Consider the following 115343-nt stretch of genomic DNA (forward strand, 5'->3'; position numbering starts at 1 on the left):
ACTGCGTGAAGCTGCGTTCTGTATTGTTGATCTTGAAACCACCGGACTGGATCTGACCACAGACACGATCATCAATGCGGCCGCCGTCAAAATCAAAAAAGGCCGGATCACCAAAATCTACGAAACTTATGTCAAGCCGCCGACGTCCATTCCGCCGGAGTCGATTCAATTTCACGGCATTACCGACGATATGCTGGTGGATAAACCGAGCATCGGCGAAGTTCTGCCGGAGTTTATGACCTTTATCGGTGACAGCATGATCACCGGTCATCATATTAATTTCGATCTGAAAATGCTTGACCGCCACCTGCGCGAAAACTACGACTGCAACCTTGAAGGGGCACCGTGGCTGGATACCATGTTATTGCACAAATTGGTGATGGAGAATAATACCAGCACCCAGCTCGATGATCTGCTCAATGTGTATTGTATTGACTGCGAACAACGCCACCGGGCGTTGGGAGACTCGATTGCCACGGCAAAAGTGTTTCTGCGCATTCTTCACGAACTGTCCAACTCGTATCAGACGCTCAATGATCTGTACCGGGCGCAACAGGACATGTCACGGAAGGAAAACATGTAATGGTTCATCCCAAGCTGAATTATGAGCGGAGAAAAATCTCCGCCCAACAATATGAAGAGTACCAGGCTCAATCGGCGTCGACATTGTTCGATACGCTGGCCCAGAAGTATATTGAATGGCACGAGCCGTACCGCAAGGTGCTCGATAACATGGCGCCGCCCTATTACCGTTGGTACACCGGCGGTAAACTAAATGTGTATCATAATATTCTCGGCCGCCATCTCGAAACTGAGCGGCGCAATAAAGCGGCGCTGATCTGGCGCGGTGCCAATTTTGAGGAACGCACCTATACCTATCAGACTCTGGCCCATGAAGTGCTGGCGATGATCAATGGTCTGGTTCATCTCGGCGTGAAAAAGGGCGATCGGGTGTTGCTGTTCATGCCGGATATTCCGGAAACCGTCATCGCCATGATCGCCTGTGCCAGTATCGGCGCGATTCATGTCGCTTACCACATGGCCTATTCGGCCGAAGCGCTTGCCCAGCGCCTCAACCATTGCCAGGCTAAGTTTATCATCACCTGTGACGGCGCCCATCAGCGCACCCGTTCCCTTAAAGGCGTGGTCAACGAAGCTCTGGAACGGCTTGATTACGAGATCAATCACTGCATTGTCGTCAACCATACGCACAAGCAGGTATTGATGCGGCCGCAGCGCGATATTTGGTATCACGACCTGATCACTGATCCGGAGTTCTCCCGTGGTGCCACCGTTGATCTGGTGCGCCATGCCGACGAGCCGCTGTTCATGATTTACACCTCCACCAAGTCCAAGAAGCCACGTGCCGCCGTGCACAGTCTCGCCGGTTATCTGGTGTGGGCGCAGTTCACCACCGAGTTGCTGTTCGATCTTGACGACATGGATATCTTCTGGAATACCGCCGATCTGGTGTGGGTCAACGGTCATACCTACAGTGTCTATGGACCGCTGGCACTGGGCGCGACGCTGTTTCTTTACGAGGGGACCATCTCCTACGAAAATACCCAGTTTTTCTTCGATTATCTCGATAAGTTCCATGTCACCGTGCTCTACACGACGCCGACGATCTTGCGCAGTGTCATGCGTGCTAAAAGCACCAAACGCTATCTCAACCGTTCCAGCAACTCGTTGCGTCTCATTGGCTGTGGTGGCGAGAAAATCAGCGAAGACCTTTACGACTGGACCCAGTTTGAACTGACCAATAACCGCAACCTGCCGATTACCCAGATCTGGGGACAGACCGAAACCGGTGGCTGCCTGATTGCCGGGGTGCCGGGGGTACGTGGATTTGAAGACGATACTATGATGGCACCGCTGCCCGGCGTTGAAGCCCGCCTTGTCGATGCCCAGGGCCATGTTCTTGATCAACCGGGTGAACCGGGGCGTCTGGTGCTGGCGACACCATTGCCATCGATGTTGCAGGATCTTTACAAAGATGAGGTGGGCTACCAGCAGACGTTCTGGAAAAAATATCCCGAGCGTACCTATTTCAGTACCGGTGATGGGGCGATCTATGATGACAAAGGCAACCTCAACCTGACTGGTCGCCTCGACGATATTCTCAGTACCGGTGCGGGACGGCGCAGTCTCGACGAAATCGAGGAGACCGTGTTGACCATGAAACGGGTGCGCGAATGTGCGGCCATCGTCATCGATCATCCGTCCCAGGGCTATATCCTCGTCACCTATTGCGTGCTTAAGGATTTTCGTGACGAAAGTTATCGCGAAAAAACCCTGCGTGAGGTCCGTGAGCACATTATTGAAGAGATCGGTGAGTTGAATTTGCCGGATAAAATTCGTTTTACCAAGTATCTGCCCAAGACCCCGGACAACCGGGTCAACCGCGATCTTCTCAAAGAGATCGCCTTGCAGATGGAGGGCATTTGATGTCCTTGTAACCTCGTACGTATGGGAGAACAATGGCGTTCTTTTTCCCCAATGAAGCACAGCGGCCCCATTACCGCCAGCTTTATGGACGGCTGTCCGCCGTCGAGCGTGGCATGGTGCTGCGTGAATTCATTGGGGTAACATATCGGCGACGTTTTCACTTTTTTCGCCGAAACCGCTATGCCCATCCGCAACAAGCCTTCAAACACAACCTCAATGAAGCGGCCCGTCGTCAGCACCGTCGTTTTTGTATCTCCCGGCGGATCTGGCGTAAAAAATCCATTACCCGTGCCTACCTGCCGCTGATTTTTCGCCATTACATTCTAGGTTTTCTGGTGCAACGGCTGCGCAAACAGTATGGCGACCAACTGGCTGCGGAGCCGGGCTGTTATCCCGATGCACCGCTAGTGTTGGCCGCCCTGGAGTGGCTGGTGGCGCATGAGTCGCTGGTTGATGCCCTGGTGGCGGAGCAGGTCGATCAGGTGATGGAGGAGGGCAGTCGCCATCTCTATCTCTATTGTCTGCGCGCCTATGTGGTGGTGCGTTCCTGGGTCAAAGACGACGAACTCGCTGAAGCCGTGGATAGAACCCTGGCCTGTTGCTCTGGCGGCAGTGTTGCTCTGGGTGCCGAGCTTGAATTCAGTAACCTTGGTCACCGCGCCGCATTTGAGCACTCCTTTGGTCGCCACCGACAGGATGCGCAATTTCATAATTTCATCTACTTTCACCAGTTCTTTCTAGGGGATGTCACTTGGCGGCTCGGTGGTTACCTCGACCACCACGTGCGTTTGCGCCGTTATTTGCCCGTGCCGTGGATCGGTGGGTTCTTCGAATACAATTTGGTACGCATGGATTATCCGCGCAATTTCTCCATGCCGCTGACCCGCGATGCCGGATTTCTCGCCCGCTACATTCGGCAGGTGATGGCGTTTAATCTCCAAGTTGCGCCGCACAGTCTGCATCTCAATGTCGAGTGTGTGCCGTCTGATTCGTTGCAGGTGCCGGAGTTTGGCGATTACCTGTGTCTGTTGCTCCTCGGTGGCGATTTGGTGGTGACGGAAGATGGACAGGTGCAGGAGCGGCGCTTTGCCCGCAATGAGCTGATCAAAATGATTCAGCAGCGTGATCATCTGTCGCTGTTTGACGATCAGCGCCATCGCGTCAGCGAGTTTGCGTTTTTGCGCCTGAAACGTGATCGCTCCCACGAAGACTGGCAGATGTTGATTCTGGTTCTGGCCGGGTTTAACCGCGTCAGTGATCTGGAGCGTTACTGCCTTGAAGCTCAGGGCGAGTTGCTGCATTGGGCGCATCAGCCAAAACCGGTGGCACAAGAGTCTATTCAATCCTTTCTCGTCAAAGTTGAAGCTGGTCTCCGGGCCGATGCGTTTCTGTCTGAATCGTTTATTGGTGCTCAGCTCGACCGCGTCCAGCACCAACTTGTCGAAAAAAACAACTGGCTCAATGATTTGATAACATAATCCCCCTCCCCCCGCTTTTTTTTGCTCTGTCGCACACATATCACTATCTTATTTGATGAAAAAATACTTAAATGATAATTGACAATCATTGCTTATAGATGCAATGGTTCTCAGTGTTTGTCGCCTGCTGTTTTTTAATGCGAGGTGGCGCTTGATTGACTTGAAGTTGAGAATGGGGGAGAACCAGTGAAGCTTTCAGCGTTGGTGTGGAAGGGGGCAACCGTCCTTATCGGGGTTGTTTTGATGTCTGCTTGCTCGGGGGGAGGGAGCTCCTCTACCGGTACGACCACAATAACCACATATCCGTTCGGGGTTGAAGATTCCGTTGTCGAAACCGATACCAATGAAGATGGTTATTGGGATGTCCGTGAAACAACCAGCCATACATTGAATGGCGCACTGCAGGTTGTTGAGATTACAACAACCACTGAATACGATGACAATGGCGATGGCCTAACCGATCGGCGCGAGGTGGTGACAAACAGCTATGATCCTGAAACCTTGTCATCATCAACCGCAGCAGCGACAAGAGTTGTTGATGGGCTCGGTCTGCTGGTCGGCGTTGTCACGGAATCTTATGGCTACGATGATGTGACCGGACAGGTTGCCTTGTATGCTGAAGAGGGTCGGGACGACACTTATCGCTACGACGCGGATGGAAATCATCTCTCCACAACCTGCCTTCATTGGTTCGATGACGATCATGACGGCAGCGTTGATAACCATGCAACTCTGGAACAGATCAGTTCCTATGATGCCTCAGGAAACATCCTGGTCAGTACATCTATCGAAGAGCATGATACGGATGCTGACGGTGTCAGCGATTATGAACGTGAACAACGTGTCACCTATGTTTATGATGCGGAAGGCAGCCCCTTAAGTCAAAGTGTTTATTATCGGTACGATGACGATGGCGACGCCGGCAGTCTTGAACCTGAGATTCAGGAAGCCGTTATCTCGTATGACTATGTTTATACCGATGGGGTCATCACTCAGCTCATGCTCAGCCTTGTTGCTGAGGGAGAAGAAGAGGTCGCCATAACTCTCCAATCTGTCTATGACGATGAGGGCATGTTGGTGGCACAGAGCTATCAACCCGTCAGTGACGACGAGTCGACGGTGGTGAGAGAATTTTCGGCCCAATATGCCTATGATGAAGCAGGTCGCATGACCTCATGCATTATGGAGGAGAAAATTCGGCTTGCGGACAGTGCTTCATGGCAGCATGTTCGTCAGTATGGCTACCTCTGGGGCTATGACAGCGATGGGCTCCTGACGACTGAAACGGCGTGGACGCGCGTTGAATCTCCAGAAGGAAGTGTGCCGCTGGAAAGCTACTCATATAGTACCGAAACGTTTGAGTACGAAAATGGTCGGCCGATTCGTATTTGTCTGGACGAATACACCGATGCCGACCTGGACGGCGAACTGGATTATATCAGTTTGCGAACCGAATCGACCTACTCGTATCATCTGTGGTTTTTGAGCTCACGTGTGGTGACCAATTCTTACGATGATGATGGCGATGGCACCTTTGATCGTGTTCTTGAGGCCGAACGCCGCGATTATCTCTATGAGGGCAATCTTCTGGTGGAGGGAACGATCACGACAGAAGATCAGGAGGAAGCGTTCTATCTTGATTATGACAACCAGCAACGGTTGCTTGGTTACCGTTACACCAACGATGAAGATGGCGACAGCGTGGTTGATACTGATATGACTCTTGCCTTGGATTATTCGGTTGCCGGTGTTGTTACAGGGGTATTTGAGAAAAACGATGGAGCGCTTGCCACTGGTTTGTTGGAGGTCGGTCTGGTCGACAATGTTGATCTGCAAGGGACGGATCTCTTCAGTGTCGGGGAGGTTGACGTGGACTATCCCATTTCGCAACCGGTATGGGACGGGCCGAGATTTGATGTGGATACACGAAGTTATTCGCTGATCTTCCCTAATCCGAAAGTCTTGAGCTTGCTTGATGATGGTATCGTCCTGGACGGACTGCTGCCACACTGATTCTTTGGTTTTGTGATCTGCTAAGGCGCACTTTTCGGGGTGCGCCTCTTCTCTTTTGCCATGTTGTAACAGCCTTTTGTTGGTTTTTTAGTGAGAACCTATTCCTCCTCAACCTCGCGGGTAAACAAAACAAACGCCATCCCCGGCCGCTTGCTCCCCTCATACATGGCAAACTGAATCCGCTCAAATTCCCATCCCTGGCTGACCCATTCATTAATGGTGCGTTCCAGGGTTTCATCGGTTACAATAGAGGTCTCTGCAACCTTGTATTCAACCATGTGATGTCCTTTCTTGTTTCTATGATGAGGTAAAATTATGGCCATTGCCGGTAGTCCGAAAAAACTCGCCCAAGATCTTGCCGAAGGCTACATGAGTATGACACCGCCCATGTTGCGCCAATATACCGCGACGGATATGAAAACCATCCTCAATAATATTGCCATTGTCCTGCGTGACTTGCGTCAACAGACCATTCCTGCTGAGGATGTTATGGCCATCAAGCAGCGTAATACCAAGATGTCGCGTTTGAATCAGGCGTCGGTGGTGATTCGCAGTTTTTGTAAGAAGCGGAGGATTCCTGTTTAGTACAATGTAGCAAAACCGGGACTGTCCCCGCACGGGGGCTGTCCCAGGCTTTTGCGGCGCGAACCTCCATCGTATCTTGGTCCGTAAACTCTTTGGTTACAAAGGTCTTTAACGCTTCAACTGCTTGCTTTCTTAAGCCACATCCGTTTGTGCAGCTTGGTGCCCACGTGACGTGGGCTTCCGCGCCCACACCTCGGGTCCCTTTTGCGTCGACAAAAGGGACGCAAAATCGACTCCCAAGGGGCTGTCCTCAATCAGAATTCACGGAGTTGTTGCAGATCTTTTTCACGTCAGACTGCGTTATCCCTCGTCGCTATAGAACCACTATCGCTCCTCAGTCTGCCTTGCTGACGCAAAAAATCTCAAGCAACACCACTCGTTCACCTGATTAATAACAACCCCAGTGCGCCCTCCGGGTTCCCTCTCTCCATTCACTTACATCGTGATGTCAGCAAAAACTCGGCCTGTTCAATTTTAGTAGCCGTGGGGCGGGCAACGCCCGCTCCCTCTTTGCTGAGGTGCCAGCACAACTTCGTTGAGCAGAGCAATGACGGTTATCACCGTCAATGCCATAGCTGATGATGCGCACGATTCGTTGACCTCAAGGGCGACGAGCCGAATCCGTGAAGCATTCCGGAAAGCGATTCATCCTATCTTAGTCAAGAAATCGTTGTGAATCCCAGCCGGTTTTTGCTTCCTTTTGGGCGGCAAGCCAAAAGGAAGTCGCCTGCCGGGGCGAAACCCGGCGACCTTGACTTTAAGATTTTATCCGTCAAAAAAACGTCCCTAAAACTCCGCATGACCCGGCGTACGCGGAAACGGAATCACATCACGGATATTCTCCATACCGCTCAAATACATGATCAGCCGCTCAAACCCAAGACCAAACCCGGCATGCGGGCAACTCCCCCAGCGGCGAATGTCGAGATACCAGTCGAGGCTTTCCGGTGCCATGTCCAGCTCTTCCATCCGGGCGGTCAGCACGTCGAGCCGTTCTTCACGTTGGCTGCCGCCGATGATTTCACCGACGCGCGGCACCAGCAGATCCATGGCTGCCACGGTTTTGCCATCCTCGTTGGCGCGCATGTAAAACGCCTTGATCTCCTTGGGGTAGTCGGTGACAAACAACGGGCCGTTGACCACCTGCTCACACAGGTAGCGCTCATGCTCCGATTGCAGATCCAATCCCCATTCCACCGGGAATTCAAAGTTTTGACCACTGTTTTTCAGCTGCTCAATCGCTTCGGTATAGGTCATGGTGCTGAAAGTCGCATCGGCCAGGGCGGTCAGCTTGTCGAGCAAACCTTTTTCAATGCGATCATTGAAAAATTGCAGATCTTCTGCGCAGTGTTCCAGAGCGTATTTGACCAGATAACGTAAAAAGTCTTCCGCCAATTGGCAGTCGTCGGCCAGGTTAGCAAAAGCGATCTCCGGTTCAATCATCCAGAACTCCGACGCGTGGCGGCTGGTGTTGGAGTTCTCCGCGCGGAAGGTTGGGCCAAAGGTGTAAATGTCGCTGAATGCCGTGGCAAACAGTTCGCCCTGCAACTGGCCGCTGACGGTCAGGCCGGTGCGTGCGCCGAAGAAATCCTTCTGCCAGTCGATGCGACCGTTGTTTTTCGGTGGGTTTGCCGGATCAAGGGTGGTCACACGAAACAGCTCTCCGGCACCTTCGCAATCGCTGGCCGTAATGATCGGCGTGTGCACGTAGAGAAAGTCGCGCTGCTGGAAAAATTGATGCACCGCGTAAGAGAGCGCATTGCGCAGCCGAAACACCGCGCCAAAGGTATTGGAACGCGGCCGAAGATGGGCGATACTGCGCAGGTATTCAAACGTGTGGCGTTTTTTCTGCAGCGGATAGCTCGGGTCGGCGTTGCCGATGACGGTCAGTTCGCTGACGTGTAGTTCCCAGCGTTGCCCTTTGGCTGGTGAATCAACCAGGTTGCCGCTGGCCTTGATGCAGGCGCCGGTGCCGATGTGGGCCAGCTCGGCAAAGTTGTCCACGGTGCGATCCGCCACCAGTTGCAGCGAGGCAAAGCACGAGCCGTCATTCAGCTCAATAAAACACACCTCTTTGCTGGCACGCAGGGTGCGCACCCAGCCTCGCACTTCAACGTTTTGCTGTGGTGCTTCGGCTGCGAGCAGTTTTTTTAATCGCATGATAATTCTCCATGGTCGAATGATATCATTATAGAACTATGTCTCATCTTTTGACATGTTGGCTAACCGATTGATGCCAAAGATTTTTTATGGCTTTTATCCTTAAAAGAGTTTTGCCTTTTAAGACCACAATGATAAACTGTTTGAACTTTCCCAGACATCTGACCGCCGGAGGCATTTATGTCCGACCTCAGTCTATTGCGTGACCGTGAGCCATTCAGTCATCTACCCGATGAGTTGTTTGAACAGCTTCGAGCTTCCGCCAGTATAAAAAAATTCCCGCAACACTTCCATGTTTTCAACCAGAACGATCCGTTTAACGGCAATTTGTACGTGATCAAAGACGGTCTGGTCGAGATTACCGTGCTGACCCCCGGTGGCGAAGAGATCGTTGTTGATTACCGCCACCCCGGTAGTACCTTCGGTTGTACGCCGTTGTTTACCGGCGATCCGTACACCGGTGGTGCGCGCACCGTTAAAAGCACGGAGTGCTTCCTGCTGCCACAGCCGCTGGTGGTGGATGTGGCCGACAAGGTTCCCCGCTTTAAAGCGTATTTCAACCACATGGTCGTTGATCGTGTACGTCATCTCTATGCCGACATTGTTGCCGAGCATAGCCAGAAGGCGCTGACACAGATGGAATCCTATCCATTTAAAAAGCGTCTGTCCGAGATCATGAGTGCGCCGGTGTTGCACTGTCGTACTGAGGCCTCAGCGCGTGAGATTGCTGAACTCATGAGCCAACATCAGGTGCGCTCCGTGGTGGTGACAGACGATGGTGGCAGTATGGTCGGCATGGTCACCTGCCGCGACGTGATCGGTAAAGTTCTGGCGATTAAAGGAGCCGATGCCGAGACCATCACGGCCAGTGAATTGATGGCCGAAGATCCCGTCTCCATGTCGCCGCAGACCTATATGTATGAGGCCATGGCCTACATGTCCGGGCATAAGCTCAAGCACCTGCCGATTGTTGACGGTGGCGAACTGGTCGGCATGGTGTCGATGAGTGATCTGCTGCGGTATCGCAGCCAAAAAGCCATGATCATGATCGGCAGTGTCGAAGAAACCGACACCATCGATGGTCTTGCCGCCATCCATCGCAGTCTGGTGCGGGTGGCGTCGTCGCTGTTATCCGAGACGCGCAGCGCGCCCGAAGTGATGGAGATTCTGTCCTATATTCATCATGCCCTGATCAAGCGCACCTTTGAGTTGTGCTGGCAACAGATGATCGATGAAGGCCATACGCCGCCCAATGTCCGTTACTGCTTTTTGATTATGGGCAGTGGTGGTCGTCGTGAAATGTTGCTTGGTCCGGATCAGGATAACGGCTTTATCTTTGAGAACTTTCCCGACTGGCAGCAGAAAGAGGTCGATGATTTCTTCATCCCGCTGGCCGATAAGCTGGTGCATGCCTTGGATGACGTGGGCTATCCACTGTGTGAAGGCGATGTTATGGCCAGCAACGAGGCCTGGCGCGGCCGTCTCATCGATTGGCGCGCGCGGATTGACGACTGGGCCGCCAACCCCGAGCCGCACAAGGTGCGCTACTCGTCAATCTTCTTCGACTTTACGCCGCTAGTTGGTGATGCCGGGTTGGCGCACTCGCTGCAGAGCATCGTCTTCCAGTCGGTGCGCGAATATCCCGGTTTCCTATACCATGTTATGCAGTTGAACCTGACCCACAAGGTGCCCACCGGCCTGTGGGGGCGATTTACTGTTGAGAAGAGTGGCGACAACAAAGGCAAGCTGTCCTTGAAGAAGGGTGGCTTGGTGTACATTGTCGATTGCTTGCGTATGTTTGCGTTGGAACATGAGATTCGCGCGCTGACCACACTTGATCGGCTACGGCAGTTGACCGAAGAGCACGTGTTTGCTGAAGAGACGGCCGAGCATATCCGGGTGGCGTTCGAGGCGTTGTCGTTCCTGCGTTTGCGTAATGAGATCAGCTTGCTGCAAAACGGTGAACCGGCCAGTAATTATATTGATCCCAATGCTTTGAGTAAGACGGAACAGGATTTGTTGCGTAGTTCGTTTGATGCGGTGAGTAAGTTGCAGAGTGCTACGCGGAGTCATTTTGGTAAGGGATTGTCGTAGCCTATCCTGAGTCTTTTAGGTGTGGCAGTAGAGTTCCTTACTCGTTATTAGTGGTTCAGTACGTGGAACGCATTGCAAAGGCCAGCATCATCCCTTCACCAACATGGTGCCCACGTGACGCGGGCTTCCGCGCCCGCACGTCGGGCCACTTTTGCGTCGACAAAAGTGGCGCAAAATCGACTCCCGGGCTTCGCGCTCTTCGAGTTCCCTCTCTCCAGTCTCTTACGCCGTGATATCGGCAAAAACTCGGCCTGTTTGCAACAGTCCTCAAACAGTTTGCCGAAAATCATCACGGCGACGTTCCTTACGTTCGGCGCTGCAGTACGGGAGGGCATGGCTGCTTAGTTCGATGAGTGGTATTATTTACAAGTTATACGTTTGCAATCTGAGTGCTATTTGTAGAAAAGGTCCTCAATGGTTTTATCACTGAGAAAACGCTGGCGTCAGGAAAACGAGCTGCGCGCCCGCGATGTGGACGACTGCGCGACGTTCTTTTTTTACGGCAGCCTGATGGAGCGGTTCAGCAACTTCAACCGCTACATCAAAAAGCGCGTCAACACCATCCGTATCGGCTACTGCCGTGGTTATCTCTACAATTTGCCCCTTGGCTTTCCCGGCCTCATCGTGCCGGAAGATCCTTGCTCCACCCTGGTGGCCGGTGAGCTGATGACCTTTGACGATCCGCTCAAGGTGATCAAAGTGCTCGACCGGCTCGAAGATTATCTCCCCACCCGCGAACATCGCAGTATCTACCTGCGCCGCAAGATGTCCCTGATCTGCGAAGATCCGGCTCAACCCGGCCAGCTCAGCAAAGTCGATGCCTGGGTGTATACCTATCCCGAATCCCACCTGAGTAACCAGCACCACCGCGAGGTGCGTATCCAATGCGGTCAATGGAAGGCCTTCAACGGCCCGGCCCGCCCTGAATCCGAACTTGATCAGATGTATGAACGCCTCAGTTATTGTGATGTGAATCAGCAGGTGATGGTTGATCCGTTGTTGCGTGAGGAAGCATTGTTGCAGGAGGTCTTGACCCATCATCCGTGTCATGAGTTTTGTGAAAATCGTGAGCAGTGTGGGTGGGGTAAGCGGGAGAGGTAATTTGATTTGCTATGATGGATGCAGCTTTAACTCTGCAGACTGCAAAGGGATAGGAGGCGGGGCTGCCATATTTAAATTAAAAAGGGGACCGATAAAACGGTTCCCTTTTTAATCTGCCTAAGCCAGTAGTAGTCTAAATACTTTTGATGATATCTCCTCTTTTACTGTCGTATTCTTCTTTTGTTATTAAACCCTCCTTGAAAAGCTCTTTCAGCTTTGCAAGTTTTTCTCTGTGGTTTATCTGGTGTGAAGAATCAGAGTTGATAAAAGACCTTATGTATTCATCGTTAATTATGCTAGCGATAGTTTTTGTTATGGCAAAGTTACATGCCTGAGCAAGCCCGATTCCAGAATTGTTATGTTCTTGAAAGGTTTTAGTTGTACCGTCGCTTGTTTTTACTTTAATAGTAGATGTACATCCTACGACCATAAAATAGTCACTAAAATAGAAATTTTCTACAGAAACAAAGATTTTCTTTTTTGAGTCTTTATTGTTTTTAATGCCTTTTTTGTTTAGCTCACTTTCTAGTAAATTTATAGTAGACTCAGTTGCTTTATGTAGATCAACATTCAATAGTGAATTTTCTACTTTAGCAGATTGAATGTCCTGTTCGTTGACAATGTTTATTGATGAATTCGATCTAAAATTTGTAACCATACCAGACTTCATTGGGTATGGTTTCGCCGAATAAGAACAACCGGAAAGTGTAATTATGAATAGAAACAGAATCGTATTTCTCACAAGGCCTCCATGTCATTTTAAGTTTGAAAAAGAAGATACCGTAACAAAAAGGGTTGCCTTGTAAAATATATTTAATCATTTGGCCGTTGTTATCATTAAGGGGCACAAGATGCTCTAAGGTCGCACTTAGCACGGGGGATCGAGAAATCGGTTCCCCGCTCTTGTCTGTGGCAAATAATTTCTTTAACCCGTGCTGATTCTTGAAAATGAGGTCATGGCTGTTACGCTATTTAACATTACGAACCCAAACCAAAAGGATACGCTATGGCAACTCGAAACGAAGTCTATAAATGTGCAACATGCGGCAATGTTCTCGCTATTTTGACGGGTGGGCAGGGTGAGCTTATTTGCTGTGACGCTCCTATGGAACTCATGGCTGAAAATAGCACGGATGCAGCCCATGAAAAGCATGTGCCGATGGTTGTCGGTATCCTTGACGACATTGAGGTTTCTGTGGGGAGCGTTGCACATCCCATGCAGCCTGAGCATTATATTGAGTGGATTGAGCTGTTGACGGATCGTGTCAGTTATCGAGAATTCCTGAAACCCGGAGACACACCGGATGTCAACTTTTCAGTAGACACCGAGGACGTTACTGCGCGTGCTTATTGCAACCTGCATGGGCTATGGAAAAGTAAGCCCTAAGGATAATAACTGCCGTAACGGGCCGCTTTGCCTCTCTGAAGTCATCACAACAGGGGAACCGAGAAAATCGGTTCCCCTGTTTTTTTATCAGATCACAGAGTCATTAAATTTTGCCTGTTCTAAAAATGAATGATATATTCATTTTTAAGTGTTTGTAGGGGTAGGGGACGTAGTTGATATTTTGACATTCCTTTAGAACCACGCTTTGCACAAGAGTGTTACTCCCTCAATAACCTCCTCTTCTTCCAACCCACTAAATCCCAACTGAATCAAACTGTCTGCGGCCTTCTCCGGCTGCAGCCAATATTGCCGAGTCGGATAAACTTTGACCTGAAGCGCGGCGGCTTTTTGGATCAAATCCTCCTGCAGCGTTTGATCTAAAACCTCGACAAGCAGATGCAACCCGCCACCTGCACCATGAATCTTAACGCGCTCGCCCATCATTTCACGAATCGTTCGCACTAACACGTCGTGCTTTCTTTTATTCTGCAGGCACATTTTCCGTAAATGCTTTTCCCAATGGCCCTGTGCCATGAACCGGGTCATCACCTGCTGTTGCAACCACGGCACGCTGGGGTTGTAGCGGGCAAAGGCGGTTTGGTATTTGGCTAGGAGGCGTTGCGGCAGGATCAGATAGCTGGTGCGTAACGCTGGCGATAGGGCTTTGGAGAAGGTGCCGAGATAAATTACCCGTCCATTCCGATCAATCGATTGCAGCGCCGGGATGGGGCGGGTGTGGTAACGCAGCTCGCTGTCGTAATCATCTTCGAGGATGACGCCGTCCACCTGCTCAGCCCAACGTAACAACTCCATACGCTGATTGATCGGCATGACACATCCGGTGGGGAATTGATGCGACGGGGTGATGTACACCATCTTGGCGGGGCTGTGTTGCAGATCGTCCAGACTGATTCCTGATGCGGTCACCGGAATGGGCGCAATATCGTAGCCATGATTTTGAAACACGATGCGGGTAAAGTCATAGCCGGGATCTTCCATGGCCAGGATGCGGTTGTCGTCACTGAACAGGGTGCAGATGAGGCCGAGAGCATCCTGCAGGCCGTTGCACAGCACGACTTGGTCCGGCGTGCTCACAATCCCGCGCGAATCGTGCAGATAATCGATCAGTTCACGGCGCAGCGCCAACTCGCCTTGCTTGTCGCCGTAGGCGCAAATGTTTTCCGACTCAAAAGAAGCCAGAGCTTCGGCGGTTAAGCGTCGCCAGATCTGGCGGGGAAATGATTCTGACGGCAGGTTGCCATATTGAAAGTCAAATTTGTAGTTTGCGCTCTTCTTTGATGAACAGTCTGGCTGAGCCTGTTGTTCCTGCCGTCCTGAGTTGGCGATTCTGGCCATGGTTTTGTACGGACGATCCAGCACGGTTTCCTGAATATCCTGCACGATAAACCCGCACCCTTGTTTGCTGACGGCATAGCCTTCGACGCATAGCTGTCCGTAGGCGTTTTCGACCGTATTGCGGCTGATGCACAGTTCTTTCGCCAGCACGCGCATGGCGGGCAAACGTTTTCCTTGGCTCCACTCTCCGGCAATAATCTTCTGTTTCAGTTGCTCGTAAAGCTGTTGATAGAGCGGTTCTTTGTGGTTTTGGTTGAGATAGATCATGACGACTCCATGGAAATTGTCCCTATAAAATATCTCAAAACTGGCACTTATTAAAGTGATAATTGTGCAATAGGATTCACAGGAAATCGTCGTGATATTTATTCCCGAACTTTGCTTAAACCCAAAAGGAGGAGTGGACATGCGTAGAAAAGATTTGAAAATTTCATCCACAGAAGAAATCGAAGCGATTATCAAGCAATCCAACGTCTGTCGTCTGGGGCTGTGTGACGGTGACACACCCTATGTGGTGCCGTTGAATTTTGGCTATGAGGATGGGAAGTTTTATTTTCATTCAGCGGCTGCGGGCCGTAAGGTCGATCTCCTCAAGGCTAATCCCAAGGTGTGCCTTGAATTTGATATGGAGCTTGGATTGATTAAACACGAAAAAGCCTGCAACTGGGGCTTTCGTTACAGAAGCGTGATTGTCACCGGCCATGCAACTGTGCTCAACGGACTTGAAGAGAAAGTGCAGGCGTTTAATATCATCATGAAAAATTATTCGGACAAGGACTATACCTTTCCCGAAAAGGTCTTAGGAAGCACCTTTGTCTTTGTTGTTGATGCTCAGGAAATTTCAGGTAAGCAGACCGACGAATCGACGATTGTCGATTGATAGAAGAAAATGTTTCCCAGTTTTCTCCTTTCTCTATCTATTGATGTCTAATATAGTCGTCAAAGAGTTGCATTGACGCCATTGACGGGCGCAACGTTTTGCCCGTCTCTGTTTGTCGTCCCTGACGGTAGAAAGGAAAATGGAACATGTTTAGCTCGGAGTTTTTGCTGACGTCACTTGTTGTGGTTTTGATCCCGGGGACTGGTGTTATTTATACCGTTTCCACGGGACTCTTTCATAGCCGGCGTGCGAGCATCGCCGCGGCATGTGGCTGTACAGCAGGAATTGTTCCTCATTTAACGGCGAGTATCTTGGGGCTGTCAGCGATCCTTCATATGAGTGCTGTCGCGTTTCAGGCGGTAAAGTATGCCGGGGTTCTCTATCTGCTGTATCTTTCATGGTCGATGTGGCGGGAGACGGGTTTGCTACAGGTCAATGCCCCGGAATCGGCCAGGAGTTTGCGGCATGTGGCCATCAAAGGATTTCTGATTAATATTCTGAATCCCAAACTGTCGATATTTTTTCTGGCGTTCCTGCCGCTGTTTGTTGCACCGGATAGCGCATCCCCCGCGCTGCAGATGTTAATTCTCAGTGGTCTTTTTATGCTCATGACGTTGGTTGTTTTCATCCTGTACGGACTCCTGGCGACGTCCGTGCGCAGATATATCGTCAATTCCTCAAAGATTACGGGTTTTCTGCAGAAATCATTCGCGGCTATTTTTGCCGCCCTTGGTTTAAAGCTGGCTTTGACTGAACGATAACAGGGGATTGAAAAACGCTCGCGAGGTTAAAAATAAGGGGGAAAGCCATGGTTATCCGTTCCGCAGAACTTTCCGACACGCAAAAAATCGCGGCAACGCACAAAGCCTCGATTGAAGGGCTTTGTGCGGACTCTTATGATGCACAATCGATTGCCGGTTGGGTGGCAATCCTGTCACCTGCGATCTATGAAAGTGCCATAGAGGATAAGGTCATGATTGTGGCGGAAGAACAGGGTGACATCCTTGGTCTGGGTATTCTCGATATCGAACAAGCAATCATCGGAGCGGTTTATATCCATCCGAAAGCCAAAGGTACAGGATGTGGCTGGAAGCTCTTGTCGGAATTGGAAGCAATTGCCTTGAAAAACAAGGTCACTGAGCTGACCCTCTTCTCGACAATCAATGCGTTGGGTTTTTACCAACGCCATGGATATGTCCGCATGGAAAAAGCCTTCCATAAACTACCCAACGACGTAAAGCTGGAGTGCGTCAAAATGCACAAGGTGCTCTAGGAGCATGGTTTGAATTGAACCATTTGTAATGTCCGCTCTTGTCCGCTTTTGTCTGTGGCTAAAAAATTGGAGGCCGCAGAATATACCTTTGTAAGGTGTTTTTTATAAAGCAAAGGCGTGCAAGTTTACTGTTTGATTAAATTCAAAACTGAAGTTGATAACTCGTACTGCGCCCGCCAGCAGGATCTTTGGCCAGGATATGACGAGAAAGCAGGTCGTTGATATCACGCAAGGCGGTATCCTGAGAGCATTTTTCAAGCTTGGCCCATTTTGACGAGGTCAGCTTGCCGGTAAATCCATCCAAGAGTCGGTTGAGGATATCCCGTTGACGGGCATTGAATGGCTCATGCGCATGAGACTCCCAGAAGCGGGCTTTGATCAAAATCGCTTCGAGGGTTTGTTCGGCGGCTTCAATGGACCGCTTCAGACAGCCCAAAAACCATTCAACCCATAAAGAAATGTCGAGATCGCCTTTTTGACAGCGTTCGAGGATGTCATAGTACTCTTTACGTTCCTGTTGGATACGGGTCGACATGCTGTAAAAACGCAACGGACTTTGCTCTGAGCGCGCCAGTAGCATATCGGCTATCGCACGCGCCAGGCGACCATTGCCATCGTCAAAAGGATGGATGGTGACGAACCAGAAATGAGCAATGGCCGCCGCAATGACCGGGTCTGTCGGGCTGGGAGCATTAAACCAAGCGAGGAAGCGCTTCATTTCCGCATTGAGTCGCTCAAAGCTCGGGGCCTCGTAATGGACCCTCTCTTTTCCGAACGCCCCGGAAATAATTTGCATCGTACCACTGGACGCATCACGCCACTGGCCAACCTGGATGCGTTGCAGGCCGCTTCGTCCTGTGGGGAATAGGGCTGCATGCCAGCTGCACAGTCGTTCTTGATCTAATGGTCGCTGATAGTTTCTGGTGGCATCAAGCATGACTTCCACGATGCCTTCCGCGTTGCGATCAATCGTTACGGATTCTCCGCGATCAATCCCCATTCTGCGGGCGATGGACGAACGGACCTGCTCGCGGTTAAAGGTTTCACCCTCAATTTCACTGGTTTTTAAAACGTCTTCCGTCAGAATTTGCAGCCCGGCTTCCTCGCGCAGGGCAAATCCCAATGCGTCCATGCGGCCGAGCAGCCGTCCTTGAAGATGGCGGACTTCGGCGAGGAGAAAAGCCAGCTTTTCCCGATCCCAATAAAAATCAGGCCAGTGCTGTTGTTGATGGATATACATATAACCCCCGCATGATATAAGGAGATTGTGCCCCGTATTCTCCGCATTGGCAAGCATAATCTCTGCATATCGTGCAGTGATTATGCTTGTTGTCGTTAACAAAAGGTCACGATTTTGATGGGTTGCCCTTGTCCGCTCTTGTCTGTGGCAAATAATTTCTTTAACCCGTGCTGATTCTTGAAAATGAGGTCATGGCTGTTACGCTATTTAACATTACGAACCCAAACCAAAAGGATACGCTATGGCAACTCGAAACGAAGTCTATAAATGTGCAACATGCGGCAATGTTCTCGCTATTTTGACGGGTGGGCAGGGTGAGCTTATTTGCTGTGACGCTCCTATGGAACTCATGGCTGAAAATAGCACGGATGCAGCCCATGAAAAGCATGTGCCGATGGTTGTCGGTATCCTTGACGACATTGAGGTTTCTGTGGGGAGCGTTGCACATCCCATGCAGCCTGAGCATTATATTGAGTGGATTGAGCTGCTGACGGATCGTGTCAGTTATCGAGAATTCCTGAAACCCGGAGACACACCGGATGTCAACTTTTCAGTAGACACCGAGGACGTTACTGCGCGTGCTTATTGCAACCTGCATGGGCTATGGAAAAGTAAGCCCTAAGGATAATAACTGCCGTAACGGGCCGCTTTGCCTCTCTGAAGTCATCACAACAGGGGAACCGAGAAAATCGGTTCCCCTGTTTTTTTATCAGATCACAGAGTCATTTAATTTTGCCTGTTCTAAAAATGAATGATATATTCATTTTTAGATGTTGAACAAATGGAGGCATGTCATGGTTCAGGTTTTAAAAGATCATGTGAAGCAACAGATTTCCAAAGTGGCAGAGCAATTATTTGCCCGCGTCGGCTATCAGAAAGCCACCATGGGCATGATTGCCGAGGAAGCCGGGGTGGCCACTGGAACGATTTATAAATACTACACAAACAAGCAGGCGCTGTTTGAGTCGATCATCACCGAGGCGTTTGTCGCGGAGTTTAAACAACTGACGCACAAGCGGGTGGCTTCGTTGATTGATCCTTCACGGGCGAAAGAGTCCGTGTCCATCGACAGCGGGGCGGCAGGCCAGTTGTTGCGCTTTTGGATCGACAATCGTCTGAAAGTGATCATCCTTTTAGCGCGTGCCGAGGGATCGCGTTACGCATCCTTTGAGCACGACTACATTCAGGCCATGACCCAACAGGCGCTGGTTCATCTTCCCCTGACACATCCCAACTTTAACGACAGCAAAATTTTTCGTTTTGTCTTCAATGCGCGGCTGGTGGACACCGTGAAAGGGATTGTGTCCATCCTGGAGACCTTCGATCAGAAGCAGGACATCCGAGATGCCTTTGCTTTGGGGTGGACCTATCATTTTGCCGGAATCAGTGCTGTGATTGCCAACTGCAGCCAGGGAGGAAAGCAATGAGTCTGTTCAGCGTCATCTGCGAAGCAAAAATACAGGACTGGTTTAAAAAGAAACAGGCCGGGGAGGTCCAGCCCGTTGAAAATCAAGTGACAATAGATCAGATCAAATCCTCAGAAACCTATCTGCTGGAGGATATTCTGCGGCTCATCGAACAAGCATATTTGTCAGATTGCAACACACGAGAAATTGTATTGCACAAAGCGAAAGAGATGGAGGTTCAATTGTTGATGAGCCTTGAAAATGAAGGCTATACACTTATGGCACAAATGACAGCAGAAACAATTCGCCAGCATAAGGTGGAAAACGCCGGTAAAGATGAACACGGATTGTCGCGTTGTGATAACGAAACAGAATAGGCTCGTGCCTCGTTTTGTTAGCTTTATCGTAGCAAACTCGGGACTGCCCCAAGCCCTATCTGAGGCTGTACCAGATTTTTACAGGTTATGGAACGCTGGCGGTTTGTACCGCAAAAGCCTGGGACAGCCCCCATGCGGGAACAGTCCATTTTCTGCTGCTTTTTTCCCTTAAACTCGTTCTCTGTCAACACGCAATCTTCTGGTCTGGCTTCGCCTCGCACCATTCCCACTGCGTTGCAAAATCTTGAGTGAATGGCACGATGTTGTGCCATTCACTCGAATTTCTAGCATTGACAGAGCACTAGGACCCGAACACCGTCAACTTTGTCATCGGAGTGACCACCTGTAGGAGCGAATTTATTCTCGAATTGTTCTGGTTATCGATCCTTTTCATGATGGGGATTTGCGGCTAAAGCCGCTCCTTGAATATACAATTTTAATTATGCTGAAGTACTAGCGTCATTCAGGCCCCCGGCAGGATGTTGAAAAAGCCCCGTCCAGGGATTTTCCAACGACGCAAGCCGAAAATGCGATTTTCGTCTTACTCACAAGATCAAGGACCTGAAAACCTGTCCTTGATTTTGATCGCCCGGCCATGGACTCCACAGTCTTCTAGAGAATTTGTCTATTGTTGTTGACAATTTACTCTAATGAGCTTATTGATGGTTTGTCTAAATATTAAGATTTGTATATTTAGTCTATTTCAAGGGCTGTGCGTTTGTCTGACGCGCCCCAGGGGTTTTTCCGTGTCAGCAACGTTACACGTGGTTGCCATAGAACGCCGATGCCCCCTCCGTGTTCCTTGCTGACACGAAAATTTCCCATTCCATTCCATTCAATTTATTGGGAACCGTTCTAGTCCTTGAACACAGTCAATTTTGCTATCGGAGTGACCACCTGTAGGAGCGAATTTGTTCGCGAATTGTTCTGGTCATTGATCTTTTTCATGATGGGAATTCGCGGCTGAAGCCATTCCTGCAATGTACAATTTCGAATATGTTGATGTCCTGGCAGGATGTTGAAAAAGTCCCGTCCGGGGATTTTTCAACGACGCAAGCCGAAAATGCGATTTCCGTCTTGCTCACAAAATCAAGGACTTGAAAGCCTGTCCTTGATTTTGATCGCCCGTCCATGGGCTCCACAGTCTGTTTTTCAACAGCCTGCTAGGCTGTTACGCGACGTCACTATTGTTTGAAATTGTGAAGAATGCTCACGTTTGATCGCTGTATTTCATTGCGAAGGAGGACATATGTATCGTTTGATTGTTTTGTTTTTTTTGCTGTTGGCAGTTCTGGGTGGTTGTAGTGATGGAGGTTCTAACAGGACTGTACAAACGGGTGAGGGTGAATGGACGATTACCAGTTTAGGCACGCTCGGCGGAGCATTGACGTTTGTGGTGGATGCCAACGAGGAGGGCCAAGTTATTGGTATCGCAACAAATGCCGAAGGGAGAATGAACGGCTTCTACTGGGACAGTGAGCGAGGCATGATAAATCTCGGCACGTTTGGTGGTGAGGAAAGTTTTGCTCTCGATATCAATGAACAGGGAACCGTGGTTGGCTATGCGACAGATGAATTAGGGAATCGTCGCGCATTTGTCTGGACACCAGAGACCAAGGAGAAGGTTGATCTCGGTACTCTTGGCGGTGATGACAGCATCGCTTACACAATCAATGAAGCGGGTCAGGTTGCCGGTTCCTCCGAACTCGCTACCGGCGAAGAGCATCCTTTCGTCTGGGAGAGTGAGGCCGGTATGTTTGATATTGGTGATGAGGACATGCGCGAGTGTGTTGCTTATGACATCAATGACAATGGTCAGGTTGTAGGACGCTATGAAACCTATGATGTTGACGAGTTCGGCGGTTTTGTCGGAACAAAGTTTGGTTTTGTGTGGGATCCTGAAGAAGGGATGACCTCTATTGAGGTTGATGCCGATACCGATGTTTCTCCATTGCAGATCAATGCATCGGGTCAAATTACTGGTGTGGTAACGGATTCAAGTGATACCAGTATGGCTTTTGTCTACGACGCATCTTCCGGTATGACGTTGATCGAAGAGACGGAGACAACCGATCTGGAAGGGGATGTCGCTGCAATCAGGATCGATGATGATGGCCAGGTGTTGGGAGTCTATAAAGGGGGATCATTTGTCTGGAATCGTGAACAAGGCTTGACGACGATTCACACGCCGGAAGATGGCGAATTCAGTGTCGCATTGGATAATAACAGCACTGGATTGATTGTTGGTGCGACCTACAGTGAGGATATGGCATCTTCATCTGTTCTTCTCTGGTCTGAGGACGAGGGGGCTATGGAGCTTCCAGATCTTGGTGGTGTGTTTGTTGTAGCCACTGTGGTTACTGATTCCGGGAGAATCTATGGGGGGGCGTCAGCGTCTGAAGATGTTCTTGAAGCAGTGGTATGGGTCAAAGAATAGTTGCCAAGAATACGATTCGTCTGGTTTTAGCGCTGTTGCTGGTGTGTGCTTTGGGCGTCGTTGTTGCGTATGTTGATTCGACCTCGCAGAAAGATCCGCATCAACAAACTGCCAAACAACAGAACCTGCTTTCAATCAGGGGTGTCCGATCAACCGTCTATTCGGGAGGAAGCGCTGAATGCAGCGTGGTGATTGAAAACCTGACCATCCCACGTCAAGCGCAATCGTTTTCACTGACACCGATCTCTGCTGAGTTTGATGCGGTTGCTCATGGTGTCGAGTTAACATTTTACTCTGAAGCAAAAGACAGCGCCGTGGGGCATTTGTTTAAAAAAACAGGGGATATCGTGTTGGATATCATCCTGAACCAAGAAGATGCGGAAAAATTTTCCATCAAGAAAATTTTCTTTTACGACGTTACCCTTGAACTCAAGGATAAAAGTGAAAGTGTTTTCCTGGTTGATGCAGAGAGGATGGTTCTGAATCAAAAAAATGGCCATTGCCGGATCAGCGGATGTTCGATCCTGCTGCCTGAAACAAAAACACCGGCACACTATCCCCTGATTATCTGGGATGACGGGCACAAGTCCTTTTTTCTGCCTTCGGGCAAAGCTGTTGGCCCGCTGAACCAAGCAGCCGAACAGGGCAGGTCTTGAAGTGCAATCCTAAAAAAAATTCGCCTCTGTCCGTTGTTGCCTGTCGTCAATTGTGACACATGGGCACGCGGTCAGATTCTTCAGTTGGTTCAGGTTATGTTACGTCGCTCTCGAATCGCCAAAAACTCATCCAGCCGATAGTTGCTTTGCAAAAGCCGTAAATCGCGTTGATACACCTGATTCTGTTTTTTTGTCAGATGGAGGTTATGGTCTTTTATCTTGTGATTGATCGTAGCGAACTCAGTGCCGATGAGTTCGGCGTTGCTGCGCTCGGCAACCATCCATTCCATTCCGCTCAGACCCTCTTTGGGCATGGGCAGATCGCAGTAAAAATCCCCCACACTGTTAACACCCCAATAGATAAGTCCAAGCGCCAGATAAAAGTCGAGTGATTGTGAAATACAGGTGATGTTGAACCGAGTTGCATTTTGGGCGATGGCGAGATTAAAAACCCGCTCAAGGAGGATTTGGGCATAGCCATTCCTGCGCTGGGCGAAAGGGGTAAAAATGTTATGGATGCTCAGGTAGTTGGTTGTTCTGTTGATGATAAAAAAGATATAGCACAGGTGAATGTTCTGTTGATCAGCCAGAGCAAAACAGCCTTGGCTGTGCCAGCCCAACTTTTTATCCCACCAGTTGAGAGACATGTTAGCAAAACGAATGGTTTTGTCTTCCTTGAGTTGCGAGATAGAGCGTTGATATTCAATACGGTTTAACGGGATCAGTTCGTATTGATGCATGTTTTTTGTCTCCTTAGTATGCATTCTATCAGAGCAAAAAAGTTCAAATGGCGAACTTGATCAGTCAAATATTATGTCAGGTGTTGATATTTTGTTGTTCTGCCTCGTGATAAATGGTGTTTTTTTAAGTGAGACTGGAATGGCGCAAGTTTAAGCACTTTCGTAGCAAACTCGGGGCTGTCGCAGATGTTTGCGGGCTATGGAACGCTGGCGGTTTGCACTGCAAAAGCCCGGGCCAGCCCCCTGCGGGGACAGTTCCGTCTTTGCTGTTTTTTCCCTTTAAACTGGTACTTGAGCACACTCGATTTTGTCATCGAAAAGAGCCTCTATAGCAGCGAATTTATTCGCGAATTGTTCTGGTCATTGATCCTTTTCATGATGGGAATTCGCGGCTGAAGCCGCTCCTACAATGCACAATTTCAATGATGCTGACGTCCTGGCAGGATGTTGAAAAAGTCCCGTCCGGGGATTTTTCAACGACACAAGCCGAAAATGCGATTTCCCTCTTGCTCACAAAATCAAGGATTTGAAAACCTGTCCTTGATTTTGATCGCCCGTCCATGGGCTCCACGGTCTGTTCTTCACAACAGCCTGCTAGCGCCATTCACGTGAGACTGAGAAAGAAGCATATCACAGAAAAACGATGAGGGCTTTCTGTCGGGTTTTTTAGACGAAAACTTCTGCGTTTGAAATGAAATAACCGTCAGAAGCTGAAGGTTATTAAGTCGAATCGAAAAATGTCGGATTTGCGCTTACGCGATCAGCTCGTGAAAATTACAGGGTGGTGCTTATTCCGCCTGCCTGCATGATGAAAAACCGGAAAATCATTAAAACGCGTTTGAATCCCATCGGCAAAACGGATAACATGTATCTGCACTCCTTGACTTGCGGTTGCGTGATGAATAAAGACCCTGTTAACCTTTTGGAATCATTAGGAATCCAATGCCGCTAAAACTCTTCAACCCTAAATCGTTAGTGCCGCGGATTGCTGTGAGCATCCTGCTGGTTGTGGTTTTTTGCGGCTGTTCCGCAGCGCAGACGGTTTATCCACAGGCACAGCAAGGGCGCTTTGACCTGCGTGATTGGAGCTTTGGCGACCAAGGGGCGGTTCCTCTCAATGGCCAGTGGGCCTTTTATTGGGATCAACTTCTTTCACCGACTCATTTTAGCCAGAACCAAGCGGAATCTCAGAGAGACTATGTCACTGTGCCGAAGCTGTGGTCCGGTCACGTGACGCCGGAGGGTCAAACCTTAGATCCATCCGGCATGGCGACGTTGCGCCTGACCGTGCGCGTTGATGCCAATCAACCGCTGTTGGCATTAAAAATCACCGCTATGACCGCCGCCTACCGCTTATGGCTCAATGATCGTCTGTTGGCCGAGCAGGGCATTGTCGGCACGAACAGCCAATCGGAGTGGCCCTCTTTCGGGCGTAAAACCGTCAGCTTTCAGCCTCCCGGTGATAGTTTTGACCTGACCTTGCAGCTCTCCAATCACAACCTGATCGGCGGGGTTGTTTCCCATCCACGGTTGGTGCTGGGCGACGCAGCACAACTTAGTACTGCTGCGGAAGCAGAGCGCCGCCACTCAGCTATTCTGCTCTGCGTGTCATTGTTTATGGTGGTGTACCATCTGGCGCTGTTTCTGTTTTATCGCCGCGACCGCTCCACTCTCTATTTTGCCCTGTATTGTTTGCTGTGGCTGATCAATGGCACGATCACCTACGTCAGTTCCTGGCTGCTGTCGTTCACTGAAATTCACAATATGGTGTGGATCGTCTATCGCTGTGACCTGATCAGCTATTATCTGACGATTCCCCTGATGGTGCTGTTTTTGCGCTCCCTGTTTCGCGACGAGATGCCCGCAGCCATGCCAAAACTGGCCCTGCTTCCAGCCCTTGTATTCAGCGGCTATGTTTTGCTGCCGGAATCCGTGGGGCTGCATCCGCTGCAAGGCAGTAGTCCGCAATTGTACCATCTGTTCACCGTGCTGATCATTTTTTGGTCTGCCTATGGTTTGCTCAAAGCCTGGCAACACAAACGCAGTGGCGCCGGGCTGATTCTGGCTGGTTTTATTTTGATGACCATGGTTGGCGTCAACGACATGCTGTTCGATATCAAAGTGGTCAACACCGGGTTTTTCATGCCGTTCGGCATGTTGCTGTTCATCGTCTTTCAGGCGCTGGCCCTGGCGCAGCGTTTTTCCAATGCGTTTACCACCACCGAGCGGCTGTCCGTGGAATTGCAGGAGAAAAACATCGCCCTGTCGCGCATGGACCAGCTTAAAGATGAGTTCCTCGCAAACACCTCGCACGAGCTGCGCACGCCGCTGGCCGGGATTATCGGCATCGCTGAATCCCTGCTGGCCGGAAGTGGCGGGCAACTTTCCGAACTGGCCCGCCACAACCTGCACATGGTAGTGAGCAGCAGTCGCCGCCTGACCTCGCTGATCAATGACATCCTCGATTTTACCCGGCTGCGCAACCGCGATCTGCCGCTGAACCTTAAAGCCGTGGACGTCAAAGCCGTTGCCGATGTGGTGCTTTCATTGCTCACTCCACTGGCCGAGGCCAAGCAGTTGACACTGGTGAACCAGATCGACGCGGCGCTGCCTTGTACCCATGCCGATGAAGATCGTATCCAGCAGATTTTTTACAACCTGATCGGCAACGCCATCAAATTCAGCGACCAGGGAGAGATTGTCGTTACTGGTCAACAGGTCAACGGCTGGCTGGAACTCAGCGTGCGCGATCAGGGGATCGGCATCGACGCTGACAGCCTTAAAACCATCTTCGAGCCGTTTGAACAAGCCGATTCCGGGGCCGGACGCGCCAGCCAGGGTGCCGGACTCGGGCTGGCCATCACCCGCAATCTGGTGCAGCTGCACGGCGGCGACCTCAGCGTTGAATCCCAACTCGGCCAGGGCAGCACGTTTTGCTTTACTCTGCCGGTGAGTGAGTGGGCCGCGCAAACCGCTGCAAGCTCAATCGCGACTCTTCAACCGTTGTCTGCGCCTTTGCCCAGCAGTGTCCTGCTGCCCGAACACGCGGCAGAAGAGGCCACGCCGCCGCAAACGCAAGAAGAGGGCGACTTCAGCATCCTGGTGGTGGATGACGAACCCGTTAACCTGCAAGTGTTGGTCAATCAGCTCCACGTGGCCCGCTACCGGGTGCGCATTGCCAACAGCGGCCAACAGGCGCTGGATCTGGTCGAGGAGGAAACCCCGGACCTGATTCTGCTCGATATCATGATGCCGCACATGACCGGCTACGAGGTGTGCCAGCGCCTGCGCCGCACCTATAACGCCGCACAGCTGCCGGTGATCATGCTCACCGCGCGCAGCCGGGTTTCCGATGTCGTGCAAGGCTTTCAGGCCGGAGCCAACGACTATGTGGCCAAGCCGTTTTCCCGAGATATTCTGCTGGCGCGGGTGCGCACCCAGCTGCAACTCGGCCGCGCTTACCAGACCCTGGCGGAAAACATGCGCCTGAAAAAAGAGCTGGAACAGCGACAGCAGACCGAACTTGAACTGCGCCAGACCCAGCGCCGACTTGCCCAACTGCTCGACAGCGTCGATGACATGGTCATCACCGTCAACGAAAGCCGCGAAATCTCCTTTTACAACCACAGCGCCGCCCAACTGCTTGGTGTCGATGACGACGCCTTGCTCGGACATGGCCTCGAAGATGTGTTCACAAAGGCCTGGGTGGAGAAATTCGACACGTTGTCGGGCTGCCCGCATCCGGGGGGGAATGAAAATGGCACCGCCTGCTCCTTGACCGGGGTCGATGTTGTTAAGGCCGATGGCCACACGCAACAGGTTGATGTGATTGCCACCATGCTCACCCTGGAAGATGAAGCATTGCAAACCCTGATCCTGCGCGTGTCCCAAGAGATTGCTCCTGCACCATCACCCGTGACCGTTAACGTTATTGCCGCCGTGAACCGCCATCAGCAACGCCTGCGCGGACTGGAAAATGCCCTCAACGGCTTGCTGCCCCGTTTGCAGTCCGATGCCCCGGAGGTGGTTAACGAAATTCGCACCCTCGATCAGGCCCTGGCCGATGTGGAAAAAAATCTCTACACCAGCGCCGAAAACGACCGCCGCCGCTTGGCCGTGCAGGTGATGCAACTCAGTATCGACTACTGGTACGAGGTCACCGATCTGGGCAAGGTTGATCTGGCGCGTGAATCCGGTATCTGGAAACTCTACACCGACCGCAACGGGTACACCCGCGCCCAGACCCTCGACAAATATCTCGGCGAAGACACCTTTCCCCGCCGACCTCGCTGGAAATCCATCAGCAATACCGCCGTCTACGTACTTGCTGCCTGCACCACACCTTCCCCCTTGCGTGATCGCCTGGAAAACGCCCTCGCCGCCCTGCGCCTGCAGGAGTAGTCGCCCTTTTGGGGCCGATGTTTTTCGACTCCTTCGCTCTTTTTGAGACTGTTCAGTTCACTATTTAAAATATTTATTTATCAGATACTTACAAGCCGTTTTCACAGTTTTTAACAGTACCTTTTTGCCCTTTATTACCGCCGGGCTGTTAGCGTGGTGTCGCCAAGTCTGACAAAAAAAGGAGAAGAGGAAAGATGCATTGTGTGAATCTGTGTGGTTGGTTTGTGCTGGTGCGCGCGGGAGGCAGTTTTGAATTCTAAACAGAGCAGAACCGATATGGCAGAGCGGCTTTTTGATCCGGTCTCTTCTGACCGTTGTCATTTGGGGGTGCAGGTGATGCAACTGAGCCTGGCCTGCTGGCAGGAAGCGACCTCCCGTGATCGCAAGGATCTGGCCCGACAATCCGGTTTATGGAATCTTTATACCGATATAAACGGCCATGAGCGGACCCAAACTCTGGATAAATACCTCAGTGAAGAAACCTTTCCGCGCCGCCCGCGCTGGAACCGGATTTATGCCACGGCCCGCTATGTTTTATCCGCCGGCAAGGAGTCGTCTTTGTTGTGTGATCAGCTCAAGCAGATGCTCGAATCGCTGGACAAGATTGATGGAAATCCTTCTGATAAGTCTATTTGTATTAGATAGTTAGAAGCTTTTTCCACAGTTTTTAACAGTCTTTCTGTTTGCGTTCAAATGTGTTTTGCCGCTAGTTTTCACGCAAGACAGTGTCATACTGAAAAGAGTGGTGGGGCGAGAAAGGGACACGTTGATGAATTTCATCAATTCATATTTACAGCTCAAAGAGATCTTTTACGAAAAAATCCGACCGTCCACGGTCGCGAATCCGCAGTTGTTATTGTGGAATTCGGCTGTGGCACAGCAGTTGATGGTCGGCGAGGAGTTGGCGCATGATCCAACAGCGTTGGCGGCGATCTTTTCCGGCAATGAGCTGTTGCCGGGATCAGAACCCGTGGCCACCGCCTATGCCGGGCATCAATTTGGTCACTTTGTTCCCCAGCTTGGTGATGGTCGCGCCCATCTGCTCGGAGAGGTGGTTGATCTAGCGGGCAAGCGCTGGGATATCCAGTTGAAAGGTTCCGGACCGACCTCTTTTTCTCGTAATGGCGACGGCCGTTGTGCTGTTGGTCCGGCGGTGCGTGAGTTCATCATGAGTGAAGCCATGCACGCGCTCGGCGTACCGACTACCCGCTGTCTGGCGGTGGTGACCACCGGTGAAACCGTGTATCGCGATACGCCGTTGCCGGGGGCGGTGGTGACGCGGGTGGCGTCAAGTCACTTGCGCGTCGGCACGTTTGAGTATTTTGCGGCACGCGGCAATCATGAGGCGCTTAAAGCGCTCTGTCACTATGTGATTGAGCGTCATTATCCCGAACTGGAAGGCGGCGAACCGGTTTTGTATCTCGCGCTGCTCGATCAGGTGATTGAACGGCAGATTGAACTGGTGGTGGAATGGATGCGGGTTGGTTTTATTCACGGTGTGATGAACACCGACAATACCGCACTGTCAGGCGAAACCATCGACTATGGGCCGTGTGCCATGATGGGTGCCTATGATCCGCAAACGGTGTACAGCTCGATTGATGCCATGGGGCGCTATGCGTTCGGCAATCAACCGAAAATTTTGCAGTGGAATATGTCGCGTTTTGCCGAGTGCCTGTTGCCGTTGCTGGATGATGACCCCACCAAACCGGTGAAGCTGGTCGAGTTGATCATTGATGAATTGCCCAGACGTTTTGAGCAACATTATCTGGAGATGATGGCGGGGAAACTCGGCTTGAGTGCATGTAAGACGGGAGACAATCAACTGATTGATGAGCTGTTGGATCATCTCAAGGAACATTCTTTCGACTACACCCTGACGTTTGACCGGCTGACCAAATCGCAGTCGTGCGAAGTGGTGGCGGGGCAGGTAAGTCAGGAGCTCGGAGTATGGTGGGATCGCTGGCGCAACCGGCTGGACGAGCAGGGCGATGATCCACAAACGGTGCAACAGCGGATGCGTCAGCACAATCCGGTGGTGATTCCGAGAAACCATCATGTCGAGGCGGCGATCCGCGAGTGTGAACAGACCGGCAAGACGGAGCTGGTGGAGAAATTCCTCCAGGTGTTGCGTTCGCCTTATAAAGACCAGGAACATACCGCCGAGTTTCAAGATCTTCCGGCAGATGGGGATCGGTATTATCAGACCTTTTGCGGAACATGATCAGACCGTATGGCTACAGACAAGGGCAGACAAAGGCTTAGACCTTTTTGTAATCTAAGAGTCAAAAACAAAGAATTCGCCTCACGATAAAGGCCGCGATAAGTTCGGATAAAGATTTAAATCAAGCCTTCTGTTTTTAGAGTTTCATCGTGGATCTTATCCGATTTTATCGAGAGGGTATCGCGAAGCTAAAACAAAAAGAGGTTGTCTTTGATGTGTCCGCTTGTGTCAGCATTTGTCTGTGACAAAAAAGGTTTTGACCTTTTGTCTTCCCAAAGCCCAAAATAGTGAATTCGCCTCACGATAGCGGCCACGATACATTCGGATTAGACCGACCCCACTGAAAAACACCGACACACAAAAGATCTTTTGATTTTTATCGCGGATCTTATCCGATGTTATCGGGAGGGAATCGCGAAGCTAAAAACGCAAAGATATTGTTTTTGATGTGTCCGCTTATGTCCGCTCTTGTCTGTGGCAATAAAAGGCTTTGACCCACTACGTGTCGGGTTGAGATATTTCAGGATACCGTAAGAGACTGACCACGAAAGAAACGCGGCTCCATGGCGAAGGACTCTCAAAAATCTGTGAACAGGTCAACCGCTAGAACCGCTGCTGTCGGCTGGTTGGCCAGTGCCAGCGCCTTCACTTACCTGCTAAGTCTGAAATTTCCACTCACTCCCATTGTCGCAGCCGTGTTGGCGTGGCTGGCCATAATCATCAGCTGGCCGCAGCTCAGCCGGTCAGCCCGGCAGCAGTCTTCAACGCTGCTTGCGGCGGGGATGATTCTTATCGGCTGGTCTCTGTTTAAGGGCACTGCCATCGATACGGTTGCGCTGCTGGGAAAGAATCTGCCGTTGCTGTCGATGTTTGTTGCGGTGTCGTTTCTCTCCCTTACCAATCCGCTGGTTCCGGACAGCACGCAGCCGCGTGGAAGAAAAGGGGTTTTGTCAACACTGCTCACCAGCCATCTGTTGGGCTCGGTGATCAACATCTCCATTATTTTCGTCGTCGGCGACCGCCTGGCGCGTCACGGGAAATTGAAACCCGTCCAAGCGCAGGTGATGATGCGCAGTTTCTGTTCTGCAGCCTTCTGGTCGCCGTTTTTTGTGGCCATCGGCGTGGCCATGACTTACGCGCCCGGCTCGGAGTGGCGGCATACGGTGCTCCCAGGGCTGATCATGACGTTGCCGATGTTTGCCATCAGTTTTGTTGACGCCATGCGCAAAAGCGGCGAAGAGTTTGAAGGGTATCCTTTAAGTGTGGAAAGTCTCTTTATCCCTTTTGCACTGGCAATCGCTGTACTCGTCGGCCATGTCTTAATTCATTCCGTCAGCATTCTCACTATTATCACCATCATGGCTCCCTTCGGCGCGCTCCTTTTTATGCGCGAGCGGCCCCGTCTGGGGAAAACCAGAGACTATGTGGAAACCCGTCTGGAGAATATCTCCAGTCAATTTGCCCTGTTTCTGACCGCGGGCGTTTTTTCAACCGGCATCTCTTCGCTCATCGCCAGCTACCCCGATGTTCTCTCGTTTGAAATTTCGCGGTTTTCACCACTGCTGTTTTTCGTCTTCAGCGCAGTGATGATGATTGTCGCGCTGTTCGGCATCCATCCTGTGGTCAGCATTGCGCTGGTGAGTCCCTTTCTGGCGCCTGTTGTCATCAACCCCAGCCAGCTCGCCTTTCTGTATCTCACAGTCTGGGGCATTGCCACGGGAGCCAGCCCGTTGTCAGGCGTTGGCTTGGCCATTGTCGGTCGCTATCACGTTCCCAGCCGTACTGTATTAAAAATGCAACTGAACTATATGGTGCTGATGTGGCTTTGCTCCGGTCTGGTCAACATGCTCTGGTTTGGGTGATGGGCTATTTGAAGGAGGGCAATTTTAGTTCTGATTTGTACAATAGGAGAGACATTCCGTGAAGTCAAAATGTCAACTATGTCTCTAGCCTTTCTTCGGGTCACGAGGAGCTTGGGGCAGGTCTTGAATTGCAATATTTTTAGAGAAAATGTTGCAATTCAAAATTTCTTGACCCTGTGGGATTCGTGTGCCATTCCTTTGCTTTTGGCAATAATCGCGAAAGGACACAGAAGTTTGAACACTCCCTTCGCCGGTGAATTCCTCGTTATGATGAATAAAAAACACTATTAGTATTTGTTGAAAGTATCATCATCCAGCGATATGACGCTGCGGGAACCGCTTTCACTTTCAAATTGTTTCACAGGGCTTTCTAATGGCGCTTCAGATGCCGTAACCGTTCCTTCCGGTTCGGTTTGTTCTTCGCCAATATCTTCCGTAACGGAAATTCCTTCGGTCAGTTTTAATAGCCGATTAACCTGAAACTTCAGTTCCTCTGAAGCGGAAGCGTTTTCTTCGGAAATTGACGCGTTTTGCTGGACAACAGTATTTACTTGAGACAAACCGTTGCTGATTTCCTTCATACTGGAGTTTTGCTCATTTGAACTGCCGGAGATCTCACTGACGAGATCGTTCATTTTATCCATTGAGGAGACAATTTCATTCAAAATCAAGGCTGTTTCATGGGCATTTTGCACTCCCGCCTCAACGCCTTTAATGGATTTTTCAATTAGTTGAGCGGTCTCCTGGGCCGCCTCCCCGCTACGCCCAGCTAAGGCGCGAACTTCTTCAGCGACAACCGCGAACCCTTTTCCGTACTTTCCCGCTCTGGCGGCTTCAATCGCGGCGTTTAGCGCTAATAAATTTGTTTGGAATGCGATTTCATCAATGACTTTAATTACTTTGCTTACCTCAGAACTGGTATCATTTATATTTTTTACGGATTCGACCAAAACTTCCATCTGCCGGTTACCTCGTTGAACGGTTTCTCTGGTCTCATTGGATAATTTTTTCGCCTGTTCCGCGTTATCGCTATTCGTCTTTGTTTGGTTCTCGACTTCATTTAATGAAGCGCTGATCTCTTCAATCGATGCCGCCTGCTCTGTTGTCCCGGCTGATAAAGTCTGCGCGGAATTTGTCAGTTCATTTGAACCAGATGCGACACTTGCTGCTGCTTGGCGAGTGCTTTTCAACAATTGACTCAATTGCTTTTGGGCGTGAATATTTGTGACAATCTCCGCGTGACCGATCTTTTCGCCTTTTCGGTTTGTCAGATAATGTGTATTTACGCGAAAATCCATGTCCCACTGATTAAAGAATGATTTGGGCTTTCCTTTGCGCAGGCAGATGACTCCGCAGTTGTCGGTGTTACAGATATTCGCTCCCCAATTACTGCATTGTTGACCAAGTACCTCGGAACGTTTTTTCTTGAGCAAATCTTCAACTGTTTTATTGACGAATGTCCAGTTCATATCCATGTCGGTTATGGACAGGGGATTCTCCCAAAGATCGATGATTTGCTCATACCAGTGATATTTCTCCAGCACTTGATTTTCCACTTTGACGGTTAAGATCAGAGTAACGATTAATACTCCTGTTAACGCCAATAGTAAAATGTCTTTAGACAAATCAAGCGATCTTTCACAATAGAAGACATAGTTCTCCCTTTTTCTGAGCTATGGGTGCTTAAAACTGGCGATAATGTCTCTTCGGCTCTTCAGTTTGAGAGCAGGTCTACCTTATTGGCCATGTTGTAAGCGGTCCTCGCATCGAGTGGCGGTAACGATCAACCAGATCATCTGCGTTTGCAGTGACAATTAGTTTGCGGCCATCTCGACGCGAAGGGTGTTCTCTTAATTGCAGAATGCAGTTGTCATACTCAGGCAGCGCTCAGATATTGGCTTTCACAAGCAAAGACACGGTTGCGATCAAAGTGACCACCGGATTTGTACCAGCCGTAGAATAACTTCAGAAATTTCCTCATCACTGCTGTCATTGCCTTAGTGCCAGACATGCCGTGAGCTTTTTTATTGTGGTAATAAGCTCCGTAAAGTCCGGTTCTTTTCACCAGAGGAAGAACGATCAGGCCAAGAACCTTGCGTAGCAACCTGCGCCCTTTCTTACTTAGTTTGTTTTTGCCGCGATAGGTTCCGCTCTGTTTTTCCCGCAGGTTCAGACCAGCATAGCGCATGAATTTGCGTAGAGTCTCAAAATCTCTGACGGGACCCGTTTCAGCAACAATGCGCGCCAGATGGAAAGTGGAAATAACGCCTGGTTGCTGTTGAGGCAAATGCGGGTCAAACTGGCAAAGCTCCTGATAAAGGTTTTCCATTTGTTGTCTGGCTTCCTCTTTGCGAGCCTGGTGCCGCTGGCAATCGTCCCATAGTTGCCGGAACCGCCACTGTTGAATATCGACTAAACGCGAACCTCTCTGGTTTTTGACCGAACTCTGAGCTTGACTGAAAAGCTTGTCCAAGGTCCTTTGGCGCATTCGAGATACCGCCTGTTTCATCTGTTGACAAAAGCGATCCTTGCCGTCTTTAGTTATCTGTTGTGGATTGGCTCCATAAAGTTCGATTAAAGCTACTCCTGATCGCGTATAAAGAAAATCTTTCTGGAAGTCATAATCGGGAAACAGCACTTTCAGCTGGCTCGCGAGAAGACATTTGGTGCGCACAGATTCGATATCGGCCTGCTCGTAAAGAGCGTGCCACTGCCGCAACAGAGCATACGTTTCATCATAATGACGACAAATAAGGGTCTTCCCCATGCTCGCAAGCGTATGTATGACATGAGGGTCCTTGAGATCTGTTTTTCCTGAATCGTTGGTCTCGATAGCACGCATTTTAAAAACAGCCTCGCCAGAAACCCAGGCTGTCTTCAAGCCAAGGCGATGGGCCGTGGCCAGTAGGCTGATGTGATAACAGCCTGTCGGCTCACAAACGACAAGAATTTCAGAATATCCGGCCATATGTGCGCGTTGTGTCCATCTGTTGAGATGTTTCTCAATCTCCGGCGTCGAATTACGAAACTCGTGATCGGTTAGCTGACCGCTGATTCCGGTTGCCATGTTCAGATATTTTTTGCTGACATCAAAAGCCAAAATGGCAACAGGCTGATTCGTTTGTGCCGGTGATGTGATAGTCTTCATTGGGCTCCTCCTTGATCATGATAGAAATTAGCGGATCTGCCAGGATCACGCTCGTAGGTTCACTGTCCGAATTACAGTGATTATGACAGGGAGGAGTCCTCTTTGTTAAAGTGATTAGAATAATAGTAGATCAACCGGACGGAAAATACGTCTGTGCTAAATTGAAAAGCAAAATCTAAAATTGCGGTGGTCGGCAAGCAGTTCGTCGCCGCCGGTTATCATGAACCGTTAAGTGTACTCACATGGAGTCGTAATGGATTCATATTTAGATATTTTACCTAAAGGCTCTACTGCTGTTGCAGTCAAAACAAAAGGGCACAATTTCTCAATCGAGAATGATGGCATTTCATCGACAGGTTGTTGGGTTGTATCAAAAGATAGGGTCGACGATTATGTAATCGTATTTCACCAAACAAACTCTGGGAATAATGTCTATATTGGTGAGTTTGTAGGCAAAAATGCAGAAGAGTATACTGAGCGCCAAGGCAAGAAGTATCCGCGCTACCGAATTTTCATAAAAAACTTAAAACTGGCTCTAAAAACAAACACAAACTGGACCTCTTTTGTTGAAAAAGGTAACGGCGGATTTGAGCGTATATATTTGGAGAATGAAGGACAGGAGAAACCTAAATACCTTGATCCTGACTCTATCGAAGCCGAAGAAGGGTATAGAAAAGACTCCAGTAGAATGACGAGCACTAGAGATAGAAAATTAGCTGATGCGCGAAAGAAAAAGGATAATTACACTTGCCAATCATGTAAAAATCAATACTTTGTCAATGACAAGTACGTTATCGATTGCCATCATTTGAACCCAATAAATTTAGGTAAAAGAAACACAAGAATTGAGGACCTTATTTCGCTGTGCCCAACATGCCATCGAATTGCTCATACTCGGCTTCCCCCATACTCTCTTAAAGAGTTGAGAAATATCGTGGAAAAGTACACCTAACAAATTGCTCAAAAGGACGTAAAATGCTTGGCTTACGCTCCTTCGTCGCTAATTATAGCCAAGCATTTTACGCATCTTAGCAAGGCGTTAGGCATTTAAAATTATCAATAAAAAAGCCAAAGGGGTCAAATCTACGGTTGACGTAAGAGCAGTGGGGGGCAGGTCTTGATTTGCCATATTTTGTACATGACATAAAGGAACGCTGACCACCACCTTAAATAAACGAGCGGGGAATCAATAATCTTGATTCCCCGCTTTGCTTTTCTCCGTGTCTCAGTGCCTCCGTGGTTAAGCCGAGCCCTTCCCCTTACGATTTCCCCACTTTCGCAGCCCGGATAAAGGCCCTAGTTTTGGTTCATGCTCGCTGATCAGCTTGCGGATGCGCGGGGCTGCGGCAATCTGTTTCTCCTGCGAATAGGCTTCAATGTTGTCCTTGATGTCATCCAATGCATAGAGGTAATTGATCATCAGGCCACACGATTCACGCATCCCTTTGCTGGACACATCCCCTAGCCAGTTGAGTTGTTCAATCCGCGCACCGTTGCCGAGGTGGAAGCGGGCCACCGGGTCGAGGGGCGCACTGTCGCGCTCGCGGCGCTCGTGCAGATAGCGGGCGCACAGGGTGAGCAGCGGTTCTTTGAGCAGATCGCAGACTTCTGAATTCTCCAGCCAGCGCGGATCATCGATGACATGGGCTAACGTGGGTTCGACGTCAAGCAGTTGGGCGGCTTCGGCCAACACTGTGGCAAAGGAATCTTTATCGTGCGCTGAGCCGTTATCGGCCAGCCGTTTTTCCAGCCAGCGGCGGAAGCCGGGGATTGGCGACAGGGTGGAAAAGGTCTTCAGGTTGGGCAGACTGTGGCTGAGTGAATCGACTACTTTCTTGATCAGAAACGGCCCGAAGCTGATTCCTTTAAGTCCTGTCTGGGCATTGGAGATGGAGTAGAAGATGGCGGTGTCGGCTTGTTGCGGATCGATATCTTCGCGCTGATCATCGAGCAGGCTCTGGATGCTGGACGCTAGACCTTTAACCAGTGCGACTTCGATAAAGATCAGCGGCTCGCCGGGCAGCACCGGGTGGAAGAAGGCATAACACTGGCGATCCCATTCGAGGCGGTGGCGCATGTCACGCCACGAGCTGATGGCGTGGACGGCTTCGTAGGCCATCAGCTTTTCCAGCAGGGCGGCCGGGCTTTGCCAGTCGAGTTGTTTGACGCGCAAAAATCCAACGTCAAACCAGGTGGCGAGCAGTTGTTGCAGGTCGTAGTCGAGCCGTTTGAGGTTGGGGGAATCGTGGAGAAATCCCAACAATTCGGCGCGCATGTCGATGAGAAATTTCACCCCTTGGGGCAGAGCATTAAACTGTTGCAGCAGTTGCTGGCGTGGAGAGATCAGGGCTTCGCGTAACTCCAGCACCTGCTGACGGAAGGTTTCGTCATCGTCGCTGTGCGCCAGGCGGTGGGACACCTCGCGCACCTGATCCTGATCGACGGCAAATTGATCGGCGAGAATTTCGAGAAAATGGCGTCTTCCCGTAGCATTGAGAGTCAGGTACAGCTCACCGATACCGGCGGCATGCTGGCGCGCGGTAACCGCGCCATGACGGGCGGCAACACATTCGTTGAGCAGTTTTGTGACGGTGTCTCTTTCCTCTTCGGGCAGATCCGGCGAGATGCCGGGCAGGCCGTCGCTGCCGCGCCAGTCGCTCCAGGTGCGTTGCAGGGTTTTCCAACTGAAAATAAAGCGGCTGTTCATGGTGTTCCTCCTGGACAGGTCGTTTCCAATCGCTCAGTAACAATAATAATAGCAGGCATTTGCATGGATGGTAGGGGGAGGCACAATTCACACGTGATTGATATCTGTTATGCTTGCAGTGTCATGACAACAACGCTTTTGCGAAAGGATAGACATCATGAAAACGCGTATTTTTCTGACACTGTTGTTGTGTTGTCTGTTTGGCTGGACAGCGGCAGCACAGCAGTTTGAACACGATACCATTGACACCAGCGCCGGGCCGGTGGAGATCACCTTTATTGGCCATGCCACGCTGATGCTGACGTTTGCTGACCAAACCATTCACATCGACCCGTGGACATATCTGGCCGATTACAGTCATTTGCCCAAGGCGGACCTGATTCTCATTACTCATGAACATCGTGATCACCTGGATACCAAGGCTGTGGACGCCCTTCGCACTCCGGATACCGAGGTGGTCCTGACCGAGGTGTGCGCTGAACAGGTGAGTGGCGGCATGGTCATGCATAATGGCGATGTCAAACAGGCCAAGGGCCTTAAGATCGAAGCGGTTCCGGCCTACAACAACGTTCACATGCGTAGCCCGGGTGTGCCCTATCATCCCAAAGGGCGGGGCAACGGCTATGTGCTGACCTTTGGCGATAAAAAAATCTATATCGGCGGCGATACCGAGAACATTGCCGAGATGAAGGATTTAAAGGAGATTGCCGTGGCGTTTCTGCCGATGAATCTGCCCTACACCATGACCCCGGCCATGGTCGCGGATGCGGCGCGCATGTTTAAGCCGGAAATCCTCTATCCGTACCATTATGGCCAAACGGATACCTCGGAGCTTGTCGAACTGCTGAAAGAGGATCAAGAGATTGAAGTGCGGATTCGCAAGATGAATTTGTAGGCGTTTTAGCTCAAGAGAACGCTTGAGACAAATAAAGCGGGAAATCAATTGGATGATTTCCCGCTTTGCTATTGCACAAGGAGGTTTGCCTCTGGGTTACTGAAATTTGCCATCCTGTGAAAAGGGCAACACCCACAAGGCACTGCTGCCTGGAGCGGAGTAGGTTGCCGTGGTCCCTGACGCGATAATTTGGCCGTCGTTGTTGATTTTCACAGCGCTGAATGAATCGCTTTGATTCGTGTCACCCAGCGGGTTGATCCATTTCTGGTTGCCTTCGTTGTCCAGACGGCAGAGGTAGGCGAGCTGCATGGCGTCTCCGGCGATGATCGCTTCGTCGTTGATCAGGGCCAGGTCATTGACGTGAGAACTCTGGTCCGTGAGGTTTTCAAAGAGAATCTTTTGCCATAACACGTTGCCCGATGCATCGGCTTTGACGGCAATGGCTTGATTGATTGAGTCGCCGATGATTTCTCCAGCGGTGATGATTGATCCGTCCGCAGCTTTGAGCGCTTTGATAAAGAGGGTGCCGCTGTCTGCACAATATTGTGTCCAGCGAAATTGCCCGTCGCCATCAATCTCAGCTAGAAAACCGCGGCTGATGTCTGTGCCCGGTTTGGTGCCATAACCGCATAACAAGAGGTTGCCGTTGTCGAGTGCGGTGATGCCGGCGAGGGTATCTTTGTTTGCTGAGCCGCCGATGGTTTTTTGCCAGAGGACCGTGCCGGATGGGGAAAGCTTGATCAGAACGGCATCGCGGTCTTGCGTTTGTTGCGTGTGAGTGCGGCCACCGGCGTAGTAGTTGCCGTTGTTGTCTTCGGCAACGATATTGAGGATGACATTGGGGAAATCTTTTTGCCAGAGCAACACGCCCGTTGAGCTGAGCTTGGCCACGGAGCTGGTTTGATTGCCGTTGGCTGTCTGGAGCAGGGCTGTCAGCAGATCGTGTGTTTGTGTTTCAACAATGGCCCTGGAATGGATATCGACACCTTCAGTGCCCGGCAGCAGTTTTTGCCATTGCAGGTGGTTATTGGCGTTGAATTTGAGCAACAGAGGCTGGGTCGAGCCGTTGAGAGAACTCTCACCGGCAATGATATACCCGGCATCGGCGGTTAAGGCCATGGCCTGATCAAACATATCTTCGTCGCTGTTACCGAAGCCGAACGTGTGCAGGAACATCTCCTTGTTCTTTTTGTACGCAGCACGGTTGTTCTCATAATACTCGGCAAGGACAACATCTCTTCGGTTGCGGACATCGTTGGCGAACCCACGACTCCAGGTGGCCAGCTTGTCAAGTTCTCCCATGATGTCTGTTTCGGAGAGCTGTTTGTTGTATTGGATGTACTCATTCCGTTGCTCAACCAGTGATGTTGCAATGTCGTCACTGAGTTTTTCGGCACGGTCAATGAGCTGATTAATTTTAATCCGGTGTGTTTCGTCCAGCAGGTCTGCTTCAGTGACGTTTAATTGTCTGTAGGTTTCTTGAAGGGCTTCGGATGTTCTGAAAAAGGATGGCACTCGGAACGCGACACTAAGCAGATCCGCTTCTTTCAGTTTGTTTTCTTCTGGGAGACGCAGAGAAAGTTCTAGAACAGCATGGTTGCGTTCTTCGACAACCTGGTGAAGAAATTCATTGATATTGAGCAAAGGGCCTTGATCATACTGATTGTTCCATGCCACGTTGGTACGATAAAGGCTGGTTCCGGTGCAGGTGATTTCGCCAAACAGTTGTGCCTGCTGTTTGAGCAGATGGTTTAGTTTTTGAGAGGCCGCGGGGTCGTTCTGCAGGTCAATGGTTTCAGGGATAAACAACACGTCAGACGTGATCAGGTAAATGCTGATGGTGTTGCCATCAATAACATACCGGAGGGTTTTGCCGAAACGGTTAGGGGGGTGTTCAAGCGCCTTATCAATCCGGTTGAAAACCATTGCGGAACTGTCATCACTGAAATAGTAGTCTACATCTGCATAGGCAGGAAAAGCTGCTGTTATAAATAGAAGAGCGATAAACAGTCTAAGCATTTTAAGTCTCCCGATGACGTATTTCCCTGATAGGTGTGAAGAGAGTATTTGAGTCAGCTAGAGGTGTATTCAGCCGATTTTTAAAATTTCATGTTAAATATTAATAAGTTGAAACCTTACAAAATCGACTTAAATTTGTCTATAGATATATCTGGTTCTTTCCTTCAACGGCGATTGGTATAAAAAAAGCGGAAAATCGATTTTCGATTTCCCGCTTTTGAATTTCAATGTGTCGAATTGCTAGTAAGCAATACCTGATTTTTTGCGGATCTTGCGCATCACCTTGGAGGCGGCATAACGCGCTTTCTGCGCGCCCATCTCCAGGGTTTTGTGCAGGGTTTCCTTATCTTCGAGAATCGCATTGCGCCGTTCAGTGAACGGGGTGAAATAGTCGCGTACCGTCTCGAACAGTTCCTGCTTCACATCGCCGTAGCCGAGACCGCCAGCCAGATAGCGCTGGCGCAGGGCGTCCTGCTGCTCTTTGTCGAGGAACAGGCGGTAGATCTGGAACACGTTGCAGGTGTCCGGATCTTTAGGATCTTCCACCGGGGTCGGGTCGGTGACGATGCGCATGATCTGCTTGCGCAGTTGCTTTTCAGTTTGGAACAGGTCGATGGTATTGCCGTAGCTTTTGCTCATCTTCTGGCCGTCGAGGCCGGGAACTGTGGCCACGTCATCGTCGATGTCCGGCTCGGGCAGGGTGAAGATCTCGCCGTATTCGTTGTTGACCTTGGCGGCGATGTCGCGGGTGACTTCCACGTGCTGCTTCTGGTCTTTACCAACCGGCACTTTGTCACTGTTGAAAATGAGGATGTCGGCACTCATCAGCACCGGATAGGCAAACAGGCCGTGGTTAGCGGCAATCCCTTTGGCGATTTTATCCTTGTAGCTGTGGCAGCGCTCGAGCAGGCCCATGGGGGTGAAGTTGGACAGAAACCAGGCCAGCTCCTGCACTTCAGGCACGTCGGACTGCACCCAGAAGGTGCTGCGCTCCGGGTCCATGCCCAGAGCGAGAAAGTTAGCGGCTGCCTCCAGAGTGCCTTTGGCCAGGGCTTTGCCGTCGGAGACGCTGGTCATGGCGTGGTAGTTGGCGATGAAACAGAACAGTTCGCCCTGTTCCTGATAGTCGATCATCTTTTTCATCATGCCGAAGTAGTTACCCAGATGCAGGGAACCGGACGGCTGGATACCGGATAGAATGCGCATGGTGTTGTCCTTGTGGTGAAAGTAGTTTTATCGTTCAGTAAAAGGTCCAAAAACAAAACAAGCCGCGATACGATCATCGCGGCTTGTGTGATTTCATTGTTGCCGCGCCGTGCCCGGCGCAGTCTGTGATGTCAAAAAAGCGAAAGGCACGCGATCAGTCCATAAAGGCTGAGCGCCACCACCATCGCTGTAATGTCATCGTGTGTGTTTTCATAGCGCGCAGAGTAGCAGGTTCGGGAGGCACGGTCAATGCTGTTGTCAGGATGTTGAAAAAGCCACGACCGAGGGCATTTCAACAGCCTGTCTGCGTGATGTCGGGCAGGTTATGATAGACCTCCTCGACCGTCCGGTAGCGGGTTAACACCTTGACCACCTCAGGCAACGGTTCGGCATGGCGCTGTGGTAGATCGTATTCGCCACCGGTAACAGTGGGAAAAGCCAGTTGCTCGACGGGTGGGCAGAACTGAGCATCAACGCCGGGCTTGTTACCGCGTGGGTCGATCCGATACCAGCCGTCGTGGTCCAGCCATACCGCAGTCAGGCCATGCAAGCAGAATGAGACAGGTTGCTGTGTTTCATCAAGGATCAGCCGTTGGTAGCACAGGGCTGCTGGAATGGCGTTGGCGCGCAGCAGAGCGACCAGCAGGTGGCTTTTGGCGTAACAGTAGCCGGTGCCGTGCTCCAGCACATCGGAGGCGATGCAGGTGACCGGTCCCAGACGGTAATCCCAGCTGTGCTTGATGGTGTCACGGACAAACTCAAAGCAGTTTTTGGCCGTTTGCTCATTATCGTTGTCAATGCGCAATGCGGCAGCCTTGGCTTGAATGGCCGGATGGTGATGATTAATGATGTCGCTCTGGGCCAAATACGCTTCCATGAGAGCACTCCGTGTGATCAAAAATAGCTGTGATATCGACACATAACATCATGGTTGGGCAGGGTAAAGAAAAATCATTTTACCCTATAGCAAGGTGGTGATTACAACGGCACCTGCTGGCGGTTTTTGCCCTTCTCAAGATCAAAGCTGAACACGTCCATCGACATCTGATGGATGCGGTCGCCGTTGCGACCGACAGTGTCGTTGAGGAAAACAGCGGTTTCACCGGAAGCCAGGGTCCGGCAACCTTGTGGGCCTTTGATCTCCTTGCGGCCATGGCTGAGGATGTATACGCGTTTGCCGAGTTGGGCACAATAGAGGGTTTGCTTGGACCGGTTAGTGGCGCGCCATTGGGCGCGCGGCGGCCAGTTGCGTGAGTAAAAGTTGCGTACCTCAAGGGTGATAAACGGTTTTTCTTCGGCGCTGATGGTGGTGTATTCCTGCCATAGAGACCAGTCCGCCTGAGCCGGAATCGCACAGATGAGGACAAAGAACAGCAGCAGGATGGAGCGCAAAGATCGCATCGCTTGCTCCTTTCGCTGGTAAGAGAAAGAGGTGTTTCTACGTGTTGTACATCTACTGTTTCGACTGTTGACGGGAAAAGATTAAGTCTGTTGCGGAATGTGAAACAAAAAGAAAATCCTGTTGCCGAGTTGTCAATAGACGGTTCGGCAACAGGATTTTTTAGAGAGGGTCAGGCTCCGCGACGCGGAACCAGGAAATAATAGCCTTGGTAACTGAAGATGGCACCGTCTGTGGTGATCTCCTCAAGACGGTAGCGGTTTTCCAGCATGCTGCCTGCGCGCATGATGCGATCATTGAGGCGAATCAGGCTGGTGCTCTGGTCGCCGGTAAAGGCATGAACCGACATGTGCAAGCGGGGCAGTTGTTGCTGAATGCTGCCGGGCAGTTCGGTTAAGGCCAAGATCTTGCGCGCCGGAGGCTGTGGTGCCGCCACGGGCTGAGCGATCGGCTTGGCAACTTCAGCCGTTTGTTCAGGCTGCGGCGGCTCAGGTGTGGTGACAACAGCTTGTGGTGCGGGTTTTTGTACTGGAGCCGATTGTGGGGCCGGTTGTGGAACCGATTGCGCCACTCCGGCCACGGGCTTTGTGGTCACAACGCTCTGTACGACGGGCTCTTCCGTCGGCGGGGTTGTGATCGGTGTTTCTGTTACCGCGACCTGTGGTTCCGGCATAACCGTTGTAGCAGGAGTTGTCGGGGCCGGTTGTTGCACCGCAGGCTCGGGGACCGGTGGTGTGATGGGTGCCTTTGGTTCTACGACTGCGGTTTGTACCGGAGTCTCAACAGCAGTTTCTGTTTTTGGAGCTGTTGCAACCTCTGGAGCTTTAGCGCTGCTCCATGGACCGAACAGCCACAACAGAATTGCGGCATTGAGCACTAGAACCACGACCAGCACCAGCGGCCAGATCGGACGCTTGCGCGGTGCGGGCGACGCAGAGTCGTGTTGACTGTCCAGAGTCGGGGTGGTGTTTTCCTGGCGATTTTTTTCCGACTTCTTCAGGGCTTCGAGAATGAAAGACATGGTCGGTTAGCCCTCCGTAGGCGCCGTCAGTTGCGGGTGCTGAACGGCGAGATGATTGTTAAGGTGGATCAGGGTGATGGGGCCGATAATGCCATCGGCCGCCAGACCTTCGGATTGCTGGAACTGCTGCAGTTCGTCGAGCAGTAAACCATTGAGGCGCAGGGTTGCATCGGGCCGTGGCTCGCGTTGCATCAGGTGCGCCAGTTGTTGTTCCAGCCACAACACCATCGGGCCCTCTTCATCGGGGGGAACCGCTCCGCTGTAGGCACTGGGCGGTTGCCACAGCAGGGTGAATTCGCCGTACCACTGTTCCATCAGGTCACTGGTGGCGACGGTGTGGATCTGGTCGCCGATGACAAAAGTGGCCACATCAGCATTGAGGCCGGTCAGGGTGGCGAAGAAGCGTTGGCCATGTTGGTCCTGCAAGGTGAGGATCGCCGGTCGGTTCAACTGGCGCAGGCTGCCGAGGCTGCCGCGTTTGTTGAGAAAACGCAGGCCCTGTTGCAGGGCATAATCTCCGGCAAGCATCTGTTCTGGCGCAAAGTCGTGTCCCCAGACGCGGAACAGGGTCTGGTAGGCCATCTGCTGACTTTGAGTCAGGGGGATATGGCTGGGCCAGGCAAGAACATCAACTTCAGATGTTTCCGGCTGTGCCGGGGATGCCGTAACCGCCGGCAGTTCGACAACGGTTTGCTCGACCACCTGGGCCGGGGCCATGGGCTGCCGGGGCGCTGGTGCCGTGTCTTGGCCGGGATTCCATGTCGTGGCTGCGACTGCGGCAACACTGGCCAGAGCCAAGCTGCCGAGAATCCAGTTCCAGCGCAGTGCTGATTTTTGCTGGTGGCCATCTGCGGATGGATCGCCGAACACTTCGCGTGCTGTGATGGCCATGAGTTTATGGCTGACCGTGTTCTGTTCTTTGACATAGGCACCGAGCAGGGCGCGGTCGCATAACAGGTTGATCAGGCGTGGCACACCGCCACTGAGACGGTACAGTTTGCGGATGGTGGCGGCCGGGAACAGGGGGCGTTCCACTCCGGCGACCTTGAGACGGTGGCTGATGTAACCAACCATCTCCTGCTGTGACAGCGGCTCAAGGTGGTAGCGGGCGGTAATACGTTGCGCCAACTGGCGCAGCTCAGGACGCTCGAGCATGGCCTTGAGTTCCGGCTGACCGAGCATAATGACTTGAAGGAGCTTTTGGGTGTTGGTTTCCAGATTGGTCAGCAGACGAATCTGTTCCAGAACATCGACGGACAGGTTTTGCGCCTCGTCAATGATCAACACCGTCTTGCGGCCCTTGGCGTGGGTGTCGAGCAGATATTGGTTAATGCCGTCGACAAACACCTTGATGCTCTGGTTGTCTTGTGGATAGCGGATGCCCAGCTCATCGCAGATCGTCGCCAACAGCTCGACGGCGGTCACTTTGGGATTGAGCACAAAGGCGATCTCGGCGTCCTCGGGCACCTGCTCGAGCAGACAGCGGCACACCGTGGTTTTGCCGGTGCCGACCTCACCGGTGAGCAGGACGAAGCCGCCGTCAGACTGCAGGCCGTAGATCAAGTGGGCCAGCGCTTCGCGGTGGCGTTCACTCATGTAAAGATATTGGGGATCCGGTGCAATGGAGAAGGGTTTGTCTTTGAGACCGAAATAGTCTTTGTACATAGCAATCCTGTCGCGGGAGTCGTCGAAACACTGGGGGCTGATCGAAAACCGATCTGCCCATCATAGTCAATTAGAACGGCTATTCCCAGTTTTTTCTAAAGATGGGGATTGGCAGGATTAATGGTCAACATGGTCGGCAAACAGGACCGATGATGGCGGTGTGGGGACTGTAGGTTTAAGTCGTTTCAACCGCTGCCGCGCTCTGGCCGGCGACAAAGCCGGTTGAAAAGGCGGCCTGAAGGTTGTAGCCGCCGGTGTCGGCCTGAAGGTCGAGCAGTTCGCCGATCAGATACAGACCTTTGACTTTGCGCGATTCCATGGTGCGTGGATCCACCTCTTTGAGGCGGATGCCGCCGGCGGTGACGATCGCTTCTTTAAACGGGCGGTGGTCAGTGACCGTGAGGCGGAAGTTCTTCAGCCACACCCGCAGTCGTTTGCGTTCATCAGCGGTGACGTCCTGACCGAGGCGTTGCGGTGAAATGCCGGTGAGGTCAAGGCACACTTCGACCATCTCTCTGGGCAGAAGTCCGCGCAGAATGCTCGAAAGCTCCTCTTTGTTCCGTTTGGCAAAGTCGCGCAGCAGGCGGGCATCAAGCTTTTTATCGTCAAGGGCAGGTTTCAGATCGAGCACCAGTTCCACGGCTTTGTCTGCACGCAATGCATCGACGGCTTGAAGACTCAGGGTCAGGATGACTGGACCAGTGACGCCGTGTTTGTGGAACACCAGCTCGCCAAAATCCTGAGCGGCCTTTTTACCGCCGACATACAAGCTGGCGTTGATATTGCGCAAATTCAGGCCATCCATCCGTCCGCAGATCTCGGGTTCGGCAATCAGGGGCACCAGGGCCGGGCGGATGGTTTCAATGGTGTGGCCGAGCGGCTCCACTAGTGCATAGCCGTCGCCGCTGGAGCCGGTGGCGGGATAAGAGGCTCCACCCGTGGCGAGAATCACAGCATCGCCGAGCAGTTTGCGTGAGCCATAGCCGACACCGCGTATCACGCCGTCATCGACAATCAGATGGTCAACCGGGGCATCGCGGATGATTTTGACACCGCACTGCTTGAGCCAGTCGGTCATGACCGTGACGACATGCTGGGCCTTGCCGTCGCTGGGAAACACCCGTCCCCCCCGTTCGGTGGTGAGCTTGAGACCTTGCTTCTTGAAAAAATCACACAACTCGGTGTTGAAAAAGCGGTGAAACGATTGGCGCAGAAAACGACCGTTTCTACCGAAATGACCAATGAACTCCGGGATCTCTGCACTATTGGTCAGGTTGCAGCGTCCTTTGCCGGTGATGGCCAGCTTGAGTCCGGGGCGGCGCATTTTTTCAATGAGGATGGTTTCGGCTCCGGCCAGCGCGGCTTGCCCGGCGGCCATCATGCCCGCAGCACCGGCTCCGACAACAATCACTTTATTTTTTTTCATCCGGGTCTCCACGGGGAAGGTCTCTTGGGCTGAGAACAAAGGGGTTCAGGAGCGTCATTGTCGCACTGTGGCAGCGAAAAAGATAGCCTGATCATTGCGCTGCAGAGCGTTGCAAAATGATCAGAAGCGCAGTGTCTTTGCCGCCTGGCAGGGGTCGTTGGCGGTAAGAATTGCCGAGATCACGGCGCAGCCGCTGGCTCCGGCGGCCAATACCGCCTGGCGGCGTTGCGCGTTGATTCCACCCAGGGCGATCACCGGCAGACTGACCTGGCGACAGAGGTTCCGCAGTTTGTCGAGTCCTTGGGGGGCACCATAGGCGGCCTTGGATGGTGTGGCATAGATGGGACTGAAGGTGATGAAATCAGCGCCCTGTTGCTCCACCGCCACGGCCCTGTCAACATGATGGGTGGAGACGCCGATCAGTTTGTCGGGGCCGAGTAAGCGGCGGGCAACCTCCACCTCCAGCGATTGCTCAGTGAGGTGTACGCCATCCGCGTCGACGGCCAGGGCAATGTCAATGCGGTCGTTGATCAACAAGGTGGCCTGGTAGCGCTGGGTCAGCTTGCGCAGCGCGCAGCCCATGGTGAAAAGCTCTCGAGTTGAAAGATCTTTTTCACGCAATTGCACGGCTTGTACGCCGCCGCTCAGTGCGGCTTCAATGACCTCAAGAAGATCACGACCGCCGGTTTGGCGGCGGTCACTGATCAGGTACAGGGAAAAATCAACGGCCATGGTTACATGGACGAAGCATTGAGGAAGGCGGTGTCCCAGTCTTTCCACACCGCTTCGTAGCCTTTGGCGCGGATCACTTCACTCATCTGTTCGGGACTGCGGTCATCATCAATGACAAACTGCTCTTTGTTCTTCCCTTCATCGGCATGACCACCGGGGGCGGTGCACGACCCGGCGCTCATGTGCGTGATGCCGAGCGGCATGAGGCTGTCGCGAAATTGCGAGCTTTCGCGGGTGGAGAGGAACAGTGCCGCATCCGGAATCAGCAGGCGTGACGCACACACCGCCTGCACCAGTTGTTTGTCGTTGACCGGATTGATCGGGGCAAAGCCGCCGTCGGCCGGGCGGATGCGCGGGAACGAGATGCTGACATGGCTGCGCCAGTAGCGATGCGCCAGATAATAGGCGTGCAGGCCGGTGTAGAACGCTTCGCTCTCAAATGGACCGAGGCCGAGCAGGGCACCGACGCCGATGCGGCGCAGTCCGGCTTCGCCGGCGCGGTCCGGCGCTTCGAGGCGGTAGCGGTAATCACGCTTTTTTCCATAAGGGTGCAGTTGCTCGTAGAGCACTGGAGCGTAGGTTTCTTGATACAGGGTCAGTCCATCCACCCCGGCGGCAACCATTTTTTGGTAGCCATCGGTGTCCATGGGGTAGACCTCGATACTGATGGAGCTGAACAACGGCTTGATCCGTTCGACGGCTTGCGCCAGATAGCTGTTGTCGTCCATTTTGCTGTGTTCTCCGGTGAGCAGCAGGATGGCACGAAAGCCATAATCGTGAATAATCTGTGCCTCTTTCTCGATCTGGTCAAAGGTCAGGGTGGCACGCGGAATCTTGTTGCTGGCGTTGAATCCACAGTACTTACAGCCGTTGCTGCACTCGTTGGACAGATAGAGCGGCGTGTACAACTGGATGATGTTGCCGAAACGCTGGCGGGTCACCTGATGGGCGCGCTGGGCCATGGGCTCGAGATAGTCGAGTGCGGCAGGCGACAGCAGGGCGAGGTAATCTTGCGGCGTCAGGCGTTCGGCATCCAGAGCTTGTTCAACGCGCAGACCTCTGGTGTTGGCCATCTGTTCGTGAATCTGTTCAGCCGGATATTTGAGTATTTCGTCGGCGAAACTCATGATTATTCCTCCCGCAAGAAGCCGGTGAGGGGGCTGGATGCTTCGGCCTGGTTGCGTTGTTTGCCGAGTCCGGCCAAATATCCTTGGCGTCCGGCTTCAACGGCCTTGCCAAAGGCTTCGGCCATCAGGGTCGGATTACCGGCAACCGCCATGGCGGTGTTGACCAGTACCGCATCGGCACCGAGTTCCATGGCTTCGGCAGCGTGCGACGGCGCACCGAGTCCGGCATCGACGACAACGGGGACAATCGCCTGTTCGATGATGATGGCGACGTTGTCACGGGTTTTCAGCCCCTTGTTAGTGCCGATGGGCGCACCGAGCGGCATGACCGTGGCGACACCGACCTCCTGCAGGTGTTTGGCCAGCACGGGATCGGCGTTGATGTAGGGCAGAACGTTGAAGCCGTCTTTAACCAGTACTTCCGCGGCTTTCAATGTTTCAATCGGGTCGGGCAGCAGGTAGTAAGGGTCTGGCGTGACTTCGAGTTTGACCCATGGTTCGCAACCGGCGGCGCGAGCCAGGCGGGCGAGACGAATGGCCTCTTCGGCATCGCGGGCACCGCTGGTGTTGGGCAGCAGCAGGTACTTGTTGCGATCGATATGATTGAGCAGGTCATCCTGCTGATCATCAACATTGACACGGCGCAGCGCTACGGTGACGATTTCAGCGCCAGAGGCGGCGATGGTGTCAGCCATCTGTTGATTTGAGGCGAATTTTCCGGTTCCAACCATCAGGCGGGAGCGGAATGTCCGGCCGGCGATTGTCAGTTGATCCATGGTACTATCCTTTCTCGTGGCGAACATCTGTTTCGTCACAGATAAATAAAAATGCAGGTGAGTGTGTCACGCTATGTCGAGCGATTAGCCGCCACCGACGAAGTTGACGATCTCAATGGTATCGCCTTCTTTCAGGGACACTTCCGCGAGTTGCTCACGTGTCAGGATGTCGCGGTTATATTCCACGGCAATGCGTGCCGCATCCAGTTTCATGTCGTTGATCAGGTCCGCCAGGGTCTGACCTTGTGTGACGGTGCGAGACTGGTTGTTGACGGTGATGTCCATATTAAGAATCCTCCTCAACGGGATCGAGCCCGAGTAACAAGCGAATAACAACATTGGCCTGATGGTGAGCGGCAATACCGACCCGTGGCGCCATCAGGCCGTGGCCGGCGTCAACTTCACTGGTGCCGTCGCCGCACAGGTAGAGTTGGCCCATGGCGCGGCGAGTGCGGATGGTGTTGCCCGGTCCGTATCCGGCCATCCCCGATCCGGCCACCAGAGGGGTGTTGGGGTAGGTGCGCAACCATTGTCCAGTGATCATGGCCTTGGTTTCGGCGCAGTCCACCGCTTCAACGAGGATATCGACCTCGGCGAATAGATCGGTCAGGTTTTGTGTGGTCAGAAAGCGATGCTGGGCATCGACGGTCATAAACGGGTTGATCCGCTTAAGATTGTCTTTGAGCGCGTCGACTTTGTTCATGCCGATCTGGTCGATGAAGAACTGCTGGCGGTTGAGGTTGGATGGTTCCACCACATCATAATCCGCAATGATAATTCGGCCGATCCCGGCGCGGACCAGAGCTGTTGCAATCGAAGAACCGAGGCCACCCGCACCGGCAATCCCGATGGTTGCCTGCTTTAGCGGCTCATGGACTTCGGGGGTGTGTCGGGCAACCAGAAAGGCTTCCAGCTCGGCTTCGGAGGGGATTTCTCCGCGACGGATGAGGATGACGTGATCAAATGGTTGCAATGTGCGGTCGCTTTGAATCGGCAGACCGTTGCAGATCAGGACATCCGCCTCCGGTTTGATCTGGTCGCGCAAATCGAACAGGCTCTGGTTTTCTTCCACCTGTATTTTATTTTCATTGAGTACGATAATCATGACACATTGGTGAGCGGAAAGTGCTCTTGGATCCAAAATAGAAAAAGGTCGCGAAAGCGACCTTCGACGGGAGAAATCCCGTATAAAGTGCCGCTTCCCTACGCCGGTATAACCCGGATCAGGTTCTAAGGGTCGTCCCGCAACAGGACTCTCAGTAATAAACTCCCCCAGGGCTTTTCACAATTTTTCAAACAAAAAACTAACGTCCGTATACCTTAAAGTCAACTTTTTTATCGGTTTGCCGTTGTTTTTCAGGGTGGCTTTCCACTAGTATGGGCGCAACTTAAACGAAGACGGTTCGACCACGTGTTTTTTGTGTGCTCGACTTATGATAAATAGCATTGTAAAGGAGTGTCGTGATGAGTATTTCTGAGCGTTATCGTGATCTGGTAGATGAGGTTGATGTGATGATCAAGTCTTTTCACAGCGACGAAGTGACCCGAGAGGCGAAACGCGCGTTGCAGGTGCTCAATCAGGCACGCAACACTCTGGCTGATCTGGCGGAGGATGTCGGTGAGATTCCCCGCATGAAAATCGAGTCGCAACTGAGTCCGGTGTTGCTTGATGCCCATAATCTGCTTGATCGCGGGCGGTTGCTTCTGGAAGAGCAGCAACTTGCTGCCGCGCATAAAGTGTGGGATATCCAGAAAAAGCTCTACCGACTGCTCAACGATTTATAACTCTGATTGGGTCAGGCGATATCCGAAGTCTCGCAATCCTGATTGGTGGGCAGCTCCGTGGCGCAGACTACCTGGTCGCGTCCGGCTGATTTGGCCGCATACAGGGCATCGTCCGTCAGTTTCAGCAGGTCATCTTCCGATTCTACCCCATCTGCGGGACAGGTGGCTACGCCGATGCTGATGGTGATCTCCAGATCGCGAATCTCGCCACTGAAACGCAACTCTTTTGCAGCCAGTCGCAGCCGTTCCGCGACTTCGCGGGCACACTCCATATTGGTATTGGGCAACACCAGGGCAAATTCCTCGCCACCAAATCGGGTTGGGACATCGTAAGGGCGTAGATAGCTGCGCAGCATCCGCGCCAGATTGATGAGTACCGTATCGCCGTTAAGATGTCCGTAGCGATCGTTGATGTTTTTGAAATGATCAACATCCACCATCAACAGTGAGAACGATTCCTCGGTGCGCACTTGACGCTGAAACTCTTTTCTTAGCGTGCGCATCAGGACACGGCGATTGTAAAGCTGGGTCAGCGAATCGGTACTGGATAGGTTTAGGAGCAGGCGATTGCTGCGTTTGAGATTGTCCTGCAGAGTTTTGACCTTCAACTGAACCTTGATGCGGGCAACCAGTTCGCCAATGTCCACCGGCTGGACGATATAATCGCTTGCGCCCTGTTCAAGCAGTTCGATCTTGGTCTTGGTCCGGTTGTCATCCGCCAGTACAATAAAAGGGATATCGCACAGTTCTTCGTCCTGCTGCATGTTACGCAACAACTCCAGTCCCGACATCTGATACAGCTTCAATCCGCAAACGATCACATCGATCGGATCCTTCGCGACAATTTCCAAGCCTTCGCGGCCACTGTTTGTTTCCAAATAGCGGGTAAACGGTGACGTGTCTTTGAGCGCGTCTATGATCGTCTGGCGCGTTGCCGCAGACTGGGCAACGACCAGGATTCCCGGTCCCATAAGCAATCCCTTGGGGTGGTGAAAATAAAATCAGAATAACCAATGCTGTTTTCACAGTGTAACGCAGAATCGTGCAATGTCCTTTTTTCTATCGACATGATGGCCCCGGGTCTTTATCGATTTTTATCGTCCGTATCAAAATCAATTGTCATCTGTGTTCGTCTTGGGTGGTTTTCACGAAGAGAAATTTTTGATTTGGCTATGCAGGTGGTGTATACGAGATATAATAAATGAAACAGTCCGTATTGTTGCAATGTAATAAGAGTTTGAAAAAAAAGGAGGTAACCGATGGCGTTGGTAAAAACATGGTACGATATTGATGCTGCTGCTGAAAAATTCGGAATCAAAGAGGCCACACTCAAGTTTTGGGCTTCGGAAGGTTTGGTCCGCAGTGAGCGCGAAGAGGGAGACATCGTTCGTGTTCATATTGATGACGTCCGTTTGCAGGTTGCGGATATGATCAAAGAAGCTGAATCTAAATCCTAAGCCGTTCAGGATGTTCCCATGTCATGTGATGTTGTTGTCATCGGTGGCGGGATTGTCGGTACCGCAACCGCGTTGGCCTTGACCAGCCAAGTCAAGGATTGCCGAGTTCTCGTTGTTGAAAAAGAAGCCACGCTTGCTGCCCATCAGACGGGCAACAACAGTGGTGTGATCCATTCCGGGCTCTATTACCGTCCCGGCTCTCTCAAAGCGAAAAACTGTGTTGAAGGGCGTGATGCTCTGTACGCTTTTTGTGCTGAACATGCGATTGCCCATGAACAATGCGGCAAAGTGGTCGTCGCCACCAGCGAGGAAGAGTTGCCGGCATTGGCCGAGCTGGAACGGCGTGGCCGTGCCAACGGGCTCAAAGGGGTTGAACGTCTTGATGCGGAGGGGATTTGCCGCCGCGAACCTCATGTTCAGGGTGTTGCCGGATTACTGGTACCGGAAACCGGCATCGTCGACTTTGTCGAAGTGGTGGAAACCTATGCCCGTCTGATCAAAGGGCGCGGTGGCGCCATTCGTCTCAATTGTGCGGTGATGCGGGTGGAGCGTCATGATCAGGGCTTTGTCCTGCATACCAACCAGGGACGGATTGAGACTCCTTTCATTATCAACTGTGCCGGGTTGCAGTGTGACCGGGTGGCTTTGATGTGTGGTTCTCAGCCGCACATGCGCATTGTGCCGTTTCGCGGTGAATACTACACACTGGTTGAACAGTGCCGCAGCAAGGTCAAACACCTGATCTATCCGGTTCCCGATGCAAAATTTCCTTTCCTCGGTGTGCATTATACCCGCATGATTAACGGTGAAGTTGAAGCCGGTCCCAATGCGGTTCTCTCCTTTAAACGCGAAGGGTATCAGCGCAGCAGCTTCTCTTTGCGCGATACTCTTGAAACCTTGACCTATCCGGGTTTTCTGTCGATGGCGCGCCGGTTCTGGCGGGTGGGGCTGCACGAATACCATCGCTCGTTTTCCAAACGCAAATTTGTTGCCGATTTGCAGAAGTTGATGCCCGATCTGGTTGCTGAAGATATTGTTCGCGGCGGTGCCGGAGTAAGGGCCCAGGCTGTGGCTGAAGACGGCTCGCTGCTTGATGATTTCAAAATCCTCGATGAACCGGGTCTGATCCATGTGCTTAATGCTCCCTCTCCGGCAGCAACCGCTTCGTTGAGTATTGGTAAAACCATTGCTGAAAAAGCTGCTGCACATTTTGCCTTGAAACCGGTTTAATCCCAGAGAAGTGGTGCCTGTTCTTTTTTGCGGGCGTGTCTGCTCTCAATTGTCTAACGTTCAGTATCTTTAGCCGAGATAGTGCTATGCCCCAACGCATCCATCTAATTGAATCGAGTGTTCTACTGTACCTGGTTATCGGCTTTGTCCAGGGGGGTGTCGGCTGGGCCGGGGTGTTCTGGTGGCCTAAAAGTCATCCTCTCGCGGCGAGTGTGGTGTTGTGTGCGATGACGGCGATTGCCGTTATGGGGCTGACTGCACAGTTGACCGCAGGGAAGCACTTCAATCGCCAGGTACTGGTTTTGATCCTTCTGCTCGGTGGTGTCGTGGGGCTTGCCTCGGCCTGGGTGATGTGGCAGATGCCGGGCTCCTCTCAACCGTCCAATCGGGGTGGGACGGTTTTAATGACCAGTTGGACGGTCTCTTCATTTGTGCTGGCCTATATTCTGATCCCCTTTATTCAGGCCTGGCCAACACGCAAGCAGGGTCGATATCGGTACTCTGACCTTTACCGCCACAGTTGGGATAATTTTTTTATTCTGATGGTGGCGGCAATGTTGACTCTAGGCTTCTGGCTGTTGATTGTTCTGTGGGTCATGCTGTTCAAGATGGTGGGGATTGAGTTGTTTGAAACTCTTTTCTTCAATGCCGTGTTCCCCTGGCTGAGTCTGGCAATGGTGTTCTCACTGGGGGTTCGTCTGGCACGCACCCATGAGTCTGTGATCGGCGCTCTGCGTAAGATCGCTCTGTCGTTGTGCTCCTTTTTGATGCCACTGACGGCGGTTATTACCATCCTGCTGGGGGGCAGCTTGCCCTTTACCGGACTCAGTCCGTTTTGGGATACAGGCTATTCAACACCGATTCTGCTGTGCCTGATCAGCGCCAATCTGCTGTTTGTCAATGGCATTGTTCAGGATGGCACGGTGCGGTCCTTGCCCGGAGGTCTGGTCCGATTGTACGAACTCTCCATGGTGTTGTTGCCTGTTTATGCCGTGATCGGAATCTATTCCGTTTCTCTGCGTATTGATCAGTATGGTCTGACGCCCAACCGGATTTTTCTGCTGGCCCTGGTTGTTGTTGCCACCTGTTACAGCGTGGTTTACGCAAGCGCTGTTTTGTGGCGATCAGCGGTTTGGATGGGGATCATTCGTCAAGGGAATATGGTTATTGCTTTGATGATAGGCGCTCTTATCCTGTTGCTGCACAGCCCGGTGTTGAATCCGATGGCATTGAGTGCCGGCGACCAGTATCAGCGTTTAGTGACCCAAAGAATTTTGCCACAGGAGTTTGATTTTGGTGCGTTAAAGTTTCATTTGGGCTCTCCCGGTCTGGCGTATTTACAGCAGCTTAAACAGTTACCTGCCGAGCATCCGTTGACGCCAACACTGCGAACATGGTTGCTGGCGGTTGACGAGGCCACAAGCTATTCTCAATGGAAGAGGCATAAGCAAAGCGAAGGCATTGCTGACCATCCACTGGTTGAATTCGTGACGGATAGCCATACTGTCCCACAAGAATTTCTTCAAATGTTGGATGAGGATCAATGTCGCAAAGCGACCTGTTATCTTTTTCCGGTTGATCTTGATCGCGATGGCGTCGAAGAACTGGTGCTGCTTAATATGCAGGAGCGCTGGTCGGTGCTGGAACTTTATGATGTTGATGACACGGGACAATGGGTGCAGCAGGGAAGGCTGGGCAATTCAATGAGAAAGGAGCAACGGCGGGCCTTGGTTGATCAGCTCAGGCAGCAGCAATACCGCGTTGTCTCTCCGCACTACCAGGACCTTGAAATTGGTGGTGAGGTTTTCATGTTTGAGCGTTAGCCACATGAAACAAGGGAACGCACATCATAGCGTTAAAAACAAAAGAGGCTGCGTTGTACGCAGCCTCTTTTGACACTCTTATGTCGGCACGGACTCCTTACGCAGAACGGCCGTTATTCTTCTTCAGGCTGCTGTGAATCATGCGCAACAGTCGGTCGGTTGTGTCCCAGCCAATGCATTTATCTGTAATAGAAACCCCGTATTTTAACCCCTCCTGAGGACCAATGGGCTGGTTGCCCTCTTCGATGTTGCTTTCGATCATCAGGGCACGGATGGTGTTGTTGCCATTGGCGATCTGCTCGAGAACGTTTAGAATCACCTCTTCCTGACGGTTGTGATCCTTGCAGGAGTTGGCGTGGCTGCAGTCGACCATGATGGCGTTGTTGAGGTTTTGGTCGGCCAGTTTTTTTTCAGTAAAGGCGATGGCCTCGGACTGATAGTTCGGACCATTGCTGCCGCCGCGTAACACGATGTGGGCATCGGGGTTGCCGCAGGTTTCGACAATGGAAATTTTGCCCTGGCGGTTGATGCCGAGGAAATTATGGCCGTGCTGGGCGGCGCTCATGGCGTCCATGGCGATCTGCAGATTGCCGTCGGTGCTATTCTTAAAGCCGACCGGGAATGACAGGCCGCTGGACATTTCGCGATGAGGCTGTGATTCGGTGGTGCGCGCGCCGATGGCCCCCCAACTAATCAGGTCGGCAAAATATTCCGGGGTAATGGTGTCGAGCATTTCCGTGGCAATCGGCAGTTCCAATTCCGTAATAGCGCAGAACAGTTGGCGGGCAATGCCGAGACCTTTGGAGATCAGGTGGCTGCCGTCGAGATCCGGGTCGTTGATCAAGCCTTTCCAGCCGATGGTGGTGCGCGGTTTCTCAAAATAAACGCGCATGACAATGTGCAGCTGATCGTCGAGTTCGCGGGATAGCTTGCTCAAACGGCGGGCATAGTCGAGGGCAGCTTCCGGATCGTGAATGGAACACGGACCAACCACGATCATCAGACGTTGGTTGCGGTTATGGAGAATCTCTTGAACCTCGTTACGCGCTCTGGTAACGAAGGCAGCCGATTGTTCAGAAAGCGGGAACACCTGCTTGAGATCGGATGGAGCGATAACTTCGGTGATGCCCTTGATGTTGAGATTGTTTGTACGGTACATGATGGATTGTTCCCCTTGCAGCTTCATGTTAGTTTATCGAAACGTCACATGGCGGCAGTCGCGTGATGTGTGTGGTGAATATGAACGGTGCCATCCCTCCAGTCGGCACGAGTTTCCATACGGATATGGTGCGAAAAAACCCCGTCAGAGTACAGTAAAATTTTGATGAGGTGAACCTTTTTTGCCCGGTTTGCCAGCGAAGATTAAAAAAAGTTTTGAGTGTTCAGCGAGAGTGATCTGTCCGTTCGAAATGATCGATAATAGGACGTTTTTTTTGTGAAAGAGAGTGACAATGATTTTGCGTGAATTATTTTTGGCCATTGCCGGTCTGGTTGATCTGGTCTTCAGTATCTATGTTCTGATTCTGGTCGGGCGCGCCCTGATCTCATGGGTGAATCCTGATCCGTACAACCCGATTGTCCGGTTTCTTCACAGTGCCACCGATCCGGTCCTGTATCGTATTCAGCGTTTGGTGCCGCTGCAATTCGGCGGTATTGATTTCAGTCCGTTGGTTTTGCTTCTGGCGCTGTCTTTTATCCAGAGGATTCTGGTCGTTATCCTGCGTTCCATCGCCTACAGTTTTTGATTCATGACTTGCGAAGAACTGAGCGCCTGTGTCAACGCCCAGCAGGATGGGGTGGTGATTGCCCTGTTCGTTCAGCCGCGGGCAAGTAAGAACAGTCTGTGTGGTTTGCAAGGCGAAGAACTCAAAGTGCGGTTGACGTCGCCGCCGGTCGAGGGTGCGGCCAATAAACTGTGCTGCACTTTTTTTGCGAAGTTACTGGGTGTGTCAAAAAGCTCTGTGACCTTGATTCGCGGCGATAAAAGCCGTCACAAACAGATTGTTGTCGAAGGTGTTTCGCTTGACGAGGTAAAACAGCGTCTGGCAAAAGCCTTTTAGGCGTGTGGTTTGAATAAGCGCTCAGGCAGCCCGTGGCGCGATGTGTGAATGAATCGGGTTCGTTGGGAACCCTTTGTTCTGGGAAAATTTCTAATTGATTTGCGACAGGAGGAGAGTCGTCATGCAACCGTTTGTGTTTCACAATCCGACTGAAATTGTTTTTGGTGTCGACACTGCCGACAAGGTGGGGAAATATGCTGCTCGTCAGGGCGGTAAAGCGTTGCTGGTCTATGGCCGCAACAGTATCAAGACCACCGGACTTTACGACCGGGTCACAGCATCGTTGCAGGCCGCCGGTTTAAGCTGGGTGGATCATGGTGGTGTCAAGTCCAACCCGGTGCTCAGCCATGTGCGCGAAGGGGTGGCTGTGGCTAAGCGGGAACAGGTGGATGTGGTTGTTGCCGTTGGCGGTGGCAGTGTGCTCGATGAATCGAAGGCCATTGCCGCCGGCGCTTTGTGCGACCACGATGTCTGGGAGTTTTTTTTGCAAGCCAAGGTGGAGAAAGCCTTGCCGCTGGTGACGGTATTGACCCTGGCGGCCACCGGATCGGAAATGAACTCCGGTGGCGTGGTTACCAATGAGAACACCGCCCAGAAGTTTAATATCGGTTCGCCGTTGTTGTTTCCGAAAACCTCAATCCTTGATCCGGCATTAACCTATACAGTGCCGGCGGATTATACCGCCTATTCGGCCGTCGATGCGATCTCCCATATTATCGAAGGTTATTTTACAAGTAACGATCAGGCGACACCATTGCAGGACCGCTTTGTCGAGGGGCTGGTGAAAACCATTATGGAGAGCACCGAGCAGATTCTGCAACAGCCGGATCATGCCGATGCGCGGGCAACCATGATGTGGTCGGCCACCTGGGCGCTGAACGGATTGTCCACGGCGGGAATCGGTTTGTATCAGTTTCCCAACCACATGATTGAACATTCGCTGAGCGCCATGTATGACATTGCCCATGGTGCCGGACTGTCCATTGTTATCCCCGGTTGGATGGATTATGCGGCCACACAGAATCCGGCCAAGTTTGCCCAGTTTGCCCGGCGGGTGTTTGATTGCGAACTGAGTGATGATCTGGAGTGTGCCCGCTACGGCATTGAGGCGTTGAAAACCTGGTTCCATTCCATCGGCAGCCCGGTCTCTCTGGCGCAGGGGAATATCCCTGATGAGGAGATTGGTGCCATTGCCGACAATGCGGTGATGTTGGCCCGCAAGTGGGGACTCAAGGCCTACACTGCTGAAGTGATTGCCGATATTCTTAGCCGCTGTCGAAGCTGATCAGGAGCTGGATGTGAAAATTATATCCTTCAATGTCAATGGGTTGCGTGCCCGCCATCACCAGGTTAAAGCGGTGATTGACACCTACCAGCCCGACGTTCTGGCCTTACAGGAAACCAAGGTTCATGACGACCAGTTCCCGTTGGCGGAGGTTGAATCGCTGGGTTACGAGGTGCGTTATTATGGTCAGAAAGGCCATTACGGTGTGGCCTTATTGTCGCGGCAAGCCCCTGTGGATGTGCAGTACGGTTTTGTTGATGACGATGACGAGGCCCAGCGTCGATTGATTGTCGGGCGCTATGCATTTGGTGACCAGATGGTCACGGTGGTCAACGGTTATTTCCCTCAAGGGGAGAACCGTTCCCATGCGGTGAAATTTCCGGCCAAGGAGAAGTTTTATCGCGATCTGCGACAGATGCTGGAAAATTATGAGGCCAAGAACGATGCGCTTCTGGTGGTTGGAGATATGAATGTGGCTCCGTTGGCGGAAGATATCGGTATCGGGCCGGACAATGAAAAGCGTTGGCTGGCGCAGGGCAAGAGTTGTTTCCTTCCCGAGGAGCGTGCCTGGCTGCAGAGCGTGATGGACTGGGGACTGCACGACAGCTTTCGCCACTGCTATCCTGATGTGGATGATCGGTTCAGTTGGTTTGATTACCGCAGCCGCGGGTTTGAGCGTGACCCGAAGCGTGGGTTGCGTATTGATCTGATTCTAGCGAGTCAGGCACTCATTTCCCGTTGTCAGGATGCCGGGATTGATTACGATATTCGCGCCATGGAAAAACCTTCCGATCACTGCCCGATCTGGGCGGAATTTTCACTTTAAGCTGTTTTTTTGCCGGGCCGAACCAGACGTATTCGGCCCGGTCGTTTGTCGCTGTGTCGTGAGCACAACGAAATTTCATACGCTGTTTTCCGTTGATCTGGCAGAATTCCTCCCTCCAAGCGAAATCCGTTGAAAACATGATTGATTTTGCGACTTTTCAAAAGCGTGCTAAGATCGTAGAATTCTATCATGAAGCGATGTGGTCGAAGGGGAAATGCTTATGCACAAAATCATGTTCGTTGATGATGAGCCGAATGTCCTGCGCTCTTTACGGCGTCTGTTTATGGATGAAGGGGACTACGAACTGTTTTTCGCCAACTCGGGAAGTGAAGGCCTTGAGCTACTTGAAGAGGAGCCGGACGTGTGTGTTGTGGTCTCGGATTACCGTATGCCGGATATGAATGGTGTCGAGTTTCTGAGTCAGGTGCATGCCCGCAAGCCCGATACGATCCGCATTGTGTTGTCCGGTTACGCGGATACCGCCTCCGTGGTTGAAGCGATCAATATCGGTCATATCTACCGCTTTATCCCCAAACCGTGGAATGATGACGAGTTGCTGGTTAATATTGCCAATGCCGTCGACACCTATGATCTCAGCCGTAACAATAAGCAGCTTTCTGAGGCGTTGGAGCAGCGCAACGATCAACTCGAACATGTCAATGCCAACCTTGAAGAAACGATTCTGGAGCGCACCGAAGCTTTGGAGCTGCGCAGTGAAGTTCTGCAGATGGCTCAGGATATACTCGACAGCATGCCGGTGGCGGTCATCGGCGTCGACATTGAGGATCAGATCGTTCAGGCCAATGTTGCGGCAACCCGACTGTTGAAACCGCGTGGGATTCTGCTTGGCGAACAAACCTCGGCCGTACTCAACGACGGGATCCTCGCCTTTATTGAGCAGGTGAAGTTAACCGACGTCTCAACAGACCGGATCGTGATTAACGGTGACAATTATCGGGCGAATGGTCAGTATCTCAACGATGACCGCAGCCGGGGAATCGTGATCACCCTGGTTCCTGTTGAAACGGAGTAGAGAGCAATGAGTCGCGCCTTTTCTCCAGAGATTGCCGTGGATGTCGAAGCGGTTCTGGCAACGGTTCACTCCAATATCGGCATGCCGCTGGTGGCGCATAAGGTCTTGGATCTGATGCATTCCGGGCAGGTTAATGCTCACGCGCTGGCGGCAGTGATTGCTCAGGACCAGGCGCTGGCTCTGCGTGTCCTCAAGCTGGCCAACTCACCCTATTATGGCTTCTCTCGGCGGATCAGCACCGTTCGGGATGCGGTGGTGATTCTTGGCGATAAAGCTTTGCGCAACATGGTGTTGATCTTGGCCATGAAGGGGATGCATAACCACTTTGGTAACACCGAGCGGTTATTGTGGGAAGAATCGGCTGCTTACGCCATGGGCGCACGCTTTATTGCCGAAAATGTTCCCGGTGTGCATCCTGAAGAAGCTTTTATGGCCGGACTGATGAGCAATGTTGGCGAAGTGGTGTCGAATAATGACGATCCGCAACGGTTCCTGATGGTTTTTGATCGCTGTCGTCGGCAAAATTTATGCGATGAGAGTTCCTGTCCCGAGTTGCCATACCCTTTTACAGTTCTTGGTGCCGCCGTGCTCAGTTCGTGGAATTTCTCACCGTTGCTGGTCGCCAGCCTCTATTACGTGGAGACCGAGGACCTCATGGGGGACTCTGAGGACTTACTGTTCCGTCTGTGCGCCGTGGTTTTTCTTGCCCGGCAACTGTGCCGTTCGTTAAAGCTGGGTGGTTATCAGGGCAGCACCCATCCTGTTCGCGCCGGCTACTCCGGCAGGGCGCTGGGACTCGATGGCACAGCTTTACAGAACCTCCAGAGCGATTTTGCAACGTTCTTTACCGAAAATGCCCCCACGCTGCTCTATCCGGACTAAGCTGCCGTTTTTCTGACACCATGACCGGTGTTACGATCCTTTGCCGTTTTCATTCCGTTAACAATCAGGACCAGAGTGAGTTCTGATGACCGTGTTGACCGTGGCCTCAGTTGGCTTTGGGTGCATTGGCTGTCTGGCTTTGCGGAAACTCCTGGGAGATTTTGGTCATGGCGGCTTTGACCTCAATCTGCATCGTATTCCAGCCGGCGTTGGTCAGTTGCAGTGTCTTTGCATCCACCTCTTCTACCAACCCTTTTTTCTCCAGTGCGGCCAAGGCTTTGTTCAGGGTGTTTTTCATTTTTTCCGGCGGTGTGGTGTTGCCGGTCATCTGGGCAAATTTGTTGGCCAGTTCGACGTTCTTGGCGTTGATGAGGTCTTTTTTGGCAAACGGTGTCTGGGCCTGTTTAGCAAATTTACTCAGAAACAAAAAAAGAATCGATTGCCACAATTCATGATTGGTCGATGCCATAGAAATATCCTTTCGTAAACGCAATAGCACCGGATTGTAACGGGGACGGCAAGGAATGTCCAGAGGTGAGCGGTTAGGCTGGTATGGCGATGGTGATGCGGCCGTGACTCAAGTCGGTGATATGGGTGGTGAAGCGTGTCAGGTGCTCCTCGGGTAGGCGCAAAAACAGGGTAACCTGATCGGCAAACTGTTGATCGTCAACCACAACTTCATACGCGTCAAAAAGCCGTTGCAGCGGTTCAAGCAGTGCATAGTCACAGCCGATCTCTACTGCGCAGTAGTCAATTTTTTCTTTTGTTGTCACCCCTGACAAGGCCGCGAGAACGGCATCGGTATAGGCGCGGGCCATGCCGCCTTTGCCGAGATGAATGCCGCCGAAGTAACGAGTGACCACCACGGTGATATCGCCAAGACCGCTGTGTTGCAGCGCTGTGAGCATTGGTTTGCCTGCGGCACCGTGGGGTTCGCCATCGTCGCTCATGGCGGTATCCGCAGTGGCGCCGGGCGCGCCGACAACGCACGCCCAGCAGTTATGGTTGGCATCAGGAAATTCCTGTTGCATGGTGCGAATGAAGTCACGCGATTGTTCGATGGTTGGCGTGGCGGCCACCGTGGCGATAAACCGGCTGCGTTTTACCTCAATTTCACAGCGATAGCGCTGGGCCGGAACTGTGTAACGTGGTGTCATTATAAATGGTCGAATGACACGTCGACATCGGCGCGATGTTCCGGTTGGATCTCCCACAGGTCGCGGGCGGTGAAGTTGAATTTGCTGGCGACCAGCACATCCGGAAACTGGGCGATGCGAATATTGTAGATGGTGATATATTCGTTAAACAGTTCGCGGCGATCGGCGATCTGATCTTCCAGTTCGGAGATGCGGTTGCCGAGGCTGCGAAATGCCGTATCCGCTTTGAGATCCGGATATTGTTCGGTGACGGCAAATAGCGATTTGAGTGTGTCGGTCAACATGTTTTGAGCCTCGAGTTGCTCTTTTTCCGAGCGTGCCTGTCCCACCATGGAACGGGCTTTGATCACCGCTTCCAGGGTGGCTTTCTCGTGCTTCATATACCCTTCGCACACCTTGATCAGCTTGGGCAATTCATCGAAGCGTTGCTTGAGGAGCACGTCGATGTTGCTCCATGACTTATCCGCTTCGTTTTTCAAACGGACCAAACCATTGTAGATCATGATCACATAGCCGATCACCACAACCAGCAGCAGAACCAGAACACCCAGAACAATCAACGTCGTCATCGCTGTTTCTCCTTAAAAAATGATCCCACACTTAAATGAGATGGAAATACGTGACGCCGGCTTTAATGGCCCAGGCAAAAGCAGCCAGACCGGCAATAAGCAGAAGCGGCACCTGCCACGAGTAGTGACTGACCAGGCTGGCTTCCGATTCGGTTTCAGCAATAATAAACGGCAGGTCTTTTTGCGGTGGTGCACTGAGCACCAGTTGTTCATTGGAGCGGTCCTGGCCCTGTTGCAGCTTTTCGTGCAACGCCTGTTGCTCCATGTCTGAACGCGCCTCATCCCATTCGGCTGAGCTGACATGGCCGTCACTGTCTCGGTCGTAGGTCATCATCTGTTCTCGGTTGCCTTTGAGCTCGCGCAGCTTTTCCGCAACCCGCTGGCCTAGTGAACTCTGGTGTTTGTGGGCTGTTGAGGCGAACCCCAGCACGTAGACCATGCTGTTCTCATAGATCACCTCTTCCACCCACTTTTCGTTGGCTGAAGTCAAATCACTGCTGCTGTGGCTGTTTTTCAACCGGAACGTTGCTCCGTGCGGGTTGACGCTGATGCGTCCGGTATCATCTTCGAGAATAAACGGCACCGTATCGCTGGTGGTGATGCTGGTCAACCGCCAGTGATCCTTGTGGGTGCGGCGGTAGCGTTTGAGCGAGTAGTAGACACAGGGCTGCAGGGTGTTGGGAGAGACCAGTGCGTATTGGCGTTTGGCTTTGCCGTAAAGTTCGACCATGCCCATGGCGGCGGACCGGGCCTTGCTGGTGGCGGTATTTTTGATGTGCTGGCGCAGTCGCCAGAAAAACAGAGCGTTCCACAAACACAGGCCGCTCACGCCCAGCGGGGCGAGTCCGGTGGAAAACCCGTAGTGATAAAAGCTGCCAGCTGCCTTGTGATTGACTTCGACAAAGAAGAACAGTGCCACCGCCCCAAGGTTTGCCAGCAGACGCCAACCGTTAAAGTGCAGTGAAAGCCCGGTCAGCATGCGTGGCGAGGGTGGTGCGGGTAATGAGGGGCGCGGGGCTTTTTGGGGTGTTGGCGGTTTCTGCTGTGACTGGCCGGGGCTGACGCCCGACAGTTGAAAGGCTGTGGCCAGACTGATCACCGTATTGGTGGCTTGCTGGGCTGCGCCCGCAGTTGTGTGCTGGCGTTGGAGGTTGTCTTGCGCCATGTCGAGCAGCAGGGTGGTATAGCGGGCCAGGGTTGCTAAATTTTTATTGATGCCGCTGTGGTCTGCCGCATCGCATGGGAACACGCGGTAGTCGGGCAGAAAGCCGATGCCGAAATTGGTGTCAAGGTGATGTTTGGGACACAGCTGGCAGACGACTTCGAGAAATTCAAACAGATTCCATTTGCGGCTCGGTCGTGCCTTGTCGCCGAGAATTTCCGGAGGAATATCCCAGGCGGACAGATAGAGCAGGTGGTCCGGTTGCTGTGGTGTTCCACCCCAGGCCAAGGCAATCCGGGGTTGCTGGCGGAAAATTTCGCGTCGCAGATCGTCATGGTTCTGATCGGTATGGACGCCGCCGGTATATGCATATTGGACCTGAGAGCGCTTAATGATCCGTTCCACCACCTGGGCGGTGATATCGACAAGGACAATCAACGGCTCGCTGTTTTTGCTGAGCAGATGCTCGTGGCCATCTTGGGTAAAAACAAGTCCTTGTGCCGTGCGATGAATGGTATCGGGAGAGCCTAGCTCGACTGGCTCTCGTTGGGCAACCATCCAGTTAGTAATCTGATGGCGTGACAGGATGGCTGCCAGTGGGGCCAGCTCATCGCGGGAGCCTTTGTGAAGCATATTGACAGCCTGGCCGGTTAAACGCATACGCAGGGTGTACAGATCAAGGATCTTCAATGGTTTCAGATCGTCGAGCAGTGCATCCAGATTCGCTTGGGGCGATTGCCCTTTAACCAGCAGCAAGATGTCGTTGTTATCAGAGGTCATGAAGCTCCACCGAATGGTTCTGATGATTGTACTGGGCGATGTTGCAACTTTTGACAATGACGGCAAAAGCCATCAACGCCAGTATGAGTAGAAAAAAAGCCAGATAGTTTTCGTTCTTCAGGTCGTTGTTTTTATCGTTCATCCAGGGATATCCTTTAAGCGCTGGCCGGGTCATCCGAGAAGAATGGCGATCCAGCGTGAATCTTCAGTTGTTTCAAGGGCAATTTTAACGATCATGGTGAGGGGGACAGACAGCAGCATTCCGACCGGGCCGAGTACCCAGCCCCAGATGATCAACGACAACAGAACCACCAGGGGCGACAGACCCAACTGCTTGCCCATGAAACGCGGTTCAATGATGTTGCCCACCACAACGTTGACAATAACGTACCCTCCGGCGACCAGCAGGGCGGTGCCCATACCGTGTTGGACAATCGCCAGAAGGATTGCGGGAATCGAGGCAATGATAGAGCCGATGTTTGGGACAAAGTTAAGCAGAAAGGCCAACAGTCCCCACAGAATCGGATAATCGACATCGAGAATAATCAGCCAGATGATCACCGCTGCACCCGTGAGCAGGCTGACTGCGGTTTTGATCACCAGATAGCCCTGCACACTTTGGGTAATGCGGGTGAACTGGGCAAACGACTGTTCCGGATTTTTCAGCGCCTGTTTGAGTTTTTTCGGCATGGCGCTGGCTTCAAACAGGATAAAAATGACGGTCAGTAAAATCAGAAATCCGTCGGTTAATACCGCACCGACACCGCTGAGGGTGTTGGCGGCAATTTTCATCGCCGCGCTGGGGTCGAAATAGTCGAGAACAATCTGCGACGAAATATCGATGCCGTGCTGGTTGAGCCAGTCGAACAGGGTGCGTGTCTGATCATGAAGACGCGCCTGATAGGTCGGCAATGTTCGGGAAAAGTCATGCAACGAGCTGCCGACAAAAACGGCTAACAGTAAACCGGTGAGCAATGCGGCCGAAATGACGATGCAAATATTCAGAGACGTTGGTAGGTGGCGCCGTTCCAGCCAGTGGAGGGACGGCAGGCATAAAATGGCAATGAAGGCCGCCAGCAGGAACGGAACAATCAGATCCTGAGCGCTTTTCAATCCGGCAATGATGATAATCAGGCTGGCAAATGCTGTGAGGATGCGACCACAGGAGGGGCTGGTTGTTGTCATGATGTCACCGTTAGGGTAGGCGTAGCATTGAAGTTCGGTAAATCAGTAAAATCTCATCATAAACAATCACTGGCAACGGTTCAATATCTATTGGAGTAAACTGTTTCTTTCATCAGTTTATGTAAGAAACATTGGCACAATATGAGGGTGTCTCTTGGGTTGTTTTTGTTGGCAGCGAAAAGCCTTTGTACGTTTTATCGCATCTAAGACGTGCCGTGGTGAAGACGATGAGGTCGTTTGCCTCATTACTTAGTTGAGAACACCCGCCTTTATTTCATGAAATGAGAGGCATTGCTGGTCGCTGAAGGTGTTTTGGTTTATAATTGATCGCATGTTATTCATGTGAACTTAGCGAAATCATAAGATTGTGGGGAGGTTGGGGTGCGCTATCGGGTGAATATCCTGCGGGTGTGGATGGGTCAGGTTGTACTGGGCATGCTTCTGCTTTTCAGCAGTGATGTGCTGTGCCCGGACTCGGCGGGAGCCGTTAACTGGCTGATGTTACAAGGGGTGGAAAAAAAGACAGCCCCTATTCGCTTTGGTGGTTTTTTACTGCTCGATTACATCAATGCCGGTGGCGGCGACCTTCCGGCGGGACCGTTTACCGGCACGGCACTGAACTCGGGGGTGGTGACACCGAATCAGCGCTCTTCTGCCGAATTTAATCTGAGAAAATTGCAGTTGGGAATTCGTGGTGCCCTGACGGATAAGATCAATTACAGTTTGAAAACCATCAGTGGCAATAACTCGGCCACGCGCATTGATGACCACAATCGTATCCGCCTGATCGAAAGCAGTGTGACCTTGAATCATCTGCCCGGTGCGCGCATCCGCATCGGCATGTTTAAAACACCTGCCGTTGAAGAATCCCTCGGTTTTGTCCCGCCTTGTAATTACATCAATTTAACCAATATGACCAACATGCTGATGCAGGAACGGTTCTTCGATGCCGATGGCAGTGATCCCACGGATGTGAATGCTCCGGGTGTTGCCGGCTGTTGTCGAGATATTGGTATCATGGTTTTCAACACGTTTAATTTTAAACCGTGGGAGTTGACCTACGCTGCCATGCTCGCCAATGGTCACGGCCTCAACCTGCAGGATGATAATGACAACCCCGATCTGTATCTGTATTTCGCAGCGGAACGGTTGCGTGGGGTTGGAAAAGGGACCCGCCGTCAGGGGTGGAAACTGTTTGCCTGGTACCAGGAGGGCCAACGCAGCCTCGATGTCGGCATCAGTCACACGGAACGGGTGTTCCGGCGATGCCGATACGGGATGGGCACCACATTGCTGTGGCAAAACCTGCGCATCGAAAGTGAGATCATTAAGGCGAACGGGATGATTTTTGCTGGAACGGATGGCGGAGCGGTTCCCGGAACCGTCAGTAATAATGGACTGTCGGTTTCAGGATATAACGTGTTGCCCGAAGATCAGGCCTTGGGTTGGTATTTCGACATGGGGTGTGAGATCTTTGCCGACTTCTGGCTCAACGCCCGCTATGACCGTCTCGATCTGGGTACCGAAACCAACAGCGAGCGTGAATTCAAGACCTTGAGTCTAGGTGTTCTTTACCGTTTCAGTTCGACGTTGCGAGGGAAGCTCACCTATGAAATCCGTTCCGGCGAGGCCCCGCATCAGAACGATTCGTCGGTTTCCAACCGTATTCTAGACGACCTTCCCAACCGTTTTTCCGCGCAATTACTTTATCTGTTTTAAGGGGCTTATCGCAGTCGTTTCAGATGCCAATGGTTGAGCAGTAAGGAAAAACAGAGAATCCCCGAACCGATGAGGAGTTGCGGCCAGTTGACCTGTTCTGAAAAGACCAGGGCCGAGCAGGCAATAGCCAGAGGGATTTTCAGGTTGTTACACACGGCCAAGGTCCCGGCATTGACCTGCCGGGCGCCGTGGTTCCACAGAAAAAAACAGATCCCGGAAGCTAAAACCCCCAGATAGATCAATGAGGCTGATTGCATCAAGGTCATTTGTGTAAGCTGGTGCAGAGACTTTCCCCAGACCATCGGTACTGTGCTGAGAACGGCACCGAAGTAGAGCAGACCGAAGACTTGCAGGTCGCTATGGGCAATACTTTTCATGATGCGGGTGTAGGCGACCTGGCCGAAGGCAAAGCACAGATTGGCGCCCTGGAGCAGGATAAAGCCCTGACGAAAATCGCCATGGTGAAAATCGCGGTAAAGAACAATCGCTGTACCCACAACCGCCAGCAAGGCCGCATAGAAAAAACGACGGTGGAAGCGGCGACTGAACAGATCGTTAATCAACGTGACATAGATCGGGGTGAAGATAGTGAATAACGCGACCTCGTAGGCGTGCAAATAGCGAAAAGAGGTTGTATAGGCCACATACATCAAACCGTATTGAATCGCTCCGATCAGAATAAGTGCGACCAGATGATGGAAACGACAGCGCTGTAGGCGAAGAAATGGGAGAAAAACCAGTAGGCTGAGCAGCAGACGTACTGCCGCAACGACACTGGGATCAAGGCCGGTCAATTGGCCTTTAATTAAACCGAAAGAAAAAGCCCAGATCACTGAGACGAGGATCAGGTAAAGCATTGGCGCAAAAATGTTCCTTCATAAAGAGGGGGTGGTGCGGAAAATCGCTGGCTAATTGTCCTGTTGAGGCATGCTGATGCGGTTTTTGCCGGCTTTTTTGGATTGGTAGAGCCCTTTGTCGGCGATGTCGATCAATTCATTTTTGTTCTTTGTTCCCTGCTCTGGATCGTAAAAAGCCAACCCCATACTGACCGTGACCTGAAGCTTTTTGTTGTTCCAGACAACCGTGAGTTTTTCGATCTCCTGGCGCAACCGGTTGGCAATTTCATGTGCCTGGGGGAGTGAGGTCTCCGGCAGCAGGGCGGCAAATTCTTCACCACCGTAACGAACCATCACATCGGTGTTGCGCAGCATGTTGCGCGACAGGTTTGCAATTTCAATCAAGACTTGATCGCCAGCCTGGTGGCCATGGCTGTCGTTGATGGCTTTGAAATCGTCGATGTCAAACATCAGCAGGGTGAATACTGTGCCGTAACGGGCGGATCGTTGCAGTTCACGGTCGAAATAGTCGTGAAAGTAGCGTAGATTGTAGAGTCCGGTCAGGCTGTCTTCAAACGCCAGGCGACTGAGCTCGGTATTGACCGTGGCAAGTTCCTGACGTTCAAGAACCGCAGCCTCTTTCTCCTGACGATACTGGTCAAGTAACTGACTGTTGGTGAGATTGAGTTTTGACAATTGTTCGTTTGCATCCTGAAGGATCTCAGCGGCAGATTTCATTTTGTCCGAGGGGATTTCAAAGAAGGATAAAATCTGCATGCTCTGTTCAGAGATCTCTTCAATCAGCTTGGTGATGGATAATTCTGAAAGGTGGTAGCGTGTCTCCAAGATCTTGCGGAAAACCTTGAGCTTCTCCGGGACCGGTCGACCATGAAAGACTGCAGAAATCTTGTCAGCCAAGTTGATGACATGGGCCGGACAATCATAAGGCTCTGGAATGTTGTCGGAAAGATGGTGGTAACGAATCGGCTGGTAGATCGCTTCTGGAACCCCCCAGTGCTCAAGGATTTCTGAACCAAGTTGTGAATGGGCAAATCCGAAGCTCTCCTGCTCAACCGCTTTAAGTGTGTGTTGACGTCGCTGTTCCGGGTCGAATATCGTTTTGTAGTCATCCAGACACAGGTACGCAATGAGAACGCCAATGTCCTGAAGAAGGGCAGTAATAAAGATATTGTCGTTAGCCTTGCAGATTTTCTGGGCGATAAGGTTTGCACTTACCGCTGATGTGACGGCACGTTTCCAGAAATAAGTGAAATTGAAACCCTTGTTTTCATTGCAGTTAAAATGACCGACGAGGATAAAAGACAGGGCAATATTGGTGACGGTGGTAATTCCCAGACGTGTCAGAGCCGATTCCAGATTGTTGATGCGCGCCACTGGGGCGTAAATTGCTGAGTTGGCAATACGCAAAACCCGCGTAGTTAACGCCGGGTCGGCGGTGATTACTGCGGCCAGACGACGAAAAGAGGGTTCCTCTTTGTGGACCTCGTCAAGGATTCGCATGGCAATCACCGGTGGCGTTGGCAAGCGGTTACACTGATCATGGGAGAGTAATTGGTCGATGGCTGACATCAGGAAATTCCTTTTTTTGAACTGTACCACAACGGGTGGTAGTTTCCCAGAAAGCGTGCGTGAAAAACAATACCTTTTGCATTTTTTGTTGGCTTTTTTGACTAAAAAGGAAAAATGTCTTTAACTCTGCAGTGTTCGTTTTATCGCCAGCCTGTAAAATCGGGATGTTGGCGGGAGTAACGATTTTGTCATGGATTGTTTATTCCGCAGCTTTTTTTAGTGCGTGGTCGGCTGACTTGACAAAATCGAGGCAGCTGATTACTTTAGCGGCTGATTTAAAGTGATAAAGGAGTATGCATTATGCCGATGTACGAATATCAATGCCAGGAATGTGGTTTGGTTTTTGAGGTGCGTCAGAAATTTTCTGATGCGCCTGTTGAAGAATGTCGGGAGTGCCAGGGCCCGGTCAAAAAGTTGATCTCCCAGAGTGGTTTTGCGCTCAAAGGGGGAGGCTGGTATGACCAGGGATACTCGGCATCCAAGTCGGCTCCATCCTGTCCTGCTGCGGCCGATGGTAGCTGTGGCGGGTGTCCGAAGGCGTCCTGATTGGTTCAGGATGACGACCGACCGTAATCATTGATCGCGGGGAAACCCGTCAAGGAGGGTAATTTATGGGGCAGTTGATTGATGGAAAAGCGCTGGCCGCAAAAATGCGTGAGCAGATGACCGCACAGGTGGCCGAGCTGACCGCCAAGGGGGTCACCCCCGGTCTGGCCGTGGTTCTTGTCGGTGAAGATCCGGCTAGCCGCGTTTATGTCAGTATGAAAGAGAAAGCCTGCGCGGCGACCGGTATTTTTTCCGATGAACATAAGCTGCCTGCGGAAACGACACAGGATGAGTTGCTGGCTCTGATTGACAAACTCAACAATGATGAGCGGATCGACGGTATTCTGGTCCAACTGCCGCTTCCCGATCATATTGATGAGGACTGTATCCTCAATGCGATCTCACCGCTCAAGGACGTTGATGGCTTTCACCCGTTCAATGTTGGCTGTCTGGCCACGGGCAATCCGACGTTTCGTTCCTGCACCCCGTATGGCGTCATGAAAATGCTCGAATCGATTGACTGTGACCTGAATGGTAAAGAGGTGGTTGTTGTCGGTCGTTCCAACATCGTCGGCAAGCCGGTAGCGCTGATGTGTCTGGCTGAAAATGCCACCGTAACCATCTGCCACTCGCGAACCACTGATCTTCCCGGTCACGTTGGTCGTGCCGATGTGGTGATTGCTGCCGTTGGTCGCCCCGAGATGATCAAGGGTGAGTGGATCAAGCCGGGGGCGGTGGTCATTGATGTCGGTATCAACCGGGTGGGTGACAAGAAGCTGGTTGGCGATGTCGAGTTTGAGGCTGCTGAGAAGAGAGCCAGTTATATTACGCCGGTGCCTGGTGGTGTTGGTCCGATGACTATTACCATGCTGCTGTTTAACACCGTTCACAGCGCCATGCAACGGGCGTCGCGTTAGGCTCTGTGACTGGTTATGATTAAATGAGAAAGGCTCGCTATGCGAGCCTTTTTTGTTTTGCTGTTATGGCTTGGTTCTGATCATTCGCGGCGATAGATGTTGGGCAACCGCTGGCCGAGGATGTACTCGAAATAGGCCATGATTGTTAACTGATCTTCCGGATAGCTGTCAGGCAGAGCGCCATAGGGGCCACCTTTGAAAATTGCTGCGATGGCCTCACGGTCGAGGCGCTCGAACCCGGAGGCTGAGACCAGATCAACATCTTCGACACTGCCATCACGATTAATAACCACTTTAAGCAACGCAACACCCTGCTGGCGTTTTTTCATGGCTTCTTCAGGATAATTCCACACCCCGTAAATCTGTTTTTTGAAGCGCGAGAAGAATGAAAACAGTTTATCTTCACGCATATTAAGCAGTAGGTCGTCTCCGGATTCCACATTAGGGCGGGCCTTGGTCTGGGCGCGCTGAGTAATGTTGGCCGCCGCATTGTTGGCTGTCTGCAGCAATTGATCCAGACTTGGCAGCGGCTCTGTCGGTTTCTTTTCAGGGATGGTATCCGGCTGCTGCGGATCGACCGTGACGGTTGGGCGCGGTTTTTCCACTTTGTCTGGTTTGGGAGGCGGTGCTGTCTTGGGTTTTGCCGGAGCCGGTTGAGCCATCTTGGGCGAACTGTCTTCCATTTCCTGGCCCGGAGGGGCTTGTTCTTTGATCACCTGATGGTCGACAGCGCCAGTGCGCGGGGCCTGTTGTGGTGGTGCCGTCTTTTCCGGGATGGCGGTTTCCTGAACCGGTTTGGTTGGCTGCACCTCGACCAGAATCGGTTTTTTCGCCGACGGTTTTTCCTCCGGCCACTGAACATTAAACAGCAGCAGGGCTGCGTGAACAAGCAGCGAAAGAATCAGTCCGATGATCAGAGTGTATCTGGTGGAGGAAGAGGTCATGGCACCTGGGGTATTGACGGGATATCTGAGCAACGAGGTTCGTGACGGCGCTGTGAGACAGATCAGCCGGTGCACAGGACCCACATACGTCTGTCATCGATCTCTGCGAGGTCAGTATAACGTATGTTTCCAGTTGCGCCTAATCTCTTTTTGTTGTCTTCACGTAGGTTTTCTTGAATAGGGTTGACGCCCGTTTAACGAATCAGGTATAAAAGTTGAGCAATCAAACCATGTTCTATAGATTAGGAGGATATATGCATCTGGTAGATCAGATCAAAGCAAAAGCACGCACGAATCAGCAGACGGTTGTTTTGCCCGAGGGCTATGATGACCGGATGGTTCAGGCGGCGGGGAAAATTGTGGCCGATGGCTTGGCCAACATCGTTCTTCTTGGCAATGAAGCAACCTTGCAGGCTAAAGCGGCTGAACTTGGTGTGACCCTTGATGGCGTGACGATTCTGGAACCAGCAGCTGCCCCTCAGCTTGAAGATTATGTTGCCGAGCTGGTTGAGCTGCGCAAGAAAAAGGGATTAACGCCTGAGCAGGCACGGGAGTTGCTGACCGCGGAGGATAATCTTTACTTTGCCTCGATGATGGTCCGTAAAAATGACGCCGGTGGTGCTGTGGCCGGAGCGTTTAATACCACAGGTGATGTGTTGCGCGCCGCTTTTCAGGTGATCGGCACTGCTCCGGGCATGAAGACGGTCTCGTCGGTGTTTCTCATGGTGACCAAAAATCCCGATTTTGGCGAAAACGGTATTCTATTATTTGCCGATTGTGCAGTTAATCCCAATCCCGATGCCAAGGCGTTGGCTGAAATTGCCGTCTCTACGGCAAGTAGCTGTAAGAGTTTCCTTGGTGTGGATGCGCGTGTTGCCATGCTGTCTTTTTCAACCAAAGGCAGTGCCAAACATGAAGATGCCGACAAGGTGCTTGAAGCCATGGCCATGGCCAAGGAGCTTAATCCGCAATTACAGATTGACGGTGAACTTCAGGCTGATGCGGCTTTGCTGCCCAAAGTTGGTGAAAAGAAAGCTCCCGGTTCTGTAGTGGCGGGTAAGGCCAATACCCTGATCTTCCCGGATCTGGATGCCGGCAATATCGGCTACAAACTGGTTGAGCGGGTTGCCGGTGCTGAAGCGGTTGGCCCGATCATTCAGGGGCTGGCTAAGCCGGTCAATGATCTGTCGCGCGGTTGTTCCGTGGATGACATTATCAGTGTTTCAGCGATTACAGCGGTACAAGCGCAGGGCTAGTCACTCCTGGCCTTGGTCGATAAAAAAACAAGGTCTGGATCAATCAAAAAAGCCCGCCTCAGATGAGGCGGGCTTTTTGTGCTTTTTGTCGGAATTTTCCGACGCTGTCACAGAGTGGTTTTCAAAATCTGTTAAGGCGTATAATCCTGCGCCGTGAAGGTGTAGGGAAACTTGGTGTGGTCGGTGTACGTGTCATCAAGGATCGCCACGACATCTTCGACAAACACCAATTCTTCATTGGTTGGGATGACAAAGACCTTCACCGGAGAATCCGGCAGGGTGATCTCTGTTTCTCCGCTTTTGCTGAACGTTTTGAGGTTTTTCTCCACATCCAGCGTGATCCCCATGAACTCGAGACCTTCCAGAGCTTTCTGACGGATAACGCCGGCATTTTCGCCAACGCCGGCGGTGAAGACGATGGCGTCAACGCCACCAAGGGCCGCAGCGTAAGAGCCGATGTATTTTTTGAGTCGGTACGCTTCAACATCGAGAGCCAGTTGGCATCGTGTATCGCCGTTATCCGCTTCGGTAATCACATCGCGACGGTCGGTGAAGCGGCCGGTGATGCCGAGCAGGCCCGATTTTTTGTTAAGAATCGAATCGATTTCACGGGGGGTACATCCCTCTTGGTCCATAATGAACGGTGGGATCGCCGGGTCAATGTCGCCGCAACGTGTTCCCATCATGGCGCCTTCCAGTGGCGTTAAGCCCATGCTGGTATCCATTGAGCGGCCACCTTTGATGGCCGTATGGGAGACACCATTACCGATGTGCAGAGTAATGATATTACACTCTTCGAGTGGTTTTCCGAGTTTGATGGCGGCTCGTTTTGAGACATAAAGATGGCTGGTGCCGTGAAATCCGTAACGGCGGACACCGTACTCTTCGTACCATTCGTAAGGCAGCGGATAGGTATACGCATGGGACGGCATGGTTTGATGGAATGCCGTGTCGAAGATCGCAATATGCGGAACCGTGGGCAAAACCGCCTGGGCCGCTTCAATCCCGGAAATGTTTGGCGGGTTGTGCAGCGGGGCGAGGTGCTGGACACTGCGAATCGCGTCGAGAACTTCGTCGTTGATGCGCACCGAACAGGTGAATTTTTCACCACCGTGAACGACACGATGGCCGACCGCGGAAATTTCAGACATCTTTTTGACAACGCCGTGCGCCGGATGCGTCAGGGTGCGGATGATCAGATCTATCGCGACCCGATGATCCGGACATTCCGATTGTTCCTTATAGGTGTCGCGGCCGGGAACTTCGTGAGCGATAAAGGAGTCACCAATGGTGACACGTTCCACGACGCCCTTGGCAATCACTTCTTTTTTGTCCCAGTTGAATAACTGATACTTGACAGATGAGCTACCACAGTTCAAAGCAAGAATATCCATAACCGGTTCTCCTCCCAGAGGGGTATCTATGTAATCTAAATTACATAATGCCGTTTTATCTATCGGCAAATAAAATCTATTTGTTTTCTTAACTGCTTGTTTTTAAGGGAAAAAAGAGCAGTAAAGCGTTATAGAGGATAGCTAAATATCCTTTGTAATGCAAGGGCTTTTGTCCTTTTTAGTACTGCTAAACACAACTTATGTATACGTTGTTTCATCGAAATGGCAAGCATTATTACCATGGGCGGCATAGATGGGGGCTGTTGATTTCAGGAGGTTTTAGCGTGTAGATCTTTTCGGTGGTGCGTAACCGGTTCGAACAAAACAGAGGTTTTAATATCAATAAAAAAATGTGCCGTAGCAGAACGGCTGCTACGGCACGGTGAATCAGGAAAAACTTTGCTTATTGCGAGGCCGCTTTGGAGCTTGCCGGCTCAATGCTGAATTCGCTCAGGTCGTCAGAGAGATCATTGAAAACGACGATAAACGACAGGGATGCGCCGGGAGCGACTCCGACATTGGCCAGTGCTGTGCCAAACGGGTTGCTCATGGTTTCGCCAAGCGTTGCGTATGGCATGGTTTCGAGTTCCTGACGGCTGATCTCATTGCCGCAGTAGACGGTCTTTTTCGTGAACGGCTGGCCCTTGTCTTTATACAGGGTGGCAGTCACACTGAGTTCGGCGCGCGGCTCTTTATAATCGTTGCGAACCGTTCCCTGGATGACGAACAGTGGTCCCGCCTCGCTATTGTCAATATAGTAGCTTTCCGAACGGGTGATGGTCAGCGATCCTTGAGGTTGCTGTTGCCCGGACGGCATCACCAATTGTTCGATCTCCCGAATCATGACCCTGACATCCGTAGTGCCGAGGGTTGCATAGAAATAACCGTAAGCTCCGGCGGCTACCAGCAGCAGGAACAGAATGAACAGCAGGAATTTTGACGTGCCCCGTTTTTCCACTTGGGGTGGTCGCTGCGCCGGACGCTCCTTGGCCTCGGGTTTTTCCGCTTCTGGCAGTGTGCTTATCGGTTGTTCCATCTCCTCGTCAGGGGCCAGAGGACTCTCTTCGGCAGCCGGTTTGGGCTGAGGTGGTGTGGGTGTGGCTTCACTGGTTAACGGCTCGAAGATGAAATCTGGTGATTCGTCACTATTTTCTGCGCTGTCGATTTGTGCCGCAGGTGGTTTTGGTTTGTCTGCCGACCAGGAGTCGTCATCGTCAAAGCTGAAGTCTTCGCCGCTGTCCTCAAAGGTAAAGTCATCAGGGCTGCCTTCCCACTGTGGTTCTTTCTCCTCGGCACTGAGGGTCGTTTCCTCTTGCCCTTCCGCAAACAGGTCAACGGGTTGCTCGGGGTGTTCCTGTTGTTCAGATTCAGCTGCTCCGTCAATGGCGGCAGTTTCTTGCGGTTGGTCAAAAGAGAAATCAGATGCCTCCTCATTTTGTGCCGGTGGTTGCTCTGCCGGGGGTTCGTCGAGGGGAGCAAAATCGAAGCCTGTCTCGTCAGCCGCAGGTTGTTCAGCGGATTGTTCTGCCGATGTAAAGGAGAACTCCTCTTCATCTCCGGGTTGTTCACTGTCGGGTTGTTCTGGCTCGGGATGAAGGGCGATATGGGTTTGCGTGACGGGCGGAGCTTCGAATGTCTGCTCCGGCTCCGGTTCAAATAACGCCTCTTCACTGGGTTGTTGCTGTGCGTGTGTCGACGTGTCGGTCGGTAGGGAATCGGCACTGGAGCGAAAGGATGTGCCTTGCAGTTCATCTTCACCGACATGACAAACGTCCTCGCTGACCGCAGAAGAGGCATCGACGGTGAAAACGGTTTGGCATCGAGCACATCGGACATCAATGCTTGAGCCCTGTAGAGCCGAATCGTCGAAGTTATAAACGGTCTGACACTTTGTGCATTGAATGAGCATTAAGCCTCTCCCTGAAATGGCAGATTAGTAGGGTCAAGCAAGTAAATTCCCGCAAGATTACGAAATCGCTCGTTGTAATCCAGGCCGTAGCCGATGATAAAGCCGTCTTCCATGGTGATGCCGACATAATCGGCTTCGAAATCGACCTGACGGTATTTTTTCTTGTCGATCAGTGTACAGCATTTGAGCGACTGCGGTTGTTGGTTCCGCAGATACGCGTGAAGAACTTTAAGGGTCAGGCCCGTATCAATGATGTCTTCAACAATCAGTACGTGCTTGCCGGCGATGTCGCATTGCAGTGGAACTTTGAAGTCGATCTCGCCGCTTGATGTGGTGCCGCTGCCATAGCTGGAGACGCGGATAAATTCAAGTGTGACCGGTGCCGTAATCTCTCGGCACAGATCAGCGGCAAACAGCATCGAGCCCTTGAGAACAACCAGCAGGATCAGTTCCTGGTCCTGATAGTCACGGCTGATTTGTGCGCCAAGTTCTTTGACGTGGCGGGCAATCTCCTCTTGGGCGTATAGAAGCTTCATGGTAGCCTTGTCTGTATGAAGGTCGATTCTAGCGGATTTGAAACGTTAATTCTATAACAACTTCGCCGTTTAATGTCAATTTATCCCCTGTTTAATCGGAGGGTTCCGTGTACCGAGTTCTTTTAGCCGTTTTGTTCGTTTTCTGTTGGGTGGGAGTGGCTTTCAGTGCGGCGCAGATTCATGTTCCCGTCAGTGAAGTTGATCTGGGCGTTCTGTATTCCGGACAGAAGTCAAAACACACCTTTGTTCTTGAAAATCATGGAGATCAACCGTTGGTGATCAATAAAGTGCGGACATCCTGCGGTTGCACTTCGGCATTTACACGCGATAAAGTGATTGAACCGGGAGCATCGACGGAACTGGCGGTTCAGTTCAATTCGAAGAATTTCCGTGGCAACGTCTTGAAGAGGATCATGTTGTTCACCAATGATCCGAGTGGCAAAACAGAGCTGCGCTTGCGGGCAAGGGTTTTGGTGGAGCTGGCGTTGAAACCGGCGCGGATTAAGCTGGGCCTGGTCGAGAAAGGTCAGACACTGCAGATTCCTTTGACCTTGACAAACCTTTCCGACTTGCCGGTTGCGGATGTGGTTGTGCGTTGTACGTCGCGGCTGATGACCGTGGAGGGGCTGCCGCAGCAACTGGAACCGGGGGAGACCGTCCCTTTGAATTTGACTGTCAACGTGCCGGACCAGCCCAGCATGCGGGTGAACGGTTATCTGCTGTTCAGTGGCCGCGGCCATGTGCTTAACCAATTGCGTATCCCGGTGACCGGGACAACAGGCTCGTAAGTCGGAACTGAAAGATCGGCGACAACTCGCTTTGACTTTTACCATAAGAGCGTGTCGCAAATAGCAGGTTTTCACCATTTCATCAGCACATTGCAATAGACGTTCTACGATGTCGAAAGCGTTCCGGGACGGGGTATCATCTTAAACGGCAACCAATGGAGAACGTTGATGCTGGAACCGATTCTGGTCATCGGGTTAATTCTGTTCGGCGGTTTTATTATGGGCGAGGTGTGCAGGCGGCTCGGCCTGCCCAAAGTGACCGGCTATATCCTCGCCGGCTTGCTGCTCAACCCCCGTTTGACGCCGATCATTCCCGGTGATTTTGTCGAACACACCGATCTTGTCACCAACATCTCTTTGGCGTTTATCACTTTTTCCGTCGGCGGCACGCTGTTGATGGAAAAAATTCGCACCCTCGGTAAGCCGATTATACTTATCACCCTGTTTGAGGCGGAGTGTGCCTTCTTGTTTGTGGCGACAGCTTTTGTGACGGTGGTCCCGTTACTGGGCGGCTTTGGCGATGGCAGTACGGTTGGGCAAGTGTTGCCGATGGCGTTGTTGCTGGGGGCTCTCGCCGCGCCCACCGATCCGTCAGCCACTCTGGCCGTTGTTCATGAATACCATGCCAAAGGGGAGGTGACCTCGACCATCATGGGCGTTGCTGCGTTCGATGATATTCTTGGCATTATCAATTACAGTCTGGCGATCTCCTTTGCTGCCATGTTTGTGCTGCATCAGCCGTTGCGCAGTGATTCTCTTCTCGAACCGGTGATTAAGATTGTCGGTTCCATTGGTATTGGCATCCTGTTTGGCTGGATTCTCAATGGGCTGATTCGCCTGATCCGTCATGAAAAAGAAGGAGTGTTGATCACGCTGGTGTTCAGTTTGTTGGCCTTGTGTTACGGAGTGACGAGCAGCTTGGGAGGCGACGAACTGTTATCGACCATGGCCATGGGCGTGGTGGTCACGAATTACAATCCCCAGCGTGACAAAGTTTTCCAGATTCTCGAACGTTATACCGAAGAATTGATTTTCGTGCTGTTCTTCACTTTGAGCGCCATGCATCTTGATTTTTCAGTGCTCATGGCCAACCTGCCGATTATTCTCCTGTTTGTTCTGTTTCGTAGTTTGGGAAAATGGACCGGAGCGTTTCTTGGCGGCAAGCTGGGTCGATCCAGCCGCATGGTGCAACGTTATACGGTTGGTGGCCTGCTTCCACAGGGGGGGATCGTCATTGGCCTGGCGTTGCTGATTCGCCAGGATGCCACCTTTGCCGATTTTGCCGCCATTCTCGTAAACGTGATTATCGGTGCGACCATTGTTCATGAAATTATCGGTCCCATTGTTTCTAAAACAGCCCTGCGTCTCGCCGGAGAATTGCCCAAGTCCTCTTGATGATGATTTTTCTCTGCGGACAGGCGACATTTGCCTAAACTTCGCTACACTGGGTAGTGTTTGATCTGCTGCCATCAGACGGAAGACCTGTTTGGTTTTTGGGGACTGCAATGTTGCCAATGGGGACTTTTCACCATCGCGCTAAAAAGGGGTGAACAGGGGGGAACGTTATGGAATGGAGTCGTTTTACCGAGATTACCCGCATCGCCTATTTTTCCATGGAGATTGGGCTGTCTCAAGAGATCCCGACCTATAGCGGCGGCCTGGGAATTCTCGCCGGAGATACCATCAAAAGCGCCGCTGATCTCAATGTGCCGCTGGTCGCCGTGACTTTGGCCAGTCGCAAAGGCTATTTTGAGCAGACCATCGACAGTCACGGCTATCAGCACGAGCAGCCGGTTTCCTGGGATATTGCTTCTCAGATGGAACGGTTGCCGGTGCGGGTTTCCGTGCCTATCGAAGGTCGTGCCGTGGTGGTACAGGCCTGGTTATATCGCACAAAGAGCCCTGCGGGCGGGGTGGTGCCGGTGCTGTTTCTCGATACTGACCTTGAAGAGAACACCCCCGAAGATCGGGCCATCACCGATGTGTTGTACGGTGGTGATCAGCGTTATCGTCTCAAACAGGAGATTGTCCTTGGTGTTGGCGGGGTACGCCTTTTGTCGGCCATGGGTTTTCGTATCTTCCAGTTTCACATGAATGAGGGGCACGCAGCTCTGCTGACTTTGGAGCTGCTCAACAAAACGCGCAACCTGTCCGCCGCCACCTGGACCGAAACCCTGGCGATGGACCGCGAATCCGTAGCGCGGCGCTGCGTGTTTACCACCCATACCCCGGTTCCGGCCGGACATGACCGTTTCCCTTATCCGCTGGTGGCCGAGGTGCTCGGTGACACGCTGCTGCCTTTCGAAGAGTTGCGTGAGCTGGCCGGGCATGAAGATCTCAATATGACCACTCTGGCCCTCAACTTGAGCCGGTTTGTCAACGGCGTGGCAAAAAAACATGGCCAGGTCTCCCAGGCCATGTTTCCCGGCTATGAGATTCATGCCATCACCAACGGCATCCATCCACTGACCTGGGCGTCGCCCTATATGGTCGCGCTGTTTAACGATTTTATTCAAGGCTGGGCGGTGCAGCCGGAGCTGTTGGTGCGCATTGACCTTGTGCCGGATCTGCAGGTGTGGGAGGCGCACCAGGGTGCCAAGGCTTATCTGGCGCAGTACATCAAAGAGGTCACCGGTCAGAAACTCGAGCTCGATGTTCTCACTATCGGTTTTGCCCGGCGCGTGGCCACCTACAAACGCAACGATCTGATTTTTCATGATCTGGAGCGTCTGCTTGCCCTTGGCGAAGGGAAGTTACAGCTGATTTTTTCCGGAAAATCCCATCCCCATGACGAGGAGGGTAAGCGGCTGATCCAACGCATTCACGAAATGATCAACACCCTTGAAGGGCGCATCACGGTGATCTACCTGCCCAACTACAATATGGATGTGGCTTATCGGCTGATCCCCGGCGTCGATGTGTGGCTCAATACCCCGACCCGGCCGTTGGAGGCTTCAGGGACCAGTGGCATGAAAGCGGCATTGAACGGGGTGCCCAATTTCAGTGTCCTCGATGGCTGGTGGATCGAAGGGCATATCGAAGGGGTGACTGGCTGGTCGATCGGTGCGGCACCCACGGAGCTGCATGCCGACGAAAGCAGCCGCGATGAAGATGCTCTTGATCTGTATAACAAACTCGAATACGTGATCATGCCGTTGTATTACCAGCAACGTCAGGCGTGGATTCAGGTGATGAAAAACGCCATCGGCAAAAATGCCTATTACTTCAATACCCATGTCATGATGCGCCGTTATGTGACTGAAGCGTATCTGCAACGTTAAGTGGATTTTGTATGACAAAGACGACGAATAACCTCGACAGTTGTGAGGCGTTTGCCCAATTGACCGCTCTACAGCCGGTTGGCAATCTCGCCACCCTGCTGACTCCCCAACGGGTAGCTACTGCGCAAGTTGCCATGGATGATGGCATGTGGTTTAACTATGCGGCCAAAGCGGTGGATGAGCCGATTCTGCAAGCACTCCAGCAGTTAGCGGATGAACAGCAGGTGGTTAGCCAATACCGACAGTTGCTGGACGGTGCGGTGATGAACGGCAGTGAGCAGCGCATGGTGCTGCACCATCTTACCCGTGGCCAGTTGGGGGCCGATGTGGTTCATGGCGGCACCTCGTTGCGCGATTTTTATCAACAGCAACTTGACCGGATCGCAGCGTTTTGTGTCCAGGTACATAACGGCGAGGTCCGAGGGGGTAGTGGTGAGCGGTTTACCCGGGTGTGTCAGATCGGTATCGGTGGCTCAGACCTCGGTCCCCGTGCCATGTATCTGGCGTTGGCTCATGGTCAACGCAGTCAGAAGCAGTTGAAGTTAGAGGCCTCGTTTATCTCCAATGTTGACCCTGATGATGCTGGACAGGTTCTGGCCGAACTGCCGTTGTCGCGCACTCTGTTTATTCTGGTGTCCAAATCCGGCACCACTCAGGAAACATTGACCAATGAATCTCTGGTGCGCGAAGCCTTGCGGAGCCAGGAGCTTGATCCGGCCCGCCACATGGTGGCGGTGACCAGTGAAACCAGTCCGCTGGCGCAAAGCAAAGGGTTTTTAACCAGTTTCTATATGGATGATTTTGTCGGCGGTCGTTTTTCCTCGACCAGTGCCGTTGGTGCCGCCGTTCTGATGCTGGCCTTTGGTGAAACCGTGGTCAAAGAGTTTCTCGCCGGTGCCCATCAGCAGGACTGTCTGGCTTTGAATCCGAACGTTGATGAAAACCCGGCGTTGCTCGATGCCCTGATCGGTGTCTATGAGCGCAATGTGCTTGGCTATCCGGCCACAGCCGTGTTGCCGTACAGCCAGGCATTGAGCCGTTTCCCCGCCCATCTGCAACAACTGGATATGGAATCCAACGGCAAGTCGGTGAATCGTCAGGGCCAAGCCGTGAGGTATGCCACCGGTCCGGTAGTGTTCGGTGAGGCGGGAACCAATGGCCAGCACTCTTTTTATCAATTATTGCATCAGGGAACGGACCGTATTCCACTCCAATTTATCGGTTTTTTGCGTGAGCAGGGCGGTTCGGATCGGGTTATTCAAGGCTCGACCAGCCAGCAGAAGCTCAATGCCAATCTGATGGCGCAGATTGTCGCCTTTGCCAAAGGGCGTCGCCATAAGGAGGCGAATAAAGTGTTTGTTGGTCAGCGACCTTCAAGTCTGATCTATGCTGCGCAACTGACGCCGCGGGTTTTGGGCAGTCTGCTGGCCCATTTTGAAAACAAAGTGATGTTTCAGGGTTTTTTATGGAACATCAACTCATTTGACCAGGAGGGGGTTCAATTGGGTAAAATGTTGACCCAACAGGTGCTTGGTGGCCGGGTGGAGGATGATGCTCTCGACGCGTATTGCCGATTATTTCAATCCTGATACCGTGCCCCAAAGGAGGCAGCGGCGTGATGGTATTTTGAACGGGAGGTAAAACGGTCGGGCGTTGTCTCCTTTGCCGCTGCGCGAGCCTTTTGCCTGTCAAATGCAATGATTTGGTAAGAAATACCTCTCTGTATTGACAACCCGGTATTTCTTGGCACGATTAGACACTGCGATGTAAACATCTCCGGCGAGTTGGTTGCAGTGTTCACCGATGGTGGAAAGCTGCTGATCCGGGGCTTTTGGCATAACGTAAAGCGACCGCAGTTGTCGCCGTGCTGGTGGTGTTGGACAGACCGGTGATGCGTTGAACGTGAGTCGCCGGTTTGTCGAGTTGTTGATTGGAATGACAATGATCTTGTTGGCAGGTGATATTGGGGGGACCACATCTCGTTTTCAATGGTTGGACAGTGAGACTCCAGAGTCTCAGTCCACGTTGTTCTACTATCCGAGCAAACGCTTTTCCTCATTTACGGCACTCTTGACCACCCTGTTGTCTGACAGTGGCATCACTCAAGTGGATGTGGCCTGTTTTGGGCTGCCCGGTCCAGTGCAGGGCTGCCAGGTTGCTTTGACCAATCTGCCGTGGACCATTGATGCTTGTGAGCTACAGGAGCAATTGCCTCTGAAAGAGATTTCCCTGGTCAATGATTTTCAGGCGGCTGCGCTGGGCATTGATGCGTTACGCGAAGAGAAAATTCTTTGCCTGCATCCCGGCGAGTTTGATCCGGCAGGAAACCGGCTGGTGGTTGGTGCCGGAACCGGTTTGGGCGTGGCGCCGGTTTATCAGCTTGAAGGCCATTTTTACCCGCAATCTTCCGAAGGGGGGCATATCGCCTTTGCTCCGGTTACTGACGAACAATCGCGGCTCATGGATTGGCTGCATCGGGAACGGAGCCATATCTCTTATGAAGACTTGTTGTCCGGCGAAGGTTTGGGGCGATTGTACCGCTTCCATTTTCAGCAACGCAACAATCGTCAGCCGACGCTTTTCTCCGCCGCAATGATTCACGAACTGGCCGAGCAGGGCGATGAAGTCGCCATCGCCGCTTTACGCATGTTTGTCAATATTTACGGTCAGTTTATTGGTGATGTGGCCCTGATTTGGCCGGCGCGGGCCGGGATCTATATCGCTGGCGGCATTGCTGGAAAGATTATCCGCTGGATGACCCCTGAGGATTTTACCTGGTATTTCCTGGCCAAAGAATCGATGAACCGTGTGGTTGAAAAAATGCCTGTTTATCTGGTCAAAGATGAGTTGCTCGGTCTCAAAGGGGCGATGCGATCTGCCCGACGGTTGGCCGGGCTGGAGAGTGAAGGAGAGGTATGAAGAAGTTTGATAAGGTTTCAGAATTGACGCGTAATACGCTGGCCCTGGTGCTGGCCGGTGGAGAGGGCAGTCGCCTCAAAGAGCTTACCCAGTGGCGGGCCAAACCGGCCGTGCCGTTTGGCGGCAAGTATCGCATTATCGATTTTGTACTGTCCAACTGCGTCAATTCCGACATTCGTCGCATCGGAGTTTTAACTCAGTATAAGTCGCATTCCCTGATCCGCCATATTCAACGGGCCTGGAGCTTCATGCGCTACGAGGTTGGCGAATTTGTTGAACTGCTTCCTGCGCAGCAACGGCTGGGCAAGGAGTGGTATCAGGGTACGGCCAATGCCCTGTATCAGAATCTGGATATCCTGCGCCGCCACAATCCCGAGTATGTGCTGGTGTTGGGCGGGGATCATATCTATGCGATGGATTATCGCGACATGATCGCCACTCACGCCGCCTCCGGCGCGGATGTGACTGTCGGGTGCGTTGAAGTGCCGCGTATGGAGGCCACCGGTTTCGGTGTCATGTCGGTCAATAACGATCTGCGGGTGACCCGTTTTACTGAAAAACCGGCTGATCCCGAAGCGATTCCCGGTAAGCCGGACAAGGCTCTGGCGTCCATGGGTATTTATATTTTTTCGCCGCAGTTTCTGTTTGATAAGTTGATTGAAGATCACGATGATCCGCACTCGTCGAAAGATTTCGGCAAAGACATCATTCCGTCACTGATTGCCAACAGTCATGTGCAAGCGTATCCGTTTGTCGATGATCACGGTGAGCCGGGTTACTGGCGTGATGTCGGGACCTTGGCCTCCTATTGGAATGCAAATATGGATCTGTGTTCCATTACACCGGAACTCAATCTTTACAATGAAGACTGGCCGATCTGGACCTATCAGGCGCAGATGCCACCGGCAAAGTTCGCTTTTGACGATGAGGGCCGCCGCGGTGCTGCCATCGATTCCATGGTGTCTGCCGGGTGTATTCTGTCCGGTTCGCGGGTCAAGCGCTCCATTGTGTTCAGCGGCTGCTTTTTGCACAGCTATTCGTTTATCAAGGACAGCGTGATTTTGCCTCAGGTCGATATCGGCCGGGATTGTCGCATCACCAAAGCCATTATCGACAAGTCGTGCGTCATTGCTCCGGGAACCATCATCGGTGAAGATCGCGCTGAGGATGAAAAGCGCTTTTATGTTGATGAAAACGGCATCGTGCTGGTGACGCCGGACATGCTTGGTCAACATCTGCACATGGTGCGTTAACCCATCATTGTCATGGCCCTGATTAAGATGGTGACATCCGGTCAGGGCCGTGCTTTCTCATGAGGTGGTTATGAGCAGTAAAACCCGCGTAGTGCTGTGCTGGCACATGCATCAACCCCATTATCGTGATGCCCTGGATGGCGACTACCGCCTGCCTTGGGTGTATCTCCATGCCATCAAAGATTATGCCGACATGGTGGCTCACCTGGAGGCGTTCCCCAAGGCACGGGTTGTGGTGAACTTTGCTCCGGTACTGCTGGAACAACTCGATGATTACGGTCGACAGATGCGTGGCTGGATTCGCGAAGAAATTCCTATGCAGGACCCATTGCTCAACTTGGTCTCCGGCGCAACGTCTATTCCGCCGGAGCCCGAGCTACGGGCTGATATCATCACCGCCTGTCAGCGTGCTTATGCGCCGACCATGATTGATCGCTATGCTCCGTTTCGTGAACTGCTCGATATTGCCCGTCAGCAATATATCGGCGACGAACTCGACACCATGCGCATCAGCTATCTGAATTCGCAGTTTTTTGCCGACCTGCTGGTCTGGTACCATTTGGCCTGGCTGGGAAAAAGTGTCCAAAACAACGATGCCAGGGTGGCGCAATTGATGGCGCGGAAAAACAATTTTACCCGCATTGATCGCATGCTGTTGATGGAGGTGATGGCCGAGGTGGTGGAGAGTATTCTGCCACGTTATCAGGCCTTGATGGAAGCGGGCCAGATCGAGTTGTCCATGACCCCGTACGGCCATCCCATCGTGCCGTTGCTGATCAATTTTGACAGTATGAAAGACGCTCAACCCGAAGCGCCGAAGCCGCGCAGTAACGGTTACCCCGGTGGTCTGGATCGCAGTCGCTGGCATATGGCGCGGGGAATTGAAGTGTTTCAGGAGTATTTTGGCGCAGTGCCCAACGGGGTGTGGTTATCGGAAGGGGCGATAAGCAGTGCGGCGTTGGCATTGCTTGATGAGTACGATATTGCCTGGACGGCTTCCGGCGAAGGGGTGTGGCGGGCCTCCTGCGAGGCGTCCAACGTTTCTGCCGCCGAAATGGAGCACAAAAAGGCGCTTTACCGTGTCACCGAGCATCCCCCGAGTCGGTGCCGACTGTTTTTTCGCGACGACGGTTTGTCCGACTTGATCGGGTTTCGTTACAAAGATTGGAGGGCCAAGGATGCCGCAGCCGATTTTTGTCATCATCTGGAAACGATTCATGGATTTTTTGCCGATGATGACAAGGACCGGGTGATCACAGTGATTCTCGACGGTGAGAATGCCTGGGAGTATTATCCCGACAATGCCCACCAATTCCTTCAGGCGTTGTATGGACGACTCAGCGAGCATCCGATTCTGTCCATGGCAACATTCAGTGAGGTCTGCGAGTCACCGACAGCTAAAAACAGCGTCAGTCTGCCAGTCCTGAAAGCCGGGAGCTGGGTGTATGGCAGCTTTTCGACCTGGATCGGTGAACGGGATAAAAATGCCGCCTGGGATCTGCTGGTTGAAGCCAAGCAGTGTTATGACCGTGTCGCCCTGAGTGGTGTCCTTCCCGAGGATAAGCTGGCACGCGCCACCGCGCAGTTGGCTGTGTGTGAAGGCTCTGACTGGTTCTGGTGGTTCGGCGATCAGAACCCTTCTGACAGTGTGCGTGATTTTGACCAGTTGTTCCGGCGTCATCTGGTGCGTTTGTATCAACTGCTGGAAAAAATTCCGCCGCAAAAGCTGAAGAATCCGTTATCGCATGGAGGGGGTGCCGCAGAAAATGCCGGTACCATGCGCCGTAACCTGTGATTTCAGGGTTCTGTACTGATCGAATTAAAGGAGTGGGCATGACCCGAACAGCCGGGGTGCTGTTGCATCCGACATCATTACCTGGGGGAACGCTTGATCATGAGGTGATCCGTTTTCTCGATTGGATGAGTGACGCAGGACTAAGGCTGTGGCAGATGTTACCGCTGGGCGTGCCTCACGATGATCGCTCACCGTACCAGTCGTTGTCCTGTCATGCGTTGAATCCGGCATTGCTGCCAGCTGAGCAGGAGGCGATCGACGATGCGGAGTATCGACGCTTTGTCGATGAGCAGCAGTGGTGGCTGGATGATTATGCCTTTTTTGTTGTGCTGCGTGGTTTGTTCAATAAAAAGAGTTGGTCGGAGTGGCCGGAGCCGTTGCGCTTTCGTGATACGCACGCTCTGGCGGCGATCCGTGAGCGTCACCACAACGAACTTGAAGCACTGAAAAAAGAGCAGTACCGCCTGTTTTTACGTTGGGAGCAAGTGCGTGAAGCCGCTCATCGGCGCGGCATTACCCTATTTGGCGATGTGCCGATCGCCGTGGCTTATGACAGCGTCGATGTCTGGGCGAACCCCGAGTTGTTTAAGCTGGATGAAAATCTGCAGCCGACCGTGGTTGCTGGGGTGCCGCCCGATTATTTCTCCGAAACCGGCCAGCGTTGGGGCAATCCCCACTACAACTGGCAACTCATGGAGCGAAGCGGTTTCCACTGGTGGCGACAGCGTATTGCCATGGCATTGACCAAGGTGGATTTGTTGCGGATTGATCATTTTCGTGGCCTCGAAGCTTTGTGGGAGATTCCCGCTGCGGCAGAAACCGCCATTGACGGAACCTGGGTGAAAACGCCGGGGCGTGCTTTGCTGGAGACGTTGCGCCAGGATTTTCCCCACATGCCGTTTGTTGCCGAAGACCTCGGGGTGATCACCGAAGATGTCGTGGCATTGCGCGATGACTTTGACTTGCCCGGTCTGTCTGTTCTACAGTTTGGCTTTGACGGCATGGCGGACAATCCGCACCGTATTGATAATCAGGTTGAAAATTCAGTGGTTTATACCGGAACCCATGATAACAATACCACGCGGGGCTGGTTTGAGTCTCTGGATGAGAAGCTGCAACAACAGGTGATAGCTGAGCTGCCCACAGATGCCGGAGACATGCCGTGGCCGGTCATTGTTGCGGCGTTGCAGTCCCCGGCCGAACGTGCCATGGTGCCGATGCAGGATTGGTTGGGATTAAATGAACAGCACCGCCTTAACACGCCGGGCACTGTTGAAGGTAATTGGAACTGGCATTTTGGCTGGGACCAGGTTGCGCCCACTTTGGCGGCGACGATTCGGGACTGGCTGAATCGCTGTGACCGTTTATAACTTCTGAGCCAGCGCCGGAACAACAGCCCAGGGCTGCCGCTCTTGATGTGTTGCCCGTGCGCTGATTTTGAGAGATGAAAGAGACTGTATGATTGAAGAACCGCTAACTCCGGATCATTATGATGTCAAATGCCTTGCCGAAGGGCGTCATTATGATCCGTTTGTCCTGCTCGGCTACCATGAAACGCCGACGGACGAGTGGATTATCCGTGAATGGCTACCGACGGCAACTCGGGCGTGGATTGTCGATGGTCCGCAACTGGAGGCTGTTGGCAACAGCGGCGTCTTCCGTGCGCGAATCAGTCGCGCTGATAAGCAGCATCTTGGCAATCATTATGCGATCGGTTGGCAGGAAGCCGACGGTTTTGAACATCAGGTGATCTCTTCCTATACGTTTTTACCTCAGGTCGGCGATGTCGACTTGCATCTGTTTGCGGAGGGGCGTCATTGGTTTCTCTACGATGTCCTTGGTGCTAACCCCTGTTGTCTGGATGGTATTGACGGTGTGTTGTTTGCCGTCTGGGCGCCGTCGGCCGAGAGGGTTTCCGTGGTCGGCGGGTTCAATGCCTGGAACGGACTGCGTCACCCCATGCGTTCTCGGGGACAATCCGGTGTCTGGGAGCTGTTTATTCCCGGCCTGTGCCCTGATGACCGCTATAAATTTGAAATTCGCGATCAATGGGGCCATGTCCACCAGAAGACCGACCCTTACGCCCGTTCCATGGAGATGCGACCGCGCACCGCCTCAATTATCCATGCCAGTCAGCATGAATGGCACGATCAGGCGTGGATGGAACAACGCCGCGAATACGACTGGCAGCATCAACCGCTGAGTATCTACGAAGTGCACCTTGGTTCGTGGCAACGGCGTGATGATCAACGCTTCCTCAATTACCGCGAGCTGGCCCATCGCCTGGTCGATTATGTGTTGTGGATGGGGTTCACCCACATCAACCTGATGCCGATCAGCGAACATCCCCTCGATGAATCGTGGGGCTATCAGACCACCGGGTATTATGCGCCGACGCGCCGGTTCGGCGATCCCGACGATTTCCGTTACTTTGTTGATCATTGTCATCAAAACGGTATCGGCGTGTTTCTCGATTGGGTGCCGGCCCATTTCCCTAAGGATGATTATGCCCTGGCCCGCTTTGACGGTAGCGCTCTCTATGAGCACGAAGATCCGCGCCTCGGCGAACACCAGGATTGGGGCACCTATATCTTCAACTTCGGTCGCAATGAGGTGCGCAATTTTCTCATTGCCAACGCGTTGTATTGGATGCGCGAATTCCATCTTGACGGCTTGCGTGTTGATGCCGTGGCTTCGATGTTGTATCTCGATTACTCACGTGAGCCGGGACAATGGTTGCCCAATGCCTATGGCGGTAACGAAAATATCGATGCCATTGATTTTATCAAAACCCTCAACACTGAGATCCACGCCCAGTATCCCGGTGCCGTGTTGATGGCTGAAGAATCGACCTCATGGCCGATGGTGTCGCGACCCACCTGGATGGGCGGACTGGGGTTTTCCATGAAATGGAACATGGGCTGGATGAACGATACCCTGGGCTATTTTTCACAGAATCCGGTGTATCGGTCCTTTCATCATAACGAGCTGACCTTCAGTCAGATGTACGCTTATTTTGAAAACTTTATTTTGCCGCTATCGCATGACGAAGTGGTGCATCTTAAACATTCTTTGGTCGATAAAATGCCCGGTGACGTGTGGCAAAAACGGGCTAACCTGCGATTGCTGTTCAGTTATATGATGGTCCATCCGGGAAAGAAGCTGCTGTTCATGGGTGGTGAGTTCGCCCAGTGGGAAGAGTGGGACTGTCGCCACAGTCTCGACTGGTCGGTGTGTGATGATCCGGGGCATCGTGGTGTGCAGTTGCTGATGCGCGACCTGAATCATCTCTATCAGCAGGAGACCGCTCTACATCTGCACGATTTTGAGTCACAGGGTTTTGATTGGATCGATTGTCATGACCATCAACAGTCGGTCTTAAGCTTTATTCGTCAGGCCGGTGATGAACAACTGATCTGCCTGTTCAACTTTACCCCGGTGGTGCGTGAAGGTTACCGCATCGGCTTGCCACGGCGCGGCTGCTATCGGGAATTGATCAACAGTGATGCCGAAATTTACGGTGGCAGCAATGTCGGTTTGGCGGGTCGGCTGTGCAGCGAAGACCAATCGTGGATGGGCCGACCGGTCAGTGGTGTAGTAACTTTGCCACCATTGGCAATGCTGGTGTTGAAATGGGAAGGTGATCTCTGATGAAAATACTGTTTGCAACCTCGGAAGTGTATCCGCTGATTAAAACCGGCGGGCTGGCTGATGTCAGCTCGGGGTTGCCGGCGGCGTTACACGCCTTGGGAGAAGACGTTCGGGTCGTGATCCCGGCCTATCGCGATGCTTTGTCCGCCGTTGGCGCGGTTGAGGAGCTTGCCCGTTTTGCTGTCAGCGGCTGTGGTGTGACCCGCACTGTTACGGTGTTGTTGGCTGTGGAGAAACCTTTTGGTGCCGAGGTGCTGTTGCTTGCGGTGGATGATCTGTTCAACCGACCGGGCAATCCCTATCAGAACAGTGACGGTGAAGACTGGTGGGATAACGGTGAACGGTTTGGTCTGTTCAGCCGTGCCGTGGTTGAGATCGCCATGGACCGTGCCGGTCTGCGCTGGCAACCCGATGTGGTGCATAGCCACGATTGGCAGACCGGTCTGGTGCCGGCGTTTCTCAGCTTGGAAACGCCACGGCCGCGCACGGTGTTTACGATCCATAACCTGTCCTACCCCGGCCGTTTCCCCTATGCGCTGTTTGCCGGACTCGGACTGCCTGCCGACTGGTGGCATTACACTAAACTGGAATTTTACAATAGCCTGTCGATGATTAAGGGTGGGATCGTTTTTGCCGACCAAGTGACCACGGTCAGTCCCAGTTATGCCGACGAGATCTGTCTGCCCGAGCATGGCTTGGGCTTGGATGGTGCGTTGCAGCAATGCCGCGATGAACAGCGCCTGAGTGGCATAATCAATGGCATGGATACCCAGGTCTGGAACCCGGCCACAGATGAACATATCCCTTATCGCTATAGTGTACAGAAGGGGCGGGTCGCGCAAAAAAAACGCAATAAGCAGGCGCTATTGACTCAGATGGCGGGTCCACAAAGCGAGGCTGCCCTGGCGGCGCCGTTATGTGGATTTGTCGGGCGGTTGGTGGAGCAAAAAGGGATTGATCTGATTGTTGATGCCGTGGCTGACTGGCTGGAAAACACAGATGCCTGTTTTGTGTTTATCGGCAGCGGACAAGCGGTGTATGAGACGCTGTTGCGCGAGTTGGCCGAGCACCATCCCCAGCGAGTGTTTGTTTATATCGGCTATTCGGAAGCCATGGCCCATTTACTTGAAGCGGGATGCGATCTGTTTCTGATGCCGTCGCGCTTTGAGCCCTGTGGCCTTAACCAGATGTATAGTCTTGCCTATGGCACTCCGCCGGTCGTCCATGCTACCGGTGGCCTCAAAGATACGGTGGTCGATGCGACGGTCGACAGCCTCAAGCAGGGTGACGGGACGGGATTTGTCTTTAACGTGCCCACCGGTGAAGCGCTACGGGATACCGTGTTGCGGGCTCTGGCGCTGTACCAACGTCCACGCAGTTGGCAACAATTACAGAAGAATGGCATGCTCAAGGACTTCAGCTGGCAATGCAGTGCCGAGCGCTATCTTGAGTTGTATCGTTCGGGAGGGGTGTAATGGTCATTCCAGATTTTGAGCGTGAAACGGAAACCGTCGTTCGCAAGGCCCTTAAGTGCTTGGGCAATGATGAGGAAAGCCTCGAAGCCAGTTTTCTCCACTATCTCTACAACACCTTTGGCCGCCACCTGCAGTCACCCCATTACTATCTGTTCAAAGCATTGTCTTATAGTGTGCGTGATCGGCTGATGGCCCGCTGGCGCGATACTTGGTTATCCCATTATCAGGCCGGGACCAAAAAGGCCTATTATCTGTCGATGGAGTTTCTGATCGGTCGCTCGTTACTCAACAACCTGTTGAGTCTGGATGTCGAAGACCCGGTGCGGCAGGTGCTGTATCGCCTTGGCCAAACCCTCGAAGAGGTGGAAAATGCTGAGCGCGATGCCGGGTTGGGCAATGGAGGTCTTGGTCGGCTGGCCGCTTGTTTCATGGACAGTTGTGCCACGTTGCAACTGCCGGTGATGGGCTATGGGCTGCGTTACAAGTACGGCATGTTCCGGCAACGGATTCAGAACGGCTACCAGATGGAAGATCCCGATCCCTGGTTGCGTCACGGCGAATATCCCTGGGAGGTGCAACGCGCTGATTACACCTGTGTCATCCCGTTTGGCGGTTGTACGCGTATGTACAAGGAACCGCATAGCGGACGGTTGATCGTGCACTGGGATCACGATGAGGAGGTGCTGGCCGTGCCTTACGATGTGCCGATTGCCGGTTATCAAAATCAGACCGTTAACACATTGCGGTTGTGGTCGGCGGCCTCGGTTGAAGATTTCAATCTGTCGGAGTTTAACGCCGGTTCCTATTATGAAGCGGTGGCGGAGAAGAACGAGGCTGAGAGCATCACCATGGTATTGTATCCCAACGATGCCAACGAGTCCGGCAAGGAATTGCGCTTACGCCAGCAGTATTTTCTGGTGTCGGCCAGTCTGCAGGATATCCTCAAACACTGGAAGCGTAACCATGGTGCCGATTTCAGCAATTTCTCCGAAAGTAATGTCTTTCAGTTAAATGATACCCATCCCAGTCTGGCCGTGGTTGAGCTGATGCGTCTGCTGGTTGATGATGAACATCTCGAATGGGACGAGGCGTGGCGTATTGTCACGCAGACCATGGCCTACACGAATCACACCCTGCTGCCCGAAGCTCTGGAAACCTGGTCAGTCTCACTGTTACGGCGCATGTTGCCACGTCATTTGGAGATTATCTACGAGATCAACAGCCGCTTTTTGGCCGAGGTGTCGATGAAGTGGCCCGGTGATGAACAACGGGTGCAGCGCATGTCGCTCATTGACCCCAACGATCGGGTGCGGATGGCTCATCTCGCTCTGGTCGGCAGTTTCTCGGTAAATGGCGTGGCCGAACTGCATTCACGCCTGTTGCGTGAGGGGCTGTTCCGCGATTTCTATCAGTTGTGGCCGGATAAGTTCAACAACAAGACCAACGGTGTCACACCGCGGCGATGGCTGGCCTGTGCCAATCCCCAATTACGTGAGTTGTTGTTTGAAACCATCGGCGATGGCTGGATGACCGATCTGTCGCAGTTGGCACGACTGGAAGACTATATTGATGATCAGGGCTTCTGCCAGCGCTGGCGGCAGATTCGGCACCACAATAAAAAACGCCTTGCCGAGCTGGTCCACCAACGCACTGGGATTGTGATCAATCCTGAGGTCATGTTCGATGTTCAAGTCAAGCGGATTCACGAATACAAACGGCAGTTGCTCAATGTGCTGCATATTATCCACCTGTATGCGCGAATTAAATTTGAGCGTCCCATTCACTGGACCAACCGATGCGTGATCATCGGCGGTAAAGCGGCGCCCGGTTATGCTATGGCCAAAAAGATCATCAAGTTGATCCATAACGTCGCCAATGTCATTAACAACGATCCGGAGGTCGGCGATCGCCTCAAACTGGTGTTTCTTCCGGATTACAATGTCTCTGCCATGGAGGTGATCTGTGCTGGAACCGATCTTTCCGAACAGATTTCCACCGCTGGGAAAGAAGCCTCCGGGACCGGAAATATGAAGTTTATGATGAACGGTGCGATTACCATCGGCACACTCGACGGTGCCAATGTTGAGATTCGCGAGGCTGTCAGCGAAGAAAATTTTTTCCTGTTCGGCCTGCATGCCGAGGAGGTGGAGCAACAGCGCAAGACCTACCGTCCGGCTGCTGTCATTGCCGGCGATGATGATCTGAAGCTGGTGATGCAACTGCTTAAGTCGGGGCATTTTAACCGCTTTGAACGGGGAATTTTTGACGATGTGGTGGCGTCGTTGACCAGTCCGCATGACCCGTGGATGACTCTGGCCGACTTCCGCAGTTATGTGGAGTGTCAGAAACGGGTGGCCGAGCTGTTTACCGACGAAGCGGCTTGGACCAAGATGAGCCTGCTCAACACTGCGCGCAGTGGACGCTTCTCCACCGACCGCACCATGCGTGAATACAATGACGATATCTGGCGGCTGACTCCGGTGGAAGTACAGACCGAACAACTGCCGGATTGATCCTGACAACTGCTTGAAGCAATTTGACAATGAAAGGTGAAACCTCAATGGAGTTGACCTGTTTTAAAGCCTATGACATTCGTGGACGGCTGCCCGATGAACTCAATGAAGATATTGCCTACCGGATCGGGCGTGCCTATGCGGAGTTTCTCAACCCGCAAAAAGTGATTGTCGGGCGGGACGTGCGCCTGTCCAGCACGTCGTTGTGTGCGGCCTTGGCCAAAGGGTTGACCGAGGCCGGTGTGGATGTGTTCGATATTGGCCTGTGTGGCACCGAAGAGGTCTACTTTGCGACATTCAGCCAGAATATGGACGGTGGCATTATGGTGACAGCCAGCCACAACCCCATGGATTTCAACGGCATGAAGCTGGTTCGCGAGCAGTCCAAGCCGATCAGCAGTGATACCGGTCTCAAAGAGATTCAGGCCATGGTGGCGGCCAACCGTTTTGTCGAGCCGCAACGCCAGGGAACCATCCAGGCGCTGGATGTGACGCAGGAGTATGTAGATCATCTGCTCGGCTACATCGATGTCACTGCCCTGAAGCCGCTCAAAGTGGTGGTCAATGCCGGTAACGGTTGTGCCGGACCGACCATTGATCGTCTGGAGAAATATCTGCCGTTCGAATTCATCAAAATTTACCATGAACCGGACGGTCATTTCCCCAACGGCATCCCCAATCCGATTCTGCCGGAAAACCGTGCTGCGACCGTTGACGCCCTCAAAACCCATAAAGCGGATGTTGGGATTGCCTGGGACGGCGATTTTGATCGCTGCTTTTTCTTTGATGAAACCGGCCGATTTATCGAAGGTTATTACCTGGTCGGCCTGCTCGGATTGGCCCTGTTGCAGAGCAACCCCGGCGCCAAGATTATTCACGATCCACGCTTGGTGTGGAACACCGTTGATATGGTCACCGAAGCTGGTGGCCAGGCGATCCAGTGCAAATCGGGCCATGCGTTCATCAAAGAGAGAATGCGCAGCGAAGATGCGATCTACGGCGGTGAAATGAGCGCCCATCATTACTTCCGCGATTTCTCCTATTGCGACAGCGGTATGATTCCGTGGTTGTTGGTTTTGGAGATCATGGGACGCACCGGCAACAGCTTGTCGAGTCTGGTTGATCAGCGCATCGCACTGTTTCCGGCCAGTGGTGAGATCAACCGTCATGTTGACGATGCTCAGGCCACCATTGAACGGGTTCGTGCCCATTACAGCCCGCAGGCCATCAGCGAAGATTTTACCGACGGTGTCAGCCTTGAGTTTGACCAATGGCGCTTTAACCTGCGCATGTCCAACACCGAGCCGGTGGTGCGTCTTAATGTCGAATCGCGCGGCGATCAGGCGTTGATGGAAGCAAAAACAGCAGAAGTTCTTGATATTCTTGGTGGAAAATAAGTGCCTGTGCTGAGCTGATAAAGGAGGGAACGATGAAGAGAGACCGGATGATTATCAGCCTTGTTGCCGCCTTAATACTGATATCCGGCGTAGCCCACGCCAGCCTGAGTGGTTTTATGACCGAAGTGAATATGCGTGCCCGCGCTGATCTGCGCGATTTCACGGTGCGGCTCAGTTCCCACTTTGGCGTGCCGGTGCCGGATGTTGACAGAATCCTGCGTCGCGTCGCTGCTCCGGCCGATGCCTATATGTGTCTGCAGTTGTCGACGATGAGTCGGGTGCCGATTGATCGGGTGATGGATCGCTATCGTCATCGTCGTGATAAAGGCTGGGGGCAGCTTGCTCAGGAATTGGGGATCAAACCCGGCTCGGCGCAATTCCATCGCATTCGCCAAGGCGATTTTGTCTTTTACGCTGACTCCGGTTTTGATTCAAAACGCAACAACCACAAAAAAAAGGGCAAGGGCAACAATAAGGCAGACAAAGGCAAAGGACGGGCGAAAAATAAAGGGGGTAAAGATCGTTACTGATCGGCTGAGAAGCTTATCAATTCCTGACCCGGTTTGAGCAAAATCCTAACATCAACTTACCACAGTAGCGCAGTACTTATCCTGATTAACCAACGAGGAGAATAGACGCTATGTGTGTACGGATTTTGACGGTTTTTTGCGTGTTGTTGTTTTTGGCCGGCTGTGTTTCACAACCGATGGCCGAAGCGGAAAAAACAAATGAAGCATCCCAGATGGTTGAAGAACGTCCGGTTGAGTTGAATGTCGACCAAAAGGACCTTGCTGTGTATCGTTATAACAACCGCCTGTATGTGATCGGTGATGAAGCCATGAAAGCTTCATTTGTCGCCCACAAGCATCTGCCTTACACGAAAACCACTCTCGGCGGCGGCCCCCAAGGTGAGACGGTGATCTACGATGTTAAAAAGAAGGATTCTGCCTACACTGAAGGTTTAATGGAGAGATTCAACGAGATTGCCTGGATGCTGGAAAGCAACGACATCTATACCGCGTGGAAATACAAAGGACGGATTTTTGTCATCGGCGATGCTAAAATGAACGAAAAGTTCTCGACCCATAAACACCTCCCTTACACCAAAACTCTGCTGGGTGCCGGCCCCCATGGAGAAACAGTTATCTTCCAGGTTGACAAGAAAAACCCGGAGTTGGCTTCGAACCTGGAAAAAGCCTATCTCAAGTAACGGGATGTTGAAAAACTCCTATCCGGGGGCTTTTCAACCAAGCAAGCCGAAAATGCGATTTCCGCCTTGTTTCCAAAATCAAGCACTTGAAAATCCGTTTTTGATTTTGGTCGCCCATTCATGGGCTACGCAGATTGTTTTTCAACACCCTGCTAAAACATCAGTGTCCTACCCTGCAATTGGCCAGCCGGCTTCCCATCCGGCTGGCCTTTTTTTACGCCTGAAAAGGTCCTCACGATACCATCGAGAATTCGCGTCGCATTAAATCGGGTTCAAGTAAGCGATATTTCTGTTAGTATTGCTCAGAGCAACACTGCAAAACCCGTACATTGCCTTGAATCAGATGTTTTGACATATCAGGAGGAACCATGACCACTTATCGCAAAGAAACCGATTCCATGGGTGCCATCAATGTGGTAGCTGACCGTTACTGGGGTGCCCAAACGCAACGCTCCATCGGCAACTTTCCCATCGGCGTCAGCCGTTTCCAATGGCAACGTCCGGTGATCAAGGCGTTAGGCATCCTGAAAAAATCCGCAGCCCGCGCAAATGCCGAACTCGGCGAGTTGCCCGAAGATCTGGCGAAGCTGATTTGCAAAGCAGCCGATGAAGTGATTAAGGGAACTCTGGATGAGCATTTTCCGTTGGTGGTGTTTCAAACCGGTTCCGGTACCCAGTCCAACATGAACGCCAACGAGGTGATCTCCAACCGCGCCATTGAGCTGGCCGGTGGCAGCATGGGGACCAAAGATCCGGTGCATCCTAATGATCACGTCAATCGGGGCCAGTCGTCCAATGACACCTTTCCCACCGCCATGCATATTGCCGTGGTCGACCAACTCGAATCCGTGCTGTTTCCGGCGGTGACCGAGCTGCGTGACACGCTCGCCGCTAAAGCCGAACAGTTTGACGCTATTGTCAAGGTGGGACGCACTCATCTCCAGGATGCCACGCCCATCACCCTTGGTCAGGAGATCAGCGCCTGGGTGGCGCAGATCGATTTCGGCCTGCAGGCGGTGCGTGAGTCGTTACCGGGGCTCTACGATCTGGCCATCGGTGGCACCGCCGTCGGCACCGGCCTCAACGCGCATCCCCAGTTCGGTGATAAAACCGCTGCCTACATCGCTGAAGAGAGCGGTCATCCGTTTCGCAGCGCCGATAATAAATTCTTTGCCCTATCCGCCCACGATGCTCTGGTGCATACCTCAGCGGCCCTGCGCACCCTGGCCGGTGGCCTGATGAAGATGGCCAACGATGTGCGCTGGCTGGCCAGCGGCCCACGCTGTGGGATTGGCGAACTGGTGATCCCGGAAAATGAGCCTGGTTCCTCCATCATGCCCGGCAAGGTTAACCCAACTCAGTGTGAAGCCATGACCATGGTCTGCACCCAGGTGTTCGGTAATGATGCCGCCGTTGCTTTTGCCGGTTCTCAAGGCAATTTTCAACTCAATGTCTACAAGCCGGTGATGGTGCATAACGTTTTGGAAAGTTGTGAACTGCTCGCCGATACCTGTAAGGCTTTCAATGAGCACTGTGCCGTCGGTATTGAACCGCAACAGGAGAAGATCAGTGAAAATCTTGATAAGAACCTGATGCTGGTCACTGCCCTTAACCGCCATATTGGTTACGACAAAGCGGCGCATATCGCCAAAAAAGCTCACCACGAAGGGTTGACCCTGCGCCAATCAGCCCTGGCCCTGGGCTATGTGACCGAAGAGCAGTTTGCCGAGTGGATTGTGCCGTTGGATATGACCGATAACCGTCGTTAATTGTTTCGCACGCTGTTTTCCACGCCTTTTCAAAGGAGTTGTCATGACCGATTGGTTTTTGAATTTGACCCCGGTAATGCAGGCATTGGTGGCAACCTTATTTACCTGGTTTATGACCGCACTGGGAGCCAGTGTTGTTATCTTCTTCAAGACTATCAATCGCAAAGTGCTTGACGGGATGCTCGGTGCAGCCGCTGGCGTTATGATTGCGGCCAGTTTCTGGTCGTTGCTTGCCCCGGCCATTGAAATGACGGAAAATTCCGGAGGAACACCGTGGATTCCTGCCACTGTCGGTTTTTTGTCCGGCGGTGCCTTTCTCTGGCTGGTCGATAAGCTCTTGCCTCATTTGCACTCCGGTTTTCCCATGTCCGAAGCCGAAGGGATCAAAACCAGCTGGCAACGCAGCACGCTGCTGTGCCTTGCTATCACGTTGCATAATATTCCTGAGGGTCTCGCTGTCGGCGTGGCCTTTGGCGCATTGGCTGCTGATTTACCTTCAGCCTCTTTGGCCGGAGCCATTGCGTTGGCGGTTGGTATCGGCATTCAGAATTTCCCGGAAGGATCGGCGGTCTCTGTCCCGTTGCGTCGCGAGGGGATGTCACGCGCGAAGAGTTTCTGGTACGGTCAGTTGTCCGGCACGGTCGAACCCATTGCCGGGGTGCTCGGGGCCATGGCTGTTATCTGGATGGAACCGCTGTTGCCCTATGCGCTGTCTTTTGCTGCCGGCGCCATGATCTACGTGGTGGTGGAGGAGGTCATTCCCGAGTCGCAACTGGCGCGTAATACCGACTTGGCTACGGTGGGGGCGATGTGTGGTTTTGCTATCATGATGACGCTGGATGTGGCTTTGGGGTAGGGTGATCTGTCCTTTAAACGAACCAGTAAAGATCAAGGTCAAAGACAAGGTCGCCGGGTTTCGTCCCGGCAGCCGACATACTTTTGACTAGCCGCTCAAAAGTATGCAAAAGCCAGCTTGAACACCTCCTGAACTTGGATCAACCGACAATGAGTTTGTTTCCGTTATGCTTTACGGATTCGGTTCCCCGCCCTTTAGGTCGACGAATCGTGTAACTCATCATCTTTGGCGTAAAACGTTGATAACGAAGTAACGCTGCTCTCTAGTTTTTCCGTGGCACCGATCAAACGGGTGGGCAGTGCCCACCCTGCCTAAGTCTATTATTTAGCAACTAAGCTCTCCCGTTCAGCAGCACCGAACGCAAAGAGCGTCGCTGTGATGGTCGTCGGCAAACTGTTTGAGCGTCAGCGAGTTTTTGCGGACATCACAGCGTAAGCGAGTGAAGTGAGGGAACCCGAAGGGTGCAATGACGGGAGTCGATTTTGCCTCCCTTTTGTCGACGCAAAAGGGAGCCGACGTGCGGGCGCGGAAGCCCGCGTCATGTGCGTACCACCATTGCGAACGGATGAAGTTCGCCAGCGCGATTTGTTCCGAATTGCGAACCACTGAAGATCAAAGTCAAGATCAAGGTCGCCGGGTCTCGTCCCGGCAGCCGACATATTTTGACTAGCCGCTCAAAAGTATGCAAAAACCAGCTTGAACACCTCCTGAACCTGGATCAACCGACACTGTGTCTGTTTCCGTTTTGCTTTACGGATTCGGCTCGCCGCCCTTTAGGTCGACGAATCGTGCAACGCATCATCTTTGGGGTAAAACGTTGATAACCGTTTGACGCAACGCTCTATTTCTTCCGTGGCACCGATTAAACGGGTGGGCAGTGCCCACCCTGCGGTCCTCTGTTATTTAGCAGCCAAGCCCTCCCGTTCAGCAGCACCGAACGCAATGAACGTCAGCGCGATGGTCGTCGGCAACCTGTTTGAGCGCTAGCGAGTTTTGCCGACATCGCGATGTAAGTGAATGGAATGAGGGAACCCGCAGGGTGCAATGACGGGAGCCGACGTGCGGGCGCGGCAGCCCGCGTCACGTGGGTACCACCAACGCGAACGGATGAAGTTCGCCAGCGCGACCAGCATCGAATGACGAACCACTGAATAGCAAGATCAAAGTCAAGGTCGCCGAGTTTCGTCCTGGCAGATGAATAGCTTCTGAACCTCGACTCAGCGACAATGTGTTTGTTTCCAGTGGGTTTCAGAGTCCTCAATCAAGAGACTTGTTGCCCATCCCTTCAGGAAACATCCCGCGATAACTCAACCGTTCATCCTGATCCTCTCCCGAAGCAATACGAAAACACGCCACCGCGTGTTGTTTGACCAGCGCCACAACCTCCTCATCCAGCTTGCCGCATCGCGCCATCTCTTCGATGATTTTTATGGCTTCATTCAAGGTCATGCCGTCACGGTAGGGACGGTCCTGGACTACAGCCTGAAAAATATCCGCCACAGCGATAATGCGTGCTTCGGTGCTGAGCTTGGTGGCGGAGGGATGAAAGGGATAGCCTCCCCCGTTAATCCCTTCATGATGATAGGCCGCCCATTCGGCGATCTCTCCCAGCCCGTTAATGTGGCGAAGAATTTCATAGGTTTCATAACTGTGTTGATTCATGATGGAGCGCTCTATGGTGGTGAGTGGGGCAGGTTTACCGAGAATGTGATCCGGCGTGTGCAGCTTGCCGAGATCGTGAAGTAATCCGGCAACCTCGATCTTTTCACATTGCGCCGATGACAGGCCGTAACTTTTGGCAATATAGGAAGCGAGGCTGGCAACCAGCAGAGAATGCTCGGCGGTGAACGGGCTTTTCTGGTCGACAATATAGGCCATGATCAGAGAGAGCTGGCGCAACTGCTCCAGTGTCAGCGGTGTGTTGCTCTTTATCTGGCCCATATTCCATACATAACGCGTGACATGACGATCTTCCAGAGCGATCCAGAATGCTTCGGATTTTTCCATGGCGTTAAACGCATCGACCAGAGTCAGATCAAAATAGCTGCCACCATAGGTGTTGATGGAGCGGGCAATCTCGTCGCGGGCGACGAGGATATCGTTTTTGTAATGCGAGGACGCCAGAACATCGACACGGTCACTTAAAAAAATCAGGTTCGCCATTCGACCATCACGCCGGGTCACATTGGTTTCAACCAGTTGCTGCCAGGGTGTGTGGTGGTAGAGGATCGGCTTGGCATAGGCGGCTAGGGGGGCGAAATTTTTCAGCAGATTGTAGCCGATCTCACAATGGATGTGAGCGTCTTCCCAGTCAAAATGGTTGACCAGGTTGGAATGCATCTGTTCGGTGGAGACCCCGCAGTCATGAAGCAGTCCGAGCTCGAAGGCAAATTGAATATCTTCGTCGCTGAAACCAAGATGGTGACCGAGTTGACTGGCGATGTAGCCGACGCGTTTGCCGTGGTTGACGTCGTTCATGCCGACGAACGAGACGGCGGTTTCAATGGCCAGAATCATCTGGCGTAGATCAATAGTCAGTTCGTTTTTTGTCATGGTGAGAGTCCTGGTCTAAAGCAAAGCGAACGGAAGAACACAGTGACAGAACGAGGTGGCCTCAACGAATCAGTCTTTTTTTTCTTCATTCCGTTTGCGTCGATTCAACCACCAGGTCAAGCCTTGCGCCACTCCAGAGCCAAACAGAAATCCCATAATGACCGCCAGCGCCACAGCGCGTTGCCAGGAATTATCACTGATGGAGATGGCGAACATCACCAGGGCAAATGGGATGGCGCTGCCTAAGAATAACAGATAAAATCGTTTCATTTTTTCACCTCATTGAGCAGTCGTTCGAGCTGCTCGACCGTATGCCGCAAAACAGCAATACGGGCAAATTTTTTGTCGTTGGCTGCAATCAGTTGCCAGGGGGCCTCGCGGGTGCTGGTGCGACTGACCGTTTCATTGATGGCCCGTTCGTAATCAGCCCATTTTTCACGATTGCGCCAATCATCGTCGGTGATCTTGTGTTGCTTCCACGGTGTGACCTCCCGCTCTTTGAAGCGACGCAATTGCTCGTCCTGATCAATGTGTAGCCAAAACTTGAGCAGCAGAGTGGGAGCCTGGATCAGTTGCTGCTCAAACTCATTGATCTCCTCGTAGGCACGATGCCATTCGGCAGGGTGGGCAAAACCTTCTACCCGTTCCACCAGGGTGCGTCCGTACCAGCTGCGATCATAAATGGTCACCATGCCGGCGCGCGGCAGGTGCCGCCAGAAACGCCACAGGTAATGGTGGTCTTTCTCTTCATCGGTGGGCGAGCCGATGGAGATCTGTTGCACAAGTCGCGGGTCCATGGCGTTGGCAACCCGCCGGATGCTGCCGCCTTTACCGGCGGCATCCCAGCCTTCAAACAGCAGGATGGTCGATAACCGTTTCTTGTACGCCAGCCAGATAAGACGATGTAATCGGCTCTGATACTCTTTGAGCTGATCGTGGTAAGAGTCGGGTTCCAGCGTGTGGTTGAGATTGACGCTGTTGAGTACGGGTGCAGTATCCACATCCATGATCACATCATCGGCGACCAGCGGGCTGTGGTTTTGTTCGGTACAGATCTGCAGGGCCTTGTTGAGAATGGTGAACACGCGCAGATGGCGGTGGCGTTTATGGCTGGCGTCGATCAGGTACCAGCGGGCCTGGGCACGATCCGTGTGGCGGATCGATTGCTCTGCAGCATCGCGGATGCGTGAGTAATGGTCAAAATGCCACATGGCGCGCTTGATCATCTCCGGCGATTCTTTGTGCTTTTTCTTCAGTTTCTGATGTTTTTGTTTCTGCGTTTCCGCACTGAGATGAAACCAGAATTTAAGGATGACCGCATGGTCGTCGGCGAGCATCTTCTCCAGGCGGACAATGCGGCGCATGTCGTGTTCCAGGGCGATTTCATCGGCCTGGCCTTCAACATAGCGACGCATGGGATCGGTGTACCAGGCACCGAAAAAGATGCCGATCTGGCCCCGCTTGGGCATCGCCCGCCAGAACCGCCAATGATCGGGACGCTGCTGTTCTTCGTCGCTGGTGTCCCAAAAGGTCTGGATCACCACATTGCGCATGTCAAGCATGTCACCTAGAGCATTGACCAGCTCACCTTTACCGGCACCATCCATTCCGGAGATTAGAAGAATGATCGGTCCTGGGGCCTTTTGACAGGCGATCTGGGCGGTGATCAGCTGGGTACGTAGTTGGGCGATGGCTTCTTTGTACTCCTGCTTGTCGACCTGTTGGCCGAGTTCGACAGATTCAAACATGGTGCCCTCCTGCGTGGTTAGGTTGGAGGCTCGATCTCAGGTGGTTCTTGGGCGACCTCAGGCGATTTTTTGCCGGAAAACAATCGGCCGATGGCAGCAAAGACCTTTTTGATGCCTCGCCACAGTTTCGGCAGCAGCCAGACCAGCAACAGGATGAAAACGATCAGCAGACCGATGAACACCAGGGGGTGATTAAGGGCCACCCACAGTCCACCGATGACGGCGACATCTTCACTCAGCGAGGCCGCCCAATTGGTCACCGGCTCGGGTGATGTGTTGATCAGCACCCGCGAACCGGCCTTGGTGGCATGAGTCGCCGCCGTCAGAGTGCCGCCGACAATCGCAGCGGCCAGACTGATCGAGGGATCAACGCCACCGGTGGCTGCTGCGGCCAGAGCGGCGCCGGCCGGAATGCGGATAAAGGTGTGGATGGTGTCCCAGCCAGTATCCACGCCGGGGAATTTATCAGCAAAGAACTCCACCACATACATCAGGGCGCTGGCACCGATAACAATGGGCTCCTGAACAATCTGCAACGTTTCCGGAAGGACCATGGCGCCGGAATTGCCCATCAGTCCCAGCACCAGAATTGTGGCGTAGAGATTGATGCCGCTCGCCCACGCCGCGCCCATGCTCAAAGCAATGACGGCTGTAATCTGATCGAGTTGGTCCATGGCTTACTCCTTATCCTTCTCATCGTCGGGAAAGGCGCTTTCAATGACAAACGATAGCTCCTCTTCCGGCGCTTTGGCAATCGGATTGTCCTGATCCTCTGCTGCAGGTGGTGCGACCTGAGTGGTTTGTTGTGCAGCCTGCTGTGTTGCCGGAGCCGTCGCTGTGTTAGACGGCTTGGCTGCCGTCGTTTTACGCCGCTGGCGCGGAGGAAATTTCTGCCACAGGCCATCGCGGTTGAAGCTCTCCCACCCCCAGTTCAGCCAGCGCAGCAGGGCGGACGCCAGCCACAATGCCCACAACAACATCAACACCCGGTAGACATACATCGGTACGGAGACGGTCCAGGCTTCGGCGACCGGGCCGAGGCTGCGGTCCTGATACCAGCGCAGGTTCCATGCTGTGGAGTTGTTGCCGGCGATCTGCATTTCCGGCAGGCCCAGCAATCCCTGCTGAATAGCGCTGAGGATGGTCAGCAGAGCAATGACGCTTAAACAGACCAGACCCAATTGCGCTAGGTTGAAACGCAACGGCGTGTTCAGTTTATCGCTATGGTCACGGCGCAGGCCCAGTAACACCAGCCAACCGATCACCGGCAGCAATGCCGGCAGACTGGCCTGACTCAGTCCGGCACACAGCAGTAGCCAGTGCCACCAGCGCAACGGGGTTGGCGCCTTACGATCAAGAATCCAGGCACCGACCAGAATGACCAGCAGCACGCCCCAGAACAACACTGCCGGTCCGAGCACCGGCCCGCCGACAAACAGTGTCCAGCGACTGGTCGGCAGTTTGAGAACACTATGACTTTCCACATGAGGTGTGCCGAGATTAACCGGTGGCGTTTTTGTCAGCCAACTAACGCCCTCAGGCTGATGCCAGTTCAGGGTGATACTCTGGGCACCGGGCACCAGCGGCAGTGTGACCAGCCGCGGATTCTGCTTGTTCTGCTTGATGGGCTGACTCTGGCCGTTGATGGTGACCTCATCGAGTTCCGCACCTTTCGGCAGGGTGATCACGTGATCGGTTCCGTGACTGCTGCGGATATCAATGGTCAGATGTGCCGAAGTGCTGCGCTTGCCAGGTGCAATCTCAAGATGGCTGTTATCAATAGTGACGGTTTGACCTTTAACGCCTTCGGGGCGGGTGATGCTCAGGGTCAGTCGTTCGTTAGCCCACGGTGACCATTGCGGCAACCAGCGGCCATACTGGTAACGGTGGATCACGGGAATACCTTTGCTAACCACATGCCACATCCGATCAGCGTTGACGCGCCAGATTTCGTTGAACGGGCCACTGTCGGCAGCGACCAGTTCGAGCTGGCTTGATTTTTCCAATGATGATTGCCAGCGCACCTGTTCGATATCTGCGGGCAGATTAATGATGGCAATGTTGTCTTTGACGGTAATGTCACGACCGGTGACCCGTTCACCGCTGAGCAGGGGAATTTCCAGTACCGCGGCCGCACCTTTCTGACTGAGACGGGTGACGGTGGTCTGTACCTGCCAATCGAGGCCGAGCACCAGCTCGCGCTCGACACGAACAAAGGCCGGTAGTTCACCGGGTTGCAGTTTTTTCTCTTCACTGTCACTAAGGCGGGTCAGCTCAATGGGGCCATGACTGGCTTGACCGTTGCTGATGCCGCCGATGCGCCAGCCCGGCGTTGTCAGATGGACCATGCCGGCTGCCATAGGTACCGGCAGCTGGACGCGTTGCAGGCTGTCGGGTAACGGCGCATGCAGGGTGATGACGTGTTTGCCCGCCGGGACCCGTGCCCACAGTTGTTGGCGCTGATCGCGATAGAGCGGGATACGGCTTTTGCCATCCAGTTGGACGGTCTGCACTGAGAGTTGCTGTAACGGGAAAGGCAATGGTACGGCACTGGCGACCTGACTGTGATAGGTCATCTCCAGCTTGAGGCGTTGGCTGTCGGCCTGAATATCGAGCTGATCCAATGCGGTGCAGTAGGGGGCGCAAGCCACCGGCTCGGTAAGGCGAGCATAGAGTTCATCCAACAGCTCCGGCGAAGGAAAGGTGCCTTGCCCCCCTTGCGCGGCCTGGGTCGTTGTTGTGCTAACGCCGAGCAGCAAAGTGAGCAGACTGGCTGCAACGAAGGCCGCCAGAGCTGTGGTGGTGCCGCTCTTGCCATGATCCGTGCCGTTCGATTCACTCTTCCAGCGTGGCAGTGGACCCTGGCTGAACAGATGGAGGAACATCAGGGCGATCATCACCACCCCGGCAACCAGGAGCAGGCGGGTTGCCAGCGGTGGCAGCAGGAACAGGTGCAAGCTCTGGTCGGACATGACCGGGCCGTTCCAGCGCAGTTCAACCTGTTGCCATTGCCATTTCGGTAGCCCTGGTCCGGTCTGAATTTTCAGGTCAGGACGATAGTTGGACAGTGATTTCCCCAGTGACTGGCGTGTTGCCATCAGCGGCGCAACGGCGCGTTTTTCCATCATCACCTCATCCGTGGCCACGGACATCATCGGCTCCGCCTGATAGTGGCGCGGCGCACTGCGGTGTGGGGTCAGTTGCGGATACAGGGCACTGCGAATCTGTTGGACGCTGAACATCAATACAATCACCAGCAGACCGAGCAGGGCCAGATTGCGATACCATTGGGTGAGCTGTTTGACGCGTCCGGTGGGCAGCACGCGCAACAGGGCGATGGGGATCAACACATGCAGCCAGATCAAGCGTGGAGCCTGAGGTTCGTGGTAGACCAACACCAAGCCGACCAAGGCGACGGCTCCGGCGGTAAAACCCCACAAACGGCCAAAACTCAGGGTGAGAATCAGCACGATGAAGATGTCCAGCAAGGTCCAGCGTTGCAGCCAGGTGGAGGAGGCGCTGTCGACGCCGGTGGCTTCAATGAGCCGCCAGCCCGGCGGCAGATTAAGGCGGGTGACCAGATTCTCGGGATTAAACTGCCAGCCGACCGCCGGCAGTGAACCTAGTTCTGTCGGTTGCATGCGGCTTTCCGCTTCCAGAGCTACCTGGCTCTGGCGTAGTTCAACACCTGGCCCGGCGGCACCGTCAACATGGGTGATGAACTGGTCTTCGCTATGGCTACTGACCCGGCCCAGTTGCAGCACCGGTGTTGCATCAAGGCGCGAGCGGTTTTTAAGCTCGCCGGAAATAAAATCTTTGACCGTGTAACCGCCGCCGTCAAAATCGAGCCACAAAGTGCGCTCAAGACGTAGTCGTTCATTGGCTGGATCGCTGTCACCACGTTTACGAGGTACCAGGGTCAATTGCGTGTCCGGGGTCATCAGATAACTCGGCAGGTTGCGCCATTGGCCGGGCATACCGGTCTGCGCCGGATCGATGGCTGTGGCCCCTTCAATGCTGATCACCCGTAATTCGGGATGGGCTTCTACCGCCCAGATCTCCTGATCGGCCCACGGACCGTTTGGCGCTGGTGGTGATAAGGTATCAATGGGGCCCTGATGCCGGGCACCCAGTTGCAGGGTCCAGTTGCCGGGCTTGAGTTGAATGCGAAGAGTTCCGTCGTTTTCCAGACGAGCGGGCAACGGGCTGTTGAGTGATAGAGGAATAAAGCCCTGTGGCAGCATAACGCCGGTGCGCATCTCTCGGGCTTGGCCGGAGACATGCAGTTGGATGCGGGTGGTCAACACCAGAGGGATGGTGTCGGCAACATGGCGAAAAACGCGGAAACTGACATGGTCCTGGACGGCTTCGGCGCTCTGGTCGCCTTTGTTGAGCCACAGTAGGCCATTGCTGTCCATTTGTGGTTGGTGGATAAACTGGCCGTTGCGGGTCAATTTGAGCAGGGCGGTGCCCTGAGGAACTTTGAGGGTTTCCGGCAAGTTGCTCCATGTGAATCGACCACTGATTTCATAGTGGCCGGCGTCAAGCCACAGGGCTGGGCGTTGCTGGTTTTCGGCGGCGACGTTTGCCGTTGGGCTGACTGTGTCCGTATGGCGCAAGACCGTGGCGGTCGTCCCGTTGACTGTGACCTGTTGCGGCCAAAAACGGTTGTCTCCAGGCAGTTGTACCCAGCCGGGTTGTTCCAGTTCCCAGTATTGGTCAAAGCTGGCACCACGATCATTGGCGGTCAGAGTCAGGCTGCCGGGCCATTGGCAGCGGTGTTCGTCACGGCTGTTCCACAGCAGGGTACAGGCTTGTTGCGGGTCGTCATGGAGCACCCATTGCTGCCACGGTTGCAGATCCTCCGGGACATAAGGATCAGAGATGGCTACAGCCGGACTGCTGATCGACAAAATCATCAGAAACAGGGTTACAAAGAGTTGCAATGCAGACATAGGTCGAATTCCCATCACTTAAGATGTTCGTTGTCAACGGATCGATATTTTGTTTGCCACCGACAATGGAGCATGGCGTGAATAAACAGTTTAACGCAAAATAGTGTCCGGCGCATGTTCCGGTACCACAGTTGTCCTATCGGTTGCGTCTCAGGGAGTGTCAACCGGGAACTGATCCCTGAGGGTATCAAGATGGCGGCGAAAGATAGTCAGCATTACCTCATAGTCATGCCCGCCGGGGATATGAAAGCTGTTACAGGGTGGCAGCACTGTGGCCAGCAGAGGTGGGCCTTCATCGGCGATGCTGTCATCTTGCCCATAGCCCAGATAAATAGGGGGCGATGGTGGACCGAGAGGGAGTGCGTGCTGATACTCCTTGATCCAGCTCCACACCATGCGTTGCCAGTCGTCAGCCGGGTCAAAGGTTCCGGGCTGCCAGACGGAGACCCCACCGGCATCTTTGATTTCGTGAATGATGCCGTCCCAACCGAGAAACGGTGTGATGAGTAGAATACCGTCGATATCTTCAGGGTGCTCGCGCACATAGATCAGGCTGCCGAGTCCCCCCATTGAAAAACCCGCCAGCCAGATATGTTGATAGCCCTGCTGGCGTGCCGGTTGGATGACATCCTCATAGAGACGGTCAACAAGGGTTTGTTTTTTGTAATAGCCGAAATGGGCATCGGGAACAACGACGTCAAACGGCAAATTGCGCTGACGAACTGCAGCGATGGCGCCAAGGCGTTCAAAATCTTCAGCAGAACCGCCAATGCCGCGCAGGATAACGAGCAGGTTGGGGTTCTGCTGGGGCTGTGTATAGGTTAGTAGCGGCAACGGGATGCGCGTTGCCGGAGTGCAACTGAGAATGAGGCTGCTCACCAAGATCAGCGTTGTGATGAACATGAACCGGTTGAACCAGAGTCGTGACATGGTCGAACTCCTTATGCTTTGTGCTGCGGTAATCACTGTTCGGTGGCTGTATATAACGAACCTGTTGCCGTGTCAGGTGTTATCGCATGGCGCCCAGCTTAACCAGCAGTCGATCCAGCCATCGCCATGGCAGTAGACGTCGGCACGTTGCCAGAACATAGGTCGGCACAGTGACATAGTAGCGTGGTTGCGGGCGCGGGCTGCTCAGGGCATGAAGCACCCGCTTGGTGACCAGTGCCGGTGATCCGGTAAACGGGGTCGGGTGGTCACTGGCGGCATAATAGTTGGTTACACGCCGGTAGTCGTTGGCATGATCACTGTCCTGCCAGTTGATATCCTGCTGAAAGGCTTCCAGTGCATTCTGGCGAAAGCGGCTGCGGATCGGTCCCGGTTCGATCAGGCTGACTTTAACCGGGGAATCGTAAAGTTCCAAACGCAAGGTGTCGGTCAGTCCTTCGAGGGCGAACTTGCTGGCGTTGTAAGCGCCTTGCCATGGGAAGGCGACCAAACCGAGCACCGAGCTGATAGTGACCAACCGTCCTTCCGCTCCCTGTTTCAATGCGGGAAGCAAGCCGACGGTCAGCTGGTGGGTGCCGAACAGGTTGACGGCAAACTGTTGTTCAAGGCTGTCGCGGGAAAGGTCTTCGACCGCGCCGGGCTGGCCGTAGGCGGCGTTATTGATCAGGGCGTAGAGGGCGTTATCGCACAACGACAGGATGGTGTTGATAGCTCGGTCAACGCTGGCGCTATCCGCCAGTTCCAGAGCACAGGTGGTCAGACCGAGGCGGCGCAGTTCCTCAAGGTCTTCGTCGCGGCGGGCGGTGGCGATCACACGGTAGTCGTATTGATACAGGGTCAGGGCGATATCCCGGCCGATACCGCTGGAAGCGCCGGTGACAACGACCCAGCGTTGCTGTCCCATGCTGGTCATGATGTTTTCCTCACTGATTGAATCTTGTAATCTTCGCTCTGACTTTTGATTGCTGAAGCTTTACCGTGGAGTATCTATGCTGCTTTGGCGAGCATCATGCGTATGCGTGGTTTGGTGCCCACGTGACGCGGGCTTCCGCGCCCGCACGGCGGGCCACTTTTGCGTCGACAAAAGGGGCTCAAAATCGACTCCCGGGCTTCGCGTCCTGCGGATTCCCTCCCTCCATCCGCTTATGCCGTGATATCGGCAAAAACTCGGTCTGTTGGTAACAGCCCTCAAACAGTTTGCCGACGATCATCACGGCGATGCTCCTTGCGTTCGGCGCTGCAGTACAGGAGAGCTGGTGGAATGCGGACGATTCATTCCTGATGTCCTTATTCCCACCTACTAGAGGTGTTGCGTCTACCCAAAACGATAAATCAGTTGGCCGTTGTGGAACAGTTCGATGGGACCGTCTTCGGACACCTTGATGACGCGACCGTAATGGGAGGCGGCGGTGGCCGCCGTGGTGCGACCACCGCCGGTGACCAGGTCGCCGGCTTTGGAGGTGTCGATGATGACACCGGTGTCGAGCAGTTCCCCTTTGCGGTTGATGACCGTCAGGCCGTCTGAAGAGAGGATGCGCATGAGTTCGCCGGAGCGTTTCAACACGCCGATACGGGTGCCGCAGACGTGGCGGATCAGCGCCCGGCTCAGCGGGTCGCGACCGCCGACCGAACCTTTGCGCAGCTCCTGCAGATCGGTTTTTTCATTACTGATTAGGATGACTGTACCGTGGCGTGATTTGGACAGGGCGTACACTGACCAGATCAGCACATCGATGGCGCGTTTATCAAAATAGCCGCGCAAAAAGACGCGGAAAATATCCGGGTCGAAAATGCCCCAGTCGCCGTGACGCCACACCAGCAGTTTGCCGCTGTCGAGCACGACTTCGACCTCCGAGGCCTCATTGACGAAAACGGCAAATGCACCGGCTCCGGCTTTTTCCAGTAAGGACACGGTTTCGCGGTTGGCCAACTGATCGATGGAGTCGCGCGGTCCCGGACTGCTGGTACGGATGGTGCCCTTGACGTTCATCCGGATGTCGCAGATGTACAGGGCGCGCAGGCCGTCGACAAAACGGTATGACAGCGGATTGACAAAAAAGTTGGCGTTGATCCGTTTGCGGTCGTCCCCCAGATCGAGCCAGGTGTAGCGGGTTTTTTTCAGCAACGGCAACAGCTCTTCGAGCTGATTACGATAGATGAGAAAGCCGGTGGTGGCCGGAACGCCTTCGTAGCGTTGGTAAGAGAGCTTTTTCAGCAGTTGGATCAGGTTTTGGGTGGTCCAGAACACCCCTTTGCGGTCATCGCGAATGTAGCGGGCGACGGCAATATCCATCAGCGACGTGAGTAGAGCGGTGCGGAAATGCGCGGCATAGCCTTTGGCGGAAAATCCGGAGAACAGCCCCTCGAGCGCCGTGAGCATCTCCTGAATAAAACTCTCCTCGGTCGGCGTGAATGCCAGTTCACCACGTTGGGCACAAAAATGGTAGGGAACGCCACCAATTTCAATGTTGATCACCAGGTCGTTTTCTTGCTCACCACACTGGTCGCACTCCTCCAGTTCATTGAAGGCGACTTTGGCACCACCAAGAAAAGAACTGACACTGTTGCGAATGGCATTAAAGGCTGACTTCGGCATAGACAATAGATTGCCTTATCCATCCTAAGCGTGCAACAAAAAAGGGCTTTTCCGGTTAATGTTTTTTAGGGTTTATGCTTCAGGGCGTCAGAATACCTTCAATTTCGCCCGAGATTTGGATGGCGTAGTTGTCGGTGAGTCCTGAGACGAAATCAAAGATCTGTCGTAACCACCACTGATAGGGTTTGTCCGCATTGGTTTTGATAAAGGCGTCATCCCAAGCCAGGTTAAAGCAGCGTTGTGAAATGAAGTCGAGGTCGTGGTAGCTTCCCCGTTCTCCCAGAGCCTGAGCCGAGAGAACAAAGGCCTTGATAATGCGGCCGAGCATTTTGTATGAGCCGATCTCGTAACCCAGCTTGGAACGATGGGAAAAGATGATGGTGTAGAGCTTGCCGATCTCTTCGAAGGCACCACTGAACCTGTCGGAAAAATCGCTTTTCAGATCGGTTTGACGTTCGCCGTTGAGGATGGCCGGATAATCTTCAGCAAACACCCGGCAGGTTTCGTTGATCAGGG

General features: G+C 52.7%; 96 protein-coding genes and 1 riboswitch (1 of these 97 running past the window's edge). Of the genes, 52 read left to right on the forward strand and 44 right to left on the reverse strand.

Annotation, left to right across the window (positions count from 1 at the left end):
* The 4 genes from DACE_RS10720 to DACE_RS10735 all read left to right on the forward strand — a co-directional run.
* On the forward strand, nt 1-583 hold a 583-nt coding region (locus tag DACE_RS10720; protein WP_040367126.1), incomplete at its 5' end, for a 3'-5' exonuclease.
* Nucleotides 583-2448 carry an AMP-binding protein gene (locus DACE_RS10725; protein WP_006001127.1) on the forward strand — a complete coding sequence of 622 codons (1866 nt, stop codon included), beginning with the start codon at nt 583-585 and terminating at the stop codon, nt 2446-2448. The genes DACE_RS10720 and DACE_RS10725, both read left to right, overlap by 1 nt.
* A 32-nt stretch (nt 2449-2480) precedes the next feature.
* The gene (locus DACE_RS10730) at nt 2481-3926 is read left to right on the forward strand and encodes a hypothetical protein (protein ID WP_006001129.1); all 1446 of its coding nucleotides are present in this window, start codon (nt 2481-2483) and stop codon (nt 3924-3926) included.
* 243 nt (nt 3927-4169) lie between these two features.
* Nucleotides 4170-5939: a hypothetical protein gene (locus DACE_RS10735; protein WP_006001131.1), complete on the forward strand. Its 1770-nt coding sequence runs from the start codon at nt 4170-4172 to the stop codon at nt 5937-5939.
* 98 nt (nt 5940-6037) lie between these two features.
* On the opposite strand, the gene DACE_RS10740 is transcribed toward DACE_RS10735, so the two are convergent.
* The gene (locus DACE_RS10740; protein ID WP_006001132.1) at nt 6038-6217 is read right to left on the reverse strand and encodes a hypothetical protein; all 180 of its coding nucleotides are present in this window, start codon (nt 6215-6217) and stop codon (nt 6038-6040) included.
* A gap of 37 nt (nt 6218-6254) precedes the next feature.
* Between DACE_RS10740 and DACE_RS10745 the strand changes: the two genes are divergently transcribed.
* On the forward strand, nt 6255-6524 hold the full coding sequence (locus tag DACE_RS10745; RefSeq protein WP_006001134.1) for a hypothetical protein: 270 nt from the start codon (nt 6255-6257) through the stop codon (nt 6522-6524).
* A 786-nt stretch (nt 6525-7310) separates the two neighbouring features.
* Here DACE_RS10745 and asnS read toward each other — a convergent pair.
* Nucleotides 7311-8684 (reverse strand): asparagine--tRNA ligase, encoded by a 1374-nt coding sequence (gene asnS, locus DACE_RS10750; protein ID WP_006001136.1) that lies wholly within the window; start codon nt 8682-8684, stop codon nt 7311-7313.
* A gap of 180 nt (nt 8685-8864) precedes the next feature.
* Here asnS and DACE_RS10755 point away from each other — a divergent pair, with 180 nt between their 5' ends.
* Entirely contained in the window at nt 8865-10778 is a 1914-nt protein-coding gene (locus DACE_RS10755) for a putative nucleotidyltransferase substrate binding domain-containing protein (protein WP_006001137.1), read from the forward strand.
* Nucleotides 10779-11192: 414 nt separating this feature from the next.
* The gene (locus DACE_RS10765; protein ID WP_006001138.1) at nt 11193-11879 is read left to right on the forward strand and encodes a gamma-glutamylcyclotransferase family protein; all 687 of its coding nucleotides are present in this window, start codon (nt 11193-11195) and stop codon (nt 11877-11879) included.
* Nucleotides 11880-12012: 133 nt separating this feature from the next.
* Here DACE_RS10765 and DACE_RS10770 read toward each other — a convergent pair whose 3' ends face one another.
* Nucleotides 12013-12621 (reverse strand): SHOCT domain-containing protein, encoded by a 609-nt coding sequence (locus tag DACE_RS10770; RefSeq protein ID WP_006001141.1) that lies wholly within the window; start codon nt 12619-12621, stop codon nt 12013-12015.
* Nucleotides 12622-12885: 264 nt separating this feature from the next.
* Between DACE_RS10770 and DACE_RS10775 the strand changes: the two genes are divergently transcribed.
* Complete coding sequence (locus DACE_RS10775; RefSeq protein WP_006001143.1) at nt 12886-13266, forward strand: desulfoferrodoxin; 381 nt, start codon at nt 12886-12888, stop codon at nt 13264-13266.
* A gap of 192 nt (nt 13267-13458) precedes the next feature.
* Here DACE_RS10775 and pdxR read toward each other — a convergent pair whose 3' ends face one another.
* On the reverse strand, nt 13459-14889 hold the full coding sequence (gene pdxR, locus DACE_RS10780) for a MocR-like pyridoxine biosynthesis transcription factor PdxR (RefSeq protein ID WP_006001145.1): 1431 nt from the start codon (nt 14887-14889) through the stop codon (nt 13459-13461).
* Between the two features lie 139 nt (nt 14890-15028).
* On the opposite strand from pdxR, the gene DACE_RS10785 reads away from it, so the two are divergent.
* The 3 genes from DACE_RS10785 (at nt 15029) to DACE_RS10795 (ending at nt 16775) form a co-directional block, all read left to right on the forward strand.
* On the forward strand, nt 15029-15502 hold the full coding sequence (locus tag DACE_RS10785) for a pyridoxamine 5'-phosphate oxidase family protein (RefSeq protein WP_006001147.1): 474 nt from the start codon (nt 15029-15031) through the stop codon (nt 15500-15502).
* A gap of 146 nt (nt 15503-15648) precedes the next feature.
* Nucleotides 15649-16263, forward strand: coding sequence for a LysE family translocator (locus tag DACE_RS10790; RefSeq protein ID WP_006001150.1), 615 nt, complete (start codon nt 15649-15651; stop codon nt 16261-16263).
* 47 nt (nt 16264-16310) lie between these two features.
* Nucleotides 16311-16775: a GNAT family N-acetyltransferase gene (locus DACE_RS10795; RefSeq protein WP_006001152.1), complete on the forward strand. Its 465-nt coding sequence runs from the start codon at nt 16311-16313 to the stop codon at nt 16773-16775.
* 142 nt (nt 16776-16917) lie between these two features.
* On the opposite strand, the gene DACE_RS10800 is transcribed toward DACE_RS10795, so the two are convergent.
* Entirely contained in the window at nt 16918-18015 is a 1098-nt protein-coding gene (locus DACE_RS10800) for a Fic family protein (protein ID WP_006001154.1), read from the reverse strand.
* A 241-nt stretch (nt 18016-18256) separates the two neighbouring features.
* On the opposite strand from DACE_RS10800, the gene DACE_RS10805 reads away from it, so the two are divergent.
* From DACE_RS10805 to DACE_RS10825, 5 genes are all read left to right on the forward strand, one after another.
* Nucleotides 18257-18637, forward strand: coding sequence for a desulfoferrodoxin (locus DACE_RS10805; protein ID WP_006001143.1), 381 nt, complete (start codon nt 18257-18259; stop codon nt 18635-18637).
* A 172-nt stretch (nt 18638-18809) separates the two neighbouring features.
* Nucleotides 18810-19442: a TetR/AcrR family transcriptional regulator gene (locus tag DACE_RS17395; protein ID WP_006001156.1), complete on the forward strand. Its 633-nt coding sequence runs from the start codon at nt 18810-18812 to the stop codon at nt 19440-19442.
* Complete coding sequence (locus DACE_RS10815; RefSeq protein WP_006001158.1) at nt 19439-19798, forward strand: hypothetical protein; 360 nt, start codon at nt 19439-19441, stop codon at nt 19796-19798. Before DACE_RS17395 ends, DACE_RS10815 begins: the two co-directional genes overlap by 4 nt.
* A 1249-nt stretch (nt 19799-21047) precedes the next feature.
* Entirely contained in the window at nt 21048-22235 is a 1188-nt protein-coding gene (locus DACE_RS10820; RefSeq protein WP_006001160.1) for a DUF3466 family protein, read from the forward strand.
* 50 nt (nt 22236-22285) lie between these two features.
* Nucleotides 22286-22891: a hypothetical protein gene (locus DACE_RS10825; RefSeq protein WP_155809100.1), complete on the forward strand. Its 606-nt coding sequence runs from the start codon at nt 22286-22288 to the stop codon at nt 22889-22891.
* Nucleotides 22892-22980: 89 nt separating this feature from the next.
* Here DACE_RS10825 and DACE_RS10830 read toward each other — a convergent pair whose 3' ends face one another.
* Nucleotides 22981-23631: an N-acetyltransferase gene (locus DACE_RS10830; RefSeq protein ID WP_006001164.1), complete on the reverse strand. Its 651-nt coding sequence runs from the start codon at nt 23629-23631 to the stop codon at nt 22981-22983.
* Between the two features lie 942 nt (nt 23632-24573).
* Here DACE_RS10830 and DACE_RS10835 point away from each other — a divergent pair.
* The 4 genes from DACE_RS10835 (at nt 24574) to DACE_RS10850 (ending at nt 32118) form a co-directional block, all read left to right on the forward strand.
* Nucleotides 24574-28032, forward strand: a complete 3459-nt coding sequence (locus DACE_RS10835) for a response regulator (RefSeq protein WP_006001166.1) — start codon at nt 24574-24576, stop codon at nt 28030-28032.
* A 249-nt stretch (nt 28033-28281) separates the two neighbouring features.
* The gene (locus DACE_RS10840) at nt 28282-28677 is read left to right on the forward strand and encodes a hypothetical protein (RefSeq protein ID WP_006001167.1); all 396 of its coding nucleotides are present in this window, start codon (nt 28282-28284) and stop codon (nt 28675-28677) included.
* Between the two features lie 124 nt (nt 28678-28801).
* Nucleotides 28802-30256 carry a protein adenylyltransferase SelO gene (locus DACE_RS10845; protein ID WP_006001169.1) on the forward strand — a complete coding sequence of 485 codons (1455 nt, stop codon included), beginning with the start codon at nt 28802-28804 and terminating at the stop codon, nt 30254-30256.
* Nucleotides 30257-30843: 587 nt separating this feature from the next.
* Nucleotides 30844-32118: a hypothetical protein gene (locus DACE_RS10850; RefSeq protein WP_155809101.1), complete on the forward strand. Its 1275-nt coding sequence runs from the start codon at nt 30844-30846 to the stop codon at nt 32116-32118.
* A gap of 287 nt (nt 32119-32405) precedes the next feature.
* Here DACE_RS10850 and DACE_RS10860 read toward each other — a convergent pair whose 3' ends face one another.
* On the reverse strand, nt 32406-33743 hold the full coding sequence (locus DACE_RS10860; protein WP_006001172.1) for a methyl-accepting chemotaxis protein: 1338 nt from the start codon (nt 33741-33743) through the stop codon (nt 32406-32408).
* Nucleotides 33744-33994: 251 nt separating this feature from the next.
* A complete protein-coding gene (locus DACE_RS10865) occupies nt 33995-35266 on the reverse strand; it encodes an IS110 family transposase (protein WP_005998512.1) in 1272 nt (423 codons plus the stop codon).
* A 253-nt stretch (nt 35267-35519) separates the two neighbouring features.
* Here DACE_RS10865 and DACE_RS10870 point away from each other — a divergent pair, with 253 nt between their 5' ends.
* On the forward strand, nt 35520-36218 hold the full coding sequence (locus tag DACE_RS10870) for an HNH endonuclease (protein ID WP_006001173.1): 699 nt from the start codon (nt 35520-35522) through the stop codon (nt 36216-36218).
* Between the two features lie 288 nt (nt 36219-36506).
* Here the strand turns inward: DACE_RS10870 and DACE_RS10875 are convergent, their stop codons facing one another.
* Nucleotides 36507-37973 carry a malonyl-CoA decarboxylase gene (locus DACE_RS10875; RefSeq protein WP_006001174.1) on the reverse strand — a complete coding sequence of 489 codons (1467 nt, stop codon included), beginning with the start codon at nt 37971-37973 and terminating at the stop codon, nt 36507-36509.
* Nucleotides 37974-38130: 157 nt separating this feature from the next.
* Between DACE_RS10875 and DACE_RS10880 the strand changes: the two genes are divergently transcribed.
* The gene (locus DACE_RS10880; RefSeq protein WP_006001175.1) at nt 38131-38868 is read left to right on the forward strand and encodes an MBL fold metallo-hydrolase; all 738 of its coding nucleotides are present in this window, start codon (nt 38131-38133) and stop codon (nt 38866-38868) included.
* Nucleotides 38869-38964: 96 nt separating this feature from the next.
* Here DACE_RS10880 and DACE_RS10885 read toward each other — a convergent pair whose 3' ends face one another.
* The 12 genes from DACE_RS10885 to thiF form a co-directional block, all read right to left on the reverse strand.
* On the reverse strand, nt 38965-40887 hold the full coding sequence (locus DACE_RS10885) for an outer membrane protein assembly factor BamB family protein (protein WP_006001177.1): 1923 nt from the start codon (nt 40885-40887) through the stop codon (nt 38965-38967).
* 240 nt (nt 40888-41127) lie between these two features.
* Nucleotides 41128-42093, reverse strand: coding sequence for a tryptophan--tRNA ligase (gene trpS, locus DACE_RS10890; protein WP_006001179.1), 966 nt, complete (start codon nt 42091-42093; stop codon nt 41128-41130).
* Between the two features lie 292 nt (nt 42094-42385).
* Complete coding sequence (locus tag DACE_RS10895) at nt 42386-42970, reverse strand: transglutaminase-like domain-containing protein (RefSeq protein ID WP_006001181.1); 585 nt, start codon at nt 42968-42970, stop codon at nt 42386-42388.
* Nucleotides 42971-43071: 101 nt separating this feature from the next.
* A complete protein-coding gene (locus tag DACE_RS10900) occupies nt 43072-43494 on the reverse strand; it encodes a hypothetical protein (RefSeq protein ID WP_006001182.1) in 423 nt (140 codons plus the stop codon).
* 170 nt (nt 43495-43664) lie between these two features.
* Complete coding sequence (locus DACE_RS10905; protein ID WP_006001184.1) at nt 43665-44513, reverse strand: general secretion pathway protein GspB; 849 nt, start codon at nt 44511-44513, stop codon at nt 43665-43667.
* A gap of 6 nt (nt 44514-44519) precedes the next feature.
* Nucleotides 44520-46178 carry an ExeA family protein gene (locus DACE_RS10910; protein ID WP_006001186.1) on the reverse strand — a complete coding sequence of 553 codons (1659 nt, stop codon included), beginning with the start codon at nt 46176-46178 and terminating at the stop codon, nt 44520-44522.
* 175 nt (nt 46179-46353) lie between these two features.
* Nucleotides 46354-47604 (reverse strand): BaiN/RdsA family NAD(P)/FAD-dependent oxidoreductase, encoded by a 1251-nt coding sequence (locus tag DACE_RS10915; protein ID WP_006001187.1) that lies wholly within the window; start codon nt 47602-47604, stop codon nt 46354-46356.
* Between the two features lie 120 nt (nt 47605-47724).
* Nucleotides 47725-48336: a thiamine phosphate synthase gene (gene thiE / locus DACE_RS10920; RefSeq protein WP_006001188.1), complete on the reverse strand. Its 612-nt coding sequence runs from the start codon at nt 48334-48336 to the stop codon at nt 47725-47727.
* Between the two features lie 2 nt (nt 48337-48338).
* Nucleotides 48339-49463: a 2-iminoacetate synthase ThiH gene (gene thiH, locus DACE_RS10925; protein ID WP_006001189.1), complete on the reverse strand. Its 1125-nt coding sequence runs from the start codon at nt 49461-49463 to the stop codon at nt 48339-48341.
* A 2-nt stretch (nt 49464-49465) separates the two neighbouring features.
* Nucleotides 49466-50239, reverse strand: a complete 774-nt coding sequence (locus DACE_RS10930; RefSeq protein WP_006001190.1) for a thiazole synthase — start codon at nt 50237-50239, stop codon at nt 49466-49468.
* Nucleotides 50240-50323: 84 nt separating this feature from the next.
* Nucleotides 50324-50524, reverse strand: a complete 201-nt coding sequence (thiS, locus tag DACE_RS18535) for a sulfur carrier protein ThiS (RefSeq protein WP_006001191.1) — start codon at nt 50522-50524, stop codon at nt 50324-50326.
* A gap of 1 nt (nt 50525) precedes the next feature.
* Entirely contained in the window at nt 50526-51344 is an 819-nt protein-coding gene (thiF, locus tag DACE_RS10940; RefSeq protein WP_006001194.1) for a sulfur carrier protein ThiS adenylyltransferase ThiF, read from the reverse strand.
* A 78-nt stretch (nt 51345-51422) separates the two neighbouring features.
* Nucleotides 51423-51523, reverse strand: a riboswitch (TPP riboswitch).
* A gap of 180 nt (nt 51524-51703) precedes the next feature.
* On the opposite strand from thiF, the gene DACE_RS10945 reads away from it, so the two are divergent.
* Nucleotides 51704-52024, forward strand: a complete 321-nt coding sequence (locus DACE_RS10945; protein WP_006001196.1) for a hypothetical protein — start codon at nt 51704-51706, stop codon at nt 52022-52024.
* 11 nt (nt 52025-52035) lie between these two features.
* On the opposite strand, the gene DACE_RS10950 is transcribed toward DACE_RS10945, so the two are convergent.
* Nucleotides 52036-52995 (reverse strand): GGDEF domain-containing response regulator, encoded by a 960-nt coding sequence (locus DACE_RS10950; RefSeq protein WP_006001197.1) that lies wholly within the window; start codon nt 52993-52995, stop codon nt 52036-52038.
* Nucleotides 52996-53283: 288 nt separating this feature from the next.
* Here DACE_RS10950 and DACE_RS10955 point away from each other — a divergent pair, with 288 nt between their 5' ends.
* The 3 genes from DACE_RS10955 (at nt 53284) to DACE_RS10965 (ending at nt 56534) form a co-directional block, all read left to right on the forward strand.
* Nucleotides 53284-53481 carry a MerR family transcriptional regulator gene (locus tag DACE_RS10955; RefSeq protein ID WP_006001198.1) on the forward strand — a complete coding sequence of 66 codons (198 nt, stop codon included), beginning with the start codon at nt 53284-53286 and terminating at the stop codon, nt 53479-53481.
* A gap of 18 nt (nt 53482-53499) precedes the next feature.
* Entirely contained in the window at nt 53500-54711 is a 1212-nt protein-coding gene (gene lhgO, locus DACE_RS10960) for an L-2-hydroxyglutarate oxidase (RefSeq protein WP_006001199.1), read from the forward strand.
* 86 nt (nt 54712-54797) lie between these two features.
* Nucleotides 54798-56534, forward strand: coding sequence for a DUF4153 domain-containing protein (locus DACE_RS10965; protein ID WP_006001201.1), 1737 nt, complete (start codon nt 54798-54800; stop codon nt 56532-56534).
* A gap of 97 nt (nt 56535-56631) precedes the next feature.
* Here the strand turns inward: DACE_RS10965 and DACE_RS10970 are convergent, their stop codons facing one another.
* Nucleotides 56632-57693, reverse strand: a complete 1062-nt coding sequence (locus DACE_RS10970; protein ID WP_006001203.1) for a 3-deoxy-7-phosphoheptulonate synthase — start codon at nt 57691-57693, stop codon at nt 56632-56634.
* 292 nt (nt 57694-57985) lie between these two features.
* Here DACE_RS10970 and DACE_RS10975 point away from each other — a divergent pair, with 292 nt between their 5' ends.
* The 6 genes from DACE_RS10975 to DACE_RS11000 all read left to right on the forward strand — a co-directional run bounded on the left by DACE_RS10975 (nt 57986) and on the right by DACE_RS11000 (nt 62620).
* Entirely contained in the window at nt 57986-58279 is a 294-nt protein-coding gene (locus DACE_RS10975; RefSeq protein ID WP_006001204.1) for a YggT family protein, read from the forward strand.
* A gap of 3 nt (nt 58280-58282) precedes the next feature.
* On the forward strand, nt 58283-58594 hold the full coding sequence (locus DACE_RS10980; protein WP_006001206.1) for a DUF167 domain-containing protein: 312 nt from the start codon (nt 58283-58285) through the stop codon (nt 58592-58594).
* 121 nt (nt 58595-58715) lie between these two features.
* Nucleotides 58716-59879 carry an iron-containing alcohol dehydrogenase gene (locus DACE_RS10985; RefSeq protein ID WP_006001208.1) on the forward strand — a complete coding sequence of 388 codons (1164 nt, stop codon included), beginning with the start codon at nt 58716-58718 and terminating at the stop codon, nt 59877-59879.
* Between the two features lie 13 nt (nt 59880-59892).
* Nucleotides 59893-60705, forward strand: coding sequence for an exodeoxyribonuclease III (gene xthA, locus DACE_RS10990; RefSeq protein ID WP_006001209.1), 813 nt, complete (start codon nt 59893-59895; stop codon nt 60703-60705).
* 220 nt (nt 60706-60925) lie between these two features.
* Nucleotides 60926-61738, forward strand: a complete 813-nt coding sequence (locus DACE_RS10995) for a response regulator (RefSeq protein ID WP_006001210.1) — start codon at nt 60926-60928, stop codon at nt 61736-61738.
* A 6-nt stretch (nt 61739-61744) separates the two neighbouring features.
* Nucleotides 61745-62620, forward strand: coding sequence for an HDOD domain-containing protein (locus DACE_RS11000; protein ID WP_006001211.1), 876 nt, complete (start codon nt 61745-61747; stop codon nt 62618-62620).
* A 106-nt stretch (nt 62621-62726) separates the two neighbouring features.
* Here the strand turns inward: DACE_RS11000 and DACE_RS11005 are convergent, their stop codons facing one another.
* From DACE_RS11005 to DACE_RS11025, 6 genes are all read right to left on the reverse strand, one after another.
* Nucleotides 62727-63089, reverse strand: a complete 363-nt coding sequence (locus DACE_RS11005) for a helix-turn-helix domain-containing protein (RefSeq protein WP_006001212.1) — start codon at nt 63087-63089, stop codon at nt 62727-62729.
* A gap of 73 nt (nt 63090-63162) precedes the next feature.
* Nucleotides 63163-63777 (reverse strand): YigZ family protein, encoded by a 615-nt coding sequence (locus DACE_RS11010; RefSeq protein ID WP_006001213.1) that lies wholly within the window; start codon nt 63775-63777, stop codon nt 63163-63165.
* Nucleotides 63777-64346 carry a LemA family protein gene (locus DACE_RS11015; RefSeq protein WP_006001215.1) on the reverse strand — a complete coding sequence of 190 codons (570 nt, stop codon included), beginning with the start codon at nt 64344-64346 and terminating at the stop codon, nt 63777-63779. The genes DACE_RS11010 and DACE_RS11015 overlap by 1 nt, the downstream gene beginning before the upstream one ends.
* A gap of 31 nt (nt 64347-64377) precedes the next feature.
* Nucleotides 64378-66288, reverse strand: coding sequence for a hypothetical protein (locus tag DACE_RS11020; protein WP_006001217.1), 1911 nt, complete (start codon nt 66286-66288; stop codon nt 64378-64380).
* On the reverse strand, nt 66278-66430 hold the full coding sequence (locus tag DACE_RS18185; protein ID WP_155809103.1) for a hypothetical protein: 153 nt from the start codon (nt 66428-66430) through the stop codon (nt 66278-66280). Before DACE_RS18185 ends, DACE_RS11020 begins: the two co-directional genes overlap by 11 nt.
* A gap of 29 nt (nt 66431-66459) precedes the next feature.
* Entirely contained in the window at nt 66460-67473 is a 1014-nt protein-coding gene (locus DACE_RS11025) for an AI-2E family transporter (protein WP_006001222.1), read from the reverse strand.
* A 381-nt stretch (nt 67474-67854) separates the two neighbouring features.
* On the opposite strand from DACE_RS11025, the gene DACE_RS11030 reads away from it, so the two are divergent.
* On the forward strand, nt 67855-69192 hold the full coding sequence (locus DACE_RS11030) for a hypothetical protein (protein WP_006001224.1): 1338 nt from the start codon (nt 67855-67857) through the stop codon (nt 69190-69192).
* Between the two features lie 5 nt (nt 69193-69197).
* On the opposite strand, the gene DACE_RS11035 is transcribed toward DACE_RS11030, so the two are convergent.
* Together DACE_RS11035 and DACE_RS11040 are read right to left on the reverse strand one after the other, a co-directional pair.
* Nucleotides 69198-70049 (reverse strand): EamA family transporter, encoded by an 852-nt coding sequence (locus DACE_RS11035; protein ID WP_006001226.1) that lies wholly within the window; start codon nt 70047-70049, stop codon nt 69198-69200.
* A 51-nt stretch (nt 70050-70100) separates the two neighbouring features.
* The gene (locus tag DACE_RS11040) at nt 70101-71618 is read right to left on the reverse strand and encodes a sensor domain-containing diguanylate cyclase (RefSeq protein ID WP_006001228.1); all 1518 of its coding nucleotides are present in this window, start codon (nt 71616-71618) and stop codon (nt 70101-70103) included.
* Nucleotides 71619-71918: 300 nt separating this feature from the next.
* On the opposite strand from DACE_RS11040, the gene DACE_RS11045 reads away from it, so the two are divergent.
* Both DACE_RS11045 and folD read left to right on the forward strand, forming a co-directional pair.
* Nucleotides 71919-72164, forward strand: coding sequence for an FmdB family zinc ribbon protein (locus DACE_RS11045; protein WP_006001230.1), 246 nt, complete (start codon nt 71919-71921; stop codon nt 72162-72164).
* Nucleotides 72165-72229: 65 nt separating this feature from the next.
* On the forward strand, nt 72230-73081 hold the full coding sequence (gene folD / locus DACE_RS11050; RefSeq protein WP_006001233.1) for a bifunctional methylenetetrahydrofolate dehydrogenase/methenyltetrahydrofolate cyclohydrolase FolD: 852 nt from the start codon (nt 72230-72232) through the stop codon (nt 73079-73081).
* 80 nt (nt 73082-73161) lie between these two features.
* Here folD and DACE_RS11055 read toward each other — a convergent pair whose 3' ends face one another.
* Nucleotides 73162-74025 carry an energy transducer TonB gene (locus DACE_RS11055; RefSeq protein ID WP_006001236.1) on the reverse strand — a complete coding sequence of 288 codons (864 nt, stop codon included), beginning with the start codon at nt 74023-74025 and terminating at the stop codon, nt 73162-73164.
* 254 nt (nt 74026-74279) lie between these two features.
* Between DACE_RS11055 and pta the strand changes: the two genes are divergently transcribed.
* A complete protein-coding gene (gene pta / locus DACE_RS11060) occupies nt 74280-75281 on the forward strand; it encodes a phosphate acetyltransferase (protein WP_006001238.1) in 1002 nt (333 codons plus the stop codon).
* 131 nt (nt 75282-75412) lie between these two features.
* Here the strand turns inward: pta and DACE_RS11065 are convergent, their stop codons facing one another.
* From DACE_RS11065 to hpt, 3 genes are all read right to left on the reverse strand, one after another.
* Entirely contained in the window at nt 75413-76675 is a 1263-nt protein-coding gene (locus tag DACE_RS11065; protein ID WP_006001239.1) for an acetate kinase, read from the reverse strand.
* Nucleotides 76676-77078: 403 nt separating this feature from the next.
* Entirely contained in the window at nt 77079-78584 is a 1506-nt protein-coding gene (locus DACE_RS11070) for a DUF3426 domain-containing protein (protein WP_006001241.1), read from the reverse strand.
* The gene (hpt, locus tag DACE_RS11075) at nt 78584-79120 is read right to left on the reverse strand and encodes a hypoxanthine phosphoribosyltransferase (protein WP_006001242.1); all 537 of its coding nucleotides are present in this window, start codon (nt 79118-79120) and stop codon (nt 78584-78586) included. The genes DACE_RS11070 and hpt overlap by 1 nt, the downstream gene beginning before the upstream one ends.
* 107 nt (nt 79121-79227) lie before the next feature.
* On the opposite strand from hpt, the gene DACE_RS17400 reads away from it, so the two are divergent.
* The 16 genes from DACE_RS17400 (at nt 79228) to DACE_RS11155 (ending at nt 102027) form a co-directional block, all read left to right on the forward strand.
* Nucleotides 79228-79908 (forward strand): DUF1573 domain-containing protein, encoded by a 681-nt coding sequence (locus DACE_RS17400; RefSeq protein WP_006001243.1) that lies wholly within the window; start codon nt 79228-79230, stop codon nt 79906-79908.
* Between the two features lie 168 nt (nt 79909-80076).
* A complete protein-coding gene (locus DACE_RS11085; protein ID WP_006001244.1) occupies nt 80077-81303 on the forward strand; it encodes a cation:proton antiporter in 1227 nt (408 codons plus the stop codon).
* A 170-nt stretch (nt 81304-81473) separates the two neighbouring features.
* Nucleotides 81474-83189, forward strand: a complete 1716-nt coding sequence (gene glgP, locus DACE_RS11090; RefSeq protein WP_006001246.1) for an alpha-glucan family phosphorylase — start codon at nt 81474-81476, stop codon at nt 83187-83189.
* Between the two features lie 11 nt (nt 83190-83200).
* Nucleotides 83201-84778, forward strand: a complete 1578-nt coding sequence (locus tag DACE_RS11095) for a glucose-6-phosphate isomerase (protein WP_006001248.1) — start codon at nt 83201-83203, stop codon at nt 84776-84778.
* A gap of 352 nt (nt 84779-85130) precedes the next feature.
* Nucleotides 85131-86108, forward strand: a complete 978-nt coding sequence (locus tag DACE_RS11100) for a glucokinase (protein WP_040367148.1) — start codon at nt 85131-85133, stop codon at nt 86106-86108.
* Nucleotides 86105-87361 carry a glucose-1-phosphate adenylyltransferase gene (glgC, locus tag DACE_RS11105; RefSeq protein ID WP_006001252.1) on the forward strand — a complete coding sequence of 419 codons (1257 nt, stop codon included), beginning with the start codon at nt 86105-86107 and terminating at the stop codon, nt 87359-87361. The genes DACE_RS11100 and glgC overlap by 4 nt, the downstream gene beginning before the upstream one ends.
* Nucleotides 87362-87431: 70 nt before the next feature.
* Nucleotides 87432-89156: a glycoside hydrolase family 57 protein gene (locus DACE_RS11110; protein ID WP_006001255.1), complete on the forward strand. Its 1725-nt coding sequence runs from the start codon at nt 87432-87434 to the stop codon at nt 89154-89156.
* 38 nt (nt 89157-89194) lie between these two features.
* On the forward strand, nt 89195-90526 hold the full coding sequence (malQ, locus tag DACE_RS11115) for a 4-alpha-glucanotransferase (RefSeq protein WP_006001256.1): 1332 nt from the start codon (nt 89195-89197) through the stop codon (nt 90524-90526).
* A gap of 88 nt (nt 90527-90614) precedes the next feature.
* Nucleotides 90615-92807 (forward strand): 1,4-alpha-glucan branching protein GlgB, encoded by a 2193-nt coding sequence (gene glgB / locus DACE_RS11120; RefSeq protein WP_006001257.1) that lies wholly within the window; start codon nt 90615-90617, stop codon nt 92805-92807.
* On the forward strand, nt 92807-94282 hold the full coding sequence (gene glgA / locus DACE_RS11125) for a glycogen synthase GlgA (RefSeq protein ID WP_006001258.1): 1476 nt from the start codon (nt 92807-92809) through the stop codon (nt 94280-94282). The genes glgB and glgA overlap by 1 nt, the downstream gene beginning before the upstream one ends.
* Nucleotides 94282-96795: a glycogen/starch/alpha-glucan phosphorylase gene (locus DACE_RS11130; RefSeq protein ID WP_006001259.1), complete on the forward strand. Its 2514-nt coding sequence runs from the start codon at nt 94282-94284 to the stop codon at nt 96793-96795. Before glgA ends, DACE_RS11130 begins: the two co-directional genes overlap by 1 nt.
* A gap of 47 nt (nt 96796-96842) precedes the next feature.
* Complete coding sequence (locus tag DACE_RS11135) at nt 96843-98192, forward strand: phosphohexomutase domain-containing protein (RefSeq protein ID WP_006001260.1); 1350 nt, start codon at nt 96843-96845, stop codon at nt 98190-98192.
* Between the two features lie 32 nt (nt 98193-98224).
* Entirely contained in the window at nt 98225-98722 is a 498-nt protein-coding gene (locus tag DACE_RS11140; protein WP_006001261.1) for a hypothetical protein, read from the forward strand.
* Nucleotides 98723-98832: 110 nt separating this feature from the next.
* Entirely contained in the window at nt 98833-99402 is a 570-nt protein-coding gene (locus DACE_RS11145) for a hypothetical protein (RefSeq protein ID WP_006001262.1), read from the forward strand.
* A gap of 368 nt (nt 99403-99770) precedes the next feature.
* Complete coding sequence (gene fumC / locus DACE_RS11150) at nt 99771-101171, forward strand: class II fumarate hydratase (protein WP_006001263.1); 1401 nt, start codon at nt 99771-99773, stop codon at nt 101169-101171.
* Between the two features lie 43 nt (nt 101172-101214).
* The gene (locus DACE_RS11155) at nt 101215-102027 is read left to right on the forward strand and encodes a ZIP family metal transporter (RefSeq protein ID WP_006001264.1); all 813 of its coding nucleotides are present in this window, start codon (nt 101215-101217) and stop codon (nt 102025-102027) included.
* A gap of 1257 nt (nt 102028-103284) precedes the next feature.
* Here the strand turns inward: DACE_RS11155 and DACE_RS11160 are convergent.
* The 9 genes from DACE_RS11160 to dgt all read right to left on the reverse strand — a co-directional run.
* Entirely contained in the window at nt 103285-104580 is a 1296-nt protein-coding gene (locus DACE_RS11160; RefSeq protein ID WP_006001265.1) for an HD-GYP domain-containing protein, read from the reverse strand.
* Between the two features lie 69 nt (nt 104581-104649).
* Entirely contained in the window at nt 104650-104850 is a 201-nt protein-coding gene (locus tag DACE_RS11165; protein ID WP_040367151.1) for a hypothetical protein, read from the reverse strand.
* Complete coding sequence (gene pap / locus DACE_RS11170; RefSeq protein WP_006001266.1) at nt 104847-106328, reverse strand: polyphosphate:AMP phosphotransferase; 1482 nt, start codon at nt 106326-106328, stop codon at nt 104847-104849. Before pap ends, DACE_RS11165 begins: the two co-directional genes overlap by 4 nt.
* Nucleotides 106329-106345: 17 nt before the next feature.
* Nucleotides 106346-107002: a DUF4126 domain-containing protein gene (locus DACE_RS11175; protein WP_006001267.1), complete on the reverse strand. Its 657-nt coding sequence runs from the start codon at nt 107000-107002 to the stop codon at nt 106346-106348.
* A gap of 3 nt (nt 107003-107005) precedes the next feature.
* On the reverse strand, nt 107006-111283 hold the full coding sequence (locus DACE_RS11180; protein ID WP_006001269.1) for a hypothetical protein: 4278 nt from the start codon (nt 111281-111283) through the stop codon (nt 107006-107008).
* Nucleotides 111284-111433: 150 nt separating this feature from the next.
* Nucleotides 111434-112213, reverse strand: a complete 780-nt coding sequence (locus DACE_RS11185; protein WP_006001270.1) for an alpha/beta fold hydrolase — start codon at nt 112211-112213, stop codon at nt 111434-111436.
* Nucleotides 112214-112292: 79 nt separating this feature from the next.
* Entirely contained in the window at nt 112293-113144 is an 852-nt protein-coding gene (locus tag DACE_RS11190) for an SDR family NAD(P)-dependent oxidoreductase (RefSeq protein WP_006001272.1), read from the reverse strand.
* Nucleotides 113145-113546: 402 nt separating this feature from the next.
* The gene (locus DACE_RS11195; RefSeq protein ID WP_006001274.1) at nt 113547-114827 is read right to left on the reverse strand and encodes a diadenylate cyclase; all 1281 of its coding nucleotides are present in this window, start codon (nt 114825-114827) and stop codon (nt 113547-113549) included.
* A gap of 79 nt (nt 114828-114906) precedes the next feature.
* Nucleotides 114907-115343: the 3' end of a dGTP triphosphohydrolase gene (gene dgt, locus DACE_RS11200; protein WP_006001276.1), read on the reverse strand. Its footprint extends 874 nt past the window's final position; 437 of the gene's 1311 nt are visible here — the last part of the coding sequence; its start codon lies off the right edge, out of view; the stop codon is at nt 114907-114909.

Origin of the sequence: Desulfuromonas acetoxidans DSM 684 (genome assembly GCF_000167355.1) — a bacterium.
Lineage (GTDB): Bacteria > Desulfobacterota > Desulfuromonadia > Desulfuromonadales > Desulfuromonadaceae > Desulfuromonas > Desulfuromonas acetoxidans.

What these genes read in the sequence shown, in the direction of transcription:
- DACE_RS10725 (WP_006001127.1), top strand. Translation starts at nt 583, where the DNA reads ATGGTTCATCCCAAGCTGAATTATGAGCGGAGAAAAATCTCCGCCCAA.
- DACE_RS10730 (WP_006001129.1), top strand. Translation starts at nt 2,481, where the DNA reads ATGGCGTTCTTTTTCCCCAATGAAGCACAGCGGCCCCATTACCGCCAG.
- DACE_RS10735 (WP_006001131.1), top strand. Translation starts at nt 4,170, where the DNA reads ATGTCTGCTTGCTCGGGGGGAGGGAGCTCCTCTACCGGTACGACCACA.
- DACE_RS10740 (WP_006001132.1), bottom strand. Translation starts at nt 6,217, where the DNA reads ATGGTTGAATACAAGGTTGCAGAGACCTCTATTGTAACCGATGAAACC.
- DACE_RS10745 (WP_006001134.1), top strand. Translation starts at nt 6,255, where the DNA reads ATGGCCATTGCCGGTAGTCCGAAAAAACTCGCCCAAGATCTTGCCGAA.
- asnS (WP_006001136.1), bottom strand. Translation starts at nt 8,684, where the DNA reads ATGCGATTAAAAAAACTGCTCGCAGCCGAAGCACCACAGCAAAACGTT.
- DACE_RS10755 (WP_006001137.1), top strand. Translation starts at nt 8,865, where the DNA reads ATGTCCGACCTCAGTCTATTGCGTGACCGTGAGCCATTCAGTCATCTA.
- DACE_RS10765 (WP_006001138.1), top strand. Translation starts at nt 11,193, where the DNA reads ATGGTTTTATCACTGAGAAAACGCTGGCGTCAGGAAAACGAGCTGCGC.
- DACE_RS10775 (WP_006001143.1), top strand. Translation starts at nt 12,886, where the DNA reads ATGGCAACTCGAAACGAAGTCTATAAATGTGCAACATGCGGCAATGTT.
- pdxR (WP_006001145.1), bottom strand. Translation starts at nt 14,889, where the DNA reads ATGATCTATCTCAACCAAAACCACAAAGAACCGCTCTATCAACAGCTT.
- DACE_RS10785 (WP_006001147.1), top strand. Translation starts at nt 15,029, where the DNA reads ATGCGTAGAAAAGATTTGAAAATTTCATCCACAGAAGAAATCGAAGCG.
- DACE_RS10790 (WP_006001150.1), top strand. Translation starts at nt 15,649, where the DNA reads ATGTTTAGCTCGGAGTTTTTGCTGACGTCACTTGTTGTGGTTTTGATC.
- DACE_RS10795 (WP_006001152.1), top strand. Translation starts at nt 16,311, where the DNA reads ATGGTTATCCGTTCCGCAGAACTTTCCGACACGCAAAAAATCGCGGCA.
- DACE_RS10800 (WP_006001154.1), bottom strand. Translation starts at nt 18,015, where the DNA reads ATGTATATCCATCAACAACAGCACTGGCCTGATTTTTATTGGGATCGG.
- DACE_RS10805 (WP_006001143.1), top strand. Translation starts at nt 18,257, where the DNA reads ATGGCAACTCGAAACGAAGTCTATAAATGTGCAACATGCGGCAATGTT.
- DACE_RS17395 (WP_006001156.1), top strand. Translation starts at nt 18,810, where the DNA reads ATGGTTCAGGTTTTAAAAGATCATGTGAAGCAACAGATTTCCAAAGTG.
- DACE_RS10815 (WP_006001158.1), top strand. Translation starts at nt 19,439, where the DNA reads ATGAGTCTGTTCAGCGTCATCTGCGAAGCAAAAATACAGGACTGGTTT.
- DACE_RS10820 (WP_006001160.1), top strand. Translation starts at nt 21,048, where the DNA reads ATGTATCGTTTGATTGTTTTGTTTTTTTTGCTGTTGGCAGTTCTGGGT.
- DACE_RS10830 (WP_006001164.1), bottom strand. Translation starts at nt 23,631, where the DNA reads ATGCATCAATACGAACTGATCCCGTTAAACCGTATTGAATATCAACGC.
- DACE_RS10835 (WP_006001166.1), top strand. Translation starts at nt 24,574, where the DNA reads ATGCCGCTAAAACTCTTCAACCCTAAATCGTTAGTGCCGCGGATTGCT.
- DACE_RS10845 (WP_006001169.1), top strand. Translation starts at nt 28,802, where the DNA reads ATGAATTTCATCAATTCATATTTACAGCTCAAAGAGATCTTTTACGAA.
- DACE_RS10865 (WP_005998512.1), bottom strand. Translation starts at nt 35,266, where the DNA reads ATGAAGACTATCACATCACCGGCACAAACGAATCAGCCTGTTGCCATT.
- DACE_RS10870 (WP_006001173.1), top strand. Translation starts at nt 35,520, where the DNA reads ATGGATTCATATTTAGATATTTTACCTAAAGGCTCTACTGCTGTTGCA.
- DACE_RS10875 (WP_006001174.1), bottom strand. Translation starts at nt 37,973, where the DNA reads ATGAACAGCCGCTTTATTTTCAGTTGGAAAACCCTGCAACGCACCTGG.
- DACE_RS10880 (WP_006001175.1), top strand. Translation starts at nt 38,131, where the DNA reads ATGAAAACGCGTATTTTTCTGACACTGTTGTTGTGTTGTCTGTTTGGC.
- DACE_RS10885 (WP_006001177.1), bottom strand. Translation starts at nt 40,887, where the DNA reads ATGCTTAGACTGTTTATCGCTCTTCTATTTATAACAGCAGCTTTTCCT.
- trpS (WP_006001179.1), bottom strand. Translation starts at nt 42,093, where the DNA reads ATGCGCATTCTATCCGGTATCCAGCCGTCCGGTTCCCTGCATCTGGGT.
- DACE_RS10895 (WP_006001181.1), bottom strand. Translation starts at nt 42,970, where the DNA reads ATGGAAGCGTATTTGGCCCAGAGCGACATCATTAATCATCACCATCCG.
- DACE_RS10900 (WP_006001182.1), bottom strand. Translation starts at nt 43,494, where the DNA reads ATGCGATCTTTGCGCTCCATCCTGCTGCTGTTCTTTGTCCTCATCTGT.
- DACE_RS10905 (WP_006001184.1), bottom strand. Translation starts at nt 44,513, where the DNA reads ATGTCTTTCATTCTCGAAGCCCTGAAGAAGTCGGAAAAAAATCGCCAG.
- DACE_RS10910 (WP_006001186.1), bottom strand. Translation starts at nt 46,178, where the DNA reads ATGTACAAAGACTATTTCGGTCTCAAAGACAAACCCTTCTCCATTGCA.
- DACE_RS10915 (WP_006001187.1), bottom strand. Translation starts at nt 47,604, where the DNA reads ATGAAAAAAAATAAAGTGATTGTTGTCGGAGCCGGTGCTGCGGGCATG.
- thiE (WP_006001188.1), bottom strand. Translation starts at nt 48,336, where the DNA reads ATGGCCGTTGATTTTTCCCTGTACCTGATCAGTGACCGCCGCCAAACC.
- thiH (WP_006001189.1), bottom strand. Translation starts at nt 49,463, where the DNA reads ATGAGTTTCGCCGACGAAATACTCAAATATCCGGCTGAACAGATTCAC.
- DACE_RS10930 (WP_006001190.1), bottom strand. Translation starts at nt 50,239, where the DNA reads ATGGATCAACTGACAATCGCCGGCCGGACATTCCGCTCCCGCCTGATG.
- thiS (WP_006001191.1), bottom strand. Translation starts at nt 50,524, where the DNA reads ATGGACATCACCGTCAACAACCAGTCTCGCACCGTCACACAAGGTCAG.
- thiF (WP_006001194.1), bottom strand. Translation starts at nt 51,344, where the DNA reads ATGATTATCGTACTCAATGAAAATAAAATACAGGTGGAAGAAAACCAG.
- DACE_RS10945 (WP_006001196.1), top strand. Translation starts at nt 51,704, where the DNA reads ATGAGTATTTCTGAGCGTTATCGTGATCTGGTAGATGAGGTTGATGTG.
- DACE_RS10950 (WP_006001197.1), bottom strand. Translation starts at nt 52,995, where the DNA reads ATGGGACCGGGAATCCTGGTCGTTGCCCAGTCTGCGGCAACGCGCCAG.
- DACE_RS10955 (WP_006001198.1), top strand. Translation starts at nt 53,284, where the DNA reads ATGGCGTTGGTAAAAACATGGTACGATATTGATGCTGCTGCTGAAAAA.
- lhgO (WP_006001199.1), top strand. Translation starts at nt 53,500, where the DNA reads ATGTCATGTGATGTTGTTGTCATCGGTGGCGGGATTGTCGGTACCGCA.
- DACE_RS10965 (WP_006001201.1), top strand. Translation starts at nt 54,798, where the DNA reads ATGCCCCAACGCATCCATCTAATTGAATCGAGTGTTCTACTGTACCTG.
- DACE_RS10970 (WP_006001203.1), bottom strand. Translation starts at nt 57,693, where the DNA reads ATGTACCGTACAAACAATCTCAACATCAAGGGCATCACCGAAGTTATC.
- DACE_RS10975 (WP_006001204.1), top strand. Translation starts at nt 57,986, where the DNA reads ATGATTTTGCGTGAATTATTTTTGGCCATTGCCGGTCTGGTTGATCTG.
- DACE_RS10980 (WP_006001206.1), top strand. Translation starts at nt 58,283, where the DNA reads ATGACTTGCGAAGAACTGAGCGCCTGTGTCAACGCCCAGCAGGATGGG.
- DACE_RS10985 (WP_006001208.1), top strand. Translation starts at nt 58,716, where the DNA reads ATGCAACCGTTTGTGTTTCACAATCCGACTGAAATTGTTTTTGGTGTC.
- DACE_RS10995 (WP_006001210.1), top strand. Translation starts at nt 60,926, where the DNA reads ATGCACAAAATCATGTTCGTTGATGATGAGCCGAATGTCCTGCGCTCT.
- DACE_RS11000 (WP_006001211.1), top strand. Translation starts at nt 61,745, where the DNA reads ATGAGTCGCGCCTTTTCTCCAGAGATTGCCGTGGATGTCGAAGCGGTT.
- DACE_RS11005 (WP_006001212.1), bottom strand. Translation starts at nt 63,089, where the DNA reads ATGGCATCGACCAATCATGAATTGTGGCAATCGATTCTTTTTTTGTTT.
- DACE_RS11010 (WP_006001213.1), bottom strand. Translation starts at nt 63,777, where the DNA reads ATGACACCACGTTACACAGTTCCGGCCCAGCGCTATCGCTGTGAAATT.
- DACE_RS11015 (WP_006001215.1), bottom strand. Translation starts at nt 64,346, where the DNA reads ATGACGACGTTGATTGTTCTGGGTGTTCTGGTTCTGCTGCTGGTTGTG.
- DACE_RS11020 (WP_006001217.1), bottom strand. Translation starts at nt 66,288, where the DNA reads ATGACCTCTGATAACAACGACATCTTGCTGCTGGTTAAAGGGCAATCG.
- DACE_RS18185 (WP_155809103.1), bottom strand. Translation starts at nt 66,430, where the DNA reads ATGAACGATAAAAACAACGACCTGAAGAACGAAAACTATCTGGCTTTT.
- DACE_RS11025 (WP_006001222.1), bottom strand. Translation starts at nt 67,473, where the DNA reads ATGACAACAACCAGCCCCTCCTGTGGTCGCATCCTCACAGCATTTGCC.
- DACE_RS11035 (WP_006001226.1), bottom strand. Translation starts at nt 70,049, where the DNA reads ATGCTTTACCTGATCCTCGTCTCAGTGATCTGGGCTTTTTCTTTCGGT.
- DACE_RS11040 (WP_006001228.1), bottom strand. Translation starts at nt 71,618, where the DNA reads ATGTCAGCCATCGACCAATTACTCTCCCATGATCAGTGTAACCGCTTG.
- DACE_RS11045 (WP_006001230.1), top strand. Translation starts at nt 71,919, where the DNA reads ATGCCGATGTACGAATATCAATGCCAGGAATGTGGTTTGGTTTTTGAG.
- folD (WP_006001233.1), top strand. Translation starts at nt 72,230, where the DNA reads ATGGGGCAGTTGATTGATGGAAAAGCGCTGGCCGCAAAAATGCGTGAG.
- DACE_RS11055 (WP_006001236.1), bottom strand. Translation starts at nt 74,025, where the DNA reads ATGACCTCTTCCTCCACCAGATACACTCTGATCATCGGACTGATTCTT.
- pta (WP_006001238.1), top strand. Translation starts at nt 74,280, where the DNA reads ATGCATCTGGTAGATCAGATCAAAGCAAAAGCACGCACGAATCAGCAG.
- DACE_RS11065 (WP_006001239.1), bottom strand. Translation starts at nt 76,675, where the DNA reads ATGGATATTCTTGCTTTGAACTGTGGTAGCTCATCTGTCAAGTATCAG.
- DACE_RS11070 (WP_006001241.1), bottom strand. Translation starts at nt 78,584, where the DNA reads ATGCTCATTCAATGCACAAAGTGTCAGACCGTTTATAACTTCGACGAT.
- hpt (WP_006001242.1), bottom strand. Translation starts at nt 79,120, where the DNA reads ATGAAGCTTCTATACGCCCAAGAGGAGATTGCCCGCCACGTCAAAGAA.
- DACE_RS11085 (WP_006001244.1), top strand. Translation starts at nt 80,077, where the DNA reads ATGCTGGAACCGATTCTGGTCATCGGGTTAATTCTGTTCGGCGGTTTT.
- glgP (WP_006001246.1), top strand. Translation starts at nt 81,474, where the DNA reads ATGGAATGGAGTCGTTTTACCGAGATTACCCGCATCGCCTATTTTTCC.
- DACE_RS11095 (WP_006001248.1), top strand. Translation starts at nt 83,201, where the DNA reads ATGACAAAGACGACGAATAACCTCGACAGTTGTGAGGCGTTTGCCCAA.
- DACE_RS11100 (WP_040367148.1), top strand. Translation starts at nt 85,131, where the DNA reads ATGATCTTGTTGGCAGGTGATATTGGGGGGACCACATCTCGTTTTCAA.
- glgC (WP_006001252.1), top strand. Translation starts at nt 86,105, where the DNA reads ATGAAGAAGTTTGATAAGGTTTCAGAATTGACGCGTAATACGCTGGCC.
- DACE_RS11110 (WP_006001255.1), top strand. Translation starts at nt 87,432, where the DNA reads ATGAGCAGTAAAACCCGCGTAGTGCTGTGCTGGCACATGCATCAACCC.
- malQ (WP_006001256.1), top strand. Translation starts at nt 89,195, where the DNA reads ATGACCCGAACAGCCGGGGTGCTGTTGCATCCGACATCATTACCTGGG.
- glgB (WP_006001257.1), top strand. Translation starts at nt 90,615, where the DNA reads ATGATTGAAGAACCGCTAACTCCGGATCATTATGATGTCAAATGCCTT.
- glgA (WP_006001258.1), top strand. Translation starts at nt 92,807, where the DNA reads ATGAAAATACTGTTTGCAACCTCGGAAGTGTATCCGCTGATTAAAACC.
- DACE_RS11130 (WP_006001259.1), top strand. Translation starts at nt 94,282, where the DNA reads ATGGTCATTCCAGATTTTGAGCGTGAAACGGAAACCGTCGTTCGCAAG.
- DACE_RS11135 (WP_006001260.1), top strand. Translation starts at nt 96,843, where the DNA reads ATGGAGTTGACCTGTTTTAAAGCCTATGACATTCGTGGACGGCTGCCC.
- DACE_RS11140 (WP_006001261.1), top strand. Translation starts at nt 98,225, where the DNA reads ATGAAGAGAGACCGGATGATTATCAGCCTTGTTGCCGCCTTAATACTG.
- DACE_RS11145 (WP_006001262.1), top strand. Translation starts at nt 98,833, where the DNA reads ATGTGTGTACGGATTTTGACGGTTTTTTGCGTGTTGTTGTTTTTGGCC.
- fumC (WP_006001263.1), top strand. Translation starts at nt 99,771, where the DNA reads ATGACCACTTATCGCAAAGAAACCGATTCCATGGGTGCCATCAATGTG.
- DACE_RS11155 (WP_006001264.1), top strand. Translation starts at nt 101,215, where the DNA reads ATGACCGATTGGTTTTTGAATTTGACCCCGGTAATGCAGGCATTGGTG.
- DACE_RS11160 (WP_006001265.1), bottom strand. Translation starts at nt 104,580, where the DNA reads ATGACAAAAAACGAACTGACTATTGATCTACGCCAGATGATTCTGGCC.
- DACE_RS11165 (WP_040367151.1), bottom strand. Translation starts at nt 104,850, where the DNA reads ATGAAACGATTTTATCTGTTATTCTTAGGCAGCGCCATCCCATTTGCC.
- pap (WP_006001266.1), bottom strand. Translation starts at nt 106,328, where the DNA reads ATGTTTGAATCTGTCGAACTCGGCCAACAGGTCGACAAGCAGGAGTAC.
- DACE_RS11175 (WP_006001267.1), bottom strand. Translation starts at nt 107,002, where the DNA reads ATGGACCAACTCGATCAGATTACAGCCGTCATTGCTTTGAGCATGGGC.
- DACE_RS11180 (WP_006001269.1), bottom strand. Translation starts at nt 111,283, where the DNA reads ATGTCTGCATTGCAACTCTTTGTAACCCTGTTTCTGATGATTTTGTCG.
- DACE_RS11185 (WP_006001270.1), bottom strand. Translation starts at nt 112,213, where the DNA reads ATGTCACGACTCTGGTTCAACCGGTTCATGTTCATCACAACGCTGATC.
- DACE_RS11190 (WP_006001272.1), bottom strand. Translation starts at nt 113,144, where the DNA reads ATGACCAGCATGGGACAGCAACGCTGGGTCGTTGTCACCGGCGCTTCC.
- DACE_RS11195 (WP_006001274.1), bottom strand. Translation starts at nt 114,827, where the DNA reads ATGCCGAAGTCAGCCTTTAATGCCATTCGCAACAGTGTCAGTTCTTTT.